The organism is Acinetobacter sp. YH12023 (assembly GCF_013420135.1).
Taxonomy (GTDB): Bacteria; Pseudomonadota; Gammaproteobacteria; order Pseudomonadales; family Moraxellaceae; genus Acinetobacter; species Acinetobacter amyesii.
Genome location: NZ_VOYU01000007.1, coordinates 1 through 115,343, shown reverse-complemented (window position 1 = coordinate 115,343; position 115,343 = coordinate 1). Strand labels below are relative to the sequence as shown.

Here is a 115,343-nt window from a genome sequence, read left to right as displayed (position 1 = left end):
AAAAAATTCAGCAGGGAAAATTTATTATTGCGCAGCTGGCGGTAGGGATTGAACTGATTGCCGCCTTTGACTTCAATCAATTCGTTATTATGATTCAGCAGCTTCCAAGGGCCGTTCTCACCGGCTGTTAGTGCGCCGGTATAGCTTTTAAAGTCGCCCACAATAATTGAAAATGGGCTAAAACATACAAAGTCTACATCCTGCCCATTCCACATGGCGTTATAAACGATATAAATCCATTTTTCTGGACCATCCCAGTCCAGCTGCAGCTGTGATAAAAAATTTCTGAAGCATGCGCTCTTCATGGGCATGATCGGCTTGATTCCCATAAAAGCAGTAAATCATTAACAGTAAACCCCTAAACCCTATACCCAAAAAAGTAATAAATAATTTTAAAATGCAAAGCTAAAACAGCATCTTATTATGCATATTTCTTATAAATAAGAAAAGTTTAAATCAATACAGCAAATAAGCTGAACTGCCTGCAGCATGCGCAAAATAGGCTGCAAACAGAATTCGCCGGCGCAGCTATTTCACTAAGATTTCATGGAACATATGACGTAGCCATTGATGGCTGGTTTTATGATGGCAGGACATATGCCAATATTGCTTCACGCCATAGGTTGGAAATGCAATCGGTGCGTCAAATATTTTTAAGTTGCCGCGCGAAAGCAATACTTCACTCAAGTAATACGGCACAGTAGCAATCGCATCAGTGTCTTGCACAACTAAGCCTACACCTAAATAACTAGGTAAACGCATCAAAATATCACGTTTTAAATCAAGGTTAAGCAGCTCATTTTCAATATGGTAGTGCCCCATACCTGCATCAATATCAATATGTGACTCTGATAAATATTGCTCAGTTGTAATGGTGTCACCCGTTAATCGTGGATGATCCTTAGCTGCAATCACCACATAATATTGCTCAAACAGTTTTTGCTGATAAAAGCCGCTTTCCAAATGCGGTAAAAACCCCAGTGCTAAATCAATTTCACCATTCGCCATCTGATAACTGGTTTCAGTGGTAATCGGGCGTACATTTAGACGTATTTGTGGCGCGTGTTTTTTTAGATATTGGCTGATTTTAGGCAATAAAACCAAATGCGAAACATCGGTCATGGCCAAAGTAAATTGTTGATCTGAAATGGCTTGATCAAAATTAATCGTAAAATTATTAATGGCTTCGACTTTACTCAAGGCTTCGCTGACTAAAGGAAATAATTGACGCGATAACTCCGTAGGCACCATTTCATTACCAATACGTAAAAATAAGGGGTCGTTATAATGCTGTCGTATTTTATTTAAAATATTACTGACTGTAGGCTGACTCATCTGCAAGTGTTCAGCAGCTTGTGACACATTTTTGTACTTATAAACATGAAAAAAAATGCTAAGAAGTTTACAGTCCAATTCAAACACGAAAGATTTAATCCCTAATTAAATATTGCAAGTTATGCTGTGCATCATCTGCTGAATTATACAAAAAGCCAATAACGAAATATTACTTTTATTGCAGATGAAACGCCAGTTTAGCCTGCTCAGTTGCATTTGGCTTTTCAACACCCCAATCAGTCCGCATAATAGACCCAGCACGAATTTGGATATCAACATGCTTCAAGGAAAAAAACTGGTTTGTTTTGATTTAGATGGCACACTTATTGACTCTGTTGGCGTGTGGAATCAGGTCGACGCAGATTTGATTCAACAGTTAACTGGACAAACCATCCAACTGGGTTTAATTCAACGTGAACGTGACATTCAGCTGCAATTATTTAAAAATACACCAGACCCTTACTTAATGTATTGTAACTATCTAAAAGATACTTACAGCATTGAACAGCACACAGCAGATCAAATCAAACAGCAACGATATGCCATTTCACAGCATTTTTTAGAACATATCATCTTGCTTAAACCACATGCAGCGTTATTTGTTCAGCAGCTCATTCAGCAAGGCATTCAGGTGGCAATTACCACCACGACCAGCCTGCAAAATATTTATCGATATCAAAAAAATATTAACATTTATCCAAAGCTGCATTTTGAAAATAGCTTTGATCTGATCCTGACCCGTGAAAGTGTCAAAAATATTAAGCCGCATCCTGAAGTCTATTTACAGGCGATTCAATATTTTGCCGTTCAACCTGAAGAATGTTTAATTTTTGAAGATTCACTCATTGGTGTAGAAGCCGCAAATGCTGCGGGTATTGAAGTCGTTGCCGTGTATGATGCATATTCAGAACACGAAATTGAGCAAATCAAAAATAAAGCGGATTATTTTATCCATGATTTCTCTTCGGTTTTGAACTGAGTTAAAGCAAATAAACATTCGCTTTAAAGTTAAAAAAAGCAGCCCAATTTAAAGGCTGCTTTTGATATTTTTGCATAAATAGATAATTGATCTATTTTACTTTTTTATAAATTGATCCAGACCCGACTAAATTTCCAGTTTTTTCGTCAATCGCAAATTCAACAGCACCTGTCCCAGAGTTTACAGCGAGTAAACCAGATTCAACGACAGATGCAGGTACAGGATTTTTCTTTTCAGATTTACCACTTTGTTTATCTTTTAAAGTATTGGTAATGAAATAGTTTTCACCATTTTTACTAATAATCAGCGCATTTTCAAGTTGCGGATCTACTGCGGTATTTTGCCATGTTCCTGCATAATCAGGCGCTGGACTTTGTTTACATGCAGTGAGGAGAACTGCGAACAACATCGCAGAAAATAATTGAATCTTTTTCAAAATACTGACCTTCTTTGTCAATGAGTTTTGCATTATAGAAAGCCTTGAAGAGAACTTAAGACCGTTCATGTTGTGCAAAAGTTTCAAACTAAGTGGCGCTGTTTTTCTTTTGTCATGTTTTGAAACATTTGTAGTCTTTCATAATAAATAAGCCCACTTGATCGTGGGCTTATTTAAAAATTTTCAATCTTTAGGTTTATACGATTTGACGCATTGAACCGGTTTCTTCAAAAGTGGCATGCCAAGACAAAGCCTCTTTTAAAATATGCGGCGTTTGACCACCACGCTCACATGCGCGTTCAAAGTAGCTCAACAATGCTGCGCGATAATCTGGATGTGCACAGATTTCAATGACTTTACGTGCACGCTCACGTGGTGAAAGACCACGTAAATCTGCCAAGCCCTGCTCTGTAACCACGATGTCAACGTCGTGGTCAGTATGGTCGGTATGACTCACCATTGGCACCACAGATGAAATCGCACCACCTTTTGCAATCGACTTGGTTACGAAAATGGCAATGTGCGCATGACGAGTAAAGTCTCCTGAACCGCCAATACCGTTCATCATTTTCGTACCCGTTACATGGGTCGAATTTACGTTTCCGTAAATATCAAACTCAAGCGCAGTATTAATCGCAATAATGCCTAAACGTCGAATGATTTCAGGGTTATTGGATAGCTCTTGTGGACGTAATACAATTTTGTCTTTGTACTGATCAAAATTGTTCATCACATGCTGTGCACAAGGCTCAGACAACGTCATTGAACAGCCTGAGGCAAATTTCATTTTTCCAGAATCAATTAGCTGGAAAGTACAGTCTTGTAGTACTTCTGAATACATTTCCAAATCATGAAAATTCGAATGCTCAAAACCTGCGAATACAGCATTGGCAATCGAACCCACACCTGACTGTAGCGGGCCTAAATTTTCAGGCAAACGCCCTGCTGCTACTTCACCTTCAAAGAAATCAATCAGATGCTGAGCAATCGCTAGGGTTTCAGCATCAGGTTCATCCATTTTAAACTGGGTATCTGGCAGATCATTCAACACAATAGCTGAAATCTTATCGGGGCTGACATTGATCCCAATCGTACCGATACGTTCACCGACCTGAGTCAGTGGAATTGGCCCACGGTTTGGTCGCGCTTTCGGCACATAAATATCATGTACACCTTCGAGCACTGGGTTAATCGTATTATCAATTTCGATAATCACATGATCTGCCATTTCAATGAAATTGGCTGAGTTACCACATGAACCTGTCGGAATAACTTGACCATCTTCTGTAATTGCAGTCGCTGCAATAACGGCCACATTAATGCGCGGTAAATTATGATGACGAATATTATCGGCCATTTCAGACAAGTGTTGGTCAATATACATGACCTCGCCAGCGTTAATGGCTTTACGTAAACCAGGATCTGCCTGATACGGATAACGACGTTCTATCGCATGCGCCGCATTGAGGCGACCATCGATACTATTTCCTAAACTAGCACCCGTTGCCAACGTGATACGAAGAGGATGTGAAACTGCATGATCTGCAAGTGCCAATGGAACCGTCTTTGCCTCACCTGCACCACCAAAACCACTTAAACCAACCACTGAACCATCTTGAATTAACTCAATCGCTTTTTCAGCAGACATTACTTTGTCGCGAAGGGAGAGTAAGCGAATGCGATCTAAACCATTCATAATTAAATCTCAAAAAATAAATATCTCAAAATAAACATCTTTTTTCGCCATCCCAGCGAACTGAGATAGCGTTTGTTATTGCTTATCTAAAAACGTACTTATCTAAAAGCTTACTTATATAAATTGAGGCAAATTAAATCAGTTCAACCGCAATTGCAGTTGCTTCACCGCCCCCAATACACAGTGCTGCGACACCTTTTTTACCGCCAGTGCGTTTTAAGGCATGAATCAGCGTCACAATAATACGTGAACCTGATGAACCTAGTGGGTGACCAAGTGAGCAAGCACCACCATGAATGTTCACTTTTGCTTCATCTAAGTTAAATCCATCAATCGCCAGCATTGTAACCATGGCAAATGCTTCATTGACTTCCCACAGGTCAACTTCTTGTGCATCCCAACCGGCTTGTGCAAGTACTTTCTCAATAGCACCGACTGGAGCAATCGTGAACTCTGACGGATGCTGTGAATTTGTGGCATAAGCAACGACTTTTGCTAGTGGTTTTAAACCACGTGCTTGAGCCGTTTCTTCTGATGTAACCACCAAAGCAGATGCACCGTCAGAAATTGAGCTGGCATTGGCAGCTGTGATCGTGCCGTCTTTTTTGAATGCAGGACGCAGTGTTGGGATTTTTTCAGGCTTAGCACTTAATGGCTGTTCATCTGTGTCAACAACGACGTCACCTTTACGGCTTTTAACAGTAACTGGCACGATTTCATTTTTGAAGAAACCGCCTTGAATCGCTGCAACGGCTTTATTGAGTGAGTTGATGGCAAAAGCATCTTGCTGTTCACGGGTATAGCCTTTTTTATCTGCCATATCTTGTGCCAGAATACCCATCGATAAACCTGTCTCAGCATCTTCTAAGCCTTCTTGAAACATGTGGTCTGTGGTTTTACCATGACCCATACGATAGCCTGAACGCGCTTTTTCAAGTAAATATGGCGCATTTGACATCGACTCCATACCACCAGCAACCACAATATTAGCAGAACCGGCTTTAATCGCATCAGCTGCTTGCATCACTGCCTTCATGCCTGAACCACAAATTTTATTAATCGTGGTGGCACCCGTTGTATCTGGCAAACCTGCTTGACGCATCGCTTGGCGTGCAGGACCTTGTTTAAGACCAGCCGGTAATACACAGCCAAAAATAACTTCGTCAATATCTGTAGGTTCTAAACCTGCACGTGCAACAACAGCTTGAATCGCTGCAGCACCTAAGTCTGGGGCTGTACAAGATGAAAGTGAACCCTGAAAACCACCCATCGCTGTACGTACGCCATCTACAATTACAATCATTTCTTATTTCATCCTGTTTTAAATCTTTTAACCCCAAGGAACCATGACTGGTTCCTCAGATTTTCCATCTTAATGTTTTTCACAGTGGTTTAGATGAAACCTTAAGATTGAGCGGTGAAGTATTCTTCAGATAGCTGCATGATAAGTTCAGAACCTGCTTTAATACGTTGAGCACGGGCAGCAAGGTCAGGTAGAACTTTCTCAACATAGAAATCTGCGAGTACCAGTTTGTTTTGGTAGAAGCTCTCTGGTTTTGCAGCCGCAGCTTTGCTAATACGTGCAAACATATAAACGAAGCTGAGTAAACCAACAGCGTGCAGGTAATCGACTGCCACCGAACTGCTAAAGTCTGGGGTGGTCTTAGATTGTTCTACAATGAATTGCGTTAATGCTTCAACTTCGTCAGAAACTTGCAATGCTGCAGATTTAACTTTTGAATCAGCCATGGTTGCAGCAAAATCACGAATTTCAGCAATGTATTCGGCAATAAATGCACCATTACATTTCGTGGTTTTGCGTCCAATTAAATCAATCGCTTGTACGCCATTTGTGCCTTCGTAAATCTGCGAAATACGTAAGTCACGAATGCATTGCTCCATGCCCCATTCACGGATATAGCCATGACCACCAAAGCACATTTGCGCTTCTAAAGTAGCTTGTAGGGCTGTATCTGTTAGGTAGGCTTTTGCAATAGGTGTCAATAAAGCCACGCGGTCATTGGCTTTTTTCACAGCAGCTTCGTCAGTTGAATATTTTGTAATATCCAGTTGCTGGCCAACATACACAGCAAATGCACGAGATGCTTCGTTGTTGGCGCGTACATTCAACAACATACGACGTACATCACCATGTACTAAAATAGAGTCTGCTGGTTTTTCAGGAGATTTCACACCTGTCGCAGAACGACCTTGTAGACGATCAGTCGCATACTGTGCAGCATTTTGGTAAGCAAATTCTGCAGCGCCAATCCCTTGGATACCCATCGATAAACGTTCATAGTTCATCATGACAAACATCGCCGCAAGACCTTCGTTTTCTTTACCAACGATATAACCTTTGGCACCATCAAAGTTCATAACACACGTTGCAGAACCTTTAATACCCATCTTGTGTTCAATTGAACCCGCTGAAACAGCATTACGTTCACCGACTGAGCCATCGGCATTGACATGGAATTTTGGAACGATAAACAATGAAATACCACGTGAACCCGCAGGTGCATTTGGCGTTTTTGCTAACACAAGATGGATGATGTTTTCACACAGATCATGTTCACCACTGGTGATGAAAATTTTCGTGCCTGTAATATTAAATGAACCATCTTCATTCGGCTCTGCTTTGGTTTTAATGATCCCCAAATCAGTCCCTGAATGTGGTTCAGTTAAACACATAGTGCCTGACCATTCACCCGTATAAAATTTTGGAAGATAGGTTTCTTTTTGCTCTTGCGAAGCACGGTCATTAATCGCCATACCTGCACCCACAGTCAGTAGTGGATACAACATAAATGATGGATTGGTACTCCAAATCATTTCGTCAGCAAGTACTGTCAACATTTTCGGCATGTTTTGGCCGCCCCATTCTTCAGAAGCGCCTAAACCAACCCAGCCACCTTCAGCGAATTGTTTAAAAGCGTCTTTAAACCCTGTAGGCGTAGTAACAACACCATTACTAAACTGCGCACCACCTTCTTCATCTGCAGTACGGTTCAAGTCTAGAATAACGTTTTTAGAAAACTTAGCCATTTCTTCTAAAATGGCATTTGCAGTCGCCATATCAATATGAGCTAAGTTTTCATTTGACTGCCAGAACTCATCTGCATTGAATACATCATTTAAGATGAAGTCCATGTCCTTTAACGGCGCATTGTATATTGGCATTGTACTTTCCTTTTCTACAGGCTTTGTCAGCGTCTTTGACAAAGTACTTTTTTAAAGTTGCACGCTCCCGCACAAAATCATCAAATCAATTTTGTGTGGATTTTTTAAAGATCTGTTTTTTCAGATAGATATCTAAAATGGATATAGATAATGTGTTTTTACCGACAAGTGTAAAATAACCACCTGATATTTTGAGCAGCATTATTTTATTACATTTAAATAAATTTATTGAATTGAATAAATTTATAATTAGTAATTGATTAAAACCAAACATAATAGTACCTATAATCATGTTTAATTTAGGGTGTATTAATAACATAACAACCAAGACCGTTTTGTTAAATGCTGCTTTTGTTGTAAAAGCGAAAAGACAATAAATTAAAAAAAATAAAAATGGAATTTTATTTCAAAAAAATGACCTCAAGGGTTCAGTTTTATTGACATTAATTTTATGCTATGAATTCTATATGTTTTACGCACTCTACTAATGTGTTTATTTTTAAACCAATTTATGTAATATTTGAGACCATAGTGGAATGTAAGATTCACAAGATTTAGCTTAAGCTAGGCTTGTTCACCCTCAAGATGTTTATGGAACAGTTATCATGAGTTCAGTACGCCAACAAAATTTTATCCTTCGCAAGGAAAAAATTTTAGCCATGGCAGAAACCCTGCTATTAGATAATAATCAAGACATCACCTTAAGTGAGTTAGCTTGTGAACTAGATATTGCCAAAGGCACGATTTATAAACATTTTAAAAGTAAAAACCAATTATATTTAGAACTGATTATCTTAAATGAAAAACGATTATTAGAAATTTCAAAAAAATATAATCATGATATTAAAACTTATGTTTCACAATATATGCTTTATAATATGTTGAATTCTAATAGAACTATATTATTACATGTCATTGAAGAACGCTTAACCAATAATGAACGTAAATTAAAAGAGTTATTTGAAGAGCTCTATCGTGTTCGTGAAGAACGTATTATTGAAATTAAGGATATGACCAGTGATTATCTAAAATCACTTGAAAGCGCAATGTCGATACGTGATTATTTATCTTATATTTGGACGGTCACTTATGGTGCATCCCTACTCCTCAATTCAACGCATTATCAAAAATCAATCGGTTCACGTGAACGCTTAATCAAGCTATATATTAATCAGGCGCTGATGACGCCAGATAAAATTTCAGCCGTATAAAATTGATTTATAAATAAAAAAGCCGAACAATTGTTCGGCTTTTTTATTCATTCGACAATATCAAAGTTATGCAATCACAGGTGGGAAACCATCTTCGGTTAAAGCGCTAATCAATTGCTCTGCGCTAACACTAGATTCAACGTCAACTAATTTAGTGGCTACATCAATAGTGACTGTTGCATTTTCGTCTAAGTCTTTAATCGTTGCTGTCACGCTACGGGCACAACCACCGCATGTCATATTATCAATACGAAATTTCATGATATTCATCCTTCTTTTCTAATAACAACACTATAAACCTTGCCACGATTGTAAGGTCAAGCAAGTTTAAATCTTCGATGTATGGCAGCACTCAGCCATGCCCGTTTCGATTTGATTTAAAATCGTACAATCGGCTTGATCATTACCGGCACAGCCATCTACAGATTGTTGCAAGATCTCAACCATGGCCTGTAAGTCTGCGATTTTTTGATTTAAGGTCTGGATATGTTTTAACGCCAATGCTTTAACTTCTACACTTTGCCGACTTTGATTTTTCCAAAGTCCAAGTAAATCTTTCATTTGTTCAGAAGAAAAACCTAAATCACGCGCATGTCTTAAGAAACTCAAGGTTTTAATATCGGCTTCCGAGTAAACTCGATAGCCGGCATCGGTGCGCTGCGCATTATTTAACAGCCCAATCGATTCATAATAGCGGATCATTTTTGCAGAAATGCCCGATGCTTTCGCTGCTTGTCCAATATTCATCTTAAGACTCCTGAAAAACTGGCCCTTTAAATGCTTTTAAACGCAAGGCATTTGACACAACAAACACCGATGAAAGTGCCATTGCACCAGCTGCGAACATAGGTGAAAGCAATATGCCAAAGAATGGATATAACACACCTGCAGCGACAGGAATCAATGCTGCATTGTAAATAAATGCCCAAAATAGGTTTTGGCGAATATTATTCATCGTCGCTGTGCTCAGTGCGATTGCTGTCGGCACCATTTGTAAATTACCCGACATAAGCACAACGTCCGCGGCCTCTATCGCCACATCTGTCCCTGTACCAATCGCCATGCCCACATCTGCTTGAGCAAGTGCAGGCGCATCATTAATACCATCGCCCACAAAACAAACAACACCATGTTCTTTTTGCAATTGTTGTACAGATTGCACTTTTTGATCTGGCATCACTTCAGCGATCACATGATCAATTTTCAACTGTCGTGCTATGGCAGAAGCAGTATGTCGGTTGTCGCCTGTAATCATCGCCACTTTCAGTCCTAAATCATGCAAAGCTTGAATGGCTGTAAAGGTTGTAGCTTTGATCGGGTCGGCAACAGCAACAATGGCAGCAAGCTGTTGATCGATCGATACATAGAGCGGGGTTTTCCCTTCATTGCCCATGCGTTCCGCCAGTGATGAAAAGATTTGTGTATCTAAACCAAGTTTATGCATCAAATGATCTGCACCGATATAAATGCTTTGTCCTTCAACAACGGCCTGAATCCCAGCACCAGTCACGGAATCAAAATGCTCAACCTCTAAAAGTTGCACTTGCATCTCTTTTGCAGCTTGTACAATGGCATAGGCAATCGGATGCTCAGATTTCTGCTCTACAGAGACCAATAACTGAAATACGCGATCTTTATCAAAAGCTTCAGTGACTTCAAAATCTGTCAGTTTCGGTTTACCTTCCGTCAATGTCCCTGTTTTATCGACTGCAACCACTTGAGTATTTTTGAGTTGTTGTAAGGCTTCACCTTTACGGAACAATACTCCAAGCTCTGCACCTCGCCCTGTACCGACCATAATAGACGTTGGTGTTGCCAAACCCATTGCACATGGACATGCGATGATCAGTACTGCTACAGCATTGACTAAGGCATAGGTTAAACTCGGTTCAGGTCCAACTACATACCAAACTAAAAAGGTGATCAAGGCCAACGCCATTACCACCGGTACAAACCATAACGTGACTTTATCCACCAAAGCTTGAATCGGTAATTTTGAACCCTGAGCCTGTTCAACCATCTGGATAATTTGTGCCAAAACAGAATCTTGACCTACCGCAGTGGCTTGTATTTTCAAGGCCCCATTTTGGTTAATCGTTCCACCGACAACTTGATCACCGGCTTTTTTCTCGACAGGAATTGGCTCGCCACTGATCATGGATTCATCAATATAACTGTTCCCAGACACTACAGCACCATCGACTGGGCAACGTTCACCAGGCCGAATTTCAATCAACATACCTGTTTTAACATCACTAATCGGCAAATCTATAAAGGTACCAGATTGCTCTACACGTGCTGTTTTGGGTTGCATGCCGACTAAGTATTGAATAGCTTGCGATGTTTTACCTTTGGCTTTCGCCTCCATAAAACGACCCAAAAGAATCAACGCCACAATTACTGCGGCTGCTTCAAAGTACACATGAACCGTACCTTGCGGTAATAATTGCGGAGCAAATGTTGCAACACAAGAAAAACTATAAGCAGATAAAGTCCCGACTGCGACCAAAGAATTCATATCCGGGGCAAGTCGCGCAAGTGCTGGTATGCCGTGCTGATAAAAGCGTCTTCCGGGTAGGATTAACACCAAAGTGGTTAATATAAACTGAATATACCAACTATTTTGTGTTCCTAAATTATGCTCAATAAAATGATGAAAAGCTGGAATCATGTGTGATCCCATCTCCAAGATAAAAACAGGAACAGCGAGTACCAATGCGATGATTAAATCACGTTTGAGTAACCGAGCTTCGTCGGCTTTTTTTTCTGCCATTGTCGGTTGTTGCTGCGTAGCAATGCTAGCACTGTATCCCGCTTTTTTAACTGCCGCGATCAATTCTTGTGTTTTTGAAGCGGGAGCCTGAACAAAGGCTTTTTCACTGGCTAAATTTACCGTTGCTTTATTGACACCGTCTACAGCGTTTAAGGCTTTTTCAACCCGTGCCACACATGAAGCACAGGTCATTCCATCAATATTTAATTCAATATTGGGCTGTGCAATATGAAAACCTGCTTTTTCTACAGACTTCGCCAATGCAGAATTTTCAACAGATGCCAATGCCGTAATCGTGGCTTTTTCAGTTGCCAAATTCACTTTTGCATCGATGACTTCTGGAACTGTCTTTAATGCTTTTTCAACACGTGCAACACACGATGCGCAAGTCATCCCTTCAATTTCAAGCTCAATCTGCTTCTGTGCAACACCAAAACCTGCCTTTTCAACGGCCTGAATTACAGCAGAATAATCCACATTTTTATCACTCTGAACATGTGCTGTTTCAGTGGCTAAATTCACTTGAGCATCAGTGATGCCATCGACTTTTTTTAAGGCTTTTTCCACCCGTGCCACACAAGAAGCACAGGTCATCCCTTCAATAGCAAGTGTGCCATCAAAAAGTTTGTGTTCTGTCGAATCTGTCATGGCAACATCCCAATCATATGTGCTTGTTTTAGGCTATAGCTTAAACTTTACCACAATGGGAAGGTCAAGTTTTTCTGACTCACAGCAAGGCTTTTTTTTACGATATAAAAAATTGCGAATATTCAAAAATATAATCAATAATATTGAATAATCATCATTCAATTAGTTTGTTTTTCTGATATTAAAACTACACCTTTCCTCATTATTCAGTAAGATAAAGATTCGTGACCACCAAACGAATTACTCTCTTTCGCATGTACAAACTGTCGAACATTTGCTTTAACTGCGCATATTTGTGTGCTTTTTTATTTTTAATTTTAAGTTGGAGTCTAGATCATATTGATGTTTGGCTCACTCAAGTGGTTATCCCTGCTGTCACGATATTCATACTCTTAGGCTTCCTGTTTAAATACATCGCTCGAAAGTTAGGGCATGAACCACCTAAAAGAAAAATTAAACAACAAAATGCCAAAAACGATGATCAAGACGCGGCTTAAGATACTTATAAATAACGAAATCATCAATAAAAAAGCCCATTCAATTGAACGGGCTTTTTTTCATGTCAGAATTATTAGTCAGCACTAATATCTTCAAATAAAACGGAAGAAAGGTAACGTTCACCACCATCCGGTAAAATGACCACAATGGTTTTGCCTACATTCTCAGGACGTGCAGCAAGTTTTGCCGCAGCTGCCATTGCCGCGCCACTAGAGATACCCACTAAAATACCGTCATGAGTAGCCGTTTTACGCGCCCACTCAATTGCTTCAGCACTTTCAATACCGATCACTTCATCAACAAGGTCTAGATCTAAGTTACCCGGAATAAAGTTAGCGCCAATCCCCTGAATTTTGTGTGGCCCTGGAGTCAGTGTTTCGCCTTTTTTCGCTTGGGCAATAATCGGAGATTCAGCCGGTTCTACCGCAACAGAATAAAGCGGCTGATGTTTCACTTTTTCAAAATAGCTTGAAATGCCTGAAATCGTACCGCCTGTACCTACACCTGAAACTAAAATATCCACTTTACCACCGGTCGCTTCCCAAATTTCTGGGCCAGTGGTCAATTCATGAATTTTAGGGTTTGCAGGGTTTTCAAACTGTTGTGGTAAATAATACGTTTCAGGATGTTCGGCAACGAGGCGCTGTGCTTCTTCGACCGCACCTTTCATGCCTTTAGCAGGTTCAGTCAATACGAGATTTGCACCAAAAGACTTTAATACCTTACGGCGTTCAATACTCATACTTGCTGGCATGGTTAATGTAATTGCATAACCTTTCGCTGCTGCAACAAATGCCAAAGCAATCCCTGTATTGCCACTTGTAGGTTCTACAATATGCATACCCGGTTTTAATAAGCCTTTTTCTTCTGCATCTGCAATGAGAGCTGCACCTACACGACATTTCACTGAAAATGCTGGGTTACGGCTTTCAACTTTAGCCAAGACCGTTGCATCTGACTGAATCGCACGATTAATACGAACCAAAGGTGTATTACCAATCGCTTCAGCGTTATTACTATATACCGCGATACCTAAATTACTCGTTGCTGGAAAAGCTGAATCTGTTGTCATGACTATTTATCCCTTGTGTATTTATTGAATACGATCTTTAGATGATACAATTATTTTCAAAGTGTGCATGATTTTTTAAGCTAATGTCTTATATTTATGTGCATTTTGTGAAAGCTTGCACTAAAATCAAGCAATAAATTTAACTGATTAACTAAATTTAAACTTATAAAAATTAATGATATTTGATTTCATAAAAAACCATAGAAATTGTCTTATTTATTCAATGTATTAAGCCGTGATATCCGTATACTTGAGCTGTTGTTAATCGTATGGACATATCCAATGAATACCGATCTGGAAATCACTACTATGCGTGATTCTGCCGAATTAGTCGTGGGCGTTTTAAAGTCGCTGGCAAATACGGATCGTCTACTAATTTTATGTCATCTAGCACAGCAAGAATTGAATGTGTCTCAGATTGAAGAAATCACTGATATTAAACAGCCAACCCTCTCACAACAACTGATGATGTTACGCAAAAGTGATGTTGTGACCACGCGTCGTGATGGAAAGCAAATTTATTATTCAATCAAAGATGCAAATTTAGTTCAAGTTCTCAATACTCTTTACCAATTGTATTGTAACCAATCTTATAAATAACACTCAGTTATTTTAAAATTTCAAGCCAGACATGCTGTTCTTGCACCACTATAGATGAATTATCGCAATGGACAGCAATTCAATACCTTAATTTACCCTCCAGACTTCTTTTAAATATCAATAATTATTTCGAATATCCTAAGCTTTAAAACAGCTTATCCTTTTCATTAATTCATTTAGAATGATGGTTTCTTATATATCCCACAAATGTACTGCAATGTTGTACGCTCAAAATTTATTGCACAAGACTTCTTAGCATTTTTTATGCATAATATATATGAAATTGTGATTTAGATAAGTTTATGTCAGATTTAAAACCTCATATCTTACAGAAATTTCCAGCTTGGCAGTGGTTACAGCACTACAGCCCCGTGAAATTTAAATCTGATGTACTTGCTTCGCTGATCGTGATTGCCATGTTGGTTCCTCAAGGTATGGCCTATTCCATGCTGGCAGGTTTACCTCCAATCATGGGTTTATATGCCAGTATTTTACCGATGATTGTCTACGCCCTCATTGGTGGAAGCTCAACCTTATCGATAGGCCCTGTGGCAATCATTTCGATGATGACTTTCGCCACGCTCAATCCGCTATTTGAAGTTGGTTCGCCTGTTTATATTGAAGCAGCTACACTTTTGGCCTTAATGGTCGGGCTGATTTCTCTGTTGCTAGGTGTACTACGTTTTGGTTTTTTAATTCAGTTGATCAGTCATCCTGTCATTAAAAGCTTCATTATTGCCTCGGCTCTGCTCATTGCACTAGGTCAGTTTAAGTTTCTTGTCGATGTCCCGCTAAAAGCCAACAACATCCCTGAGTTTGTTTTGAGTCTGTGGGAATACCTGAGTTTGACTCACTTCGCTTCACTCATTTTTGGTGTGCTGGCCATACTGTTTTTAATCTATGTACCAAAAATGTTGGCCACTCAATCAATTCAATCTCGATTCGGCTCTACTGCCTTTCTAAGTAAAGCACTTCCATTGATACTAGTGGTGATCTCAATTGCATCGGTGATGTTATTTGACCTGCAAAATGTCGGCATTAAAACCGTCGGTGAAATTCCTTCAGGATTTCCACCCTTAAGCTTTCCACATTGGAACTGGGAACTGGTACAAACCTTACTGCCCGGTGCAACAATGATTGCCATGATCAGTTTTGTTGAGTCACTGTCTATTGCCCAAGCCACTGCCTTACAACAACGAAGCCAACTCAACAGTAACCAAGAGTTGGTCGCTCTAGGTTTAGCCAATCTAAGCGCTGGGGTTAGCTCTGCCTTTCCAGTGACGGGTAGCTTATCTCGTACAGTGGTTAATGCAGATGCAGGTGCAAAAACCCCGATGGCAGGTGTGTTGTCGTCATTGCTGATTATCGTTGTCAGTCTCTACTTCACTGGTTTTTTCCAAGACTTACCTTTAGTCATTTTGGCGGCCACGATTATTGTTTCCATTTGGAAATTAGTCGACTTTAAACCTTTTGTGGATACATGGCGTTATTCAAAAGCTGACGGGATTGCGATGTGGGTGACCTTTTTCGGTGTGGTGTGTATCGACATTTCTACAGGTCTCATTATTGGCATTATTTCTACCTTTATTCTGTTGTTATGGCGCATTAGTCGTCCACATATTGCGGTGATCGGTTTAGTCGAGGGCACACAGCACTTCCGCAATGTACAGCGCCATCATGTCTATACCGCACCACATATTCTCTCGCTCCGTATAGATGAAAATATCTCGTTTTTAAATGCCAATACGCTTAAAGGTTTCCTGATTAATGAAGTCAGTGAAAATATTGACCTAGAACATGTTGTTATCAACTGCTCAAGCGTCAGTTCAATTGACCTCAGTGCCTTAGAAATGTTGGAAGATTTAAATGCTGAATTATCAAAATTAGATATTCGACTGCATTTTTCCGAGGTCAAAGGCCCTGTCATGGACAAATTGCAGCACTCAAAACTACTCACGCATTTGAGTGGTCAAATTTTTCTCACCCACTATCAAGCCGTTACAGAGCTTGCGACAGCCAGTTCTGAGTACCAAATTTAAAGGCCTATTAGCTCACTGTTTAATCAATGCGAATTTGATAAACAGTGAGTTTTGAAGGGTTTACATTTTAATACACAAAAATAGATTATAAAAAACAAAGGTTTATTTTTAAATTAAATTATTTTTTAAGCATGCGACATTTTCGTATAAAATACAGGGCTAATTTTCATCATTTTGTCATTGTAATTCTGACAAGGCTCTCCTATGTTTTCAGCATTTACACGCTTGAGTTTAGTAACCCGAATTATTATCGCCATTATTTTAGGTGTATTGGTTGCTGTTGTTGCTCCAGGCGTTGCACCCTATTTAAGTTTGCTTGGTGATTTATTCATTAAGGCATTGAAATCCGTAGCACCGATACTGGTCTTTGTACTTGTGCTGTCATCCATTGCAAATTTCAAAGTGGGTAGCAGTAATGCATATATTAAACCAATTATATTGATGTACGCTATTGGTATGTTCCTTGCTGCTTTAAGTTCAGTAGTAGCAAGCCTTTTATTCCCTAGTACATTAATTCTTGATGTTGCTGCAGAAAACCTTGTGCCGCCAGGCAGTCTTGCTGAAATATTGAAAAACTTATTATTAAGTTTTGTCGCAAACCCTGTTACAGCAATTTCTGAAGCAAATTTCATTGGTATTTTGGCTTGGGCTGTTGCCTTAGGTATTGCATTTCGTCATGCATCAGAGAACACCAAAGTCTTTTTATCTGACGCTGCTGATGCAGTGAATAAAGTGATCCGTTTAGTGATTAACTTTGCACCTATTGGTATCTTCGGTTTGGTTGCTGTTACATTTGCCGACTCAGGTCTAAAAACGCTTGTTAGTTATGCGCACTTACTTGCGGTATTACTCGGTACCATGTTCTTTGTAGCTTTGGTCATTAACCCACTAATGGTGGCATTTATGACTCGCTCAAACCCGTTCCCATTGGTTTTCCAATGTTTACGTGAAAGTGGTATCACTGCATTCTTTACACGTAGTTCCGCTGCAAACATTCCAGTTAACTTAGACCTTGCAAAGCGTCTTGGTGTACCAGAGTCAACTGCAAGCGTAGCGATTCCTTTAGGTGCAACTGTCAATATGGCAGGTGCATCGGTCACAATTACAGTCCTCACACTAGCAGCAGTTCATACTTTGGGCATTTCTGTTGATTTCAGCACAATGTTGATTTTATCAGTCGTTGCTACCGTTTCTGCATGTGGTGCTTCAGGTGTTGCTGGTGGTTCATTATTACTTATTCCAGTGGCTTGTGGCCTGTTTGGTATTTCAAGCGATATCGCGATGCAAGTTGTAGCCATTGGTATGGTTATTAGCGTACTTCAAGATTCAACTGAAACCGCTTTAAACTCTTCGACTGACGTATTATTTACAGCTGCAGTAGACCGTGGTTTAAGATAATATCCTGATATTGGATACTTTTTAAGGCGAGGCCATGCCTTTACAGACTTTACCGCTTTGGATACAACTGGGTGCTTTTTTCCTCGCAGTGAATGCAGGAATGATTAATGTACTTGGACTGGTGACCATCTTGCACCAGTCAGTATCTCACATGACCGGTAATGTCAGTATGTTAGCCATGGCCTTCATTGCATGGCAGCCAACTACGATTATTTATTTGATTTTAGTCTTGCTCTGTTATGTGATTGGCTCATTTTATAGTGGGCTTATTCTTGGAAATAGTCACTTTAGCTTAACCAGACGTTATGGCGTCCCATTAAGCTTGGTGGCTTTTTTTATTGTCCTGTGTTGGCTACTATTGCCCTATTTTCCACGTTACGCTTTGCTTTGGGCATGTGTGGCTATGGGTGTACAAAATGCAATGGTTAGCCACTATAAAGGTACCATTATTCGTACCACACACCTTTCTGGTGTTTTGACGGACTTAGGTTTGGCTTTGGGTTATAAAGCCCGTGGACTTCCGGTTGAGTCTAAACGTGTGGTCTTACATTTATTAATTTTGGCGGGATTTATCGTTGGTGGCATACTTGCCAGTTGGCTTTATCCTTATTTAAAATTAAACGCATTCCTGATTCCTGCCGCACTCAGTTTAGTCATGAGCGCAGTATATTGGATCATCTATTTTCATTATCGACATATACACGATTAGTTGGAACGTATTATGGTTAAAAATGCATTACAGGCGCAACTGCTTAAAGCAGGTCTGGTCGATAATAAAAAGGCAAAGAAATTGTCAAAACAAGCCGTACATGAAAAACGTACTGGTGAAAGTAAAGATGCTGAAATCAAGGCGAAAATTGAGCAAGATCAGCAGCAAAAAATGGCAAAAGATCATGCTTTAGAGCAAGACCGTAAAGCAGTTTTGCAAGAAAAAGAATTAAAAGCTGCAATCATGCAAATGATTAATCAGCATAAAATTCGTGATACCGATGGCGAATCGACCTATCAATTTATTGATGATGCCAAGATCAAAAAGCTTTATATCAATCAGCAAATTTATAATGCCTTGGTTGCTGGCAGTCTTGTTATTGCACGGGAAAATAGCAACTATGCTTTTTTACCAAAAGAATTAGCCGACCGTATTAATGCGAAAATGGAAGGCTTTATTATTGTGAATAATTCTGAAGTGAATGAGCAAACCACGGATGAAGAAGATCCATATGCAGCTTATGTAATTCCTGATGATTTAATGTGGTAAGCATTTCATATCGCTAATGAAGCTCCTAATTAGGGGGCTTTTTTTAGCTCAACATTTATTTATTTTAGTTCATCAATTAGGTTATACCTTCAAAAAATCATTTTTAGCACAAAATAAGTAACATTATGGACTATACATGTCGTAACTCCGTAAAGTTTACGAGTATAAAATTGCTTATATAATCATCATAATTACAATAGTTTGATCATTAAGCCTTTCATTTACTTCAATAAGAGTAAGATAATTTTGGAAAAATTTCAGTTCATTAAAAATATTCAAGATTGGTCAGATCAATACCCTTGGTTAGAAATGCTGACATCGCTCAGTCTCATTATTATTTTTGCCATCATTGCAAATTTTATCGCCAAGCAAATTGTGGTACGCGGTATTCGAAAGCTCGTATCTAAAATGGCCTTTAGCCATAGTCAAATTTTGTCAGAACATAGTGTGATTAAACGCTTTGCTAACATTGTTCCAGCAATTGTGATCTTAAATGGCATAACTACAGTCCCACATTTATCTGTGAAATTTACTTCAATCGTACAGATGGCTTGTCAGGCTTTTATCTTCTTGACCATTGCTTTGGCAATTTCTGAATTACTGAATATTTTTAATCTGATTTACCAACGTAATCCAAAATCTAGAAACAAACCGATTAAAGGCTATTTGCAGTTGGTCAAATTGATCATTTTTTTGGTGTGTGGCCTGATGATTTTAGGTACCTTCCTGAAAAAAGATGTATTTACATTACTCGCAGGCTTTGGTGCTATGGCGGCCGTGCTCATGTTGGTTTTTCAGAACACCATTTTGTCACTGGTGGCTTCGGTACAAATTTCTTCTTATGATATGGTGCGAATTGGTGACTGGATTGAGATGCCGTCGCTTAATGCAGATGGCGATGTCATTGATATGTCATTACATACCATAACCGTGCAGAACTTTGATAAGACTTTTACCACGATTCCAACCAATAAATTGGTGACTGATACCTTTAAAAACTGGCGTGGTATGGCTCAGTCAGGTGTTCGTCGTATCAAACGCTCGCTTTATATTGATCAAAGCTCTATTCATTTCATGACACAGGATGAGCAAAACAAACTCAAAGAATTTTTATTGCTAGATCAATATCTTGATCATAAGCATGAAGAGCTTGCTCAGTTTAATCAGCAACTTTCAAATCAATCGAAATATAATCAGCGCCGTTTAACCAATCTTGGGACCTTTCGTGCCTATGTAGAATTCTACTTACAACAGCATTCAGGCATTGCCCAACACCAAACGATTTTGGTGCGTCAGTTACAACCCACGAGTGAAGGCATACCTTTAGAGATTTATGCTTTTAGTAAAACAATTGCATGGAAAGATTATGAAGCGATTCAATCTGATATCTTTGACCATCTGATTGCAATCACACCCGAGTTTGGACTTAAAATCTATCAAGCCCCTTCTAGTGCCGATTTTAAAGCCCTCGTTCAACCAAATGCCGATAAAAGCTAAGAGCTAAACTTTCCTCTCCCCATGTATATTCAAAGAAGAAATTCTGCAAATTTAAAAAGTCACAATGGCTTTTGAATATACATGGGGCTATCGGTTACCCCCCCTCTACTTCCGCAATTACTTTAGATCATGCGATATAAGGAATAAAAGCGAATCAGATAAATGCGCTAATCGCTCGATTCCTTAAAAATATAATTCATCCGAAACAACTAAATATAATTACAACTAAATATAATTAAAAAATCAGAACAAATACTATACAAATGTAGACATTTTTAGATACTATTTGTTAACAGTTGCATAAAAACGCTTCTAAAATAGGAACTTGATCATGGAAGGCCCCAATCAACCTTCTCGGAAATCAGTTAAAAACGAATCACAATTACTCATAGAATCGATGAATCGCACTTCTGCCAAACATACGCTCATACAGGCAGAAGCATGTGACCTAGAGAATCGTGTCCGTATTGAGCGTGCTTTATCCGACCCGATTGCACGTATTCCGGCACAGTTTAAAAATGCTTATTACAAATTTTTGTACTACAACCAGAAAGACTATTTAAAGCAGGTCAACTATTTCGCTCAATTGGCTTTTTTAATCTATTTTTGGGCAGATCGCTATGTCCTGCCAGACGTAGAAATGCTTTCAGGTGTCATTCGTATCATTGCAATTATTGGTGCATTTAGTCTGAATTATATTCTGTTTAAATATATCAAACAGATTAAATTGCTCGATTTAATATTACCACTAGCGACTTGCCTTTCTGCAATCCTCTGGTTTGAGATATTACTTCAGTCGAAAAATGAACTGGTTCATAGCTATCAATATGCTGCCATTATTTTGATTGTATTGGGTAATTTAAGTATTCATGTGCATTTTCGCCCTTCTATCATCACCTCAGCCATGATCACGGCAGCGATCCTTTTTGGCGCATGGCGCATTAATGATTTTGGTGATTTTACAATATTTTTATTGGTGTACGTTCCTGTGCTGCTGTTCAGTATGTATATCTGCTGGAACTCTACGCTCAACTCTCGTAAAACGTTTCTAAGAGCGCTGCTAGATGACTGGAACTTTCATACCCTGCGCAAAATTGCCCATACGGATGAATTGACCCAGTTAAGCAATCGTCGCCAATTTGTACATGCTGCAAATAAAAAAATCCAAGAAACCCCGATGACGGTCTGTACCAGTCTGTTGATTTTTGATGTCGATCATTTTAAAACGATTAATGATCAATACGGACATGATGTCGGCGATCAAGTGTTATGCCAAATTGCTGAAATTGCACGGAAAGAAATGCGTTTTTACGATATATTGGCGCGTTTCGGGGGTGAAGAATTTATTGTACTTTTGCCTTATACCGTCCCAGAAGATGCATTAAAAATTGCTGAACGGTTAAGACATAAAATGGAACAACATCAATTTCATATGGATGGTCAATTGGTGAAATTTTCGATCTCCATTGGTGTTTCCAAAATTGACCCTGACCACGCCAAACTTGATCAGTTAATTAAACAGGCCGATATTGCTCTATACGAAGCAAAACGCCAAGGTCGTAATCGGGTTGTACATTTTAATTCTATGAACTTTTGCAGCCAAGCTTTTAAGTAAATAAACAAATCAAAATGGAGAAAAAACAGCGAATCCATTACACTCAGAGCTGAAGAAAGAAAGATTAATTACAGCAAAATTCTCAGGTTATCTGCATGCTTAAATGGTTTGAAAATTTAGTTGACGCTTATCCTGAACAGGACTTGAATAAACCATTGCCGACAAAATTTTTCCCCTTTGTATGGCAAGCTGCGACGGGTGTAAAAAAATACCTATTGTTATTGGTACTCTGTACAGCAGGTGTAGCGAGTTTTGAAGCACTGCTTTATTCCAAAATTGGCGAATTAGTCAATTGGATCAGTAAGTCTCAACCTGAAACCTTTTTACAGCAGCACCAGACGAATCTGACCATTTTAAGCTTTATTTTATTGGCAAATATCTTCTTTTCTTGCCTTCAAACGATTATTAAACATCAGATTTTATACAGTACCTTTCCAATGCGCCTACGTTGGAGATTTCATAACTTATTACTGAAACAAAGTTTAGATTTCTTCCATAACGATTTTGCAGGCCGTTTATCTGCCAAGGTTATGCAAACTTCACTGGCTGTACGTGAGTTTTGGATTATTCTTGGTGACATGTTGGCCTATGTCTTCATTTACCTGATTTCTATCACCGTGATTTTAGGTGCTATATCGCCACTGTTAATTATTCCGTTATTACTTTGGCTGGCTTTATTTATTGGTTCTGCATGCTATTTCATCCCAAAATTAAGCAAAATTTCAAATGAACAAGCCAATGCACGCGCAGTAATGACTGGTCGTGTCACCGATGCCTACACCAATATTCAAACGGTGAAATTGTTTGCCCATGCAGGCCGTGAAAGCCAATATGCCAAAGCCTCAATGAAAGAATTTATGGTGACGGTGTATAAGCAAATGCGACTTGCTGCAAAATACAACATCGCGACGAATTTGCTGATCATTGTTTTATATGGTGGCGTACTTGGAACAGCCGTTTGGCTCTGGATGGATGGTCAAGCTGAGCTTGGGGTCATTGCAGCAGCGACCGCCATGATTTTAAAACTCAGTAGTATTTCCGAGTTTATGATGTGGCAAACATCTGCCCTATTTGAAAATGTCGGGACCATTCAAGATGGGATGAAAACCATGGGCCGCCCAATTCATATTCAAGACAAAGCTGATGCAACCGACTTAAAAGTACAGCAAGGCGAAATTAAATTTGAAGATGTCAGTTTTGCTTATAATGATAAAAAGGTCATCAATCAATTTAATTTAACCATTCGACCAGGTGAAAAAATCGGTATAGTCGGGCGTTCAGGTGCCGGAAAATCGACATTAATTCAACTTTTACTCCACTTTTACGATATCAACCATGGTCGTATTTCGATTGATGGCCAAAATATAGAAGATATTACCCAAGATAGCTTAAGAAAAAATATTGCTTTGGTGACCCAAGACACCTCGTTATTGCATCGCACGGTTGAAGAAAATATTAAATATGGCCGCCCGAATGCAACAGATGAAGAAATGTATGATGCAGTGCGTAAAGCGAAAGCTGATGAATTCATTCCTCAATTGATCGATTTACGTGGCCAACGTGGCTATGACGCATTTGTCGGTGAACGTGGCGTAAAATTATCAGGTGGTCAGCGTCAACGTATTGCGATTGCTCGAGTATTTTTAAAAGACGCACCGATTTTAATTTTAGATGAAGCCACAAGTGCGCTCGATTCAGAAGTCGAAGCTGCGATTCAATCGAGTTTAGATGATTTGATGCAAGGCAAAACTGTGATTGCCATTGCGCATCGACTCTCAACAATTGCGCAAATGGACCGATTGATTGTTTTGGATCAAGGACGTATTGCTGAGCAAGGCACCCATGAAGAGCTTGTCGCTTTGAATGGTATTTATGCACACTTGTGGCAGCGTCAAACCGGTGGATTTTTAATAGAACAACATAAAGTAGAATCAAAGGAAGATGAAAATGCTGTATCTGGAAGACCTTAAAGTTGGTGATCACTTTAGCAGTCGTGAATATGAAATGACTGTTGAAGAAATAAAAAAATTTGCCAACGCTTATGATCCTCAGGAATTTCATACAGATGAAGTCAAAGCCCAACAGCACCCGATCTTTCAAGGGCTAGCGGCAAGTGGTTGGCATACTGCTGCTGTAACAATGCGCTTATGGACTGAATGTTTCCCTGTGGCTTATGGCTTAATTGGCTCTGAATCAAGTCTGCGTTGGCCGCGCCCAACACGTCCGGGGGATAAAATTCGTGTAGAAGTTGAAATATCTGCAATTACTCCGTCGAAAAGTAAGACAGACCGCGGCATTGTGACCTATGTTACTCAAGCGCTCAATCAGCACAATGACGTTCTTTATATGTCTACGACCAAAATTGTGGTCTTTTCCAAAGATTTTAAATCGAATTAATCCTTAACGGCCTACTTTACAACGCTAAGGTAGGCCGCTATAAATAATTGAGCCTAGTCAGTTTGTCCAACAATTTTTGTGGGATACAACACAGAATCATGCCAATATAAGCTTGAACAGAAGAAAAACCCGCATTGCAACGGAACGCTATGAAAACAATTAATTCCCGTCAGGATCAGGGTATTCCCGGAGTATATGGATTGCTCCTATTAGATGTGGTCTCTCGATGGGGCTACACTGCAGAGACATTATTTAGTCCCTTCGGATTAAACAGCGAACAATTGGCTGAACCAGATTTCCGTATTCCAACACCCATCGCCAATCAATTGGTAGAGCACGCACTACGATTAACTGGTGAGCCAACTCTAGGTTTTCATTTGGGCAACCAAATGCGCATCTCAATTCATGGTTTTATTGGCTATGCCATCATGACGGCGAAGGACATAACCGATGCCTTAGTCTTGGCAAACCGTTTTATTCAGTTACGCATGCCCTTTTTACAGCTTTTTTTCTCGACATTTGGAACCAAAGCGACTGTTCAACTACAAACCGACGTGACGATTGAGCCTTTACGTACTGAGATTTCAATTGCCTTAATTTTTGGCATGATCAGCATGGGCAAAGCAATTACCGGTGTGGATTATTCTGCTGGTGAAATTGATTTTGATTTTCCTCAACCTGAAGGTTTTGAGCGGTTTATTGCAAAATATCCACGCCACCAATTTAGATTTGATCAGCCACATCTCTTACTTAGTTTTGATAAGCAATATTTAACCAATAAATTGGTCCATGCAGACCCGATTGCCAGTCAAATTGCGATTAACCAATGTGAAGCTGAACTCTCAGCTTTGGGCGAACGTCACCGTATTGCCATGCGCGTTCGTGACATTTTAACCAACTCCGAACAGCACTATCTAAGTATCGAAAGTGTTGCTGAACGGCTACACATGTCCGATCGAACCCTTAAACGCCAACTTGCTGCCGAAGGGACTTCATTTTCAACATTGGTTGACGAAGTTCGCTACCGTCATGCTACTTCGCTCCTGTCACGAACTGATTTTACCTTAGAGCAAATTGCTGATGAATTGGGCTATAGCGATGTCGCCAATTTTAGCCGTGCTTTTAAGCGTTGGAGTGGTCGTAGCCCAAGCAATTGGCGTAAAGATCCGTACTTATAAGTCTTTTGTTTTAAGTAAAAAGCATGTATAACTCATGCCAAAAATGAATTTAATGGATTTAAGGAGTTATCAATGAATCATCCTTCAGATTTAAAGTACGCAAGTACACATGAATGGGTGCGAATTGAAGGTGACCTTGTTGTTACAGGCATTTCTGATCATGCACAAGACGCATTGGGTGATTTAGTTTATGTTGAAGCACCAGATGTTGGTCAACATATCACTGCTGGCGAACAAGCGGGTGTGGTTGAGTCGGTAAAAACCGCTTCTGATATTCATGCTCCGGTTTCTGGTGTGGTTGTTGAAGTCAATCCAGACCTTGAAGATGATCCAGATTTTGTAAACGATGCGCCTTATAGCAAAGGCTGGATTTATAAAATTAAACCAGACAATATGGCTGATGTAGATGCTTTATTGACCAGCGAACAATATGAAGCTGGCCTGTAAATATTTCTAATATCTAAAAAATCAGCCCTCAGGCTGATTTTTTTATTTCAATATGATGGCTGAATTGGCTTATATACCATTTGCATGAATATGCAGCTTATATTTCTTCCGAAACTTCGGTACTTTCAGGTTCTTCTTTCTTTTCTTCAACCATACTAAACGATTGCGCAGCCGCTGAAGTACCATTTGCACGTGAACTTTTCAGTTTAATTTGCAAACGTAGTTCATTGGTTGAATCAGCATTTCTTAAGGCTTCTTCATAAGAAATTGCGCCGTCATTATATAAATCAAATAAAGCTTGGTCGAAAGTTTGCATCCCAAGTTCACGAGATTTTGCCATGATCGCTTTTAATTCATGAAACTCACCTTTCAAAATCAAATCTGAAATAAGCGGCGTGTTTAACATAATTTCAACGGCTGCACGGCGTCCTTTACCATCTTCAGTCCGGATTAAACGCTGCGAAACAATCGCTTTCATATTGCTCGATAAATCCATAAGCAATTGATTTCTTCGCTCTTCTGGGAAAAAGTTAATGATTCGATCTAGGGTTTGATTGGCATTATTTGCATGTAGCGTACCTAAACATAAATGCCCTGTTTCAGCAAAGGCAATCGCATGTTCCATCGTCTCGGTGTCACGAATTTCACCGATTAAAATCACATCTGGCGCTTGTCGTAGTGTATTTTTTAAGGCGTTATGCCACGAATGACTATCTACACCAACTTCACGATGCGTAATCATAGATTTTTTATGTTTATGAACATATTCCACTGGGTCTTCAACAGTGATGATATGGCCTGCACTATTTTCATTTCGATAATCAATCAGCGCCGCTAAAGAGGTTGATTTCCCCGAACCTGTACCGCCAACCACTAAAACCAAACCACGTTTTTCCATAATCACGTGCTTAAGCGAAGCCGGTAATTTAAGCTTTTCAAAATTTGGAATTTCTGCGCTAATGGTACGAATGACCATACCTACATGTAACTGTTGCTGAAATACATTGACACGAAAACGTGAAACGTTTGGCACACTAATCGCAAAGTTACATTCTAGTTCTTTTTCAAACTCTTTGCGCTGCTTCTCATTCATCAAACTATAGGCGAAAAGCTTTGTTTTCTCAGCATCAAGGGCTTGCTGCCCAAAGGGTTTCATCATGCCTTGATGTTTAATACTTGGTGGAAAATCTGCCGTAATAAATAAATCAGAACCACCATATTCAACCACTTTTGTTAACATGTGGAACATAAAACGGCGTGCTTCTTCCAGCAATTCAGCAGTGTACATCAACTTCCCCAATATAAAATTTCAAACACCCAAGTACAGATTTTCATTATTTCTGGCGCTGTATTGGGCTTAGACATTATTGTGCATAAAAAGTGTGACTCACTCAAACATAAAATACTGAATTATCAGTATATATTTTAAATATATAGGCCATATTTCAATTTTTACGTCACAGTTTACAATAAAGTAAATTTCAAAATAAAAGCCTTAGAACAATCAATATTCTAAGGCTTTGGGCTAAATCAATTCAGACTGAGTATGCTCTGGATTGTTAAGCACTACGTTTGATTTGTGATGCACGAAGTTCATTCGCAACCTGTTGAATTAAATCAATGGTTTTGTCCCAACCTAAGCATCCATCTGTTACAGATTGACCATAAGTCATGTCACAACTAATTTTTTGATTACCATCCACTAAATGACTTTCTAACATCACACCACGCACTTGGGTATGCTCACGCTCCGCCACAATTGTACGTAATACTTCAGGTTGCTTCATTGGATCTTTATGGCTATTACCATGACTACAATCGATCACTAAAGCTGGTAAATCGCCTTTTGCTTTACTGCGAATTTTGTCTATTTCAGCCAAACTATAATTTGGACCTGTATTAGAACCACGTAAAATCAAATGTGCTTGCGGGTTGCCAACGGATTCTAAAATACACGGTAGGCCGGCTTGACTCATACCTAAAAACTGGTGTGGATGCGAAGCAGATTCAATGGCATCTAAAGCAATTTGGATTGAGCCATCTGTTCCGTTTTTGAAACCAATACTGTATGGCATATGACTCGAGATTTCACGATGAATTTGTGATTCGCTGGTACGCGCACCGATTGCACCCCAAGCCAAAAGGTCATCAAAATAACCCGTCGCCATTGGGCTTAAAATTTCAGAGGCAATTGGCAAACCCATTTCAATAATTTGTAAGTACAGCTCACGTGATTTTTCTAAGCCCAACTGCATATTAGATGATCCATCTAAACTTGGGTCATACATATAGCCTTTCCAGCCCACTGTAGTACGTGGTTTCTCAATGTATGCGCGCATCACAAGAAAAATTTGATCTGAAACCTGTGCCTGTAATTGTTTTAATTTTTCAGCATATTCCAACGCAGCAATCGGATCATGGATTGAACATGGACCTGTAATAATCATTAGACGCGGGTCTAGACCTGTCAAAATATTTTGAATAGTTGCACGATGTGCAGCAATTTGTTCTGCAGCATGAACTGATAAAGGTAATTGTTGTTTCAGTTGATGTGGCAAGCTCAAAAGCGTTTCTTTTGGCCGTGTAGATTTCTGAATTTCTGAATTTTGAGTTTGTTGTAAAGCTGTATTTAGCGCATTCATTGGTTCTATTCCTTTGGACTGTACGTATAAACAGTCCGATCTTTTATCTGAGCGTTATGGGACTTTGGGACTTCAAGGCTTTAGACATAGACTGACTAAAGTAAAACCAATAACCGTTGCTAAAATATGAATTATTTACTGTAAACATGAGATTTCTCCAAAAATATTATAAAAATCAAGACATAAAAAAACCTGATCAGGGTTGCCGATCAGGTATAAACTTGGTGGGCAACCTTTTTCATGCCCGAACGCGTTCAGGCAATTATCTAAACTGCCAGAAGTAATAATATGCGTTTGAGATTAAAGGTTGCTTTAACATCTTGATTTCATCAAAAAGTATCTGTCTGAAAATTAAAATACGCTGTATTCATCGGTTTGACAATAGTTTTTTGCTATTTTGTTGTATTAAATAACGCTGCTGTAAATAATTGCGACCTATTTTTAAAATTTGATGTGTTGATTAATAAATGAACATTTATTAGACTGCACAACATTAGGCTGTCTTAAGCTTTTTTCCATTTATTTTTAATTCGAGTATTTGCCAATGAAGTAAGCCCTGTTTTTTTCATCATCAAATCCATTTTTTTGATGTGCAAACACATGGCTAATGACTTCGACTGCATTTTCTCAAATATAGTCTTTTTTATAGAATAAAATTAGTTATTTGTATTGCGCATCTTTGCTATCGCAAGGTGCATCTATGACTCAAACGGCTTGTACAATTTCCAAATTAAGCTTGGAATATCCATCAAAAACACTTTTTAAAAACCTGAAATTTAACCTCAATCAACAGCAACTTTCGGCATGTATTGGTCGCAATGGTTTAGGAAAATCCTGCATCCTTAAAATCTTACATGAGCAAAATCTGAAAGATCTCCCCTATGAAGGTGAAATTTTATGGAATGTACTAAATGCCTATTTATCACAATTTTCTCGACTAGAAGCTGACACGATTGCTTCTGCACTCGGTGTTGAAGACTTATATAACGCATTTCAACGTATCGAAATAGGCAGCGCAAGTTTTGAAGACTTTGAGCTGACTGAAAACCAATGGCACCGTCCTGCACTATGGCAGCAACAACTTAAGCAAGCTTCACTACCAACAGATTTAAATTTCCCAGTCGCTCAGCTGAGTGAGGGGCAAAAAACCAAATTGGCATTGTGTGCATTATTTTTAAAAACTGACCACTATTTACTTTTAGATGAACCTAGTAACCATTTAGATGCATCCTCACGCTTATGGCTCATCGATCGTTTAAAAAACCATCCTGCGGGTGCATTCGTCGTCAGTCATGATCGAGAATTGCTGCAACATGTAGAGCATATCTATGCTTTAAATGAGTTTGGACTCAGTCATGTTACTGGCAACTATGAAGACTACGTTCAACAAAATGATCTGCAAAATAAAGCCTTACAGCGTAATGCTATGCAGCATCAGCGTGAGTTAAAACAACTCAAATCACAGCAACACGAAACACAGCTGAAAGCGCAAAAACGAGAACAACAAGGTCATACACTACGCAATTCGGGCTCCCAAGCTAAAGTATTACTCGATTTTAAAAAGGAACAAGCCGGTCAAAGCCTCGCGACAGTTCAAATGCAACAGCAGAAGCAATTGGAAGAAAAGAGATCTCAACTGATTCAGGCACAGCATCTACTTGAACATGTCAAAGAGCAGCAATTCGTTTTTCAACATCACGCTGAAAAAACAGGAGAAATCTTAAGAGTTAAACATTTTCATCGCAAAACATCTCAGCACCAGCCTTTCGACTTGGCCTTACAGGCAGGTGAAAAAATTCATTTAAAAGGAAAAAATGGTATTGGTAAATCAACATTTCTAAAGTATCTGAGTCAGGTCAAATCACAGTCTAGCCATGAATTATTTTTGTCTGTGCATACCCTGTATTTAGACCAAAACTTGAGTAATTTATCACCTGAACTGAGTGTTTTGGACAATTTGGCAAAGTTTAATCCTGAGGTTTCGTCAATGGAATGGCGTAATCAACTCGGTAAACTTAGAATCCGTGGTCAAAAAGCGGAACTGCCATTTCACTGTTTAAGTGGTGGTGAGCGTTTAAAAGTGACCTTGTTGGGCTTAAATTATTTAACACCGAATATTGAGCTTTTATTGTTAGATGAACCTGAAAACCACTTAGATATAGAGTCTAGAGTGTTATTGGCTCAAGCCATTCAGCATTATACAGGTGCGGTGATCCTCGTTTCACATGATGCATATTTTGTAGAATCTTGTGGCATTCAGAATAGCGTGCAATTAGTTGAATAACTCTTGCTCGCTAGATATATCTAAAAAAGCCAAAGTAGATGAACGCTACTTTGGCGAATTTACTGCTTTAGAAATCATCCATTGGAAGCATTAAGGACAATGTTGCTTAACACTACTGTGTTTTAACGCCCGATTTTCTTCATGATTTTTTGTTTAATGCGCTGCTGAACTGTAGCTGAACGTTCCTTAAGCTCGGCACGCCAGTCATTCGGCACTGAGCATTTCGCGAGGCGAACCCAAACGCTGGCAAACTGTTTGATAAAACTGGCTTCGTTGTAGTGAATACCATATTCCTCACAAACTGCTTTAATTTTAGGTGCGGCTTCTGCATAGCGGTTTGCAGGCATATCTGGAAATAAATGGTGTTCAATTTGGTGACTCAAATTACCACTGAGTATATGCAACCATTGTGTTCCACTAAAATTACTTGAGCCACGAATTTGACGGAGATACCACTCTGCTCGAGTTTCATTTTCGGTATTATCCATCTCAAAGTTTTCCGCATCTTCAGTAAAATGGCCATTAAAGATGACAGCGGAAGCCCATAAGCTACGAATTACGCTGGCTACCGCATTTCCTGCAAATACAGGAATCGCATTGGGACCTGCAATAAGCGGGAAAAACACATAATCTTTAATCACTTGGCGCTTAATTTTCTGACGTACATCGGCTGCTTCATGCCATACATCTTTCCAAGTTTTGGTTTTATACGCAATAACATCTTCTAAATGTAAACGTTGAATGCCGACATACCACTCAAAGAAAACCATGAGTTGGGCAGCCAGTGGAATATTAAAAAGGAAACGTGGCTCCCACTTTTGCGATTCACTTACACGGATTAAGCCATAGCCGACATCATGGTCCATCCCCACAATATTGGTATAGGTATGATGCACATAGTTATGGGTATATTTCCAGTCTTGGCCTGTGGCAATGGTATCCCAATCATAGTTAGCACCATTTAAGCTTGGGTCATTTAACCAATCAAACTGACCATGCATCACATTATGACCGAGTTCCATGTTCTCTACGATTTTAGAAATACCCAATAAACCCGTACCGAGTAACCATACTGGTGGAATCCAACCTGCAAACATCAACATGCCACGAGATGCGATCTCGCTATAACGGACAAAATTACGAATTTTATAAATATACGCTGCATCTTTTTCACCTACACTCTGCATGATTTCACGGCGAATTTGCTCAACTTTTTCGCCAAATTCAGCAGTTTGTTCTGGAGATAAATAACGTGACTTACTATTCGGACGAATATATATCGATTGATTCATGATGATGCCCCTGATTTGTTTTTATGCGGCTTGGGTTAGAGTTGAATACGTACAGGTGAAATTGCCTGCGTAACACATAGCTTTATTTGTGTGTTATTTGCATGATCAATTTCGCCTGTGAGTAAGTTTTTCACTGAACCCTGCAATTTCGTACACGAACAAGTATTACAAATACCCATCCGACAACCATGCGCAGGTTTTAAACCGGCTTTTTCAGCACTTTCAAGTAAGTTACCTTCTGCTAAAAAATCTTGTTGGGCTAAACTAAAAGTGACAGGTTGAGCAGGCACTGAATCATCAGCAATCATCTGAAAATATTCAGTATTTAAATATTCTGAAAGCTTAAACTCACGATACAGTTGCTCAATGCTTTGCATCATTGGCGCTGCACCACAGGCATAGCAATCTCGCTGCTTAAAATCGGGGACCATGTGGTTTAGCACCTCTGGTGAGATATGTAATTTAGTTTTCAGCGTATTAATCGCATGTAAATGTGCATGGTTTGATTGCTTCGCCAGTTGAATCAATTCATCCAAATACGCATCATCTCGATTGAAATAAATCAGGTCAACCACGCGTTCAAGCTTAATCGCTTGTTTAAACAAAGTCATGATTGAGGTAATGCCACTACCAGAAGCAAGCAGTAAAATTGGTCGATCCGAATTTAGCTTTAGGCCAAACTCACCTTGCGGTTGCGATAATTCAACAACATCACCTGTTTTTAATTGCGTCAGGCAATTGGACACTTTGCCTTGCTGTTTAACTGCAATCACCACATGACCAGATGTATTAATTTCGACGACGCTATAGCTACGTTGATGACGTACACCATCTTTGACAACTGTCACCAGAACACATTGGCCTGGTCGATAATTTGCTGCTTTAAAGTTGTGATTCGCTAAAAAACTCAGTTCATAAAACCCGATCCCCACACAACGTGATTTGACCAATTGTGCTTTTACACGTTTGTAAGCCCAAATTGCATCAAATTTTTCTGCAATAAAATCAATAAAATCTTCCCGAATCCACTCAGGCTTGTAACTTGTAGTTGTCATTTTTTGCCTCGGATAATGCATTAATATACATTCGTTTTCAAATTATGCTTACCTTATGTTTAGTGCTAATTTCCCACCATGTGAATTCGGGACAAAATCTATCATTTGGCATTTTTTATCATTTTATGTCTAACAATCTGTCACTTTTTGCAAATCCTAATTTGAAGTTTTGATTTGTTATAACGACACAAATAAAAAAACTAGGCAAAAGCCTAGTTTTTAAATAGTGAAAATTAACGCATTAATATTTAAATCAAAGTTTAATCTTCAAAATGTACAACAGAGCGAATTGATTTACCTTCATGCATTAAATCAAAGGCTTCATTGATTTTATCCAGCCCCATGGTATGGGTCACGAATGGTTCAAGTTTGATCTCGCCTGACATGGCTTCTTCTACCATACCCGGTAATTGTGAACGACCTTTAACACCACCGAAAGCAGTGCCTTTCCAAGTACGACCTGTAACCAATTGGAATGGACGGGTTGAAATTTCTTGACCTGCACCTGCCACACCAATAATCACAGATTGCCCCCAACCACGGTGAGCACATTCCAAAGCAGAGCGCATCACATTGGTATTGCCAATACATTCAAATGAATGGTCGACGCCCCAACCCGTCATTTCTACAATCACTTCTTGAACTGGACGATCATAATCTTTTGGATTAACAAAATCCGTCGCGCCAAACTCTTCAGCCAGTTTGAATTTGTCAGGATTGGTATCTACCGCAATGATACGACCTGCTTTAGCTTTTTTAGCACCTTGTACCACAGCCAAACCAATTCCACCTAAACCAAAGACTGCAACTGAATCACCTTCCTGAACTTTAGCGGTATTTTTAACTGCACCTAAACCCGTTGTTACGCCGCAACCCAACAAACACACATGCTCATGGTTCGCTTCAGGGTTAATTTTTGCCAAAGACACTTCTGCAACCACAGTATATTCAGAGAATGTTGAACAGCCCATATAGTGATAAATCGGCTGACCATTATAAGAAAAACGTGTTGTACCATCCGGCATTAAACCTTTCCCTTGTGTTGCTCGTACAGATACACAAAGATTCGTTTTACCCGATTTACAGAATAAACATTCACCACATTCTGCGGTATAAAGCGGAATAACATGATCACCTGGTTGCACTGAAGTCACACCTTCACCGACTTCAACCACAACACCTGCACCTTCATGCCCTAAAATTGCTGGAAATACGCCTTCAGGATCATCACCCGACAATGTAAATGCATCTGTATGACACACACCTGTATGGCTAATTTTGACTAAAACCTCACCTGCTTTAGGTGGAGCCACATCAATTTCCACAATTTCTAAAGGCTGACCCGGTCCAAAAGCAACGGCTGCACGTGATTTCATGTCTAAAAACATCCTGTATGGCTTATATTAACAGATGAGTTACAGTAACCTCTTTTTAAGCCTAGATACAACCTTAAAACATGATGTTATGATGAATTTTTCAAGGAATGATTAATGCTATTCGAATGATACAATTACGTGAAATAAGTTGTACTGTCGGTTTAACTGTTTCGATCAGCCTATTAACTGGATGCAGCTTACCTAGCAATCAGTCAAAAAAAGATGTCCCTATACAATCGCATGCAGAAAAATGGATTACGTCTGCTACAGATTTAGAAAAATTAGAACAAAAACAAACAGCTTATCTAGCCTTAGATGATGCCTTCTTAAGCATTGCTTCTCGCCTACATTTGATTCGAAATGCAAAATACACCATCGATTTGCAATATTATATTTGGGAAAATGATGCTATTGGGCATCTGATGTTTCAAGAATTACTGCATGCCGCTGACCGCGGAGTAAAAGTAAGGCTACTAATTGATGATCAAAACGGGACGAAACTCGATCCGACCTTACAATCCCTTTCAGCTCATCCCAACATTTCAATCAAACTGTTTAATCCCTATAAATTCAGAAAATTACGTGTCATTGATTATGCATTTCGCTTAAAGCATATTAACCATCGTATGCATAATAAATTAATTGTTGCCGATGGTTTTATAGGCGTAACTGGTGGTCGTAACATCAGTAATGAATATTTTGATGCCAGTGAAAGTTTTCAATTTACAGATTTGGATATCCTTTTCTATGGGGAAGCCATTCAACAAGCCAATCAAGTGTTTTTGAACTTTTGGAATGATGATTTAAGTTATTCTGTTCAGCAATGGATTGGTGCAGGTACAAAAGAAGACTTAAATCAATTAAGACAAACGTACCAAGAAAACTCTACAACGTTGAATAAAGATCAACAGCGCATTAACTATGCACAGCAACAACTGGCGGCTCAGCTTAAACTAAGACCGGTGAATTGGGCCGAAGCACATTTCATTGCGGATAGTCCGAATAAAATTCGTGGTGAGGCTAAAGAGCAAGAATTAATTTATAACCAATTTTCGACCTTGATGGGACAGCCCAAGGAACGCATGGAATTGGTTTCAGCTTATTTTGTTCCCACGCAACAAGGAACTGACTTTCTAACGGGTCTTGCAGGTAAAAATGTAGAAGTCCGTGTGTTAACCAATTCATTTTTAGCCAATGACGTCGCTGTCGTTCATGCGTTTTATCAAAAATATCGCAAAGACTTACTCAAAAATGGCGTGAAACTATATGAATTTAAACCTTATATAGAGCGTTCAAAACGCACATGGTATGAGGTCATGACCGGAAATATCATCCCTGCGAAAGGCAAAAATGCCTCTAGTTTGCATGCAAAATTTTTCGATATTGACGGTATGGTGTTTATTGGATCGTTTAACTTTGATCCACGTTCCGCAAATTTAAATTCGGAAGTTGGTTTAGTCGTTAAATCTGATCGATTACAAAACGATATTTCGGCGGCATTAAACCAGTATTTACCGCAAATTGCATATGAATTAAAACTGGATAAAAACGGCGAAATCATTTGGTTAGAGCATCAAAAAAATGGAAAAATCAAAACCTATACCCATGAACCCGAAACAACTCGATTCCAACGATTTAGCATAAAAGCAGTGTCATACCTCCCGATTGAATGGATGATGTAATGACAATGTACTGCTAATTGGTTAGGTTTTTCTCATCGATAAGATCTAATAGGAACGATTTAAGCAGTTTCAAGCAACTCAATAATGCTCTTGTTCAGTCTCGTTTATATGAGTGCTGGCTTTTGAAAATAACCAAACCATTGATTTCGCCAAGAAATTCCACTTGCCCATAATTGGCTGCTTTAAGCGCTGCTAAATGTTCCTCAACTGACATATACAACTCATGGTTTTGCTGTGCATGTGGTGCATATAAATGATCACATACAAAATACACGCCTTGTGTGTTTAACAACGTTTTTACAGTCCGATGAAACTCTGCTGCATACGCCTTATGTCTCAATTCATGTAAGGCCTGATGAATAATAATCACATCAAAGGTGCTGTTTTGATTAAATTGAATTGATTCTTCCCAAGCAGATTGTTTGAAATCCCCTGTTATAAAATTACATTTTAAGCGTTGCGCTGCACTTAGTTTTTCTTTTGCCAAGTCATGCATAGCTTCGGAGAAATCAAATGCAGTGTAGTGAATATTTGGACAATGATTGATTAAAAAATCAGCCAAATAACCCGGACCTGAACCGAGTTCAAGTACACGGGCATTCGGGTTGAAAGCCAAAATAGAGTCAATATACATTTGAAAAGATGTCATAACGCCACGGACGTTTAAGATTGACTTCAGCGGCCCATTGTTTAGCTTCGATTGGATCTTTTAAGTCTATAGGGCTGGGCACATCGTTTATGTGTATATTATTTTCGCAATTCATTTTTCTTAGACTTAATTTAGATAGATTGAATGCTATTTATACATAAAATATCTCAATAAAAGCAAAGGTTTTACTCACACTTGATGATGCTTTAACATCCAACGCTTATTTTGTTTTATCTCCCCCTAAAGTTTTCTAATGCAATTTTTTGATTTAAGCCGCCAATTTAATTTAAGTGATATTTTAACGCCTTTTACAACACTTCCCGAACTGGGTCATCAAGAATGGTTTTTGTCGAAAGTTCGGGTTGAGCATGACTGCTTATCTGACAATGACATGATTGAAGGCCAAGCTGTGCTTAAATCTAATCACAATATCCAAATTGAGTTGGAATGGTTAATTCAAGATACAGGTCATGAATTACAGCTCTTATTTAAAGGCATTGAAACTGCAGCTAGCGAAGAAACTTTGGTGATCGTGAAAGGCGCACAAATTGTAGATGATGCAAACAAAAAAGTTTCATCTCAGACACTGAGTTTATGGATCGATGGCACTTTACTACCTATGCTGCCGAATATTCGCAAAGAAATTAAAGCGCGTTTAAACCTTTGGGATTATGTTGAATATGATGGCTAAGAAGTTGATGTTTATCCATTATTAAGATGCCACGTTTTAATCATTGAATGTTTGCCTGTTTAAATAAGAAATTTTATTCAAGGCATTTCATAAATTCGAAAACTTACTTAAAGGAAGCCTATATCTTTAAATAAGCTTTGGTAGGCTTCGGCTTTTTTTTCCAATGCTAGTGGATAAGCTCTAGATGATGACGGCATACGGTATAAAGTCAAATCTCTGCCTGCAAATTCGGTACGAACAGCATGCCCAATGTGTGGTTTTTCAGTATTTTCTGGCATCGAGAGCATCAAAGTATCAGTCGCCTTGTCTCCCGTCGTCATAATACTGTGGCAATTCGGCATCTGTGTAAGCAGCTTCGCAATGTCGGTTGGCTGATAGATCTGTAAAAACTTGTCTGATGCATTGCCTTTCAAACGAATCACTTGATAGGCCGTATCAAAAATGCCTATACCTTTTTCATTTAAAAAATCTCGAATGAGCTGTTCTCTAAAAGTTTTGCTCTCTAGATTGAGAAAATGATTTTTATCCTGAAAAAAACATAGGCCAAAGATTTTCCACATGTCATTTTGGAAATTTGGATAGTAAAAATCCATTTTCCAGCGTGTTTTGGGTGGTGGAAAACTCCCTAGCATCAAGAGTTTCCCATTTGATGGCAAAAATGGCGCTAATGGATGCGTTTCAATTTGCGGATTCACGTCTGAAATATCTTTGCTCATGTAAATTTAACTTCGCCCAGTGGTTGAATCATAAAATGTCTATGAAAATTGTTCAGTGATGTGTTTCGCTATTATTTCAGCCCATAACTGATAAATTTCTTTGCTCGGGTGAAAGCCGTCTTTTGCCATTTGTAAATTTTTTTCACGATATTCTTGTAAATCGTATTCAATTAGCCTCGTATTAGGCTTTGTTTTAATAAAATTTTTTAACAGCGCATTCATTTTCTGAGAATATTGTCCAAACAGCCATGACAATGGAAACGGTAAAGCTGGAAACTCATCCATTGGTGGCACACCTGAAATGATCAATAGCTGTGGTTGAAACTTTTCCTCGACAGCTTGATATAAGCGCTGCTGGAGCTTCAACCACTGGTCTGGTTGTTTTAATGCTGTGACATCATTGACACCAACAGAGCTGATCACGACATCAAAGTTCTGCGTTGTGACATTATCCAAAGCATTGATGATTTGCTGGCTATTATGACCCGTTGTGGCTTCAAGGCAATAGTGAACTTGATAATCAGGCGATAAAATTTTAAGTAATTGTCCCAATAACGCATCCGACTGATGCTCGACGCCGACACCTGCAGCCGCTGAGTCACCAAGGATCAATACCGATAAGGGCCGATTACCCTGACCACCCATCCCACAACGTTCTCCCATCGGTTCTGCTAAACGTGGGGTATTTTTTTTCACACGGTAACCTTGGATCAGTAACGCAGGTAACAGCAGCAGTGTCGATACTTTGAGTAGCATAATATTCGGGCAATGATTTAAACCTTATCGTCTTCATTATTTTAAGTGGTTTATAAAACAAAGCATTGACTCTATTGTTATTTTTCTACATTTTTTTTAGTTAAAAGCGTCATTCTGCGGCATATTGCTAGTTTTTTATATTAATAATGATTATCATTTATTGGTTTTCATCCTACCTATTTTATTATTTCAATGAAAAAACTTTCCCCATTTTTTTTAGCTTGCTTTATGAGCGTTGCTGTTTCTTCTGCTTTTGCCCAAACTCAAAATTCACCCGCCGATACAACAGAAAAAAAACATTTCCCCTATGCTGCTGCATGTGAAGATGTCAAAGCGCAAAGCCAAATATTATTAAACCTACAACATCAGTTAAATCAAAATCCAAAACAACGTGCTCAAATACTTGAAGATTTTTGGAAGCGTGTAGAGCTTATAGGTACACCAATCATTGAAAACTATGATGAAAAACATGACCGTATAATTTTTTTATGGAAAGGTGCGCAGCATAATGTACGCCTTATTGGTGGCCCGAGTAATGACCATGAATGGTTAACACGCCTACCAAATACCGATATTTGGTTTAAAGAATCGATTATTGATCATCGTTATATTGGCAGTTATAGCTTTGCTGTCGACTTACCGAACTTAGAAGGTTATCTGTCAAATTATTGTCCGCATCTGAATCCTAAACTTAAAGAATCAAGAACGCAGCGTCGTGCTGTGATACAAGTACAACGCATTGATCCTTTCAACAAAAACACTTATCTCGCAAGTGATGACACATCAGGCTTGCGTAATGAAAATTTAGTGGCGCTTAAAGATGCCCCGCCTTTTATTGATCCAAAACAATATCCAAATGTGCACCAGCCCCAATTACAAGAGTTTGTTCTAGACAGCAAAATTTTGAATAACTCACGTAAAATCCAAATTTACCAATCTAAAGCCAAGAAAAACCAAAGCTATATCACTGCTATATTTTTTGATGGTCAACAATATAACGAGTTGCTGAATGTTCCAAAGGCATTAGACATTTTAGTTGAACAAGGTCAACTGCCACCAATTCAAGCCATATTTGTTTCTCCACCGAACGATCAGGAACGACCTAAAGAATTAACACCAAATGCAAAATTTTCAGCATTTTTTAGTGATGAACTGATACCTTGGATTCAAAAAAATGCACCTGCAAAAGTCGATTCGAAAAAAACGGTACTACTTGGGTCAAGTCTTGGCGGTTTAAGTTCAGCTTATTTAGCCTTAGAAAATCCAAATCAAATTAGTCATGTCGTACCGTTATCTGGATCATTTTGGTGGCAAAATGCGCAGACAGACCTCCCTAATGGCATGAGTAAAATCATTCGTGATAAAACCTCACAACCTAAACAGCATTGGTTTATTACTGCCAATAGTTATGAAAGCTCTCGAAATAATAATGAACTGAGTATTTTAGAGACTTCACCTATTGTGGCAGCCGACTTAAAAAATAAAGGTCATGATGTGCATTACCAATCATATATCGGCGGACATTCCTACGCGGTATGGCAAGTTGCCTTGCAAGATGCACTCAAACATTTTTTTGCGCAAAAGTAGTTTATAAACGTTTAGATCATAAAAAAGCCCTCAATTGAGGGCTTTTTTTGAAGATGGTACTGATTTAATTCCAGCGGTTTATGCGTTTAAAGGTTCCAAAATCATTGAAACGTACACCAACTTCACGCATGACTTGGTGTGCAGTTTTTGCGGTTAGATGACGAATATAAAACGGCTCTTTGACCACAAAATGATGGATAGCATGGGTCGAACCAAAGTTAAAGCAAAATAATTGCATTGGGAACAACCACCACGGATTTAACACCTGAGTTTGTTTAATGACATCGCGTGGGTCAATATCACCATAATAATGCATATTTGAGCTGATAAATTGCAAGCAGAAAGAGCGTATAAAGTTCGGAATAATCCAAACCACAGCTAGAAAATTAATCGTTGGAATTAACTTCACTAAATTGACTGACCAACTAATACTTTGTCCTAACATTGGAGCAATACCATTCACCACATGATAAATGACAAATACATACCAAATGCCGTAATAAACAAAACTTAAAGGGAAAAATCCAGTCAGTTGAGAGAACAATGCAGTTTTACGTTCTTTTTCAGGCTGTTTTTCAATGAATGTCCTAATCATTTTGAACATTTGAAATGGGCGTAAATACACCGTCATCAATTGATCACTAATGACCAATAGACGACGTAATCCCCACGGCATGCCATTACTGATGCCCCGTTCTTCCAAGTCATATTCTGAACCTGAATACTTATGATGATTGAGGTGCAAACGACGACGTGCCCAAGGACTAATAGTATTCGGACGTGCTAACCAAACCAAGGCCAACATGAGATGGTGAGCCCACGGCGTCTTTTTAAAATACATATAATGAATCAGGTCATGTTCTAATTCATGTGTCAGTGAAGCAAACATCGCCACTAAAATCACACAAGCCCATGCCGGTAAAATGCCAACAGCAAACGCCCAAGCTGAACCCAACATTCCCAGTAGCGCAAAAATAAGGATGGCTGCGCCTATAAAGTTTTGATGTTTTAAAATGGGATATTGCTGACGTAAGTCTTCACCAGCTTTCGTTACGACAGTTCTGACTTTGTTAATTCGCTGTTGATCTGTCATATCGGAAGACATAGACATAGTACAAACCTAAAAATTAATGAACAGTTGTACATTAAAGCAAATTAAAAAAAAGGAAATCGCTATTTTGAGAACAAATCATCGTCTGTTCAAATATTCAACATTTTATTTATTTTCAATATCTTATTTATAAATAATCTGAGTATTTACTCCATTTTTTCTTTGTAAAGTCAGCTGCTTTTTATATCTTTTCATCACAGGTTTTATGTATTCCTTTTTAACCTACAGAGGATGACGAATATCATTTGAGAATAATAAAGCCCCCAAATTGGAGCTTTATTATTGCATAAAGGTTTAACCCAATTTATTCACGATCTTTAACGGCAATACTTTCATCGCAAGACCTAAAGGTAACCATGGCCATTGTGGTACATAGGCTTTAACCGGTGCTTTCTCAATTGCTTTTGCTAAAAGATGTGAACCCGTTTTTTCATCGACTTCAAATGGTAGTTTTTTCGCACCTTCATTGATCTCCGTACGAATATAACCAGGGAAAATAGTCGTCACTTTAATTGGGGTATCAATCAGCTCTGCACGAATACCTTCAGCTAGAGCAGCAACACCTGCTTTACTTGCACCATAAGCCGTTAAATGTTTAGGCATACCACGCATAGCACTCATCGACGAAATCACCACCAAATGCCCTGCATTTTGGCTACGGAAAATTTCAACCGCAGCTTCGCATTGCGCCAAAGCAGAGATAAAGTTAGTTTCAACTGTGGCGCGGTTAATTTCAAAATTACCTTTACCAATACGACGACCTTCACCGACACCTGCGTTGACAATAACACGGTCAATACTGCCAAAATCTGCTTTAAAGGCACGGAATACTTCAAACACTTGATCGTAATTTGTGACATCGAGTGTTTTCGCAATCACTTTAATACCATATTGGCTTTCCAGTTCATTTTTTAGCGTTTCTAGACGCTCTAAACGACGTGCACAAATGGCTAAGTTGTAGCCTTTTTGTGCAAACTCGCGTGCCATTCCTGCACCAATCCCTGAGCTTGCACCTGTAATTAAAATTGTTTTAGCCATGATAATTCCTTTGTTTATCTTAGATCCAAGTCAATAAATTTGGATCAACTGCTTTTATAAAATGGTGTTCATTTAAACTGAGTAATTGCGGTTCATTTCCAACCAAACGCAGTGTTGTCATACTGGTATTGGCAATGGCCCAATTAAGTGCAAATGTTTTTTCAGGACTCAACCCTAAAATTTTACCGACTGCAACGGAGATCACTCCACCTGAACTAAACACAACGGCATAACGCGGTTTGGTTTCAGCCAGTTGAGTGCATAACTTTTCTAGCGCTGTTTCGACTCGACTTTTAAAATGTGGCCAAGATTCATCATATTCATGATGAAATTCTCCGCCTGTCCAACGTTCAATGGCACCTTCAAAAATTTTAGATAAATAAGCACGCGGGTTTTCATGCTTAGATACATCTTCTTTTAATAAATGCGGCTGGTTAAATCGAGGTTCATATTGAGCAAAAACTTGCTGATGATTAAATTCATTCCACGCGTCATCTGTATCAACTTGTGCTTCTGGAAAGCATTCAGCCAATGCAAGATTGGCTGTTTGTTGATGACGTTGCATGGAGCCCGCAACCACATAAGGACTTTCTTTTAAAATACGGTCGAAATACTGTCCCAGCACCTTAGCCTGTAGCTCACCGTTGGGAGAAAGCTTGTCATAGCTTTCTGCACCAAAAGAAGCCTGACCGTGCCGAATTAAATATATCGTGGTCATTTCCCTAAAATATCCTTCATTTTTTCAATATATTTTTGTGCCACATCATTGGCTTCAAGTTTTTGCAAACCGATAAGTTTTAAGGCACGAATATGTAAAGCATGGATCACAATCCAAAAATCTTTAAATGCCGGATTGTTGGTTTGTTTATGGTAGTAGCGGTAATAAATTTGCTGTGCAATTACCGCTAAACGGAAAATGCCGAACACTTCATAAAAGGTCCAGTTGTCTGTTTGTAGACCAGTTTTTTCTAAGTAATATTCAACGACTTCTTTACGGCTAAACATGCCTCTCAAGTTAGTCGGCTGACGGCGTGTCGCTTTAAAAATTGCGTTATCGCCACTTTCAACCCAATACGCCAAAGCCGAACCTAAGTCCATCAATGGATCACCAAGCGTTGCCATTTCCCAATCCAATACGCCAATCACTTGGGTAGGATCATTTGGATCTAAAATCACGTTATCAAAACGCCAATCGTTATGAATTACACAGGTTTTAGAGTCAGCAGGAATATTGTCTTTGAGCCAATTACGGACATATTTAAAAGAAGGAACATTTAAGGTTTTGGCTTTTTCATAGCGTGCGTCCCAACCCTCCACTTGACGACGACAGTATCCGTCGCCCTTACCTATTTTTTCTAAAGCGGTACCTTCATAAGGCACTTGATGCAGTTCAATTAACTTGTCGATGACGTTGGTACACAACGCTCGAACTTGAGTTTCATCAAAATTGATTTCTTTGGGTAAGTTTGCACGTGGAATGATGCCTTCTACGCGTTTCATCACGTAGAAATCACAGCCAATCACTGATTCGTCCTGACATAGTGCCACCATCTCAGGGAGTACAGGATAAAATTCAGATAATGCCTTCTGTACATTATATTCACGTGCCATATCATGTGCAGACTTGGCTTTGGTGCCTTTTGGAGGACGACGTAAGATTAAATCAGCATTGTCGTATTTTAAGCGATAAGTCCAATTTGACGCGCCACCTGAATATTGAGTGACTTCTACAGGCCCTTCTATTTCAACGCCATGTTCAATCAACCAATTTCCTACAGCACGTACATCCAGTTCTTCACCCTCACGAACTGAACCGCCTACATCGATCACTGACATGCTTTTCTTCCTAAACTTGAATCTATCATGATGATAAAAATATAATTTTCTATAGTTTTATAGCATGGACAACTCAGGGTTGCCATGCCAAATATGTGACTACAACTTGTTTATTTTTTACGGCGGCTGCTGTAACCGCACTTTGCCAATTCTAATTTAGCAATCATACCTTTATGCACTTCATCAGGGCCATCAGCTAGACGCAGTGAACGTGCTTGCGCAAAGAAACCTGTGAGCGGTGTATCTCGAGAAACCCCAGCACCACCGTGGATTTGAATCGCCATATCGACAACTTTTTCTAAGACACTCGGCGCAACTACTTTAATTGCAGAAATCTCGGTTAATGCAGCCATATTCCCTAGAGTATCCATTTTATATGCTGCATAAAGGGTCAGTAAACGTGCCTGATCAATCGCAACACGTGCTTCTGCTACGCGTTCTAAATTGCCACCGAGTTTTAAAATTTCTTTACCAAAAGCAGTACGGCTCATACCGCGGTCAATCATCAGTTCTAGCGATTTTTCAGCAGCACCAATACAACGCATACAATGATGAATACGGCCTGGGCCTAAACGACCTTGTGCAATTTCAAAACCTTGACCTGCACCGCCAATAAAGTTTGCAACAGGAACACGCACATTTGTGAAGCTAATTTCACCATGTCCATGTGGCGCATCATAGTCGCCAAACACAGGTAACATACGTTCGATTTTGACTCCAGCAGTTTCAACAGGTACTAAAACCATAGAATGCTGATGGTGACGGTCTTTGCTTTCATCTGGTGTATGTGCCATAAAAATAATAATTTTGGCATTTGGATCACCTAAACCTGAAGACCACCATTTACGTCCATTCAACACAATTTCGTCGCCTTCAACGACAGCTGTAGCTTCCATATTGGTGGCATCACTTGAAGCAACAGCAGGTTCTGTCATACAAAACACCGAACGGATTTTGCCGTCTAGTAATGGTGTTAACCACTGCTGCTTTTGTTGTTCCGTGCCATAGCGCCAAATCACTTCCATATTGCCGCTGTCTGGTGCATTGCAATTGAATACCGTGGGTGCAAGTAAACTACGGCCTGAAAGTTCTGCGATGTGTGCATATTCTTGTACAGATAAGCCTTGCCCAAGTTCAGGACAAGGTAAGAACATATTCCATAAGCCTGCAGCTTTGGCTTTATCCTTTAAAACCTCTAACTGTGCTGGCCATTGCCATTTGGTCCAATCACCACCTTGGTTCAACTCATGAACTTCTGCCCAAAACTCAGTTTCTACAGGCTCAATTTCATCTTCAATAAATTTTTTTGTTCTTTCAATATAATCTTGTGCACGTGCTGAAAGTTCAAACATGACAACATCCTTTAAATATTATGTTCTTTACGCTTTACAACACCATAACCTGAAATCTAATATGAACAAAATGATTTAATTCAATAGATGAACATGAATAGTATTCATAAAAACACCGTCATCGATATGGGTGTGTTTCACCGTATGGATATCAATTTATATCCACTTTATATCGCAATTTATGAACAAAAAAGCATTTCAAAAGCTGCAAAAATTTTGTGTATTACTCAGTCTGCAGCGAGTCATGCACTTCAACGGTTAAGACAACATTTACAAGATGACTTATTTGTACGTGCTGGAGCAAAAATGCTTCCGACGCCATTTGCCGAGCAGATTTATCCTGTAATTAAAAATGCGCTTATTGCGATTCAAAGTATTTCTATCCAAAAACAACAATTTACTCCTTCAATGGTACAGAGCTTGAAAATTGCGGTACATGATGAAATTGAACCGATCATTTTTCCCAAGTTAGTTGAACACTTTCAACAGCAACAGTTTCAGATCCAATTTTCCAGTATCAAATTAGACCGCAAAACCATTGTGGCTGATCTTGCTGCACAGCAAATCGATTTTGCGATTGACCTTGAGCAAAACTTTGGTGAAAAAATAAATTTTCAAACCTTGGTTGAAGACCAATTCGTGGTTTGTAGTCAACATCCTAAGATGGATGAATCTATTTATCTTTCTGCTCCTCATATTGGGGTTTCTTCACGACGTGCAGGTGTATTAGTCGAGGATATTTATTTAAACCGTAAAAAACACTCCAGAGAAATTTTTTTACGCTGTCAGCATTACTCTACTGCGCTACAAATTTTGGCACAGCAACCCAAGGCAATATTGACGATTCCACAAAATATTTTGACGCACTTACAGGTTGCTCCCGAACTGAATATTTTTGATGTACCTGTAGACTTGCCGAAAATTAAACTAGGGATGTATTGGCATAATGATTTGGAATTAAATTCACGGCATGTTTTTTTGCGAAGCGAAATTTCTAAAATTTTTGCTTAGGCTATTTTTATGATGATATATCATCTTGCTTAGGCTATTTACATGGATTTAGATTGAATTTGTGTGATGAAACTTGCTGTATATTTATAGATCAAATGTTGATTATTTAAGGTATTTTTAACTGACCGTCGGTTTATTCGACAGCCATAAATCATGAGTTCTTATAAAATCTAAACTCCTGTTTTTATGCGATATGACCTCGTTCATATCAATGTGTATGCTTTCAAATCTCTCCGCGAATTGGCTCATGGCGTTAGGTGCAGTACTGTGCCTGATCACAGTCTATGTTCTTTATAAAGTCACCATTTTCTTAAAGGATTTTTTCCAGCCTTTTAAAAAAGGAAAATCTTACCTCTGCCGTGTATCCGATATTAGTGATGGCGATACCCTCACCTGCTATCGGATGAATCTGAGACGTTCTAAAACCAAACTTCGCTTTGCTTATGTGGATGCGCCAGAATCGACACAAGCTTACGGTAAAGAGTCAGCCCGCCTGATCAAATCCATGGTTTATAAGAAATTTGTCCGCGTAAAAATCACTGATGTAGACCGTTATGGCCGCTGCGTTGGGGTTATTTATCGCTATCGTAAATGCATGAATGAAGAAATGGTAAAACGTGGTGCTGCGTGGGTGTACGAAGAATACATCCGTGACCAAAAGCATTTGCACTATATGATGAATTTACAAAGTAAAGCACGTAAACAAAAGAAAGGTTTGTGGAAAGCCAGTCGTCCAATGCGCCCTAAAGAGTATCGTAAATTACATAAATAACAGACCACATTACAGCATGGCTAAGGAATATTTGATGACTTAGCCATGTCTAATATTTGACCTTTTTTTACTTCGCTATACAATAATGCTGCCCTTTTGGGCATAGAAAATACATTAGATAATTAAAATTGGAATAATAATGACTGAACTTACTTCAAGCGAATTGAATCCGTTTCAACAAGATCAAAATATTCAGCCTCAAATTCAAAAAGCCGATCATCCCCTGTCTCCTGAGGGACGTTTTGGCCGCCTGTCTTATTTAGCGTGGCTATTTATCATTAGTATGATTTATACCTGCCTATTGGGCATCAGCGTCGCGCTGGGACTTTTTGCATTTTTCAATTCAGCAGAACGTAGTATTGAAGCACTTTTTAATTCATTCTTAGGACTCAGTGCAATCGCACTGATTGTCGTTTCTATTGTTGCAATGTTTGTCGCAATGATCTGCATTACGATTCGTCGTTTACATGATCTAAATAAAAGCGGTTGGCTCTGCTTAATTTTTCTCATCCCTCTGGTCGGTACCATCTTTAGCATTTATGTGATGGCTGCAAAAGGCACCGAAGGTGAAAATAAATATGGTATTAAGCGTCCAACGGAACAAACAGAGAAAGTTATTGGGTCATTGTATCTAATCCTGATGATTGTTTATTTATTGGTCATGATCCCATTGATGTTCAATATGCAGAGTATGATGAACAATTTAGAACAAGCGCAATTACAAGAACAAGCGATGATGTCTGAAGGTGAACCTGAATTAACGGATGAACAAATTGCGGCTTATTTAGAGCAAGCTGAATCAGAAGGTGAAGAACTTGCTTATGCAGATGGTGAAAGTGTAGAAATTTCAGAAAATGCAGACAGCTCAGCAGAAGATGCTGCAATTGCTGCTGCAGAAGCTTCTGTAGAATAAACTCGCATTGTTTAAGTTATCAATTCAACGATATGCATTGAACGATAAGCTTTAAATGAAATGTTATACAAGAAAACCTGTGTACGCGCAGGTTTTTTTATACCTGTTTTTTATGCTTTGAGTTGTTCACTTGAATTGAAAATAAATTAGGCGTACAGTTGCGATAATTTAGTTACCCTAGTTAACTATCATGAATACCTCATTAGGTTTCCGCTCTTCACTTCTACGCTGTGCGCGTCTGATGAGTGATGAAATCAACACGATTTTACTGCCCTATCAATTGAACTATTCGCTTTGGCAAGTCATGTTTGTCATCCGTGAAAAAACCGCTTGTACATCTATTGAAATTGCGGAATATTTAAATGTATCCAAGCCATCCATCACTAAGCGTGTCAAAATTCTTGCACAGATGGATATTTTGGCACATGTGCAAACTGACGATAAACGTCAAAAGAAAATGATGCTCAGCGAGACTGGACGTGAGTTATTTCAGCAATGTGCAAAAGACATAGATGCCTTTGAGCAGCGCCTGATCGCGCCATTAGCTAGCCAAGATATCCAACATTCCATTCAAATTTTACACTGTCTCATGCAAGAACTTGAACAAAGCACTGTAGGTGATGATCATGCAAGATAAAGCACCACTTTGGACTCGAAATTTTATTTTAGTCAGCGCCATTAACTTCCAATTGGTTTTAACCTTTTATCTCTTGGTTGTGGTGATCGTGGGCTATGCGGTGGCTGAATTAGGTGCGACTACAGCCCAAGCAGGTTTAGTTTCAGGCTTGTTCATTGTCGGCACATTGGTCGGGCGTTTATTGGTGGGTAAGTTCCTAGAACGTTTTGGTCGTAAAACAACACTGATCGTTGGTTTAATTGGCTTTTTAGTCTTTTCTGGTTTTTACTTCATTCAGTTTGGCGTCGGCATGTTGCTTTTCATACGCTTTATGCATGGCTTTATGATGGGTATTGCATCAACAGTGCTGGGTACCTTAATTGCCCAAATCTTACCAGCGACACGTCGCGGTGAAGGCATTGGCTACTACAGCATGAGTAGTACTTTAGGTACAGCTATTGGGCCATTTCTTGCCATTTGGATGATGTTACACATTGGTTATCACGCGATTTTTATCGTTTCTACGATTATCGCATTGAGCTGCCTATTGGTTGCCTTGCTGATTCAAGTGCCCGATTTACCCAAAATCAATAAACCCCTCGATACTGTTGAAGCCGTCAAAAAATCGAGTTGGATTGCTCAATTTGTAGAACCTAAAGCATTACCGATATCATTCATCATGCTTTTCGCTTCAATCTGCTATTCAGGTGTTTTATCTTTCATTAACTTCTATGCCAAAGAAATCGATTTAGTTGAAACAGCATCATTTTTCTTTTTGATGTATGCCATTGCGATTTTAATTTCTCGCCCATTTACAGGCCCGTTGATGGATCGTAAAGGTGAAAATATTGTGATCTACCCTGCTTTTGTGATTATGGGCGTAGCATTGGTACTGCTCAGCATCACACAGAGTTCATGGATGCTTTTACTTTGTGCCGGCTTACTTGGACTCGGTTATGGCAATATTCAGTCGGTCTGCCAAACAGTTGCCGTGAAAAGTGCACCGCTTGAACGTATGGGCTTTGCCACTTCGACTTTCTTTATATTTTTGGATGCAGGCTTAGGCTTTGGACCATACTTTATCGGTAAATTGCTCGACCATATTGGCTACTCACAATTGTATTTGTATAGCGCATTTGCTGCCTTTGCATGTATTGGTGCTTACTACATTTTACATGGTCGTTATGCCGTTCGAACGGCTTAAACTATAACTAAACATCAAATCGTCGGCTGAAACGTCGACGATATTCTAAGGGGCTCAGCCCCGTTTTTTTTTGAAATAACCGTCGAAATGAGCTTGGGTCACTATAGCCAACATCTCGCATAATCAGATCTAAAGCATGTCCCGTTTCTTCTAAACGCTTTCGTGCAGCTTCAATCCGTATTGATTGTAAGTATTGATTGGGAGGAATATCCAAAGCCGCTTTAAAATGTCGAATCAATGTCCTCGTTGTCACATTAAACTGCGCCGCAAGTTCATCTAAGACAATATTTTCATGATAATGCTGTTCTAACCAATCTTGAACTTTTTGCACCAAACCATCCTGATGCGGTTTAGATATTTTCAATAAAGAATAGGACAACTGACTATCACGACGATAATCCAATACAAATGATTTTGCCGTGTGGATTGCCGTTTCAAAACCATAAAAACGTTCTATCAGGTGCAGTCCCAAATCAAACCATGCTAAGCCACCTCCAGCACAGTAAATATTTTGATCATGGCTAATGAGCTGATCTGCATTCAGTTTCACCAAAGGATAGCGTTCACGAAACATTTGCTGAAAGCCCCAATGCGTCGTTGCCTGCTTACCATCTAAAAGCCCTGCTTCTGCCAGAAAAAAATTACCCGTACAATTTCCTGCGATCAGTCCGCTTTGTAATTGACGAGTTTTTAATAATTCGATTAGTGCTGAATTTTGCGCTAAAACATCTAAGATCGGCGCGCCTATCGTTGGAACAATGATGATATCTGCATCTGTTATTTCAGAAAATGCTAAATCTGCATAAAGCTTGATGCCATTGATACATTGCACTGCTTGACCATGTTGTGAGGCAATTTTAACCTGAAATAGCCGCTGCACATTTTGTTTTTGAATCCGGTTCCAACTGACTCCCGCCATTGCAAATAGATCAACAACCCCTGTAATCGCAGAAGCCAAAGCACCATCAAATGCTAAAATTATGATTTTCTTCATTTAAATTTCAAATTATCAAAATGTCATTTTTGACTTATTAAGTGTCATTATTGACAATTCTATATCTAAAAATCAACTGCTAGGCTTAAGCCATAAAATTCGACCCGATTAGAGATTGATCAATGGCGCAGTTAATCAATGACAAAGATTTAAATTTTTTGCTATTTGACGTGTTTAAAGCGCAAGACTTAACGCATTACCCACGTTTTGCTGAGCATGATGCTGAAACCTTCAAAAGCATCCTAGAAACTGCACAAGGTATTGCTCAAGACTTTTTTGCCCCCCATAACGCAACAGCCGATCAAAACGAACCAACCTTTGATGGTCAACAGGTTAAAACCATTGCTGAAGTCAAAACGGCATGGAAACAATTTGCAGATGCCGGCCTGCTTTGTGCGCAGCATGATTATGATGCAGGCGGTATGCAACTACCGACTTTGATCAATATGGCTGCAAATGCCTATTTCATGTCAGCAAATCCTTCATCAGTAGCTTATTCATTTCTAACCGCTGCGGCTGCAAATGTAATTCAAGCTTTCGGTACGATTGAACAAAAAGCTATGTTTGTACCGCATATGTTTAGTGGTCGCTTTGCAGGAACGATGGTCATGACTGAACCTGATGTGGGTTCATCTTTAGGTGATTTGACCACAAAAGCCATACCGCAAGTCGATGGAACATACCTCATCAAAGGCCAAAAGATGTTTATTTCAGGGGGTGACCAAGACATCACTGAAAATATCGTGCATTTGGTCCTTGCTCGCATCCAAGATGCACCTCAGGGCGTGAAAGGTATATCTCTGTTTATTGTTCCGAAGTTTAAAACCCTGAGTGATGGTTCACTTGCAGGCGCCAATGACGTTCAACTGGCCGGCTTATTACATAAAATGGGCTACCGAGGTACAACATCGACTGTGCTGAGCTTTGGTGAAAAAGACGAATGTACAGGCTATCTGATTGGTGAAGCAGGTGCTGGTCTTAAATATATGTTTAAGATGATGAATGAAGCACGAGTCGGTGTCGGCTTAGGTGCAGCCATGATTGGATACCGTGGCTATTTAGAGTCACTCGAATATGCAAAAAACCGCCCACAAGGTCGAATAGTATCAGATAAAAATCCTGCCGCTAAACCTGTCAATATCATTCAACATACAGATGTTAAACGGATGCTTTTGGCACAAAAATCCTATGTAGAAGGCGCACTTGCGTTATGTTTATTTGCTGCACGATTAATTGATGAACATCAAGCCGCTAACAATGAAGATAGTGCGCTGTTATTAGACTTAATTATCCCTGTCGTCAAATCATTCCCTTCTGCCTATGGTCCAAAAGCCAATGATTTAGCCATCCAAGTTTTAGGTGGTGCGGGCTATACCCGTGAGTATCCGCTTGAACAATGTTATCGCGACAACCGCTTAAATCCGATCCATGAAGGCACATTTGGCATTCAGTCTTTGGATTTGTTGGGTCGTAAGCTTTGGCAGCACAACAGCAAAGGTTTGATGCTGTTATTACAACGTATGCAAAATACAATTGATCAAGCTCAACATCCAAAAACGGAAGCGTTTGCAGCGATTTTTTCAGGGCATTTAAACACCGTGAAGAAAACCACACAAAGTTTGGGACAAGTCCTCGCACAAGGTCGTGTCGATCAGGCGCTGGGTAATTCTGCCTTGTATCTAGACATGATGGGCAAAGTCATCATTTCATGGCTATGGCTTGAAATGGCCAATCAAGCCCTTGTGAAATTTGAACATTCAGATTTAGCTGAAGATCAACAATTCTTAGCCGGTAAATTACAAGCCGCGCAATATTTTATCCGCTGGGAATTACCTGAAATAGAGCACCAAGCCAAGTTATTGCTAGAACTTGATGATACTTGCCTCAACATGCAAGAAAGTTGGTTCTAGTCACCCATTTAGCTCAGTCCTCAATGGGCTAATCTGGACAAGGTTTTCACGGATGAAAATCTTGTCCAACCCTTTCTATTTAAATAAAAACTGCTATAAAAAGAGGAACTTATTTTTCGTTCCTTTTTTATCAAAATTGAGTGCTATACGTTGCAATTATTGGAAGACTTTAAAACGAGCGGCATCATCCATATAGCCTTTTTCTTTCGCTTCACCTTCCACTGAACCAAAAACCAATTGAGCACGAAGTTTCCAATGCGCAGGAATGTCCCATTCAGCATGCACTTGTTCATCCACAATTGGGTTGTAATGCTGTAGTGATGCGCCTAAACCTTCGGTGTGCAACGCTGTCCAAGTTGCAAATTGGGCAATGGCAGTTGAGTGTTCTGCCCAAATTGGAAAGTTTTCTGCATAAGACGGAAACTGTGCTTGTAGACCACCCACCACATCCAAATCTTCAAAGAACAAAACCGTACCTAAACCCGCTGCAAAACTTGCCATTTTAGCCGTGGTCTTCGCAGCACTTTCTTCATCTTTTGCATAAGATTTTAATTTGTCAGCGACTAAGCCCCAAAATTTTTCGCTTTCACCATTAAATAAAATAACAGCACGAGAAGATTGTGAGTTAAATGAAGACGGGCTTTGTTTAATCGCTGTTTGGATCAAATCAGTTAAATATTCTGTGCTTAGGCTTACATTGTCCCCAATAGCATAAATAGTACGACGTTTGCTTATCAGGTCAATAAACTGATTTGACATATAAATTGGTCCTTTAAAATAAAATGTGCAGATGAGTCAGAAACATTTGGAATGATAACTATCGCGACTTTCCAAATGTTGGAATGCTTCAGTTACTTGATGGGTCACTATGAAACAGTCACTTGTCGAAGTAAATCTGAAGTTCTACTGTACATATAAAAAAACCTCCTAAGCGGAGGATTTTTCGACTAAAACTTTATGAAGTTTAGAATTTTGCTTCTAGCACATTCGCTGACACTTGGTTTTTCCAAAGCTCACGTAACGTCGGTAGATAGAATTTTTCACCTAACTCAACCAACTCTGCATCAATCAAACCATGAACTTCGTGCATGAATAGATAATCTAGTTCAACAGTTTGTAATTTTGACTGTGCTTTTTTATATTCTTTGCGCTTTTGCTGTGCTTTTTTTACCAAGTTATCTGCATAAGCACGGTCTTTATATTGGGCAATAGCATTCAAACGTAGTTCAATTACGCCCCAACCATTGAGTAGCAATTTAAATTTTTCAAAATCTGTCGTTGTTGATTCCCAGCTCATTTCTTCTAGATTTTCATTTTCAGGCAAAACTGGTAGCAAAAGCTCCATAACACTTGGGAAAATCTTTTTAAAATTCAAAACAAATTTAACAGGATGCTCGCCCGGATAGTCTTTAAATTGAACGTTCTTTTGGACATCTGTCAAATAGATGGTGAGCATTGGGGGAAATCCTTAAATAAAACACTGTCTTGCAAATATTTATTCAAACAAATGTCAAATAGCAACGAAAACAGAAAAAGAAAGGCATTTTAACAAGTGTGCCAATGAATTCAAAGCCCAATCCAATGAATTACTCGCTTCATCATCAGGCCTTTCTTCATTCTGTTCGTTGCCCTATTTTTAATAAACAGTCCTGTTTATATACATACATTTCAAGATGTATGATTCAAAAAAATATGTGTTAGCCAGTATTCAGCGATAAAAAGAATTAAAAAGTTATCCAATAAAAAGAGAGGCTGAATATGAATCAGCCCCTCTTTTTATTTTCAAACACTCTAGATGAATGATCTCAAACCAATTTATTTGGTATTGGGTGAAACCATTTGCTCAGGACGAACCACTTCATCAAATTGCTCTGCAGTGACTAAACCGAGTTCTACCGCAACTTGCTTTAGAGTTTTACCTTCTTTATATGCAGTTTTAGCAACTTTCGCAGCATTTTCATAACCAATTACAGGATTGAGTGCCGTAACTAACATTAATGAATCATGTAAGAAATGATCGATTTTTTCACGGTTTGGCTCAATGCCTACTGCACAGTGGTCATTAAAGCTATTACATGCATCGCCGAGGAGTTGAATAGATTGCAATATGTTAAAGGCAATAACAGGCATAAACACGTTTAATTCAAAGTTACCCGATGCACCGGCAACATTAATGGTTGTGTCATTTCCAAGTACTTGAGCAACCACCATTGTCATGGCTTCACTTTGAGTTGGATTGACCTTACCTGGCATGATGCTTGAGCCTGGCTCATTTTCTGGAATGCGTAGCTCACCAAAACCACAGCGTGGGCCACTGGCTAACCAACGCACATCATTAGCGATTTTATTTAAACTTGCAGCGAGTGTTTTTAACGCACCCGACGCAAATACAGCTGCATCACGTCCTGCAAGTGCTTCAAATTTATTGGGCGCAGTTACAAATGGCAGACCCGTTTGTTTCGCAAGTTCTGCTGCTGCTTTTACAGCATATTCAGGATGTGCGTTGAGACCTGTACCCACCGCTGTTCCGCCTAGTGGTAATTCATACAGCCCTTCTAAAGCTTGATTTAAACGCTTCAAACCATGATCGAGCTGTGAAACATAGCCGCTAAACTCTTGGCCTAATGTTAAAGGCGTTGCATCCTGTAAATGTGTACGGCCAATTTTAACAATATCTTTAAAATCGTTAGATTTAGCTTCTAAGGTATTACGCAGTTTTGTTACTGCAGGAATTAAAAGCTCATTGATTTGTAGACTTGCAGCCACATGAATTGCGGTTGGGAATGAATCGTTGGTCGATTGCGCACGATTGACATGATCATTTGGATGGACAGGTTTTTGTGAGCCCAACGGATTACCCAGTTTTTGATTGGCAATATTGGCAATTACCTCATTACAGTTCATGTTACTTTGCGTACCTGAACCCGTTTGCCAAACTACCAGTGGGAATTGTGCATCCCATTGACCTGAGATCACTTCTTCGGCTGCATTGACGATATAACCAGAAAGTTCCTGAGGGATTTGACCCAATGCTGCGTTAGTAATCGCTGCTGATTTTTTAACGAGACCCATTGCACGAATCATTGGACGTGGTAAACGTTCACTACCAATTTTAAAGTTTTGCAAACTACGCTGTGTTTGTGCACCCCACATCGCATCGCTAGGTACTTCAACATCGCCCATTGTGTCATGTTCAATACGTGTTTGCATAAATGACCTCATATCCTTATCTATAAACTTCAACGTCTATGCAGAATCAAATTCTGCTGATAAATACAGTTTAGGTAACTTTCCTAGACTTGTAAATAATAACCATTATCATTTATAAGTGGTTTAGATAATCTTTATCGTGATTTTATAAAGAAAATCATGCACAATGATTAAATTCACCCAATACAAGACGAGTTAATTACCTCTTAATGTTTGTTGATAGAAACGCCATTCATCTTCTAGCATTTTCTTTAAATCTTGTTCAGGCTGCCAACCAAAAGTACTTTTCGCTTTCTGTGTACTTGCCCCAAGCTGGTCATATTCATGGCTTGGGTAAAAACTAGATTCGACCGTCTTAATCTCCGCCTGTGTCACTTCTGAAAGCGTATCCAACAGTTGCTGTATCGAAACCAATTCACCTGAAATATTAAAGGCCTCGCAAGTAAATTGTTGCTGCGACAACCATTGCAAACATTGCCACACCGCCTTACAGCAGTCGAGTACATGCAAGAAACTCCTTTCCACAGTACCATCTTCAGTTTTAGCTTGTTTGCGAAGTTCGATAAAATCTCGTTGTAAAGCCCCAACTTGCATCGCTAGTGGCACGATATTTTTTGGCAATGGCGCTACAAACTCACCTAAAACTGCATGCTCGAAAGCACCTGCGACGTTTCCTAAACGCAAAATCGCAATTTTCCACTCATTATCCGTACGTGCAGTATCCCGTATAATTTCTTCCACCATCTGTTGAGATTTCACATAGGGATTTGGATAGGTAAAATTGATTTCTGTGTCTTCTGTTAATTCTGCCGACGACTGACCATATACCGCTAAACTTGATAGATGGATCAGTGTTCGTACACCTGTTCGCTGCATGGCACGCAGCAAACTCATGATACAACTGACATTATCATTATAATATTCAAGTGGTTTAAGGACGGATTCTTCCAATGACTTAAAGCCTGCCGTATGAATGACAGCATCGACGGTATATTGTTCAAATACTTTATTGAGTGCGGGAGTATTGCGAATATCGAGTTTGACAAAAGGCACATACATGCCTGAAATAAATTCAAGTCGTTCAAGTGTTTGTAAATTTGCATTGGATAAATTATCCACAATAATGACTTCTTGACCTTGAGCCATTAAACTCAAGGCTATATGTGAGCCTATAAAGCCTAAACCACCAGTCACTAAAATCATTGTTTAGATACTCCTTATAGTTATCAAGCTTTTACAAATCTTTGGCATCATCTTGGTGTCGTCACCAACTTATCTACAGATCTAAATTTTGAAACTTCGCCTCAGCATTTTTCATGAGCCGAATAATCTGCAAGAGCATTCTAGTTTTATCTTACTGCTTTAGAATTTTGACTGTGTTGCAGTTATGGATATTAACTGTATTTGATTTACGACAAATGACCTCGCTAGCGATCCAATTTGAAGACATCACAATTATTCGTGGCATTTGAGTTGAAGGGTTTTTGAAGAAGATATTTAATAATAGTTACATTGCGAAGCATGTTAGACAGCAACAAAATATTAGAAATGATCTTGATCGAATGAGCAAATAGAATTGAGCAGTCTGACTATTTTTGAGGTGGAGAAGCAGGATGTTGGCAATGTAACTATTGCAGCAGCAAAAGTTTGTAATCGCAAATATCTAGCAAACTTAATTTAGCGGATATAGCCTTTTTTAATCATGGCTGAGAATAGGAACTCGTAAACTTTTAAGATCAGGCTCACCAAATATGACCCATATTTTCGCCATAAAGACAGTCCAACAAAATTAAGCAAAACAGCAATGATCAACGCGCCTGCCATATCCTTTGGATAATGCACACCCAAATAGACTCTCGACCACGCCACAAGAAAAGCGAAAGCTAGAAATACATAGCCGACAGCTTTTTGCTTTGCAAAAATATAAGAAAATGCAATCGTACTAAAAAACAGCATGTGATCACTCGGGAATGATCCATTCGGTGAATGTTCTATAATCGTGCGTCCAACGTCCAAGACAAAGGGTCTAGGATAGTAAAAGAAACTTGAAATCACTTGGCTGATTAGAAATGCGACGATAGTAAACACAGTGGCTTTAACGATTTGTTTTTTGGTGTCAAAACTGCCTTTAAACCAAGCCAAAAACATCAAAAGAATCACGATATAAAATAGATCATTGGCTATAAATATGGCAAAAGAAATAGTGAAATCTAAAGCATTGTCCGATGCATTGATTGAATTAAATAAACTTAAATTAAATTTCTCTATATTCATGAGATGGTTTAAAAAATGAAAAGATCATAGCACTCTGTAAAATCAAAAATTGCGTTTTATTCATATAAAGATTTTTCAGTATGTAACCGCACAGTTTACTTATGAAAAAGTGATGGCTCGAGGCTGAATCCAAAATAAACCAAAAGTTATATTTGAAGAAAAATTGGCAATGACTTCGCTGCCTAAATAAGCAAAACTTTGCAAATATTCAGATCATTGAGTAAATCATTGTATACTAGCTTTTTCTTCTGAACTCAGAACAAACTGTCGATCTAGACCGTTTATTCATTTAGTGAATTTCGATGAGTACTCTATTACTAATTACCTCCTCACCCACTTCGATATTGGCTTGGCATGCTTTGGGTCTTGCCCAAGCGCTGAAGCAAAAAGGCGAAAACTTTCGAGTTTTTTTCTATCAAGATGGTGTAAATGTCGCAAATGCCCTGCAATGGGTGCCAGATGATCAACGCAAACTCAGTAGTGAATGGCAAAAACTCGGCATTCGTTTACCTGTTTGTGTAAGTGCAGCGCTCGCACGTGGGATCACAGATCAGGAAAATGCTCAGCGTCATAATATTCAGCAACATAATCTAGCTGAACAATTTGAACTTGTGGGCCTAGGCGAACTTGCCGATGCCGTACAAACTGCTGACCGTTTATTGCAATTCTAAAAATTTTTATTGCCGCGCATTTGTAGCATTGAAAAGGAAAATTACGTGAAATCTGTACTGGTTGTTTTAACCCATGCAAATCTTGCAAGCTTACAAGTACATGAAAGTCTTTCTGCGACCATGGTGCTTGCAACCTTCGGCTGTGACGTTAAAGTGTTGCTCAACGATGCTGCGCTGAGCTTACTTCAAGCAGAACAAGAGTTTAGTCAACTCAAGCATGCATTTAAACTCGCATCCAACATGGTTGATAGCTTTGAGTTTTACGATCTCACCCCGGTTTATATTGAACAAAAAAATTCACAGCATCCATTTGTGATCAACAGTGAACAAGAACTTGAATTTGTTCAATTCAATACTGAATTAATTCAACAATTTGATCATGTGCTGTATTGGTAAAAGAGGAATGATGATGTCAAATTCTACGCTGTATTTAGTCCAAGCCAGCTATGCCAATACCCTACAGCACATCCAGCAGTTAGCCAGTTTAATCAACCCTGAAGATGCGATCATCTTGATGGGTGAAGCAGTCTTACATATTGCAGATGAACAAACTCAGCAATTTGGCACATGTTATGTACTTGAAAATGATGCTGAAATTTTAGGTAAAAGTATGAATTATAGTCATATGAAAGTAATCGACTATGCCGCTTTTGCTGATCTATGCCTTAGATTTAAAAGATGTATTTCACTCAAATAATTTGAGTAAAAGCGATCCATGTCTACAATCTTCTCTTTTGGAATGAATATGAATCTTGAATTAGACCAAGATGGCCATTTGGTGGATTACACTATTTGGAATGAAACTGTTGCCCAAGAATTGGCTAAAAGTTTAGATCTTGAGTTAAGCCCATGGCATTTTGAAGTTTTACAAGCTGTGCGACAGTTTTATCAACAGTTTGGTCACTCGCCGGCAACTCGCCCACTCATTAAATTTTTAATGAAAACGGTGAGCGCTGATATTAATAATGCAGTGTTACAGGACAAATTTAATACGGGTTTGGTTGCTCGACATTTAAGTCGTTTAGCGGGCATCCCTAAACCTGCAAATTGTTTGTGATTTTAAAGCAATCTAAATACCGCTTAGGCTATTTTAACTAAATAGATGCAAATCAGCATCTTGAAGAAAGTCATAAAACAGCTTAGGCAGGTTTTAATTGATTTAGAGCAATGTAATAGGCTTGGGTAAATATCGGTTTGACCTGTTTGGCTTGGATTGGTTCAGCACAACATGAGCACACCAAAACCGGTTTAAATTTTTGCCCACATGCCTGATGCACATATTCAACAGGTGATCCTAAGCCCTGATCCATATATTGATCGGCCCAATGGGTCATGGCTAGAAGGATTGGATACAAGTCTAAGCCTTTTTGAGTCAGTCGATATTCAAAACGTTCCTGACGCTCGACATAAGCAACTTTGGTTAAAATACCTTCTTCAACCAAACGCTTTAATCGGTCAGATAACACATGACGCGTCACACCGAGATTTTGTTGAAAGTCATCAAAACGTCGAATGCCCATAAATGCATTACGGATAATCAACATCGTCCAACGATCCCCTAGCACTGAAAGTGCACGAGCGATTGAACACGGTTGTTGACCTATTTCATCCCATTTCATTTTATGAACCATCAAAAATAACGACCGACACCCAATTTAATTCATGCCTGTTGATTTTGCAAAATCCTTTTCAATAATCTTTGTTGTACAAATCGTAAAATCCACCATCGTTTCAACGCATTCATTTTATCTATTGATCTGTAAATGAACTAAAAATGTATTTTGTCTTTATTGTCCTCAATTATTTCTAGCCATGCACGCGTTGCGGGACTCATGGCAACAGTGGTATTCCAGGCCATACTGAGTTTCCAGTCTAGGTTTGGATTTTCTAATTCAGCCATATGGTATTTTGCCGCATCAAGTTGTTCACAATAAATTTTAGGCAGGAGTGCAATCCCGACATTTGAATCTACCATTTTGGCGATGAAGTCCCACTGGCTACTTTTACACACTACATTGGGCTCAAATCCGACGTAATTTGCCGCCTGTATAATGATGTCATTGAGTGTGAAGGTATCGTCATACAATAAAAAGGATTCTTCTTTTAATTCAATCAACGAAACGTTTTTTCGCTTACGCCACTGTGAGTTTTTTTTAGATAATAAACATAAAGGTGACTCCATCACTGGAATACCACTTAACACCGGTTTCAAGTGACCTAAAATGATCCCGACATCGACCTGTTTTTTTAAAATGGCATTTTCAATACCTGTTGCCCCTACCTCAAAAAAGCTCAATTCAATATTCGGGTATTTTTTATGAAACAGCGCGATTAACTGACTAAACATCACCGATGCCAATGGCGGTAAACCTAGAGTCAATTTACCTTGTTTTAAGGCACGAACTTGGGTGACTGTATCAAGCATCCGTTGTTGTTCATTCAATATCACCAAAGCATGCTGATAAATCTGCTCTCCCATATAGGTGAGCTGTGCTTCCCTTTTTCGACCTGCTTCTCCTTTATGAAATAAGGGTACGCCGATCTCGTCTTCTAACTGACGAATTAATTTACTAATGGTCGGCTGAGTGACAAAAAGCGCTTCAGCTGCATGACTGAAACTCTGTTTTTGCACGATGGTCACAAAGACTTTTAAGCTTTTAATGTCCATTATTATTCCATTTAAGCATAATTAATAATTAATTATTCATAATTATACAGGGTATGCACTTTTAAAATAGCGTCATCTCCTATTCTGCTGTCGTCTCATGGATACGCTTCCACAATCTACTTCCAAATTTACACAGTTTCTCAAGACCTTAGCCCAGCTAAGTTTATTGATATTGATCTGGTGGATCGGCTCTTGCATTCAATCATGGTTTAACTTGCCGATCTCTGCTGGCGTGATTGGTTTATTGCTGCTATTAGCTGCATTGTTGAGTGGTTTATTTAAAATGCAGTGGGTCAAACAAGGCTCAGATTTTATTTTGGCTGAACTGGTTCTATTCTTTATCCCCTGTGTAGTTGGATTAATTAAATATCAAGATTTATTACTCAGCTCTGGCTGGCAGTTAATTTTAGCCGTGGTACTGGGTACTGTCTGTGTCATGGTGTTTACAGCATTTACGGTTTATTGGGGCTTTAAACTCGAGGCAAAAATTAAAGCGAAACACCAAACTGCGACAGATCATGATGTCAACACAGCAGGAAAAACCTTATGAACGATTTTGGGTTGAACAGCATCTCTGTATTGTTTTTCGTCCTGACCCTTATCGGTTATGTTTTGGCGAAAAAACTACATCGTAAGTTACCGTATATGGTTCTTTCCCCTGCACTATTCGTCCCGTTTGTGCTGATTATACTCATGCTTTGCTTTCATATTTCATATGACACCTATATGCAAGAAAGCCAATGGATTGTATGGATGCTCGGCCCTGCCACTGTGGCCTTTGCTATTCCCATCTATGAATATCGGCAAATTATCCGTCAGCATGCGCTGAGCATTAGTTTGGGCATCGTGATTGGCATGTTAGCTGGGATTATTAGTGCTTTTTATTTGGCACAGTTGTTTCAGTTTGACCAAGAAACGTCTTATAGCTTAATGGCACGTTCCATTTCTACGCCCTTTGCCATGGAACTTACCTCGAATATTGGAGGTTCAGTAGAATTGGTGATTCTATTTACCATGATTACTGGGATTGCCGGCGTGGCTATGGCTGACCTAGTTTTGGCTGGGCTTAAATTGCATTCACGCTTTGCACAAGGTGCGGCTCTTGGCAATGCTGCACACGGATTTGGTACAAGTAAAGCATTATCACGTCATATAGAAGAAGGTGTTGCAGCCTGCTTGAGCATGGTACTTGCTGGAGTATTTATGGTATTGCTTGGGCCATCGCTTATTCATTTAGTCATTTATTTATTGGGATAAATAAAAAGCCCAGTGCAGTCTCTGGGCTTTTTAAATGATGATTTAAACTGTTTCATCTGTAAAACTATACAGCTAAATAATGTATTGCTATGACAAACGCTAAAAGACTCGACACTTCTGTGATTTCAATCGCGGCACCAATTGTATCTCCTGTCACACCACCTATACGCTGAATAAATTTCCATCGTAAATACAATAAAGTACAAATAAATGTAAGAATACTGACCACTCCAGTCCAGCTAAAATACAAACATGCACTTAGGCAGAGTATAAAGACTAGGTATGCCGACTTTCGTGGAATAGTTGCTGCTATCGATGAGCCTAAGCCTTTTTCGCGAACATACTGAGTTGTTAAAAACAAAAATAAAGGGGCTAAACGACCCAAGACTGGAAATACTATTAATGCCAAATACATTTGCTGTTGTAGCAAAACATAAAGTGCCGACCATTTCAGTAAGCAAATCACGAGGAGGCTCAACACACCAATCGGCCCACATGCAGGGTCTTTCATGATGTAAAGTGTACGCTCGGCATCACCAAAGCCACCGACCCACGCATCTGCCGTATCAGCTAAACCATCTAGATGTAATCCACCTGTGAGCCAAATCCAAACTACCAGCAAAATACTGCTGAGTAAGATAATCGGCAGGCTGTGAAATATAAAAGCAAGCAAGGCAAGAATGCAACCGATCAACAATCCCACCGCTGGATAAAACAATAAAGACTGTCCATTTTGCTGTTTCGATGGCATCGCTTTAAGTTGAATCGGAAAAGTCGTGAGAAACTGTAGAGCAATCCAAAAAGGTGTCATTCACTTTGCTCCAAAAGACGAATATTTGCACGATTTTGCACAATGAATGAATTTAATTGTCCCAATTCGGCAGTCATTTTTAATAAATCATCTAAGTGACTTTGCTGTGCCATACATTTTAATAATTTAATCACGCCGCCATGGGAAACCAATAAAACGCGGTGCCAATGATGCTGTTGAGCCTGCAAAACTAGCTCATCTAGACCGCTTAATATCCGATGTTGAAATTGCTGAAGACTTTCTGCATTCGGTGGCGTAAATGTGCTGGGACTTTGCCAAAACTGTGCGAGTAACTCTGGAGTGTTTTCATAGATATGCTTGGTTGATACCGCTTCCCAATCGCCAAAATGCATTTCTTGAAACTTCGCATTTTCAAACATTGGACATTTAAGTTGTTGAGACAAATCTAAAGCAAATAAACGGCAGCGCTGTAAGTCAGAAGTGATGATGACATCCCAGCTCGCTAAACCGTGTGTATGTATGACGTTCAATACATCATCTATGGTCTGCTGCATCTGCTGCCAACCTTTTTGCGTCAAAGCATCATCTGTAGAGCCACGTAAGGTATGGCTTAGTTCAGTCTCACCATGACGCAATATATCTAAACGGAAATGTTCCATTTAAACTTTTTCACCAATCACAGCAGCTTGTGCAAAAGTCGCCATGTTGTTATGTAAACGACATGCCAAACGAATTAAACCCAAGGCCGCACCGGCACCGCTGCCTTCACCTAAACGTAAATTCAACTTCAAAAGTGGATCAGCTTCAAGGGCTTGAAGTAAACGTTGGTGCCCATATTCAGCCGATTGATGACCAAAAAGCATCCATTCACGTACAGCAGGATTTAAACGAACAGCGACCAAGGCAGAAACCGTACTAATAAATCCATCCACGACCATTGCTAGCCCCAATTGCGCACAGCGAATGTATGCTCCAACCATCGCGGCAATTTCTAAGCCACCAACAGCACATAGGGCTTTAAAGACATCTTGGCCGACATAGTCCTGATGTAAAGCCAAGGCCTGATCAATCACTTGTTTCTTATGTGCCAATTGTTCAGCACGAATACCTGTACCAACACCTGTCAGTTTTTCGGCCGGCTCATTAAATAAAAAACATGCAACAGCAGAAGCAGAACAGGTATTGCCAATGCCCATTTCCCCTGCGACATAAATTGACGCACCTGCAGCGATAGCATCTTCAACACTTTTACGGCCGAGATTCATCGCTTCAATACATTGTGATTCGGTCATCGCAACAGTTTTAGCAAAATTTGCTGTACCCGCTGCAATACAGTAACGCTCTACCCCTGCATATTCATAAGCGTCACCTACCGAACCACAGTCAATCACTTGTAGTTTGGCTTGATACTCACGTGCAATGACACTAATACATGCACCACCGGTCGTGAAGTTTTGTAACATTTGGCGTGTGACAACTTGTGGGTAGGCCGAAATATTTTCTTCCATCACGCCATGATCACCTGCAAAGATGGTAATCCATGGGAAATCGATATTGGGCTGATCTGTGTTTTGTAATGATGCAAGTTGCACCGCTACATTTTCAAGTTCTGAAAGCGAGCCCGTAGGTTTAGTTAGCTGTAACTGGTGATTTACCGCCTGTTGCTTAGCTTCGATACTCGGATTTTGACAGGGTTCTTGCCACCAGTTCATGCTTTATCTCCTTTTAAGATTATTGGAAAACCTGCAACACAAAACACCACATGGTCAGCAATTTGACCAATTTGTTGATGTAAGCGCCCAGATTCATCGACGAATTTTCGACTGATTTGTCCCATGGGAACAACGCCTAGTCCAGTTTCGTTACTGACTAAAATAATGTCTGACTTTAATGTTGGCAGCACCGTAAGTAATTTTTGGCATTGATGCTGTTGAAAGTCTGCTTGTTCATGCAGCAATACATTACTCATCCACAGCGTTAAACAATCGATAAGAATGGTTTGATGCGCTTGGTCTATTTCAACTAAGCGGTCGGCTAAATATAGAGGCTCTTCAATCAGCCCCCAATGCTCAGGACGGTCAGCTTGATGATGCTGAATTCGCTCCTGCATTTCCTCATCATGTGCTTGTGCTGTAGCCACATAGATGACGGCTTGAGCACTTTCTTTGGCTTTTTGTTCTGCAAGTCGGCTCTTCCCTGAACGTGCCCCACCCAAAATGAAATGAATCATGACTGTGCCATCTCTATATTTAGTCTGAACTGATGTTGATAAAAAGGACTCAACGCCCCTTGTAATACTTGAGCCTGATAATGACCAAAAGTCAGCTGCTCGCTTTCAAAATCAAAGCTGTGCTGTTCAATTCGTTGGATTCTTTCAAAAATATCATCGCTATACCATGCCTGTTTATACAAGCCCAATGTGATATGCGGACAATATTCGATTGGTGCAATTTCATTCGAAGTTAAATTCAAAGCTTGACGTAGATGCTCTAACTTACGCTCTAAATCCACAATTTCAATAAACAACGCGCTTTGAAAGCTATTGATCTGACCTGTACGTAACCGAATATTAGATAGCGATAACTGTCGAAGTTGTTGTTGGTGCAGTGCCAATTCATCTGCTGAGAAATTATCATTCCATCGTTGTTCAGAATCATCGATTAATTGGGCTTTATTTAACTCTTCAATAAAGCCACAAATAAACACGGTAATATGAAATTGGCGCGTATTTGGCGTGTATAAAAGATCTGAAAACTGCGCTCGAAGTGCTGAGAGATACGCCAATAATTCAGGATCCTGTATTTCTATATACCACAAAGCATAGTGCTGACGACCTTGATGCCAATCGGGATAATCCTGATTGAGCGTCGGTACGACTTGCATTGAGGGTATTAAAAACACAGATAAATCACTTTAAATTTAATCTGCTTTATTAAAGCATGAATCAAAACAGACTTTGCCCAATTTTGATTTAGTAATATTCATTTAAAGCTGAAATTCATTCATCTAAAGCTTCTTTGTAAGAAAAAAATGCCGAGTCATACTCAGCATTTTGATTCAATATACATTGCGCACAGATAAGCATTATATTTTAGGCAAATTTCACAGTATCTTTCTGATCTTGCGTTACAGCATGGTTTTTCCAAGATGTGAACTGCTCTGTGGACTGATCAGAAAAATGCTGCAACTGTATCATTACATTGGCCTCAATCTGTTCAATACGTTCCAGTTGTTCAAGCTCGTTTGTCTTTTTCAGTTCTGAAAATTGCAACTGGATAAAGTTGATAACCTGATCCATCGAACATTGATTTACACTCACGGCATACATCAAACCATAGACAATCCCTTGCTGTAGGTGCTTTGTCTCCAGTCCATATTTCACATTGGTCGCCAACGAGCCCAACACTCGTTCATTAATTGCAAGTTTACGTAAAGGATCTCGTGCCACACGCGCACATGGATCTTTATACGCATGTTCACAAGAGTTTATAAAGCTTTCTGCCAGTCGTGTTAAATCAAAAGCACGATTAGGTAAGCATCGTGCTAAACCAGCCTTCACCTCGTCAATGAGTTCACGCATAAATTGATCAACACGATGATCTGCAATTGCCACACCTATGGTTTGATGATTGAACAGTGCGGATTGCCAAGCCAACATGGCATGTACGCCATTCCATAAGCGATTTTTGATTAGCTGAATATCTTCAATATGATCGACCAAAATCATTTGACGCATTTTTTCTAACAAAGGACTGTTATTTTCTACATAGATCGGCATGTCAGATTCTGCGTTAAATAAAATTAAATCCATGCTTTGCAATATATGACTTGGGTGGAAATTTCGGCGCATATCCTCAACATATAAAGTGGCTTGACGTTCCTGATCAGGATTTAATTTCGTCGCATCCTCTAAGTCTAATTGAGCATCCACTTCAACTTCATCTAATTGAAATTGTTTGAAGATATTATATTTTATACGGAGCTGACGATATAAGTTTTGGTCACTTAACTTAGATACCATGCGGTTGACCACGGTATCGCAAAAATAGTGTTGTTGCATGATTTTCTCTGCAACAACCGCTCCAGCAAGCTCAGTTAAAGCCTGTTTTAAATGTGACATTAATAATTGTTTTGCTCCGACTTTGTTCAAAATGATCAGCATCGTTAGAGGTTCGATGGCTTTCTCATCATGTGCAATATGTCGTGCATACAGGCCTTGTGCAATGGTTTTGGCCTCTTCTGCAATCGCTTTTTCAGGCAAACAGATGGCAATCAAACTTGACTCTGTGTACATCTCTTGCATCTGCTGAATATTTTCAGCATCAATGACTGCCATGTTTTCAATGCGTTCGTCATAAGACAATTGACCATAGCGAATACAGTAGGTACCAAATGCATTGACCGCAGAGCGATATAAAGGGTTACGTGTCGAAGCATAGATTTTTTTCGGGCGAGTATAACCATCCCAATGCGACAAAATTTGTGCTAAATAACCACCACCAATCGCCCCAAAACCATGAATACCAACAGTGAGCTGATTAAGGGTTTGTGGAAAAGCCTCTTGCACCTGTGGCATCTCTAAATGCGCGGTGAACGGGTCAAGTTCCGTCAAGCAGTCATACATACATTCATAATAATATTTGGCTTTGGCCAGCATGTTTTGATTGGGCGATTTAATATCTTTAAACAGTACGGTAATACCGCCAGCCTCAAAGGCCGAAGTCACACCATTTTCCGAGTCTTCAAACATCAAACAATCAGCAGGATTTAAATTCAGCTTTGCGGCAGCACGCATAAATATTTCAGGATGTGGCTTACCATTTTCAACTTCATCGCCACAGACTAAGACATCAAAGAACTTATACACATTGGCATTGATGAGATATTCTTCTGCGATTGCACGGCGACTCGATGTTGCCACGGCCATCCTCAGTCCTGACTTGCGTAAGCGTTCTAATACTTGAACCAAGCCTTTTTTGATCGGTACACCAAACTGACGAACATGCTCCAGTTCTAATTCATCTGCGCGTTTGCGAATATCTGCGTATGGAATGTTTTCATCATATTCGGCTTGGGCCAATCGATGCGCGCTTTGTGCACTTAGCCCCAAACAATTCATCAGATACGATTCGGAAAACTCAACACCGGTCAATTCAAGAGATGCCTGTTTCAATGTTTGAAACCGTAAACGTTCAGTATCAAACATTGTTCCATCCATATCAAAAATGGCGCCCAGAACCAAATCATTATTAAATTTAAGCATTTAACCTCCGTTATTTTTTTATGTGAAAAGAATAACGGAGAAAACTATTGATTCAGTACTTTGAGAATTAATGAAACAATTGTGATTATTTTTTAATCAAAGTGCTTGCTTTAAACATCTATTTTGTAAGATCAATCACCGATCAAGTAACATCATGTAATCAAAGCCCACTATTGTCAGGATAGTCCTATCTTCACACCGACCTATTGAAGTAAGTATACAAGTCTCTGCATATTTCACTCAGTTACTCGCTTCACGGTTTGAGTTTTGATTTGAAATAAAAAGAATACGATTAAACCAAGCATCACTAAAAATAAAAAATAATACGGAAATTCTTTGTGCCATTGATATAAACCCGTACTAATCAGTGGCCCGACAACAAAGCTCAAAGCCTGAGTGGCTGTACACCAACTTGCCACCTTGGTCTGTAACGCACTGGGCGCCGTTTGCGCTGCACCCGTTGTAAATGCAGGGATTAAACACGCAACCGATATACCATATAACAGGTACGTGGCTTGAAATATCCGTAATTCATTGGTGAAAACCGAAATCAGCAAGGCTACTGCCATGCTAAACAGCCCAACCCACAGTAAGCGATATACGGACCAATTTAAATATTTAGAAATCAGCGTTTGCATAACCACCAAAGCGATACCCACGACGAGAGAACACTCTGCAAAATGCACTGCACCCTCTGCAGCAGTCATATTAAAGCGGTCTTGAATATAAAACCCTGCCGTTAAATTTACGGTCACGATGGCAAGATAGAGACTGAATCCCAACATTAACCATGGATAGCATTGCTGAATGCTCAAATCCGTAGATGGTGACTCATGCTTTTCAGTTACTGACTTTTCAACGCTATGCTGTTCTGTATGTCGGTCAAAGCTGAATACCAAGACCACAGAAATCAACGCTAAAATAATAATTGCTGCCCAAAGCGGCGTCATGATTCCACCAAAGCCCAACAGTAAGGTTGTTAGAAATGGACCAATGATCACGCCTGCACTGTTTAATGCACCGAATTTTGACATTGCTTGTGAACGCTGCTGCTCATTGTTAAAACGAGTCATCACATAAGTTTGCAAGGCAATCTGTGGCATCGCCATAAATACCCCAGTGGCTGCGCGTGACAACATTAATAAACTAAATAGCAGCAACATCCCTATATGAACAGTAAGGCCATACATCAACACGGCTGTAAATAGCCCCCATGTCACTGCCATGCCCACAAAACCGATACTCAAGAGTTGATAAATCGAAAACTTGGATTGATTTTTTGAAATGTAAATCGCACCGATGGCCATCAGCAGCGCACCGACGGAAACCATCGCGCCACCTTGTAATTCAGAAAGTTTTAACTCACGAACCAATGGCGCCAACAGCGGCAATATCATCGAGAAACTTGCACCATTGGCAAGACTGGCGGCAATAAACAGTTTGTTATTTCGATCCATTATTTTTGTTATCCATTTTTAATGGCTACGTTATAAACAATAGAGGTGACTTAAGCCACCTCTATTTTGTAAGTCACGATACCGTGCTTTAAACCCGATTCAGGATTTAAATTAGTATTTCACCGTATAACTTAAACCGTAGGTACGACCTTGAGCTGCTAGGCTAGAAATTGGGCCATAGACAGTTTCAACCGACTGGCTGTATACCGACTTATAATCCGTATTCCACACGTTGTAGACACCAAAGCCCACATTACCCGGTCCTACTTTTGCATTGGTAATCACGTCCATCGTTGCAAAGCCTTTAATTGCCGCTGCTGGAGCATATCCATATTTCACAGCGCCTTTTTGGGCTTTGTCTGTACCGCCAATCGCTAAAGCTTGAACACGTAGGCTCTTGTCATTATCAAATTGCCATTCTGAAAATGCTGTTCCTTTTAAAGGTGCTACACGAATAGCATCCAACTCTTGCCAGTCACCTTGGGTATTTTTAAATTGGCCCGTGGTATATGCAACTGTGCCCCCAACCGTCCAATTTGGTTGAACTTGATAACTGGCATTGGCTTCGACACCATAGATACGCTCATCGGTATCAATAACATCAATGGTGTAATTCGGCGCACCAAATTTCAGGCTTTTATCTGAGTCATTATAAAAAGCCGTCACTCCTGCATTTAAACCACCGGCATTTTGTACACGCCAACCGAGCTCATAGTTATTGACTTTAATCGGGTCAATGGTTTGGCTATTAATCACAGAATTTGCTGGCACATCACGCAGCATACGTTGCACATCGGGCAAGTTTGAACCTTGTGAGAAATTGGCAAACACTTGCTGTACATCTGTTAAGTAATACACCGCGCCAACATTAAACAGCGTTGCATCATGTTTTACTTTGCCGCCATTCAGTGTTTTCGCCACATAACCTGGGGTTAAATCTGCAGTTATGGCTTCCATATAAGGCACAGATGAATCGACATCGCTTTCTACACGTTCATGGCGAATGCCGGCTTGTAAGCCTAGTCGGTCGGTTAATTCATATTGCGCTTGGGCAAATACCCCAAGTTTTTCTGTTTCAACATCAGGGCCAAAGGCATAATAGTTAAACGGCTGATAACTCAGACCATTACTTTGAATAAATGTAGCACTGTCATACATTTGGATATTTTGTTGATCTTTTTCATTTTCATAGTCCACACCATAGGTTAGCCCCAGTTCACGACCATTTAAGTTAAGATCTTTTTGTAGAGCAACACGTGCGCCTAACACATCAATATCGGTTTCTGACTGATACACCAAGAAAAGTTCAGGTGCCATTTGACGTGCAGATGGGAACCAACGCGCCTTTTCATTTCGATAATAGGTTTCAGCGTTTAGACGGTGGCCTAAAATATCTTGATTTTCATATTGTGCGTTGACGCTATAACGTTCAGTTTGTGGTTGTTCAGTAAGTTGTAAGCCCTTTACTGCATTTAATGACAACGGCAGCTTGCCACCCACGGGCTGTGAGCGCAGCGCATTTAAATTTGGACCATAGTCAGGTCCATAATCACTATCTTGCTCATCATTATAATATTGCGCACCGAAACTCAGCGTTTGACCATCGGCAATTTTCCAACTGACACGACCATTTAGATCTAAGGTGTCGGTATCTTGACGGTCTGTTTGCGCAATCTCAGGCCCAATACGGTTGCCATGGCTATCTTGTATTTCACCACGTTTGGTATAGCTTGCACCTAAAGTTCCGCGTAAATTGCCTTGATTAAAGTTCATGGTTTGTGCAGCTTCATAAGCTAGCGCATCAGACTTAACATTATTACCAGAAGTGACACCGACTTTCGTTTCAAAACTCAGCGGCTCAGATCCACCTCGTTTGGTGATGATATTGATAATACCGCCTGTTGCACCTGAACCATAAATACTACTTGCACCTGAGACCACTTCAATTCGTTCAATCATCGACGGGCTAATACTTGCCAGTTGTCGAGATCCATCACGATATCCCGTTTGCGGCACACCATCGATCATGTATTGCACCACACGTCCACGCATGGTCATCCCATAGTTAGACGTTGTACCACTCGATGGAGTCAGTGATGGCACCAATAAACCGACAATATCGGCTGTGCTTTTACCTGCATTGGCTTGTTTTTCAATTTCTTCTTTAGGAATGCTGTACACCGTACCCGCAATATCGGCAATGCTTTTCGCAGAACGGGTTGCCGTCACAACAATCGGTGCCATTTTAGTAGCTTCTGTAGTTTGTGTTTCAACTGCTGTATTTTGTGCAGTGTCTGTCGTGACGTCTTGCGCATAAAGCTGAGTGCAAATTGCTAAGCTGAGACAAGTCAGTTGCATCGGTAGAGCTAAACGTTTCATATTCTTTTCCATTTCTTAGAGTTCCGATTGAGTCGGAAGAGTTTGAGTTTTTAAATTTTGTGTTTTTAAAACAATGCGTTGACTAAGTAAGACACTGATTACTGAGCCGATTGCCAATACCAAGTAAAAATGTCCATAGCCTAATGATTTTGCGAGAAAACCTGAAAATGCGCCGCCAATGAAGTACACAAGCAATTCAAAGCAAACTAATATAGTGAAATCGGTACCCGCCTGTTCTTTAGAACTGGTCTGCATGAAATAGGCATAGAGTGATGTCATGGCGATATAACGAATGGCTAGCATCAACACGACAAATACACCTAAAAGCAGATGCCATTGATTCAACCATCCCAATACAACGGCTGCCCCAATGACGGCATATAGCAATGTACGTAACCATCCTGCCCAGACTAACAATTGCGTCGCTTTGATTTTTTTCAGCAATACAGCTGCACTAACAGCTGCAATCAGACCGACACCGGCACCGACCACAGACATCAACACCCCGATCTGAGACAGTGACCATTTTTGGTCGATCAACATGGGATTCAGCATCGCCATAGCGGGTGCTTCCACCACGCGATAACAAACGATGAGCAGCAAAGCCCAACGAATTTCAGGTCGTTTAAACGCTTGTCGTAGGCTTGGTTTGGCTTTTGCAATTTGAGTTTGTGGTTCTTCTTGAATAAAAAACACAGCAAACATGGTTAAAAATGTCAGCAGCGCTAAAGTTGTGAGCGCTGACTGCCAACCCCAATATTGGTAAATCCATAAAGTTGCAGCGCCACCAAGCATACTACCGACGGCCACCCCAATACTCTGTGCCATACTGCCCAGACGGTAATTGCCTTCGGTAAATTTCTCTACGGTATAACCATCAATCGCAATATCTTGCGTTGCCGCAAACGTTGAAATCCATAAACCAACAATGACAAATAAAGTCAGCCCATAAGAAAACTGCGTAAAGGCTAAAACCAGTACCCCCAGTACCAATGCGATTTGCGTAAACAACAGCCATGTTTTACGTTTACCGAGTTTTTTGACATAGAGCTGATCGATCCAAGGCGCCCAAAAAAACTTGAATGCCCATGGAATATAAAGCAGCGATAACATGCCGATCCAGCGTAAATCTACCCCTTGATGTCGTAAAATGGCAGGCAAAGCCACATTGTAAAAATACAAAGGCAATGCATGTGCTAAGTACAAAATAATCACGACGCTCAAACTCAGGACTGAAATTTGAGATGGTGAAATTGCATGATTTAATTTTCTTGAGTGTTGTTGCATATCCACCTCTGCACTGCCCATTGCAGCGCATCAGACTGTTCTAATGAAACGTAATAAGGCACACGCCACGCTGCATGCAGCGCGGGTGTATTTAAACGTTTGAAGTCATCTGGATCTTGCGCAATACGCACCAGACCCAAACAATATTGAAAAAAGAGATGTTTAAACTTCTTGTACCAAACGGCCTGTATTTGCCGATATTCTTCAGGAAAAGTTGTTCCCTCAGCCGTTTGCATAACCAAAACAAAGGGCTGACTTTTCAGAAAAAAGCGCTCAACTTGAGTCAACCATTGTTCAAACTCTTCCACTGAAACATGCGCTGAAAAGCGCATGTCCAGTATGTGCATGTGGGTGCAGCGATAACTCATGACACCGCCTTAGCTAGTTGCTGATGCTGAAATGCCTTGGAGTCGTTTAAGTAATGACCGAATTTTGCATAAAAAGTTTCTCTAAAGCAGTAATACAACATGGCAGTCTTTTCAGGCATTGGGATTAAGCGCTGCGCTTCATAGCACATGTCTTCAACTACGACGGCATAAGGCTTCACACTATGATCAGGCTCTCCCACAATCTTGGCTGATGCGGCATTTTCAAAGATATAAAAACTCAATAAACGCATGACGGGACGTAAATAGCCTTTACCAAAAACGGACTTTTCACCAAATAACAAATGCCAACCTAGATCTAGCTCGTCACCGTCGTAGTACAAACCTAATCGATCCCGTTTTCCCTCGTAAATCTCTGTGTAGCCCACATCTTTACCGTTTACCCCTACGATCAAAATTCGGTGATGATCATCTGCCAGCATTTTTTCGTAATACACTTTTAGTTCAGTTTCTGACTTATTGAGTTGCCACTGTGGAATCACATGCGGTTCATGCATCCATTTATGAACCAAAGCCATATCTTCTGGATATTGCATTTGTCGTAAGTAGTATTGCGTCTCATTCTCATAGTATTCATAAAAATCAGGTAGTTGTCGTGATAACGTTGTCATGATCTCGTCCTTTAAATTTGTTTAATCTTTTCTATTCTTAGCTCAAAAATCTGCTTATGACGCAATACGGTTGGTTGTCATTTTTTGCTTAGCAGTATGCTGTTGTTCTGCCCAGTGATTTAACGTGCTTGGACTCACAGGATTTGCAATTGGATCTAAAAATACAGGTACTGGTCGTTCTGCTTCGTCGTTATAACTGGTGGTAAACAGTCGGACGCGGTTCAGACAAATTTTCTCGAAACGTGGACGGAACATGCTGAATTTTTCAATACGATCTGCCCATTCAGGATGTGCTTGATGAAATTCGTCGATCACGCTGGAGATGATTTGCCAAAACTCAAGTTCTGTATACTCTGGATAATCTTCAAGGAAGACATTACAGATATAGCGGTAATGCACCATGAACAAACCTGTAAAGATAAAGTGACTAAGTTCTTCAGCAGGATGACGCAGTAAAATTTGCCCTTCAGGTGGTAAATTTTCGAGTTCAGGAAAATCTTCATCAACTAAATTGACATCATCAATAAAGTCCTTCAGCACCATTTTTTTTGGTAGACCATTTTCATGGATTAACATGGTGTTTTCACCGTGTGGAGAAAAAGCCAAACCATATTTGTATAAGCAAATCAGTAGTGGTGTTACGCAGACTTCAGCAAAACGCTTCAGCCATTGCAAAGGCGTCAAACCTGAAGCCTGAATCAACACAGATAAAATAGACTGACCATTTAGATCTCGATGCAACAATGCTGCTTGGGAAAGCGCTAACTGATGTTCACCGATGTAAGGCTCTACACTTTCACGCCATAAGCAACCAAACAATTCTTTAAATTGATAAGGCGCACCGTCTATCTGATCAAAACACGGCTGCTGTAAAGTGAGACTTGCGACTTCACCCAAAAATGCTACCTGTGTTTTTTGCAGGTCTGCATCATGACGTTGTAAGTCCTTCAGCCAAGCGGTCACCGCAGGTGCAGCCAAATTTCGTTTTGAAGGCAAACCTCGATAGACCGCCGTATTAAAGATACTGACAGGTAACTTTACATAATGACGTTCAGGATGACTGGTATTGCATAAAGTACGAATTGATTGCATTGGCACATAGTCGTCTTGTCCAATGTCCAGCTCTACAATGCGCTGATCGACGATTTCATTGGCATAGGTGGGGATTAACCACTGATGCCATTGCCACGCATGTACAGGAATAAAGAAATACTCAGCAGCATCTAAGGCATTGTCCGCTAATTGCTGTTGAAAATCGTGTAATTGTCCTGAGTCTAATTCATGGCGATATAAGCTTTGCGCATCCCAAGCCTCGGTCGAACGAAACTTAGCTAAATCACGATGAACAGCTAACCACAGAACTTTGACCGTTGGAGAAATCTCTGGTGCGGAGCTTAAATAATCATCATAGCCAAAGCCCATACGGCCTTTACTCATAATAAGCCATGGGTGTCCACGTAACATGCCTTCAATTTGATAGTGTGGCGCTGACAAGACAGCATGACTCAGCAATCGCTGTTCATCAAAAACATGGGCTTCTGCTAACCATGTATTGTTCATTTCTTTAATCAAATATGCCTTGGTAAATGGTTTCACCTCAGCTTGATTTGAAAAAGCACGAATAAATTCATGCAGATTCCATGCGGGCTCTGTTGTCGATTCACTTAACTCTCGAACGCTCCCTTCAACAATACGCCAATGCCCAAGCAGAAACTGAGTCGCTTCAAATTGATACGTTTTATCATCCAGTTTGAGTTGCCAAGTGTTATTTTCCACTTGCTGAATCTGAATAATTTCTTCATATAAAAACTCAGCAATCGCCATTTCAATCAGTCTTTGTCCTGCACGGCGCCACTGCGTTTGATTTATCTTTAATTTTGCAAATGTCATTATAATTTCTCGAGTTTAACCGTATTCTGTTCTTGCTTATTCGGCATGGTCGTATTGCGGTTCATTGCATAGTTGGCAATGGTTTTTTTAACGGATAAAGGTCTTTGGATATTGGTTGGCGCTGATTTCTTCACAATGCCCATACTGTGCATTTCAGTATTTTCACTGGGTGAAAAATGTTGGAAACTTTGTGCTTGATCGCCTAAATCGTATAAGTCAAAACCCAATAATTGATTAGCAATGACCGCTGCACGGTGAGCACCCAGCCCTAAATCTGGTGTTCCTACGCCGTGGCTGTGCATTTCCTGATTTTGAACAAAAATTTCACCGACAGCGTCATGCTGTACGCGGTAGTCCTGACTAATTTTCCAGCGACCGAATTCATCACATTGAATCAGTGGTTTTAGATATTTGAGATATTGCCACTCTGGACTGTGATATCCCGTTGAAGCCACGACAAAGTCCGCATCTAGATAGAATTGTTCTGCCGTGACTTTATGCTGAAACTGCAAACGGACGCCCGCACCATGAGGCTCGGCATCGACCAAACCCACCTGAGCATGTAAATGCGTCTGTTGAATATTTTGACCAATACTCCGGTGATATAGTTTTTGGTAAATATCACGGATGGTTTTTGCACTGATGCCCTTATATAACAAACTTTGTTGCTTCAATAGTTCGGCTTTATTTTCAGGGCTCAGTTGATAAAAATGCGCGGTATAATCTGGACTAAAATGCTCCAATCCAAGTGGTGCATATTCCATTGGGAAAAACCCATTTGAGCGTGTCAGCCAATGCAATTTAAACTGCGCTGTTGTCGTCTGATCCTGCAAATATTGACGATCAAACAGATCCATAAAAACTTCGGCCGAAGACTGGCCTGATCCCAGTACAACCACATTCCCTTTCAAGTGATTTAACGCTGCATTGCAATAATTTGCAGAATGTAAGCAGCGCTCCGGATATTGCTGTTGTATGTCTTTTAGACACTGTGGTAAATGCGGAACATTACCCGAACCAATGACCAAATTTCGGCATTGATAACGTCTAAAACGTCCATCTTGCTCGACCATGACTTCAAAGCCTTGCTCTTGGGCATAAATGGCTTTTACGGTTGATTGATATTGAATATGCTCTAGTTGGTCTGCAACCCACTGACAATAATGGTTATATTCACGTCTAGGAATCTGAGCTTGTTCTAAAAAATAGAATTTGTATAAACGCTGCTGCGCCTTTAAGTAATTTAAAAAACTAAAAGGACTGGTTGGATCAACCATGGAAACCAGATCAGCCATGAACGGCACTTGCAGCACTGTATTGGGCAATTGCATACCCGCATGCCAGTCGAACTGTGGTTTCTTTTCAAAAAATTGATATTGCAAATGATTTTGCTTATGTAGCAAACTCGCCAAACTAAGGTTAAATGGCCCTAAGCCTATCCCAATAAAATCAAGCATATTGCACATCCTTCTGTTCCACACATAAAGGATTTGGCAACTGTACATAAACCGATTGCTGATCGACTGGGGCAATCAATTCATCCAGCTCATACAAGCGCGTCAACAGATTACCCTTATACGGCAAGGTCGGCTGATAAAGTAATGAATGAATCAATGAACTTTCTGGATATGCCCGATGTAAGTCCAACAGTTCATTTTGCAATATCGATATCAACACTTGCTCTGTGACATATCCAGTTGCACCAATTGCATTGATAATGCCGAATAAAGTATTACCAAAGAAATAATAGCTAAAGCGCTCATCGACAAAAGCTTTGGAACCCACGGCATGCGCTTTTTCTTGCAACTCTGGAAATGCGCTTAAGACCTCACCTGCTAGTTCTTCAATATAGTAAAAGCCTTGATTGTCACGCAGCCATAGATATTTAGGCATTGCATTTTCAAGCTCAAGTAAGACATTTTGCTGATGTGATTCAAAAGCCATTCCGTATTGATGGTACAAATACATCAGTGGTTTTAGACTGATAGCTAAGAATTGTTTAAACCAATTGATTGCAATGGTACTTTGATCAAGTTCAGGTTGTTGTTTTGCTATTTGTTCAAATAATGCATTAAAACGGTTTTTCGGCTGTGCAGGATGATCTTGGCATAATGATGCAATACAACTCACCTGCTGCTTTTCACTGAAAGGCTGATCACGGAAGATGCAAATAGTTTCTTCGACGATTTCATCATCTATGCTCAATGCCATCCACGCAGGATCATTAACCGCTTTGAGCGTTGGGCATTGTTGTAAAATACGTTCACCGAGACTTGAATGCCACAGTCTATGGGTCATTTCACCACGGTGGCATTCTTTGGCAAGGTTGACTCGGATTGAATTGGTGATCATTACAGATAGTGATGGTTTTAACATCCACGGCGCTGCAAAACTTGCCATAGTCCGTACCGAAGTTGTTGGTGAAAATGCCCAACCTTTCTCGCCAAAATCGATAATTTTTAATTTGGTTTTTAAGTTTTTAAACCATACTTTTGACTGTAAATAACGTGCTTGCCAAGGATGCAAAGGCAATAACTTATAATGTGAATAGGCATTCAGTAGTGCTTGATCAGTTTCTGATAAATGCCATTGCAATTCGCTTTTCAATTGCGCTGATACAGCTTGATCTAAAGCTGAACCTTCTTGAATATATTCTGGAGCTACCAACCAATAATGCAGTTGGCTGAGACCTTTGGCTTCTGGCGAATACCTTTCCCAATCTTCATGCACAAAACCGACCCGACTTTTCGGTGCAGGATGCATGCTGTGCCCTAAAATTAAAGCTTGTTCCGATTCAATGAAACTTTGTTCCGCTTGGACTAAAGCCTCAAAATCATGTTCACGCAGTGTCAAAAATTGAGTTAGCGCTTCACGACTTTCGATCCAACGCTCTAATAATGATGAAGCATCCAGTGTATGACCTGACTCTTGTACGAGCTGTTCAAGTAATAAACTCGCTATCGCGGTGATACTAAATGACTGTTTCTGTCCTTTATTAAAAATGTATGGGATATCTGCAAGACGATGTCTACCAACAAGGCTGACATAAGATAGTGGTACAAATAACTGTGATTGTATGCAATCTAAGGGGATGCATAACAACGTCAAGCCTTGGCTAAACGTCAATTGTGATGAATTCTGTTGATACTTTTCCAGCAAAATACCTTTACCGGTTTCTTGTGAGTATGCATTGACAAGATGCTGCATCGCCAAGCGATTTGCAAGCTCTTTCATCTGACCATATCCTCTATTTTTAAGCTTTTTCAAGCTTTGTCATGTAATTATGTTTCTTTAACTGTGCAAGTAATGCTTAGTACGCTGGCCAGCGTGAAACCATGCTAATGATAATCATTATTGTTAATAATTGCATTTTTGTGAAGATTTGCTACAGGATTGCAAATTTGGTCTTATCTCTATGTATTTAAAAATTAATTTTTTTAATATGAACTTTTCTGTTTTTATTTATACAATTTTCTGAAATGGAACTAAATGATAATTTTCTCATTTAGCATTGAACAAATAAATCATATTGCTTATTTTTTAGCCGAATTATCACATTATGCAACTTAAACTAAAAACCCATGTCTTTTACATGGTTTTTTATATTCTGCTTTTAACCAAGCTTTTATTTAAATCAAGGAACGAAATGTGCAGTTAAATTTTAATCATTGAAGACTTTACTAACACCATACTGGCCATACATCCTTATTGCCAATTAGCATGTATTTCATAACAAACACCTACTGATTTCTGATCTATATCTTCTATTCAGACTGGTTATACAGCATGAATTATGTACTCCAACGATTTGGTTGAAATCAATCAATTGATTTAACAACCCAATCCAAAAATTTGTGCTTATCAAAAAAGTCTGGCGCAGCATTCGCAAATATACTTTTTTCTCTGTTATTAAAGATTCCTTTGTAATAAAAAGACCTATCTGCGGTAAATTTTGACTCATCCCCTTCATGCAATTCTCTAAAGAAGATCGATAACTGCATAAATCGACTTTTAGAAGCTAAACCATGTTTTTCTAATACAAAATTATAGATTTGCTCAATAATCGCTTTAGTATTTGAATAAGGCATTTTGTTGTCTCTTTATTAGATCGCACTTTTAAATTACAGCTTTTAAATTAAAATACAACTGTTTTAGTTGGATTTTAAATACCTATTTTTTATAGGTATTTTTTACGTTTAATATAATTAAGAACTATTAATGAATTAACCTCTAAACATGAAGTTTTACTAAATTCTACTTCTGCAACTTCATGCATTTTCGTTATTCAAAGCTAAAAACGAAACAACAAAAGTGTAGTCTTAGCTAGAACTTCCAAATTATAAATAATCAGTTGAAGTGAAATGAGCCGTATTAGTATGTACAAAATACGAATTAACCAAGATTAAAATGTTAAAAGTTTTAGCTGAACAAGGAATTCACCTAGATGTATATCAAAATTTTAAAGTTTATAAGTATTCTCATTTTTAGCAGTATTTTAACAACAGGATGTAAATTTTCACCGTCTCCTCAGCAAGAATTAGATGTACAGGCAAATTTTTTCCCGTCTATGTTGAGAATTGATGGAAATCTCTTTGCCTTAGCGAATCAAACACCTCCTAATGATTTAACTATGGAATTATTTAAATCAACACTACTCAAAGCAACTATGCTGAGAAAATACGAAGTTGAAGCTAAAAATAATTTTAGTTTAGAAAAAAATAGAAATCCAATTGAGCTGAATTCAATGTGTTTGATGACTAAATTTCTTCTAAATAAATCATATATTCAAAAAGCTAATCTCAATCCTGAATTTTATGAAGATATTTACGGCTGGATTAAAACAAAGAATAGTTCTTGGGAAAACTTACTTAAAGAGACTAAACCCGGAGAGTTCGAATATTCATGTGTGATTTCTCCTTCAAATATCCCCAATTAAGATGTGACATCGAACCAAAAAGCCGCTTAATGCGGCTTTTGTTATTTTATAGATTTTGAAGTGGAAGGTATTCCCTCTAAATTCACTTAAATTTAAGTAGTCAAAAACCGCACTTAAACATCTATCACATCAGCAAAATTTGCACCCAAAACTTTTGCTAAATCCTCGGGTTTTAAACCAATATCCAAACCACGCTTACCACCACTCACATAGATTTTAGCTAAGTTCTGTGCAGAAGCATCGATCACAGTTTTTAAGCGTTTTTTCTGTCCAACTGGACTAATACCACCTACCAAATAACCGGTTAAACGCTCTGCATCCTTTGGGTCTGCCATTTTTAGTTTTTTACAGCCAAATGCTGTGGCCACTTTTTTCAAATTCAGCTGATATTCCACTGGCAATACGGCAACAAAGTAATTTTTATCGTCCGTAACCATCAATGTTTTAAAGACTTCTTCGACAGTTAAACCAAGTTTTTCCGCAGCTTCTAAACCAAAACTTTTTGCTTCTGGGTCATGGTCATATTCATGAATTGTAAAGTCGATTTTATTAGATTTTAAGAGTTTACATGCAGGTGTCATTGCTTTTTCGTCATTCCATTCGGACAACTAGGAAAACTCGATTATAAGCCTATTCTAGAAAGACCGGCGAACACTTTTATATTTTTCATGAACATGACTTGTGCAATAAGTTTGAGTTGAATACATTTAAATAAAGCAAAAATTTCAAAAAAATATGACAACGCTGACTTAAGACCTCATCCAATTATTATCTGTAGTGCCCAAAGATCAGGGCTACTTTTTGGCACAGAGCAAACCTCTGTTTGGTGACCATATTTTTGGTGGGCAATTACTTGCTCAGAGCATAGTCAGTGCATCCTTTACCTGCACACTCCCACTCCACTCTTTACATGCCAACTTTATTTCTGCGGGTCTTGCAAATCATCCCGTATTATTTAAAGTCGAAAATTTACGTGATAGCCATAGTTTTTCTACACGACAAGTGACCGCCATACAGCATGGCAAACCAATATATATGGTGATGTTGTCCTATATGAAAAACGAAACGGGTATGGAGTATCAAATACCCGAACCAGATCTGATCCAACAGTTTCCACCAAGTATGCTCAAAGAGGAGCAATTCTATAAATCGCAAATCCAATCATCTATTTCACCTGAATATCTATCCACATTTTTACAGCCTTTTCAGCTTATATCTAAACCAATTGAATACGTGCTGACAGATTTGCCACCGTCCGGTCAAGCTTCTGTCTTAAATCAAAATCAATATGCAGAATATTTAAAACTCCATGATGCCTTAGATGCCCAATTTGACCAACTTCATATACATCAAGCCATTGCAGCATATTATTCAGACTATAATTTATATTCTGCGGCGCTCAAAACACATGGTTTAAATTATCTGTCTCCTGAACTCATCGCAACTAGCCTTGATCATTCGATGTATTTTCATCATACCTTTCGGGTGGATGATTGGATTTTCTATGACATGAATACCACTCGAACCTCGCAATCACGTGGGCTTAGTCATGGGCAAATGTGGCAAGATGGAAAATTAGTCGCAAGCACCACACAAGAAAATTTAATGCGTTATACAGCCGAATCGTCAGCCTTGTGACAATCTTTAACATTCAAATTCTTGTTAAGTTAAGCATCAATCGTATAAAATTCATGCAAATCATACCGCTATAACAATAATATGCCTTCGATCTACCAACTTAAACCTGCATTTCAAAAACTGCTTCGACCTTTGGTTAAATCACTTCATCATCTTGGTATTACGGCAAATCAAGTAACCCTACTGGCAATGTTCATTTCGCTAGCTGTGGCATTTTTTATTTATATCTATTTCTCTCACAACGGTATTGGTATTTTACTGTTGATTTTCCCCGTATGGATGCTTATTCGTATGGGTTTCAATGCTATAGATGGCATGCTGGCACGTGAGTTCAACCAACAATCCAAACTCGGTGCTTTTTATAATGAATTATGTGATGTGATTTCTGACTCAGCACTCTATTTTAGTTTAATTTGTTTTGCTTTTATTCAAGCTGAACTGCTGATTTTAACATGTTTTCTCGCCATACTTGCTGAATATACAGGTGTGATGGCGCCATTAGTGGGTCAAGAACGTCGTTACGATGGCCCAATGGGAAAAAGTGACCGCGCTTTTGTATTTAGCATCATCTGTATCGTGATCGTGACTTCTTCTATATTTAACTTCGGTTTAAATACATTGTCTCTTATTTGCAATAGTATTTTGATTATTATCATCTTTTTATTATTTATCACGATTTATAACCGCATTAAAAATAGCATTATCAACCCACAATAAATTTCAGTTTAGATCGTCAGTCGATTTATTATTTTGAGAACAACACAATGTATAACAATACTCAGCATACCTTTACGAGCCATGATGGAACATCCTTGTTTTATCAACATTGGGAAAATAGCAGTTTAAAAAGCAACCGTAAGAAAAAAGCGGTGATCTTATTTCATCGTGGCCATGAACATTCGGGACGAATGGCGCATTTGGTCAATGAATTGAATTTGCCTGATTTTGATTTTTTCGCTTGGGATGCGCGAGGTCACGGCAATACCCCAGGTGAACGTGGTGATGCTCCTAGTTTTTCCGCATGCGTTCATGACATTCAATATTTTGTTCAGCATATTGAACAGACTTACCAAATCCGATCAGAAAATATAGCAATTGTAGCTCAAAGCGTTGGCGCTGTTTTAGCCGCGACATGGGTGCATGATTATGCCCCTAAAATCCGTGCTTTATGCCTTGCCTCGCCTGCATTTGACATCAAACTCTATGTGCCTTTTGCAAAACCTGGCTTAACACTTCTCAATAAATTCGCTGGCAACTTTTTTATTAATAGTTATGTCAAAGCCAAAATGTTGACACACGATACTGCACGTGCGCAAAGTTATGATACTGACCCAAAAATCGCTCGGGCCATTTCAGTCCGGATGCTGCTGGGGCTATACGCAGCTTCAGATCGAATCGTTAAAGATGCACAAAATATTTTTGTTCCTACTCAAGTCTTATGTTCAGGATCTGACTTCGTGGTGCATCAAAAACCGCAATTGGCGTTTTATCAAAAACTCCCTCATCCATTGAAGGAATATCACGTCTTAGATGGTTTTTATCATGATACTTTAGGTGAAAAACATCGCAAAATCGCCATAGATAAAATCCATCGCTTTATTCAACAATGTTTTAAACAACCCTATTCCGCACCTAAACTTTTAGATGCCGATAAAATTGGCCCGAGCTGTGCTGTAGCAGAAACCTTAAGTTCAACGCTTCCAAAACATTCTTTAAAACATGCATTTTGGAGCTTAACCAAACAAAATCTTAAAATTGGTAGTCTCTTTTCCAAGGGCTTAAAAATTGGTGAAGAGACAGGATATGACTCTGGCAGCACCTTAGATTTTGTTTATCGAGATCAATCAGAAAGCCAAAATGCTCTTGGTAACATCATCGATCGACAATATTTAAATGCGATTGGTTGGCGTGGTATTCGCGTTAGAAAACAAAATATTGAAGCGCTATTAACGAAATATGCTTCTAAGTTAAATGATGCCCAACACGCGGTACGGATTATGGATATTGCTGCAGGCCATGGCCGATATATTTTAGATGCTGTACAAAAACTGCCTGAGCATCCTGAATCTATTCTGCTCAGAGACTATAGCTCGATCAATGTACAAGCGGGTCAAGCAATGATTGAGCAAAGAGGTTTAAGCCAGATTGCCAAATTTGTAGAAGCGGATGCATTTGATACCACTTCTTTAGCCAGTGTTGAACCTAAACCCACTCTAGCCGTGGTCTCAGGTTTATACGAATTATTTAGTGATAATGATTTACTTAGACAGTCCTTATCCGGCTTAAGCCAGGCCATTGAGAAAGATGGTTATCTCATCTACACGGGTCAAATTTTGCATCCGCAACAAGAGTTTATCGCCCGTGCCCTGACCTCACATCGCCAAGGAGATGCATGGGTCATGCGTTTGCGCTCACAAGCAGAAATGGATGCCTTGGTTGAGCAAGCCGGTTTCAAGAAAGTCGATCAAGTCATTGATGAGTTTGGTATTTTCACCGTTTCCGTTGCACAAAAAATTTAAGCTTGGACGGTCAATTTTATGCATAAACTAGATACGGAAACAGGAACATGGAAATACGGCCTACTGTGTTTGGCATTTCTGGCACCTTTTTTCTTCTTAAGTTATGGTTTTGCCAATCAATACGCTGCGGGTTTAGCGTCTGTACCTGTTATCGTCTTTGAATGGGAAAAATATATTCCACTTTGGCCATGGAGTATTGTGCCTTATTGGTCGATTGATCTGTTCTATGGTTTGTCTTTATTACTTTGTTGGAATAAGTTTGAATTAAAACAACATGTCCTGCGACTATTTTCGGCACAAATCTTTTCAATCAGCTGCTTTTTAATTTTCCCGCTACGTTTTAGCTTTGAACGCCCCGAACTCACAGGTTTTTTCGGCCTATGGTTTGATGTCTTGATGGGCTTCGATAAACCGTTTAATCAAGCACCTTCCCTGCACATTGTGCTACTGGTGATACTTTGGGATTTTTTCCGTCGGCATAGCACAGGTAAGCTAAAATATCTGGTAGATGGTTGGTCCTTTTTGATTGGTCTCTCAGTTCTAACCACTTGGCAGCACCATTTTATAGATATTCCAACAGGTTTATTGGTCGGTGCCTTATGTTTATGGCTATTCCCGATGGCTGGCTCTGCGCCATGGGTTCAAAATAAACAAAGTCGGCTAAGCTTAAAGCACATTAAAATCGGCATCCTTTATCTGTTTGCTGCCTTATTGTGTAGCGCAATCGCACATGCAAAAGGTTGGTGGCTTTGGCTGCTCTATCCTGCAAGCAGTCTGCTTTTAGTTTCGTTTGCATATTTATTCAATCGACCCCATTTTTTTCAAAAACTCAGTCATGGTGATATGACCATTGCTGCAAAAATATTGTTTGCGCCTTACTTTGTATTTGCTTGGATCAATAGCCGAATCTGGACTTATCGCCATCCTGAAGATTCTAAAATCATCAAAATCAATCAGAGTTATATTTATTTAGGTCGCTATCCGTCCAAACAGGTCATGCAACAATATGATGCTTTACTCGATTGTTGCGCAGAATTGCCCACTTATCCAAAGTGCTCATATGCCCAAAACTTGAGTTTAGACCTGATTCCTTTACAGGCCAATCAGCTGCATCATGCTGTAGATTCTTTAGAACTACTCTTGAAATCTAATAACAATGATGAAGCACAAAACATCTTGGTCTTCTGTGCTTTGGGATATTCACGAAGTAGTGCTGTAGTGGCCGCATTATTATTGAAACAACATCCTGAATATTCAGTCGAAGATGTTTTACGGATTATTCGCCATAACCGTCCTTGGGTTGTGCTTAAAACACCGCAAATAAAACATTTAAATACTTATCGTTTAAAACTTAAAGGACTTGCACCATGAATTTACAACTTGTGGTGCTATCAAAGTTGTTACAATCCACCACTGGATTGCTCATTTCAGCTTATGTAGCAGCGATCCTCACGCTCTCGCTCATCATCCAGTTTGGCAATGTGATGCTATTCGATTTGCTATATATATTAATTTGTCTAGTTTTGCTCGGAATACAACATTATTTAAGCCTGAGAATCAAATTTGATTCGGCACTTTTAGCCACTGTCGCTGAATACAGCCAAACTCAAAACCTTGAACAAACCACCAAGGAGCTGGACTTAAGTTTAATCAACTTAAAATTAATGCCTGCAAATAAATGTGGTCGCGCATGGGAGCTGCGTGAATTAGGTTGTCTGGCTTTATTTAAATGGCAGATATTTGTGCTTTGCTTGCAATACATCGCATTCATCTGCATATTTTTACTGTATAAATAATTCACAATAATTTGAATCTATGCCAAATCCAATAGACACTTCAGGGAATTCTCACTCACCAATGAAAGGTAATTTTTTAAGCCGTTCAATTGCTCGCTATATTGCCTTTCTCACTCGTCGTGGTGCGCGGCTGCTCACGGGCGCGCGGAGTCTATGGGTCGGGTGCAAACCGGTTATGAAACAGCGTATTTATTATGCAAATCATAATAGCCATATCGACTTTATTTTGCTTTGGTCATCACTGCCGACAGATCTCAGACGAAAGACGCGTCCTGTAGCTGCTTCGGATTATTGGTTAAAAGATGGCTTTCGACGTTTTCTCATTCAAGACACGTTTACTGGCGTCACTATTCAACGAAATCGAGAGCAAAATCAAGATCCCTTAGAACCGATCAAAACCGTTTTAGCGCAAGGTGACTCAATTATTTTCTTTCCTGAGGGTACTCGAAATTTAAATGATGACGTTGAATTATTAGCCTTTAAAAGCGGCTTATTTCATCTCAAAAATCAATTTCCTGATGTTGAAATCGTACCGGTATGGATCTCTAATTTAAAACGTGTCATGCCTAAAGGCGCTCTTATACCATTGCCGTTATTATCTACCGTTATATTTGGTAAGCCTTTAGAAGCCCATAATGAACAGAGTAAAACTGAGTTTTTAAACTACGCTCAGGACGAATTACTCAAATTAAAAGCATTGGAGTATCAATAATGGAATTCACCAATGCGCAAATGACCTATGTATTGTTTGGTATTTTTGCAGTTATTTTGATTATTGCCTCAACCATTGGCTCAATACTAAAATTTAAAGCGGGTTATGCACCTGCACCAGTTATCGACAATTTAAATGCACGGATCAATGCATGGTGGGTCATGCTGTTGGTACTTGGTGTAGCAATTTCATTAGGCAAAATTGCTTTTGTGATGCTGTTTGCGTTGATTTCACTCTTTGCTTTACGTGAATTTATCAGCTTACTTCCAACCCGTCGCGGTGATTATCTTCCGTTGCTGATCGCTTTTTATTTTGTCATTCCATACCAATATTACTTGGTGTATATCGACTGGTACGGGCTATATTCTATTTTTATTCCGCTGTATGTATTTCTTCTTATCCCTATTGCTACACTTAAAGCCGAAGATACCACGCGATTTTTAGAGCGCAGTTCAAAAATTCAATGGGGTCTGATGATCAGCGTATTCTGTATTTCGCATGTGCCTGCGCTATTAAATCTTAAACTTCCCGGATTTGAAGGTGAAAAAATTTGGCTAGCGATCTGGCTGATCATGGTGGTACAAGCCTCCGATGTCTTACAATATGTCTGTGGCAAGCTATTTGGAAAACACAAAGTCGCACCGATACTTTCACCATCTAAGACCGTAGAAGGATTAATCGGAGGCATTGCTTTAGCCACTGCATTAGGCATTGCTATGTCATGGCTTACACCCTTTAGCTATCTACAGGCTGCATGTATTGGTTTTATTGTTTGTATATTCGGTTTCTTTGGTGGTCTTGTCATGTCAGCCATTAAACGCGATCGTGGTGTAAAAGATTGGGGACAACTTATCCAAGGCCATGGTGGCATGCTCGACCGAATTGATTCCATCTGCTTTTCAGCACCGATTTTTTTCCACATTTTGCGCTATTGGTGGTCTTAAGAAATGACTAAGTTTTAAATAGAAAATTTGGGATTTTAAATGATGTTACGCACGTAGAATTACTTTTACATTTTAAAGATGATTTTTAAGTCTATTCGACGGAGTCATACATCTAAGGATTGAATAAAGATCTTAGCCTTCGGCTGGAAATACTCTTACGAAGCGTTGTTTCTTATTCGGCAAAATGAGAAGCGTGCTTCATAAGGAAACCATCTTGTGGAGCATTGCTCCTCACCGTAAAAATAGTTCACTAACGTCTAATTATTCAAAGTATCGCAGAAACATTTTTGATTACAATAAGTCTTGTCTCAAACAATTTCGGATGACGTTACCGTGTATCGTTCTTTTATTTGAATCAACGTGCGCTTCTGATGTTACTGCGTAGCATCGGTTAATAATACGCACAATAAAAAATCCCAACTAAACAAGCTTGGGATTCTTCTCATCAGGTATTCGATTTAAACGTCTGAAATTGCAAACTTTTTAAAAATACTTGCACGACGTTTAGGATGAATATTGGCTTTAGTTAAATCGCCTTGGTAGTGATCATAGACACGTTTATCCATCATCTTAAACCAAATAGAGGGTACTAAAGCAGGAATTAGCATAGTGGCATAGCCGCTAGGCAACTCTGGCGCTTCATCAAAATGTCTTAAAGCCTGAAATGGACGAGTCGGATATGCATGATGGTCTGAATGTCGCTGTAATTGATACAAAAATAGATTGGTCACAATATTATTGTTATTCCAACTATGTTCAGGCATGGTTCGCGCATAACTTCCATCCGGTTTTTGCTCACGCTTCAGGCCATAATGTTCAATATAATTAATAATTTCAAAAAGGCTGATTCCATAAAAGGCCTGTGTAACTAAATACGGTGTCACGCCTTTACCAAACATTTTCAGCATCGAGGCATGAAAACCTGCACTCATCGCCCAACCATGAAACAGTTCATTTTCCTTCGAAAAGAAACTTAAACCTTTACGTTTTAAACGTTGTTTCTCAATCTGCACCGCCGATTTAATTCCACCAAATACAGTGCGTGGCCAAAACTCATAAAAAGTTTCGCCCATTTTTGAAGATGCAGGATCTTCAGGCGTTGCCGCACGTTTATGGTGCCCATAAGGATGTTCGATGCGGAAATGGCTATAACCTAATGGTGCGAGCGTCGCATGTGCCCAGTAATGGTCTTTTTTATGTGGTCGATGGCAGAGTTCATGTGCTGTATTTACACCGACGCCATTAATTGCACCCATCGAAATCCCAAGTAGAACTTGATCTAATATTGAAACATCTTTACGGGTAACCACATAGCCAGCAAAAGCATTCGCTGCCATTTGCAGTGGAATAAATAGTTTGACGATCCGATCATAATAGGGATCATTCACTAAAACTTTGATGTCATCATCTGTCGGGTTATTGGCATCATCACCGATCAGTGCATCCAGTGCAGGAATAATGACATGCAGTAGAAGCGGCCCGCCCATGGCAAATAGTTTTTTTGTCTGTTTTGGACCAAAATGATAACCCGCCAAGATCCCCATACCAATGACTGGTAAACCTGGACTCAATAGCCAACCATAACGTTTTTTATCTAAAACACTACCGATTTTGCTTTCTAACTGAGCGAGCTGCTGTTCATTTAATTTTACTGGTGCATTCATGCGCTAGACTTCCCTATTTACTTCTTCTGTGTTTATATTCGTAAAATATGGGCAGCCAGAACAGTTTTAAGCGTCCAAAAAAACTATGCGATCGTCTTTGGCATTTAAGGATAAATGTTGACCTTTAAACACATAGTGACCATCTATAAATACAAAATTAATATGAGTAAATATTTGAAATATGGATGCTTTAAGTAAAATTTTTGATGATATTCATCTCCACCGATCTGAATATATTTATTTGAGATCAAAGCATCCTTGGGCTTTTCATTTTCAAGATCTTAACGCCATGGTTGCGTATGTGGTGATTCAAGGTCAGTGTGTTGTGCATATAGATCAAGAGCAGGTCTTACTTGAAACTGGCGATCTTTGCCTTATTCCCTCAGGGCAAAATCATTACTGCAAATCTATACAGTCTGATGTCTTGGTTGAGTCAATAAACATCACACCACTGTTTCAAGAGCAACGAAATAAAACCATTGAATTAAATTCTGCCGAATCTCATAAAGCAGAGGATTTATTTGTACTCGCGATCCGTGGGCATGTCGACAGCATTATGGCAAAGCCCTTAGTGAATGCACTCCCCACGCTGTTACATACACCACATATCATGAGCAGTACCGCACCGGAATGGTTGCAAATTGGCTTACATTTTCTGGCAGTTGAAGCGCATCAGATACGTCCAGGCCGCGACAAAATTTTGGATCATTTGGTGAGTATTTTATTTATCGAATGTGTACGTGATTATATTGCAGCCTTGTCAGATTCAAGCAGTTGGTTGCATGCCTTGAGTCATCCTGAATTATCCAACGCTTTGGCCGCGATTCATGAACAACCACAGCATGCATGGACCGTCGAAAGTTTGGCAGAACAATGTTGCATGTCACGTTCTAAATTTGCCAGTTTATTCACTCAAATGCTCGGTGAATCACCACTCGCCTATTTGCAGCAACATCGTTTGCGACTGGCAACACAGCACTTACAAACGGGGCAACTGACTATTCAGCAAATTGCCCATCGTATCGGTTACTCATCTGAAACGGCATTTAGCCAAACTTTTAAAAAGTTTTATGATCTCACACCGAGCCAGTATCGACAGCAGCATCAGATCGCAAAAAATGAGTGACCTTAAAGGTTTAATTTAAAAGCTTTAAAATCGCTTCCACAGGGTTTTCACTGTTGCCTGAAAGCAGTTGTTTATGCATGGTGATATGCTGCATTACTTGAATTTGCGATTTTTCAACATCCATTAAGCTTTCAATTTCTGCTGCTAATTTTTCAGGTGTTGCATCATGTTGAATAAGTTCCTGAATCACCTTTTTGCCCGCAATAATATTTGGCAATGAATAATACGGAATTTTGATCAGCAATTTCACCACATGATAGGTCAGCCAATTTAACTTATAAAAGGTTACCATTGGGCGGTGTAAAAGCATCGCTTCTAAAGTCGCTGTACCCGAAGCCAAAGCGACAATATTCGATGCGTTCATCACCTGACGGCCAATTTTAGATTCGGTATCGGTGTTTTCCATCAAGCGAACTTTGGCTTGTAATGCTTCAGGATACTGCTTGAGCAACAATTCGATTTGCTGTTTACGTGCATCATTGATTGCAGGAATCAGGAACACATAGTCTGGATGCTGCTCCGTCAAAATCTGTGCGGCAGACAGCACCAAAGGCCCTAAGCGCTCAATTTCACCGCGACGGCTGCCCGGAAGTAATGCAATGTGTTTTTGATGCTCATCTAAGCCTAACTCGTGTTTAGCCGCAACGAGTGGATTATCTAAAGGCAACTGACTTGCCAATGGGTGTCCGACAAATGCAGCCGGAACTTGCCATTTTTGAAAAAATACTTTTTCGAAAGGAAATAAACAAAGGACTAAATCAATACTCGCCTTGATGCCATGCACACGGCCTTGGCGCCACGCCCACACTGAAGGACTAACATATTGCACTGTTTTAATTGGTAGCTGTTTTTGCTTCATGCTCTTAGATAAACGCAAATTAAAATCCGGTGCATCTATCCCTACAAAAACATCGACAGGGTTTTCAGTCCATTTTTCAACCAGACCATCACGTACAGCAAAGAGTTTTTTAATATCTTTTAAGACTTCAACGATCCCCATCACCGATAAAATATCCATCGGATAATAGCTGTTAAAGCCTTCTGCAATCATTTGCGGACCACCAATGCCTTCAAATTCCGCATCAATCCCTTGCTGTCGAAAACTACGGATAAGCTTGGCGCCTAATGTATCCCCGGATACTTCCCCAACCACGATGCCAATTTTAAGTTTCCGATTTTGCAAAAGTCTGTCCTTTTAACTCAATTTTCTTTAGCTATAGATTCTATACGAGTCCTTCACAAAGTTAATAGATTTCCTGAAAAAAGCTGTACAGCTCTAATTCACCATTTTAGAAATATTCCTCACTGTGCTTAGCTACTAACTAAAATTTTTTATACCAATGGTTCTGATTTCTACCGTATTTACTCTTAAACAATTTACGAAATAGCACTGCTGTATTAAAACCTGCGCTTTCCGCAATTTTATCAACTGAATAATCTGTCACTTCAAGCAATTCTGCCGCATATCGCAGTCTTTCATTATTTAACCAAGTGACAATAGGTCGTTCTGACGCATGTTTAAAATGTCTAGTTAGTGTCCTTCTACCCATATTCGAATAATGGCGAAACCTTATCTTTTTAAGGAGTATGAGATTTTGCAGGACTGGACTTTAAGTTCACAGTCGCATATATCGATAAATAACTAATTAAAGACTAGGAAAATAAACCTACGGTGCGTTTTTTGGTATTAGATATGCATTTCAGATAGTCATCACCTTATATTCTAAATACATGATTTCACTGCAGCATAATCTCCATTTGAACTATCAACCAGTTGAGAAAGCCGAAATCAATAACTTAGCTTAGTAAAAATTCATGTATTTCCAAATTAAAGACACTCTTTATCTATTTTTTTCACAAGCAAATCACTAATCGAGACAACGACTTATATCAATTAGTCATAAGATATGCACGTTTTTTGATATTTGGCATTCAGCGATGGTCGGTCCTTTAGAGTTCATTCTGGCAGGTGTAATTGTAGGTTTCTGCGTAGGTATTACCGGCGTTGGCGGTGGTTCATTGATGACCCCGATCCTGATCAGCCTGTATAAAATTGAACCCCATATTGCGATCGGCACAGACCTACTATATGCCGCAATTTCAAAATTTTGTGGTTCTTTAGTTCATGCACGTAAAATGAATATTGTATGGACCATTGTTATTTGGCTTGCAGTCGGCAGTATCCCTGCGTCTTTTGCGACCCATTGGGTACTTGAAAACTATCTCAGCCAATCGACACATTACAAAACCGTCTTAACCATGTTTTTAGGTTTTATGCTGACGATTACAGGGATCTCAATTATTTTCCGTGGTCATATCGAAAAATTCTTTAATAAATTTCGAAAAACTGATCAGTTGGATGATATGAGTGCTGATCTGGAGCGTATCAATTTCCAAGCTAAAAATAAGCGTGCATATATCATCATCATGGGGATTATTTTAGGCGTATTCGTTACTCTATCGTCTGTTGGTGCAGGTGCCTTCGGTATTATGGCATTGGTACTCATGTTCCCTAATTTACCAATGATTCGAATTATCGGCTCTGACGTCGTACATGCCGTGATTCTTACACTGGTTGCAGGCTTGGGTCATATGAGCTCAGGTAATGTCGATTTTCATTTATTGGGTTGGTTATTGGTTGGTTCTATTCCTGCAATTGTGGTCGGAACTTTAATCAGCTCACGTTTACCTGAAAAAGTCATTCGTAAAGTCTTAGGCATTACCTTGTTTGTTTTAGGCATGAATTTCATCATTAATCCAGTAAAATCAAAACCTGTCGAAAAACCAACAACTGCAATGTTGATCGCACCGACGGTGAATAGTCAGCAGGTTTAAATTAACTGCCCGATTCATCACTTTTTTTTCAGAGACTTATTGATCTTTTTTATAACATTTGAATGCTATATTCATGTTATATTCGGCTCACGAAACAACCTTTTGTATAATCAAACCAGTGACGGCAATGAATACTTTACAGTCAAATTCTATTACCCAAAACGACATTGATGACGTGAATGTAAAAAGCATTCAGCCTCTTGTTACTCCTGCAGAACTAAAAAAAGAGCTACCTCTGACTGAAACTGCCTATCAAACAGTCCTTAAGGGCCGTGAAACTGTACGTAATATTTTAGATGGAAATGACAAACGTCTTTTTGTTGTCATTGGTCCATGTTCAATTCACGACACAGTCGCTGCACATGATTATGCTGACCGTTTAAAAGTTTTAAGTGACAAAATCCAAGATACGATTTATGTCGTGATGCGTGTGTATTTTGAAAAACCACGTACCACTGTGGGTTGGAAAGGTCTGATTAATGACCCTGACATGAACGACTCTTTCAACATCGAAAAAGGCTTACGTATTGGTCGTAAACTTTTACTTGAATTGAATGAAAAAGGTTTGCCTTGTGCAACTGAAGCACTCGATCCGAACTCACCACAGTACTACCAAGATCTTATCTCTTGGTCAGCGATTGGTGCGCGTACCACTGAAAGCCAAACACATCGTGAAATGTCTTCTGGCCTTTCTTCACCTGTGGGCTTTAAAAATGGTACAGATGGCGGTTTAACCGTTGCGACCAATGCCATGCAATCTGTTAAACATGGTCATAGCTTCTTGGGCTTAAGCGACCAAGGTCAAGTTTCTGTTATTCGTACCAGTGGTAACCCATATGCACACGTTGTACTTCGTGGCGGTAACGGTAAACCAAACTACGACGCAGGTTCAGTTGCAGATGCAGAGGCGGCATTAGCCAAAGCAAAAGTTAGTGGCAAAATTATGATTGATACCAGTCATGCAAACTCAAACAAAGACCCGTACCTACAACCCCTTGTTCTCAAAAATATTACTGAACAAATCCTTGACGGAAACAAGTCAATCGTGGGTATTATGGTAGAAAGTCACTTAAAAGGTGGTCGTCAGGATATTCCTGCCAACCTATGTGACCTCGAATATGGTAAATCAGTGACTGATGGCTGTATCGATTGGGATACGACTGAAAAAGTCTTGTTAGAGATGCATGAAGCACTTAAAGACGTGTTACCGACACGCTAAGTGAATGAAAAACGCCATCTTCGAGATGGCGTTTTACTTTAAAGGATTATTTGTCAGATGAATGAAATCGAAAATGCGTTAAGTCATATTGAAAACTTCCAATATATACATGAACACTTATTAACGTCAGGACAACCATCTCCTTCTGAGCTTCAAACGATTAAAGAATATGGTGTTTCAACGGTTATTAATTTAGCACTGACCGATGCATCCAATCATATTGAGCATGAAGACCGCATTTGCCTAGATCTAGGCCTGAACTACATCCAAGTTCCAATCTCTTGGGATACCCCTTCAGATGATCAATGCCTTTTAGTACTCGATATGATTGACCATTTGGTTCAAGGTCAAACGGTTTGGCTACACTGTGCGAAAAACTTCCGTGTCAGCAGTTTGATGTATTTATATCGTCAATACTATATGGATGTTGATATGCCAAAGGCTCAAGATTTGATGCATCAAATTTGGGAACCCAATGAAACATGGGCAGGTTTAATCCATGCGGTTGCCTTACAACTTCAAGGCCGTAAAGCAACTCAAGATTTACAACATGCACTGATCCATCCAGATCATTTTGCGTGAGAAATCAGTACTGTTGCAGTAGAAAGAATACCTTCTTGGCGACCAGTAAACCCTAATTTTTCGGTGGTGGTCGCTTTGATGCTAATTTGTGTAACTTCAACATCCATAACATCTGCGATACTTTGACGCATTTCTAAATTATGTTTTGCTAGTTTAGGGCGCTCACAAGCCACGGTAATATCAGCATTATTAAGTACATATCCACGATCTAAAATCATTTGGTAGACGTGTTTTAAAAGTACTCGACTATCGGCACCTTTAAATTTTGGATCTGTATCTGGAAAATGCTGACCAATATCTCCAAGTGCCAAAGCTCCTAATAATGCATCACAAAGCGCGTGCAGTACCACATCACCATCAGAATGTGCTTTGAGTCCATGTGTATGTGGAATTTGAACACCAGCAAGCGTTACAAAGTCACCTTCTTCAAATGCATGCACATCCATGCCCTGACCGATACGAATTTGAGCTATCATGCTTGAGTTCCTTGAGAAAATAATGATTGAAATCTTGTATTCACGCTTTCTATTTCGCTATAGTGTGGGCAAGCGCAACATAGTGAAAGTATAAGCGATCATGCTGTTGAAAACTGAAATAAATATCATCAAAAAATTCGGACTAGTTCTGCTAATAGGTTCTGGCCTAGCGATGTTTACGCATGCAGAAAAGATAGACTGTGATCAGGCCAATACTCAGGCAAAAAAAAATTACTGTTCTGACGGTTTTGAAGAACAACGTGAAAAGTTAGATGGGCTTTTTTTAACGGCGCAGTTAATTACCGATGCCCCAATACGCTTACTGATAGATACGCAAAAATTATGGTACAGTCGTGTTCAGCAATGCAAAAACTTGGAGTGTTTTAAACAACAATTTGAGCTTCGCCATGAAGATTTGAATATTTATACCTCGATGAACCAAAGTCTAACGCAGCATTATCTTAAATTTGAAAATGGTCATTTTGCGACATCACCTGTACATTTAAAGGTACATCAACTTGGCAAAGACAGTATCAAAATAGAAGGCATTGCCTATCGTAATCCGAACAATCGAGTTGAAACACAAACCATTCCATTTTTAGCTTACACAACACCCGAACAAAAAAATCAAATCACCGATAATGAACACGACTGCAAATATCAGTTCAATTACAGTAAAGCCTTACTCTCAGTAAAAACTGAACAAAAAGGCTGTGAACGTTTTGCAGGGATTTATCGTTTATATGATTAAGATCAAATTCGAATGACTTAGATACATCAAAAAAGCCTCAACATTGAGGCTTTTTTGATGTCTACAATATGTCAGTTAAATCGGATGTGTTTGCTGCACTTGCTGGCTAATCATCGCAGCTGTTGCCGCAGATAAGGTCCATCCAAGGTGACCATGCCCTGTATTATAGAAAATATGATCACGCTTACCTGCATGCACTACAGGCATCATATTGGGCATCATTGGTCGTAAACCCGCCCACGGCACTACATGTTCAGTTGATAGATTAAAGTTGCGATTCGACCAATCAATTAAAGGCTGAATGCGATCGGCACGAATATCTCGGTTATAGCCATTAAACTCTGCCGTGCCTGCAACACGTAGTCGATTTGCACCTAAGCGTGAAGTCACAATTTTGGCACTTTCATCCAACAGACTTACCCAAGGCGCATTGGCCTGACTTTGTTCATCATTTAAATTAATGGTGATTGAATATCCTTTGACTGGATACACATTTACGCGATCACCGAGTTTATGTGCAAGTTCATAACTACCTACGCCACCACAGACCACCACAGCATCTGCTTCAAGTATGGTATCAGCATCAGGATGCTCCATATTTTCATCACTGGCTTTTAACTGAACATTGACACCTTTTGCATGATGTTCAAAGTCAGTCACCTCAAAACCCCACATATATTTCACATCAAAGCGTTCTGTTGCTTTAGCAAGCTGCGTCGTAAATTTGTGGATGTCGCCCGTGGCATCCCCCGGACAATAAAAACCACCATAGTATTCACCTGTCAGACTAGGCTCAATATCACGGATTTCAGCTAATGTCACAGGATGACGCTCTAAACCACCTTCACAGAGCATATTATTAACTTGAGTCGCCACCTCATAATCATGTTGATTATGAAAGAAATGTAAAATGCCGCGTTTTTCTAAATCAAACTGTAAGTTTTCATGCTCAGCTATTTCAAATAAGCGCTGACGTGCCATCAATGCAAGACGGACAGTCTCGTGAGTATTTTCACGATAATCTTTAATATGTCCCATAAACTCAAAGAGCCATGAATATTTGTGTAGATTAAAACTTGGATTTAATAATAATGGCGCGGTTTTTTGTGACATCCATTTGATGCCTTTCACTACCGTTGCTTTTTGGTTCCAGACTTCAGCATTACAGGCTGATAATTGACCACCATTGGCAAACGACGTTTCCATCGCTGGATAAAGATGTTTATCGACCACAGTGACACGATAGCCGAGTAATCCGAGTTCGTAAGCTGTCGTTACCCCAGTAATACCTGCACCAATCACAACAATATGACACATATAGGCTCCTTGGAAATTATATTTCCTATGCTCGCCCCATCTGTTATTGGTACCTGAGAGCTTTGGTTCCTTGCGATGCAATGTGAACCTTCCCCTTCGGTGAGTAGGTCTAGCCTACTTCTCTCCAGATTTTTTTATATGATTACAGTCCTTTTGCCTGAGAGTTTCCTGGGGGAACTTGCTCCTTCGGCGAGCACGATCTGTGCTTCTCTCCTGCAATCATCCATTCGTTTTTATTCGGCATTCATCTTGGTATTGCCTTAGTTAGATATGAGCAATATTTGTACCAAATCTCAAGTCCTATTTGGGTCAATATTGTTAAATATTATTTTTTATATCGATTTAAGTTGTTAGGTTATAAATTTAAAATCATTTTTTTCTACACCTAAATACTTCATCTTTAAAATAAAGGTTTAAAATATTAAATGAAATTTATAACTAGAAAGATTGAAGTTTTATGTCGGATTCTACGCTTTTCTCTCGCTTTGCATCTTTGATCAAAACACATTCTATTGAAGAATTAACCCAAAGTGATTTACTCCTTCTTAAGACTCTGGGGCCTGTTCAAAGTTTTTATGCACCATTCGAGGCCATAAATCATAATGCAAAAGTGGTTATCGTCGGCATCTGCCCAGGCCAACAACAATGGCGTAATTCATTAATCGCAGCAAAGGTCGGCTTAGAACAGCAAGTATCTGAGGAAAACATTCTTAAACTTGCCAAGAATAGTGGCGCTTTTAGCGGCCCTATTCGTAAAAATTTAACTCAACTGCTAGATCATATTGGATTACACAATCAATTAGGCATACAGACCACTGCAGAGCTATTTAGCAATCATCAAGATATAGTGCAAATGTGCTCGGTTTTACAGCAATGTATTTTGGTCAATGGAGAAAATTATGCTGGCTCAACGCCCCCAATGCTGAAAAATGAATTATTAAAACAACATATTGATGATTATTTTATTCCTATGGTTCAACAGCTTCCGAACGCAATTTATATCCCGCTAGGCAAAGGTGTAGATGAGGTTTTAAATTATGTATGTAGCTTAGGCTATTTAAATGATCAACAGATTCTAGCTGGACTTCCCCATCCATCAGGTGCAAATGCTGAACGGATCAAATATTTTTTAGGTGAAAAACCACGTGACCAATTATCTCAACAAACCAATCCCGAGCAGATTGATAGCGCAAAATCACAGATCCTGCTTAAATTATCCAATCTTCTATGAAGTTCGCTTAACATCACTGAAAAGTATTATTTATTTGAATATCCACTACTTATATCAAAGCAGTGCTCGAACAAAACTAGAAAAGTGTGATGTATTTTACTTTTTTGTTTTTCTGTGTGAATATGCGCAAAAATAAATATTGCTCATAAAAATAACACTAACATGGAAAAACACATGAAAAATTATGTAGTTCTAGGATTTACACTCCTACTACTCACAGGTTGTATTACCGTACCTAAAAATAAACCTGAAACAAGAACCTTGAAGCTAAAAGGTGTGAATACCGTTGAAAACAGCAAAGTGATCCAACGGACCATTACTCGAGGTCAGTTACTATGTGAAGCTGGACAAAAATGTCCTGAACTTGCAATTGATTGGCAAAAAAACAAAGGTGAGTATGCACTTTCACTGCATTCTTATGATCAACAGCAGCTTGATATGAGTGAAATATCTTTTGTGATTGACGGCAAAGTTTTGTCTTATCCTGCAATTGGTCAAACAAATTATCGTCGCTTAGATAATTCAAATGTGATTGATTCTTCTAATACCGTGATGATCCCAGATGCTGTGCTTAAACAATTTCGGGACGCAAAAAATATTGCTGTGATAATGAATACCAACCAAGGTGAAATCGCACACTATATGTTAAAAAACCAAAAATCTTCAGATGCCTATCGTCTATTTTTACGTGCTTATTCTTAAGACCAAATAGTCTAAAATAAAAATCCCAGAAGTTAGTCTATGTCTTCTTTTGGGATTTTTTATTCATCTCATCTTATAAATTAATCAAATGCATCACATGATCTTTATTTTATTCGTTTAATTAATTGTTTAATTGTCAGTTCACATATCGGTTGACCCACCTCTAGATGAAGAGGATAGGCTTGATTTTCATCTGTTATGTTATAGCCACGTCGTTGATAATATTTTATTAATTCTAAACGCCGATCAATCACATACATGACAAATTCTTCAACATTGGGTTCCATCAACATCGCTTGTTGTTCTGCAAATTGCAATAATTTTTTTCCTAAGCCCTGAGCTTGCTCATTTGGATGAATTGCAAAATGACCAATTTCACAGCTCATCCCCTGCATTTGAATACCAATACACCCCTTGATCTGCGCATGTACCGACTCAATCACATATAGATGAAAATCCTTTTTTTGTAAGAGTTGACTGAGTTGAGAGACATTTATTCGATTTCCTCGAACAATATGATGTTCCGTGGTCCAACTCTTGGGATGATTCTCCCGATAGGCTATATTCATTAAGCTTTCGAGCTGCTGAATATCACCAAGTAAAGCATGTCTTATATTCATATTTTTTAGCTATTTATTTTCATAGGCCTATTTTACTGAAATAAAAAAACCAGACAATTGTCTGGTTTTTTTAAAGCAATGTGCTCATCAGTGTGACTTGCTAACGCTATTCACTAACCGCGTTCGGAACAAAGCAACGCTTTGTTATTTATCCACTGTGACTCGCTAACGCTACTCACCAACCGCGTTCGGAACAAAGCAGCGCTTTGTTTCCTCACTTGGGTTCAATTGGGGCAAATGGAGCGACAACATCCGCATTTTGTGCACGGTTACGCATGAAGTGATCCATGAGCACAATTGCTAACATCGCCTCTGCAATTGGTGTCGCGCGAACACCGACACAAGGATCATGACGACCTTTGGTCAACACATCTGTATCTTCACGATTAATCGTAATGGTTTTACCCGGCGTAGTAATGGAAGCTGTTGGTTTCAAGGCGATCGCAACACGAATGTCTTGACCACTCGAAATACCGCCCAAAATGCCGCCTGCATGGTTTGCCAAGAAACCATCCGTAGTTAACTCATCACGTGTTTCATGACCAAACTGCTCGGCAACACCAAAGCCATCACCAATTTCTACACCTTTTACAGCATTGATGGACATCATAGCATGTGCAATATCTGCATCTAAACGATCAAATACAGGCTCGCCCCAACCGACTGGCACTTGCGTCGCAATAATTTCCAGTTTGGCGCCACAGCTCGTTCCTTGTTCACGAAGTGACGTTACGAGAGCCTCAAAACGTGGGACGGCATCAGCATCACCACAGAAAAATGGGTTATTCGGAACTTCATTCCAGTCCAATTTCTCTGCTTTTTCGGTACCAATTTGGGTTACATGACCACGAATTTCTATGCCGAATTTCTCAAACAAGAATTTTTTAGCAATCGCACCCGCAGCAACACGCATCGCAGTTTCACGAGCACTCGAACGGCCACCACCACGATAATCACGGAAACCATACTTATGTGTATACGTATAGTCTGCATGACCCGGACGGAAGGTTTGCGCAATGTTGCCATAATCTTTTGATTTTTGATCTGTGTTACGGATCAAAAGACCAATCGATGTACCGGTTGTTTTGCCTTCAAATACGCCTGAAATAATTTCAACTTCATCGGGTTCTTTACGCTGAGTCGCAAACTTAGATGTGCCCGGCTTACGACGATCCAGATCCTTTTGCAAATCGGCTTCAGTCAGTTCAATACCCGGTGGAACCCCATCCACAATGGCCATCAAACCAACGCCATGAGATTCACCACAAGTCGTTACACGGAAGAGCTGCCCTATACTATTACCTGCCATGTCAAACGACTCCTTATGCTTGAACAGATTGAATAAATAAATCTCGGTATTCGCGGCATTGAGCAGCAGTCAATGCAAAGATACCTGTACCGCCTTTTTGGAACTGTAACCAGTAAAAATCAACGGTATTGAAGTTTTGACGCATTGCCCATTCTGAGTTACCCACTTCGATCACAATTAAGCCATCTTCAGTCAGGTAATCTGCAGCTTGTGCCAACATTTTACGGACAAGATCCAAACCATCTTGACCCGCAGCAAGCGCCATTTCAGGTTCATGGTGGAATTCTTCTGGTAAATCTGCCATGTCTTCAGCATCCACATATGGTGGATTCGACACGATCAAATCATATTGATTTTCTGCTGGAATTTTGGCGAATAAATCAGACTCAAGTAAAGCCACTTGATATTGTTTATTGTGGTGTTCACAGTTAATTTGCGCCACTTCAAGTGCATCTTTAGACAAATCTGTTGCATCAACTTCAGCGTCTGGGAATGCATAAGCTAAAGCAATCGCGATACAACCCGAACCCGTACACATATCTAAAATGCGCTGAGGAGTTTTTGGATTGGCATTTTCAGGTAGATTATTAACCGCAGCACCCATTTCGCCATTTTCACCTAAGCAATATGGCGCAAAACGGTTTTCAATCAATTCTGCAATTGGAGAACGTGGAATCAGTACACGTTCATCGACATAAAATGGCTTACCAAAGAAATAAGACAAGTTAAGTAAATAAGACGTCGGAACTTTTTCATTAATACGACGTTCTAACAATGCTAAAAATTCTGCAACTTCACTTGGCAATAATTTCGCATCTAAGATTTCCGCATCTGCATTCCAATCTAGAGATAACGTTTGTAAAACCAATGCTGAGCTTTCAGCAAAATAGTCTTCTGTACCTTGTCCTAAGTGGGCATCATATTGACGTAAAGCTGTTACCCCAAAGCGGATATAATCACGAATTGTAGATAGGTTTTCAGCTGCTTCCTGTAAATGTTCAGGGCTAATAGTCGGTCGATCCACTTAAGGCGTCTCCAGTTCATAATTTTTTAAACGCCCTATGATACCTTGTTTTGATGCTATTTATAATAAAAATACGGCATTATTCACCGCTTGCAAGCGTTTCATAACCTGCATATATAGGTCAGATACATTCGCTGAAATGAAATTTGTACTTTAGGCTTTTCTTCAGCATGCTATAAAACCTAATAGATAAAAATTACGAATAAAAACCAATTAAAGCTCAATTGTTTAGCAATTTGTACTTGATCCTAAGCTTTATTTTCTTAAAATCATCTCCATACAAACAGTTAAATTTTAAATGCGGAGCTCCAATGAGCTATAAGCACAATAACCTCATGGCTATGCGTCAAAGCTATTGGGAAGACACTCAGTCTTTAAACGTGCAAACCGAAAAGGCATTTTTTCAGCAACTACTGATCGAACATCAAGTTTTCCCTGATGCGAGTCTAGAAAACGCACGTACCCTATTTTTTAGCTTACCGAGCATTATTATTGTCAAAGGTTATGCTGCCGGATTTAAAGACGAATCTGTCCAACATCTTATTCATCAACATATTGAAAAACATAAAGCCGCATTGATGCAAAACGATACGGTAAAAATCAAATATCGTTTATAGTTTTATTTCCAATGTGCCTGTCTACGTGGCATCTTGCTTAAGTTTGCAAATGCTTACTGCATATTCAGTAAGTTGAACTATTTTAATACGTTAAGAAACGTTAAAATTAGCTACAATGTATTTTTCTGCGAATTGCTGATTAAAGGATTTAATTTACATGTCAGATCAGAACGATAAGCTCAAACACTTGAAAACGTCTTCTATGGATCGACGCTTATCTATCGCAAAGGCATCGCTACTTGCGGGAACTCGTTGGGCAGCATCAAACGCCACTTCTATTTTTTCGAGTGAAGAAGAAAAAGAGAAAAAGCGTAAAAAAGCCATGAAAGATCAGGCCGAATATCTCGTCGCAGAAATTGGTAAATTAAAAGGTTCGATTGTAAAAATTGGGCAAATGATGGCGTTGTATGGTGAACATTTTCTGCCTGAAGAAATCACCCAAGCCCTCAACACTCTGAACAATCAAACAGTTGCATTGGCATGGCCAGCCATTAAAGTCCAATTACAAAATCAACTTGGCTCAAAGCTTGATGATCTCGTGATTGATCATGAGCCACTTGGCACAGCATCTCTGGCACAGGTTCACCGTGCAAAACGCAAATCTGATGGTTTAGAACTGGTTTTAAAAATCCAGTATCCGGGTGTGGCAGATGCAATCGATTCGGATATGAATCTATTCAAAAACATGCTTAAACTGACACGAATGGTGCCTCAAACCCGTGAATTTGATCAGTGGTTTGATGAAGTTCGTGAAATGATGCATCGTGAAGTAAATTATAAAATCGAAGCAGATACCACTCGCCGTTTTGCTGCACGCTTAAAAGAAGACCCACGCTATATCGTGCCGCAAATCATTGAAAGTTATTCAACACCTCAAGTACTGTGTATGACTTTTGAACGTGGTGTGCCGATTAACAGCCCAGTAATGCTGTCACTTCCTCAAGAGCGCCGTAACGCCTTAGGTGAAGCATCACTTGAAATTGCCGTACGCGAAATTTTTGAATGGGGTGAAATGCAAACCGACCCTAACTTCGGAAACTATTTGGTGCGTTTGGGCAATGGTGCGGATGTACCAGATAAAATCGTACTCCTCGACTTTGGTGCGATCCGTCAGTTCGATGAGCATCTATTAGGCGTTGCACGTAATTTGATTACCGCGGGTTATCACCATAGCTCTGAGCAAATGGTCAAAGCGATGACAGGTTATGAGTTCTTTGATGGTATTCCACAAAGTATTAAACCTGATATGGCTAAAGTCTTTTTGTTAGCGACAGAGGCATTTAGTAGCACTGCAAATAACCCGGACATCCCTGCTGGTGTTATGGACGAACAACAACGCTATGATTGGAAAAAAAGCCAATTACATAGCCGTGTGATGCAACAAGCTTCAAAATCGATGGCATCTCGCTACTTCTCAGTTCCACCTAAAGAGTTTATGTTTATCAGCCGTAAATTTATCGGTGCATATACCTTTATGACCGTCATTGAAGCGAAAACCAATGTTCGTCGTATGATTCAAAAATATCAATAATCATTCAATGCACACTTCAAGACTTGGCTGACTCAAATGTCAGCCAAGTCAATTTTAAAATAAAAATCCTTTTAAGCCTTTTTACTTTTCTATTCTTAATTAATCATTTAGCTATCAAATCCCACCTAATTTCGCCGTTTATCTTTGACAATCATGCATGTCAATTATGACATGGTTTTTCTATCTTTGGCATGTCAGCATTAAATAAGAACAATGCAAATGGAAAACAACAATGACCAATATGGTAAACAAGGCTCAAGGATTTGGGCTCTCACTTTTAACTAAAATTGCCGGAAGTGATGTACTCGATCAGTTTAAACTACGCAAATTTGTTGAAAAATCTTTGTATCAAAGCTCAAAAGCTGGTTTTAAAACCCTGAGCCAGACACAAAAAGCATTTCAGACCAACAAAGGTGTGCAAAAGCAACGTTTGCCAAATCAACAAAAATCATTATTTGATTTAAACCTGACTGAAGAACAGCAAATGACTGCTGATGCGATGCAGCAGTTTGCCACAGAAGTCTTGTATCCACTTGCTCATCAAGCCGATCAAGAGGAAAGATTTCCTGAAGCGTTATGGCAACATATCCAAGATCTAGGTCTAAATTATTATGCCTTACCTGAAGATTTGGGTGGCGTCGCGGCAGAAAAAAATATCATTAGCAATATCTTAATTGCTGAACAATTGGCTGAAGGTGACTTTAGTTTAACAGCAGGTTTACTGTCGACATTTAGCTGTATCAACGCCATCACCCAATGGGGTTCCGAATCTGTTCAAGCAACCTACTTAGCGGCATTTGCAGATGATTCAGCCCTACGTGCAAGCTTTGCGGTTCAAGAGGCAACAGCGGCATTTAATCCCTATCAACTTAAAACTCACGCGATTGCTGATGGCCAGCAGTATAAAATCAGTGGGGAGAAAACCTTAGTCCTTTTAGGTGAACAGGCAGATGTGCTCTTGGTGAGTGCCATGCTGAATGGGCAGCCTGAAGTTTTTATTGTGCAACGTGACCAGAGCATTAGCGCAAAAAAAACACCTGCTATGGGTTTGAAAGCCACTGAAACGGTAACGTTAAAATTTGATCAGACCCCTGCCCAACGCTTAGGCGATCAAGATTTCAACTACACATCATTTATCGATCTTGGCAATTTAATGTGGTGTGCAATGGCTGTTGGTACCGCAACTGCAGTGAAAAAGTATTGCATTCAATATGCAAACGAACGTACAGCTTTTGGGGAGCCAATTTCACATCGTCAAAGTGTGGCATTTATGATTGCAGATATGGCAATCGAAATTGATGCCATGCATATGCTCATCCTCAATGCAGCAAGTCTAGCCGAAGCTGGCAAGCCCTTTCATCGTGAAGCCTATTTAGCCCGCGTATTATGTGCTGAAAAGTCAATGAAAATTGGGACAGATGGCGTGCAAATATTAGGTGGTCATGGCTTTACCAAAGAACATCCCGTAGAACGTTGGTATCGAGACTTACGTGCCACAGCGATTCTTCAATCTGGCTTACATGCTTAATTCAGCAAAATAAAAACAAGGAAATGTCCATGAACTTACAAAATCCGAAAAAATTTAAATTGCTGATCGACCAAGCCCATGAAGTCGCTTTAAATGTTCTACGTCCTATTTCACGTAAATATGACAAAGCCGAACATGCCTACCCGAAAGAATTAGACATGTTGTCTTCCCTCGTCGACGGTATGAATGATGGCGGTGACGGCATGAATGCAGGTGCCGCCGTCAATAAACGTGGCGACACAGACACGGGTAATAAAAACGGTGTCAATATGTCGACAGCCCTCAGTATCATCGAGATGTGCTATGGAGATACAGGCCTGTTGCTCAGTATGCCTCGACAAGGGCTTGGAAATTCGGCTATTGCAGCAGTAGCCAATGATGAACAACTAGAACGCTTAAAAGGAACTTGGGCCGCTATGGCCATTACAGAACCCAATTGTGGCTCTGATTCTGCAGCTATTCGGACAACAGCGACGAAAGATGGCGATGAATACATCCTCAATGGTGAAAAGATCTTTGTCACCTCGGGTGAACGTGCTGATTCCGTGGTGGTTTGGGCAACCCTAGATAAAAAATTAGGTCGTGCAGCGATTAAATCCTTTGTTGTTGAAAAAGGTACACCAGGCATGACTGTAGAACGCCTAGAACATAAATTGGGTATTAAAGCTTCTGATACGGCTGCTATTAGTTTTGTTGATTGTCGTGTCCCTGCTGCAAACTTATTAGGCAATGCTGAAATTGATGTAGCTAAGGGTTTTGCTGGGGTAATGGAAACTTTTGATAATACTCGCCCACTCGTTGCTGCGATGGCTATTGGCTGTGCAAAGGCATCTTTAGAGCGAATTAAAGAAATCTTTAAAGATGAACTAGATGAGCAGTATTCAACACCCATCTTACAAAGCTCGAATATTGCTGCACAAATCTACCGTATGGAAGCAGACTGGGAAGCAGCACGTCTCCTCATGCTCAAAGCCGCATGGATGGCCGACAACAAAAAACCTAACTCACGTGAAGCATCCATCGCTAAAGCAAAAGCAGGCCGTATAGGTAATGAAATCACATTAAAATGTTTAGAGCTCGCAGCTGCAGTTGGTTATAACGAAGATGAATTATTGGAAAAATGGGCACGTGATTCAAAAATCCTTGATATATTTGAAGGAACACAGCAAATTCAACAATTAATCGTTGCACGACGTGAACTGGGTAAAAGTTCAAGCGAATTAAAATAATTACTTTGCTTGAGCAATTTGAAACTTAAAGATGGATTTTTATATAGGATCAGTCTATAAACAATCCATCTTTTTGTTTTTCGATGATTATGTTTCAGATCCGACCACTTCAACTTGAAGACAATGCAAGCATTGCCAATGTCATTCGCACAGTTTCCAAAGAATTTGGATTAGCACCTGAATCAGGATTTGCCGTTGCAGATCCAATTTTAGATGATTTATATCACGTTTATGCACAAGCAAATGCACAATATTGGGTTATTGAAAATCAAGACGGTACAATTTTAGGTGGCGGCGGCCTTTCTCCTTTAGCTGGAGATTCAAGCATTTTAGAAATCCAAAAAATGTATTTTTTGCCTGAATTACGTGGTCATGGTTTAGCCAAAGATATTTTAGAACTTTGTTTTCAATTCGCCAAAGATCATAATTTTAAAGCGTGTTATTTAGAAACTACACATACACTTGGACAAGCGGTAAAACTCTATGAAAAAGTAGGATTTCAACATTTACAAGCTCCCAAGGGCAATACAGGTCATAGCCAAGCATGCGAAATTTGGATGCTTAAAACACTTTAAATTATACTTAGATTCCATTCATACCTCTGAAAAAAGTTATAGCTTTTTCAAATAGGGATATTTCATGAGTGGATATTCTAGTTTTTTATAACTAAAGTTCTCGGGATTTGAATATCCCCACAATCTTAATAAGTACCATATCAAGAGAGAAATACGGACACAAGTAATGCTATCTGTTTTTCTCTCTTCACTTAAATAATTATGTAATTTGAGTACATTTTCATCAATTCTTACAATTTCACTGTACAGAGCATCTTAAGAAAATATTGACCTCTAAGTCTCCAATTCATACTATCGCTTTAGAAATTACACTTAGCCACGATTATTTTAAAGTGAACATAAATGCAGAATGTACTGAATAAAACTCGCCTTTCAACTCGTCTTTCGTCGCTCCTAAGCGCTCACAGCTTAAAGTTTTCAACTGTTATTATATCTGTAACCCTGATTTCTGGATGTTCATCACTCGGTGGTGGCTCTGTAGAAAAACGTGCCGTTAAACTTTCATCAGGGATCCAAAAGGCCTATTCAGTCAATCCTGAAACTGCAAATCGAGTGTCACCCTACATTGTGCAAACTGCTGATCAATACAACTTAGATCCTTTACTACTGGCTGCTGTTATTCGCCAAGAATCAACTTTCCGCCCTTATGTCAGTTCACCTGCAGGTGCAGTCGGTTTAACTCAGGTGATGCCACGTTATTGGCAAGCAACATGCCCTGGGGATTTATATGACGAATTAACCAATATTAATTGTGGGTCATTTATTTTAACTAAATATAAAAATGCCGCTGGCAGCATGCCAAAAGCTTTAGCCTACTATAATGTCGGACCTACCGCTTATAACACCAATCGAAAAATGAAAAAACAAGGCAAACGTTATGCAAAACAAGTGAAACAACATCGAAATAATTTAAAAAGTGCATTATAAAAAGTACAGTTCAATCCTATTAACCTAGGATTGAACTTTTAACATACATCACAAATAATTAAATTTAATAGACTTAAATCACAAATATTAATCTAGAAATAATATTATATAATATATTTTAATGATCAGAAAATAAACAAACAGCATTAACACCTAATACTTATTTTGTATTATATAATATTTATTACATATTAAATTAATGGAATAATACATTAAATTTATTAATAAAAAAACCCTTACAAAACAATAACCTTAATAGAATTTTATATAAAATAATTTTATAAAAAGTTTAAATATTCTACACAATACTACAATTTTTAGCAGCCAAGAATCGTTTAAACATCATTTTTACTTTATTTATTATTAACAATAATCAACCAGCTGATTTTTTTAGCATTGTTTATTCATTATTTTTCGCTAATATCATATAGGTCAGTAAAACTATATTACTGATTAACATATAATTTATTGGGGTTAATAATGGCCAAATTATCTTTAAACGCTTTAACAGACATTGACGGTTTTATTGCTGCAGCTTTGGTTGACAGCGAAAGTGGCCTTGCTATGGCGACACAAGGCAATAACGACATCGATTTAGAATTAGCTGCTGCTGGTAATACTGAAGTTGTCCGCTCAAAGCGTAAAGTTGCCAAAGCGTTGAATTTAAATGACTCTATTGAAGACATTCTAATTACTCTGGGTAAACAATATCACTTAATCCGCCCACTCGACTCAAATGAAGCATTATTTCTTTACCTCGTATTAGACCGTAGTAAATCAAACCTTGCTATGGCTCGCCATGAACTTAAACATTTCGAAAAAGAATTAGATTTTTCTTAATTTAAAGTTGGGTTATTTCACAAGAAATAACCCAGTTTTTCTGGACCATTTCGTGAATAGCACATTATATATTTCTATCTTTGGCTTAAATCTAAATGTTATCAATGACATTAAATCTATTATTTCAAATAAGCTATCTGAAACTTTTACTATTCATTGGACAAACATTGCAGATTCGAAACTCCAAGTCCTATTAATCAATGATGACTTTATCGACCTGCCGAATATAAATAAAATAAGGCACGAAGCTTTAATCATACTTAAACTTAAAAAAAATGAATTGAAAGCAAATCAAATCGAACACGATACCCTGTTTTTACCCCTAACAAATACCAATCAATTTGAGCATTGGTTAGAGCATTCAGTTGCGTTAAGGTTCCGAGACATTAATCCTGTAAATGTGTCCAATCCTATTGTTGTTCAAGACACAAAACCTAAATTAAATGCACTCCAGATCTCACAGGCTTTTAAAGATTTAAATAAACATCAACGTCAACTATTGCTTTTAGATCAAAAACCAATCGCACTCATTGATAACTTAAGCAATGAGTTTTGGATAGAACAAAATATACAAATCACACAAAATTCTGAAATCACACTCATTTCAGCAGATACAAATACAGTTGTCACTTTTAAATATGGGTTGGAATCAATAAATTTACAGCATGGATTATGGCAATTTGTTTGGGATTACGTAGATGATACTCCCCCCAATTACACAAGCCACTATAAACTTTTGCATTGGCCACAGCCTATACATTGTGCTGAGCGACAATCACTATTGAAAATATCCGCTTTTTTTATGGAAGGTAGTTCTACTCAATATATTGCTGAACAAATATATTTAAGCCAAAACTTTATTAATCGTTATTTATTTGCATGCCATATAGCTCAAATCATAGAAGAGATACCGGCCATGGCGAGTGTATATCATAGCCAAAAAACAGCTCAAGAATCTTCAAGTCCACTACAGAGTTTTTTCCGTAGTCTTCGAAAAAAATTAGGAATCTAAAATTTCATTATGATTTTACAGCAATACAAGATCGTATTTGCCGGAACGATGGGTGCCGGAAAAACCACTGCTATTCAAAGTATTTCTGATATTCCTGTACTGAGTACAGAAGCGCTTAATACTGATCAAAATGCGCATCAAAAAATGTTGACTACTGTTGGAATCGATTACGGTGAGCTTACTCTCGCCGATGGTACTAAACTTGGTTTATATGGTACGCCGGGCCAAGAAAGATTTAACTTTATATGGAATACCATTTGTAACGGCGCGATTGGTACAATTATTTTGATTGATCATACACATGACCATCCAATTCAGCAGCTGAATGATTATTTAAATTATTTTTCTGAAAATAATGAAAACATCATCATCGCGATTACACATTTAGACAGTACGCAGTATAAATCCACCAAACTTTATAAAGAATGGCAGGATTCACAACAGATACATCACCCGATTTTTTATATCGATGCTAGAAATAAAAAAGACATTCTTTTTATTCTAGAAGCACTTATTGCAAAAGCCGAAGTTCAACTTTCAATCTAATGAAGATATTATGAATACAGCAATTCGTACAACACGTTCAGCACCACTACAGCTTATTGAACAAGCACATAAACTCATGAAGGAGTTAATTTCTGATGTGTCCGGTGTTGAATATATGATGTTATGTTCAACTGATGGTTTTGAATTAAAATCTATAGAAAAGAAAAATATTGAAAATTCTGGAAAACTTGCAGCTGTAAGCAGTTCAATCTTAGCAATGGTTCAAGCTTTTACTAATGAAATTAATTTAGTCGGTTGTCAAACCATTACATTAGATGCAAAAAATGGTAAAGCATTACTCACAGCGATCTCTCACCCTCAGCACCCTATGATATTAGTTGTCTTGACATCAAAAAATGTATTATTAGGGCAATTATTATATTCTTTAAAAAGAGTGAGTAATGAACTAAGCGAATATCAACTGTCAAATACATTCACCTAGTCCAATTCAATTTATTTCATCGATTCACGCATTTTATCTTCATCAAAATATTGTGCAAATGATGCAATACGTTTTTCAACAACTGGATTTTTCATCAGGTTCTCAGCTGCACGATTCCCCAATAGTTCAAATGCTTTACCCAAAGCATTTGTTCCTTCATTTTCTGTAACAGCTTTGATTTCAGCATTACAACGTTTAGTAAATAATTCTTGAAATAAATTTGCCATATTTTTATCAATCTTTTGCATCTCAGCGGACGTCACTTTACTATACTTAGAAATTTCTGGATGTGCTGAAAATGCCAAATAAATCCAAGCCGTTAAGTTCTGACTCTCTTCTGCTGAAATTTTATTTACCAAACATTCACTTAGTTTATCCTGATACACACCAGCTGTAGTATTTAAAGAAACAAATGCAAATAAAACTATAGTTAATAATTTTTTTAAAAACATCTTAAATACCCTATATATTATTAATGAAACAAACGATTTTATTATATTGATTTATTACACATTTTCATTAGCAAAAGATTTTAAAATGATATAGATGGATTGAGCATTTTAGTTTTATTTTCTTTAAATATCTCTCGTTTTCTTATTTTTTGAATTTGCTTCTCTTATTATTTTCTATTTTGATAACTTTCCCTTTTTCTTCGTGCATAAAAAAACACCCCCTGCACGAGTCAGGGGGTGTTTCGAATAATGAGCTGGCGATGACTTACTCTCACATGGGTAACCCCACACTACCATCAGCGCTAAGAGGTTTCACTTCTGAGTTCGGGAAGGGATCAGGTGGTTCACTCTTGCTATTGTCGCCAGCACAA

109 protein-coding genes, 1 rRNA gene, 2 pseudogenes and 1 riboswitch (1 of these 113 running past the window's edge) are annotated in these 115,343 nt (G+C 39.2%); of the genes and pseudogenes, 54 read left to right on the top strand and 58 right to left on the bottom strand.

Annotated features, from left to right (window positions below; all coding sequences use genetic code 11):
• Both FTT92_RS09435 and FTT92_RS09430 read right to left on the bottom strand, forming a co-directional pair.
• Positions 1–329, bottom strand: partial view of an NERD domain-containing protein gene (locus FTT92_RS09435; protein ID WP_180171974.1) — the 5' portion only. The gene continues 907 nt to the left of window position 1, outside the view; only the first 329 of its 1,236 coding nucleotides appear in the window; its start codon is at positions 327–329; its stop codon lies beyond the left edge, outside the window.
• A gap of 199 nt (positions 330–528) precedes the next feature.
• The gene (locus FTT92_RS09430; protein WP_078190935.1) at positions 529–1,422 is read right to left on the bottom strand and encodes a LysR substrate-binding domain-containing protein; all 894 of its coding nucleotides are present in this window, start codon (positions 1,420–1,422) and stop codon (positions 529–531) included.
• Between the two features lie 190 nt (positions 1,423–1,612).
• On the opposite strand from FTT92_RS09430, the gene FTT92_RS09425 reads away from it, so the two are divergent.
• Positions 1,613–2,314: an HAD family phosphatase gene (locus FTT92_RS09425; protein ID WP_180171973.1), complete on the top strand. Its 702-nt coding sequence runs from the start codon at positions 1,613–1,615 to the stop codon at positions 2,312–2,314.
• A gap of 91 nt (positions 2,315–2,405) precedes the next feature.
• Here FTT92_RS09425 and FTT92_RS09420 read toward each other — a convergent pair whose 3' ends face one another.
• From FTT92_RS09420 to FTT92_RS09405, 4 genes are all read right to left on the bottom strand, one after another.
• Entirely contained in the window at positions 2,406–2,723 is a 318-nt protein-coding gene (locus FTT92_RS09420) for a hypothetical protein (protein ID WP_373684113.1), read from the bottom strand.
• A gap of 223 nt (positions 2,724–2,946) precedes the next feature.
• Entirely contained in the window at positions 2,947–4,446 is a 1,500-nt protein-coding gene (locus FTT92_RS09415) for a succinate CoA transferase (protein ID WP_180054798.1), read from the bottom strand.
• 133 nt (positions 4,447–4,579) lie between these two features.
• Positions 4,580–5,749: a thiolase family protein gene (locus tag FTT92_RS09410; RefSeq protein WP_180008861.1), complete on the bottom strand. Its 1,170-nt coding sequence runs from the start codon at positions 5,747–5,749 to the stop codon at positions 4,580–4,582.
• A gap of 101 nt (positions 5,750–5,850) precedes the next feature.
• Entirely contained in the window at positions 5,851–7,629 is a 1,779-nt protein-coding gene (locus FTT92_RS09405) for an acyl-CoA dehydrogenase C-terminal domain-containing protein (protein ID WP_111884373.1), read from the bottom strand.
• Between the two features lie 605 nt (positions 7,630–8,234).
• On the opposite strand from FTT92_RS09405, the gene FTT92_RS09400 reads away from it, so the two are divergent.
• On the top strand, positions 8,235–8,840 hold the full coding sequence (locus FTT92_RS09400) for a TetR/AcrR family transcriptional regulator (protein WP_078190941.1): 606 nt from the start codon (positions 8,235–8,237) through the stop codon (positions 8,838–8,840).
• Positions 8,841–8,906: 66 nt separating this feature from the next.
• Here FTT92_RS09400 and FTT92_RS09395 read toward each other — a convergent pair whose 3' ends face one another.
• The 5 genes and pseudogenes from FTT92_RS09395 to cysK form a co-directional block, all read right to left on the bottom strand.
• Complete coding sequence (locus FTT92_RS09395; protein ID WP_180171972.1) at positions 8,907–9,101, bottom strand: heavy-metal-associated domain-containing protein; 195 nt, start codon at positions 9,099–9,101, stop codon at positions 8,907–8,909.
• A gap of 66 nt (positions 9,102–9,167) precedes the next feature.
• Positions 9,168–9,587, bottom strand: a complete 420-nt coding sequence (gene cueR, locus FTT92_RS09390; RefSeq protein WP_180171971.1) for a Cu(I)-responsive transcriptional regulator — start codon at positions 9,585–9,587, stop codon at positions 9,168–9,170.
• Between the two features lies 1 nt (position 9,588).
• Positions 9,589–12,027 (bottom strand): copper-translocating P-type ATPase, encoded by a 2,439-nt coding sequence (locus FTT92_RS09385; RefSeq protein WP_373684112.1) that lies wholly within the window; start codon positions 12,025–12,027, stop codon positions 9,589–9,591.
• 24 nt (positions 12,028–12,051) lie between these two features.
• Positions 12,052–12,261: pseudogene (locus FTT92_RS16855) on the bottom strand (cation transporter); the annotation flags it as partial.
• Positions 12,262–12,832: 571 nt separating this feature from the next.
• Positions 12,833–13,831: a cysteine synthase A gene (gene cysK / locus FTT92_RS09380; protein WP_180171969.1), complete on the bottom strand. Its 999-nt coding sequence runs from the start codon at positions 13,829–13,831 to the stop codon at positions 12,833–12,835.
• 282 nt (positions 13,832–14,113) lie between these two features.
• Between cysK and FTT92_RS09375 the strand changes: the two genes are divergently transcribed.
• The 11 genes from FTT92_RS09375 (at position 14,114) to gcvH (ending at position 26,260) form a co-directional block, all read left to right on the top strand.
• Complete coding sequence (locus tag FTT92_RS09375) at positions 14,114–14,431, top strand: helix-turn-helix transcriptional regulator (RefSeq protein WP_078193801.1); 318 nt, start codon at positions 14,114–14,116, stop codon at positions 14,429–14,431.
• Between the two features lie 302 nt (positions 14,432–14,733).
• On the top strand, positions 14,734–16,470 hold the full coding sequence (locus FTT92_RS09370) for a SulP family inorganic anion transporter (RefSeq protein ID WP_180171968.1): 1,737 nt from the start codon (positions 14,734–14,736) through the stop codon (positions 16,468–16,470).
• Positions 16,471–16,674: 204 nt separating this feature from the next.
• Entirely contained in the window at positions 16,675–17,868 is a 1,194-nt protein-coding gene (gene sstT / locus FTT92_RS09365; protein WP_078193803.1) for a serine/threonine transporter SstT, read from the top strand.
• A gap of 34 nt (positions 17,869–17,902) precedes the next feature.
• A complete protein-coding gene (locus FTT92_RS09360; RefSeq protein WP_180107101.1) occupies positions 17,903–18,577 on the top strand; it encodes a YoaK family protein in 675 nt (224 codons plus the stop codon).
• Between the two features lie 12 nt (positions 18,578–18,589).
• Positions 18,590–19,126, top strand: coding sequence for a DUF2058 domain-containing protein (locus FTT92_RS09355; RefSeq protein ID WP_168377529.1), 537 nt, complete (start codon positions 18,590–18,592; stop codon positions 19,124–19,126).
• Positions 19,127–19,372: 246 nt separating this feature from the next.
• On the top strand, positions 19,373–20,623 hold the full coding sequence (locus FTT92_RS09350) for a mechanosensitive ion channel family protein (protein ID WP_180171967.1): 1,251 nt from the start codon (positions 19,373–19,375) through the stop codon (positions 20,621–20,623).
• 331 nt (positions 20,624–20,954) lie between these two features.
• Positions 20,955–22,238 (top strand): GGDEF domain-containing protein, encoded by a 1,284-nt coding sequence (locus FTT92_RS09345; RefSeq protein WP_249682726.1) that lies wholly within the window; start codon positions 20,955–20,957, stop codon positions 22,236–22,238.
• A 95-nt stretch (positions 22,239–22,333) separates the two neighbouring features.
• A complete protein-coding gene (locus FTT92_RS09340) occupies positions 22,334–24,208 on the top strand; it encodes an ABC transporter ATP-binding protein (protein WP_180171966.1) in 1,875 nt (624 codons plus the stop codon).
• The gene (locus FTT92_RS09335; protein ID WP_180171965.1) at positions 24,186–24,635 is read left to right on the top strand and encodes a MaoC family dehydratase; all 450 of its coding nucleotides are present in this window, start codon (positions 24,186–24,188) and stop codon (positions 24,633–24,635) included. Before FTT92_RS09340 ends, FTT92_RS09335 begins: the two co-directional genes overlap by 23 nt.
• A 149-nt stretch (positions 24,636–24,784) precedes the next feature.
• Positions 24,785–25,813 (top strand): AraC family transcriptional regulator, encoded by a 1,029-nt coding sequence (locus tag FTT92_RS09330; protein WP_078190954.1) that lies wholly within the window; start codon positions 24,785–24,787, stop codon positions 25,811–25,813.
• Between the two features lie 72 nt (positions 25,814–25,885).
• Positions 25,886–26,260 (top strand): glycine cleavage system protein GcvH, encoded by a 375-nt coding sequence (gene gcvH / locus FTT92_RS09325; RefSeq protein ID WP_078193810.1) that lies wholly within the window; start codon positions 25,886–25,888, stop codon positions 26,258–26,260.
• A gap of 97 nt (positions 26,261–26,357) precedes the next feature.
• Here the strand turns inward: gcvH and FTT92_RS09320 are convergent, their stop codons facing one another.
• Positions 26,358–27,548 (bottom strand): PilT/PilU family type 4a pilus ATPase, encoded by a 1,191-nt coding sequence (locus FTT92_RS09320; protein WP_180171964.1) that lies wholly within the window; start codon positions 27,546–27,548, stop codon positions 26,358–26,360.
• Positions 27,549–27,819: 271 nt separating this feature from the next.
• A complete protein-coding gene (locus FTT92_RS09315) occupies positions 27,820–28,902 on the bottom strand; it encodes a 3-deoxy-7-phosphoheptulonate synthase (RefSeq protein WP_180171963.1) in 1,083 nt (360 codons plus the stop codon).
• 700 nt (positions 28,903–29,602) lie between these two features.
• Between FTT92_RS09315 and FTT92_RS09310 the strand changes: the two genes are divergently transcribed.
• A complete protein-coding gene (locus FTT92_RS09310) occupies positions 29,603–31,186 on the top strand; it encodes an ATP-binding cassette domain-containing protein (protein WP_180171962.1) in 1,584 nt (527 codons plus the stop codon).
• Positions 31,187–31,308: 122 nt separating this feature from the next.
• Here the strand turns inward: FTT92_RS09310 and FTT92_RS09305 are convergent, their stop codons facing one another.
• From FTT92_RS09305 to FTT92_RS09295, 3 genes are all read right to left on the bottom strand, one after another.
• A complete protein-coding gene (locus FTT92_RS09305) occupies positions 31,309–32,478 on the bottom strand; it encodes an acyl-CoA desaturase (RefSeq protein WP_180171961.1) in 1,170 nt (389 codons plus the stop codon).
• A gap of 35 nt (positions 32,479–32,513) precedes the next feature.
• The gene (locus tag FTT92_RS09300; protein WP_180171960.1) at positions 32,514–33,533 is read right to left on the bottom strand and encodes a flavin reductase family protein; all 1,020 of its coding nucleotides are present in this window, start codon (positions 33,531–33,533) and stop codon (positions 32,514–32,516) included.
• A 260-nt stretch (positions 33,534–33,793) separates the two neighbouring features.
• A complete protein-coding gene (locus FTT92_RS09295) occupies positions 33,794–34,909 on the bottom strand; it encodes an S-(hydroxymethyl)glutathione dehydrogenase/class III alcohol dehydrogenase (protein WP_078193885.1) in 1,116 nt (371 codons plus the stop codon).
• A 125-nt stretch (positions 34,910–35,034) separates the two neighbouring features.
• Between FTT92_RS09295 and FTT92_RS09290 the strand changes: the two genes are divergently transcribed.
• Positions 35,035–36,591 carry a phospholipase D family protein gene (locus FTT92_RS09290; protein WP_180171959.1) on the top strand — a complete coding sequence of 519 codons (1,557 nt, stop codon included), beginning with the start codon at positions 35,035–35,037 and terminating at the stop codon, positions 36,589–36,591.
• 94 nt (positions 36,592–36,685) lie between these two features.
• Here FTT92_RS09290 and FTT92_RS09285 read toward each other — a convergent pair.
• Positions 36,686–37,355, bottom strand: a pseudogene (locus FTT92_RS09285) (class I SAM-dependent methyltransferase).
• A 138-nt stretch (positions 37,356–37,493) separates the two neighbouring features.
• Here FTT92_RS09285 and FTT92_RS09280 point away from each other — a divergent pair.
• A complete protein-coding gene (locus FTT92_RS09280) occupies positions 37,494–37,931 on the top strand; it encodes a hypothetical protein (RefSeq protein ID WP_078193815.1) in 438 nt (145 codons plus the stop codon).
• A 107-nt stretch (positions 37,932–38,038) separates the two neighbouring features.
• Here the strand turns inward: FTT92_RS09280 and FTT92_RS09275 are convergent, their stop codons facing one another.
• Positions 38,039–38,647, bottom strand: a complete 609-nt coding sequence (locus FTT92_RS09275; protein WP_180171958.1) for a uracil-DNA glycosylase family protein — start codon at positions 38,645–38,647, stop codon at positions 38,039–38,041.
• Positions 38,648–38,686: 39 nt separating this feature from the next.
• Positions 38,687–39,403 (bottom strand): SGNH/GDSL hydrolase family protein, encoded by a 717-nt coding sequence (locus tag FTT92_RS09270; RefSeq protein ID WP_180171957.1) that lies wholly within the window; start codon positions 39,401–39,403, stop codon positions 38,687–38,689.
• Positions 39,404–39,631: 228 nt separating this feature from the next.
• On the opposite strand from FTT92_RS09270, the gene FTT92_RS09265 reads away from it, so the two are divergent.
• The gene (locus FTT92_RS09265) at positions 39,632–40,990 is read left to right on the top strand and encodes an alpha/beta hydrolase-fold protein (protein WP_180171956.1); all 1,359 of its coding nucleotides are present in this window, start codon (positions 39,632–39,634) and stop codon (positions 40,988–40,990) included.
• 64 nt (positions 40,991–41,054) lie between these two features.
• Here FTT92_RS09265 and FTT92_RS09260 read toward each other — a convergent pair whose 3' ends face one another.
• From FTT92_RS09260 to FTT92_RS09240, 5 genes are all read right to left on the bottom strand, one after another.
• Positions 41,055–42,101: a fatty acid desaturase gene (locus FTT92_RS09260; protein ID WP_180171955.1), complete on the bottom strand. Its 1,047-nt coding sequence runs from the start codon at positions 42,099–42,101 to the stop codon at positions 41,055–41,057.
• 294 nt (positions 42,102–42,395) lie between these two features.
• Positions 42,396–43,139 carry an SDR family oxidoreductase gene (locus FTT92_RS09255; RefSeq protein ID WP_078193819.1) on the bottom strand — a complete coding sequence of 248 codons (744 nt, stop codon included), beginning with the start codon at positions 43,137–43,139 and terminating at the stop codon, positions 42,396–42,398.
• 19 nt (positions 43,140–43,158) lie between these two features.
• A complete protein-coding gene (locus tag FTT92_RS09250; protein WP_180171954.1) occupies positions 43,159–43,857 on the bottom strand; it encodes a histidine phosphatase family protein in 699 nt (232 codons plus the stop codon).
• Complete coding sequence (locus FTT92_RS09245; protein ID WP_180171953.1) at positions 43,854–44,975, bottom strand: phosphotransferase family protein; 1,122 nt, start codon at positions 44,973–44,975, stop codon at positions 43,854–43,856. Before FTT92_RS09245 ends, FTT92_RS09250 begins: the two co-directional genes overlap by 4 nt.
• Before the next feature lie 110 nt (positions 44,976–45,085).
• Positions 45,086–46,327, bottom strand: coding sequence for an acyl-CoA dehydrogenase family protein (locus tag FTT92_RS09240; protein ID WP_180171952.1), 1,242 nt, complete (start codon positions 46,325–46,327; stop codon positions 45,086–45,088).
• A gap of 93 nt (positions 46,328–46,420) precedes the next feature.
• On the opposite strand from FTT92_RS09240, the gene FTT92_RS09235 reads away from it, so the two are divergent.
• From FTT92_RS09235 to FTT92_RS09215, 5 genes are all read left to right on the top strand, one after another.
• Complete coding sequence (locus FTT92_RS09235; protein ID WP_180171951.1) at positions 46,421–47,338, top strand: LysR family transcriptional regulator; 918 nt, start codon at positions 46,421–46,423, stop codon at positions 47,336–47,338.
• Between the two features lie 217 nt (positions 47,339–47,555).
• Complete coding sequence (locus FTT92_RS09230; RefSeq protein ID WP_078193824.1) at positions 47,556–48,110, top strand: thermonuclease family protein; 555 nt, start codon at positions 47,556–47,558, stop codon at positions 48,108–48,110.
• 139 nt (positions 48,111–48,249) lie between these two features.
• Positions 48,250–49,023, top strand: coding sequence for a DUF805 domain-containing protein (locus FTT92_RS09225; protein ID WP_180171950.1), 774 nt, complete (start codon positions 48,250–48,252; stop codon positions 49,021–49,023).
• A 187-nt stretch (positions 49,024–49,210) separates the two neighbouring features.
• Entirely contained in the window at positions 49,211–49,660 is a 450-nt protein-coding gene (locus tag FTT92_RS09220; RefSeq protein ID WP_373684111.1) for a MarR family winged helix-turn-helix transcriptional regulator, read from the top strand.
• Complete coding sequence (locus tag FTT92_RS09215) at positions 49,644–50,843, top strand: MFS transporter (protein WP_180171948.1); 1,200 nt, start codon at positions 49,644–49,646, stop codon at positions 50,841–50,843. The genes FTT92_RS09220 and FTT92_RS09215 overlap by 17 nt, the downstream gene beginning before the upstream one ends.
• Before the next feature lie 7 nt (positions 50,844–50,850).
• Here FTT92_RS09215 and FTT92_RS09210 read toward each other — a convergent pair whose 3' ends face one another.
• Entirely contained in the window at positions 50,851–51,837 is a 987-nt protein-coding gene (locus FTT92_RS09210; protein WP_180171947.1) for a GlxA family transcriptional regulator, read from the bottom strand.
• 122 nt (positions 51,838–51,959) lie between these two features.
• Between FTT92_RS09210 and FTT92_RS09205 the strand changes: the two genes are divergently transcribed.
• Complete coding sequence (locus FTT92_RS09205) at positions 51,960–53,747, top strand: acyl-CoA dehydrogenase (RefSeq protein ID WP_180171946.1); 1,788 nt, start codon at positions 51,960–51,962, stop codon at positions 53,745–53,747.
• 156 nt (positions 53,748–53,903) lie between these two features.
• On the opposite strand, the gene FTT92_RS09200 is transcribed toward FTT92_RS09205, so the two are convergent.
• From FTT92_RS09200 to FTT92_RS09180, 5 genes are all read right to left on the bottom strand, one after another.
• Positions 53,904–54,506, bottom strand: coding sequence for a nitroreductase family protein (locus FTT92_RS09200; protein WP_180171945.1), 603 nt, complete (start codon positions 54,504–54,506; stop codon positions 53,904–53,906).
• A 205-nt stretch (positions 54,507–54,711) separates the two neighbouring features.
• Positions 54,712–55,203, bottom strand: a complete 492-nt coding sequence (locus tag FTT92_RS09195) for a hypothetical protein (RefSeq protein WP_180171944.1) — start codon at positions 55,201–55,203, stop codon at positions 54,712–54,714.
• A 359-nt stretch (positions 55,204–55,562) separates the two neighbouring features.
• Positions 55,563–56,957 (bottom strand): class II fumarate hydratase, encoded by a 1,395-nt coding sequence (fumC, locus tag FTT92_RS09190; RefSeq protein WP_180171943.1) that lies wholly within the window; start codon positions 56,955–56,957, stop codon positions 55,563–55,565.
• A 195-nt stretch (positions 56,958–57,152) separates the two neighbouring features.
• Positions 57,153–58,160 (bottom strand): SDR family NAD(P)-dependent oxidoreductase, encoded by a 1,008-nt coding sequence (locus FTT92_RS09185; protein WP_180171942.1) that lies wholly within the window; start codon positions 58,158–58,160, stop codon positions 57,153–57,155.
• Between the two features lie 474 nt (positions 58,161–58,634).
• Entirely contained in the window at positions 58,635–59,231 is a 597-nt protein-coding gene (locus FTT92_RS09180; RefSeq protein WP_180171941.1) for a phosphatase PAP2 family protein, read from the bottom strand.
• A gap of 302 nt (positions 59,232–59,533) precedes the next feature.
• On the opposite strand from FTT92_RS09180, the gene tusD reads away from it, so the two are divergent.
• From tusD to FTT92_RS09160, 4 genes are read left to right on the top strand one after another with little or no spacing between them, the layout of a single operon-like run.
• Positions 59,534–59,902 carry a sulfurtransferase complex subunit TusD gene (gene tusD / locus FTT92_RS09175; protein WP_180054849.1) on the top strand — a complete coding sequence of 123 codons (369 nt, stop codon included), beginning with the start codon at positions 59,534–59,536 and terminating at the stop codon, positions 59,900–59,902.
• A 45-nt stretch (positions 59,903–59,947) separates the two neighbouring features.
• A complete protein-coding gene (locus FTT92_RS09170) occupies positions 59,948–60,298 on the top strand; it encodes a hypothetical protein (RefSeq protein ID WP_180171940.1) in 351 nt (116 codons plus the stop codon).
• A 13-nt stretch (positions 60,299–60,311) separates the two neighbouring features.
• Positions 60,312–60,599, top strand: a complete 288-nt coding sequence (locus FTT92_RS09165) for a DsrH/TusB family sulfur metabolism protein (protein ID WP_180171939.1) — start codon at positions 60,312–60,314, stop codon at positions 60,597–60,599.
• 48 nt (positions 60,600–60,647) lie between these two features.
• Complete coding sequence (locus FTT92_RS09160; protein WP_168378648.1) at positions 60,648–60,959, top strand: TusE/DsrC/DsvC family sulfur relay protein; 312 nt, start codon at positions 60,648–60,650, stop codon at positions 60,957–60,959.
• Positions 60,960–61,041: 82 nt separating this feature from the next.
• Here FTT92_RS09160 and FTT92_RS09155 read toward each other — a convergent pair whose 3' ends face one another.
• Positions 61,042–61,521 carry a helix-turn-helix domain-containing protein gene (locus tag FTT92_RS09155; RefSeq protein ID WP_180171938.1) on the bottom strand — a complete coding sequence of 160 codons (480 nt, stop codon included), beginning with the start codon at positions 61,519–61,521 and terminating at the stop codon, positions 61,042–61,044.
• Positions 61,522–61,670: 149 nt separating this feature from the next.
• Positions 61,671–62,570, bottom strand: a complete 900-nt coding sequence (locus tag FTT92_RS09150; RefSeq protein ID WP_180078900.1) for a LysR family transcriptional regulator — start codon at positions 62,568–62,570, stop codon at positions 61,671–61,673.
• Positions 62,571–62,667: 97 nt separating this feature from the next.
• Here FTT92_RS09150 and FTT92_RS09145 point away from each other — a divergent pair, with 97 nt between their 5' ends.
• The gene (locus FTT92_RS09145; protein ID WP_180115562.1) at positions 62,668–63,120 is read left to right on the top strand and encodes a CidA/LrgA family protein; all 453 of its coding nucleotides are present in this window, start codon (positions 62,668–62,670) and stop codon (positions 63,118–63,120) included.
• A complete protein-coding gene (locus FTT92_RS09140; RefSeq protein WP_180171937.1) occupies positions 63,117–63,827 on the top strand; it encodes an LrgB family protein in 711 nt (236 codons plus the stop codon). The genes FTT92_RS09145 and FTT92_RS09140 overlap by 4 nt, the downstream gene beginning before the upstream one ends.
• Before the next feature lie 64 nt (positions 63,828–63,891).
• Here the strand turns inward: FTT92_RS09140 and FTT92_RS09135 are convergent, their stop codons facing one another.
• The 15 genes from FTT92_RS09135 to FTT92_RS09065 form a co-directional block, all read right to left on the bottom strand.
• On the bottom strand, positions 63,892–64,638 hold the full coding sequence (locus FTT92_RS09135; RefSeq protein ID WP_180171936.1) for an adenosylcobinamide-GDP ribazoletransferase: 747 nt from the start codon (positions 64,636–64,638) through the stop codon (positions 63,892–63,894).
• Complete coding sequence (locus tag FTT92_RS09130) at positions 64,635–65,258, bottom strand: histidine phosphatase family protein (protein ID WP_180171935.1); 624 nt, start codon at positions 65,256–65,258, stop codon at positions 64,635–64,637. Before FTT92_RS09130 ends, FTT92_RS09135 begins: the two co-directional genes overlap by 4 nt.
• The gene (gene cobT, locus FTT92_RS09125) at positions 65,259–66,311 is read right to left on the bottom strand and encodes a nicotinate-nucleotide--dimethylbenzimidazole phosphoribosyltransferase (protein ID WP_180115558.1); all 1,053 of its coding nucleotides are present in this window, start codon (positions 66,309–66,311) and stop codon (positions 65,259–65,261) included. It lies immediately after the preceding gene.
• Entirely contained in the window at positions 66,308–66,829 is a 522-nt protein-coding gene (cobU, locus tag FTT92_RS09120) for a bifunctional adenosylcobinamide kinase/adenosylcobinamide-phosphate guanylyltransferase (protein ID WP_180171934.1), read from the bottom strand. Before cobU ends, cobT begins: the two co-directional genes overlap by 4 nt.
• On the bottom strand, positions 66,826–67,500 hold the full coding sequence (locus FTT92_RS09115; protein ID WP_180171933.1) for a 2'-5' RNA ligase family protein: 675 nt from the start codon (positions 67,498–67,500) through the stop codon (positions 66,826–66,828). The genes cobU and FTT92_RS09115 overlap by 4 nt, the downstream gene beginning before the upstream one ends.
• 190 nt (positions 67,501–67,690) lie before the next feature.
• The gene (gene mtlD / locus FTT92_RS09110) at positions 67,691–69,862 is read right to left on the bottom strand and encodes a bifunctional mannitol-1-phosphate dehydrogenase/phosphatase (RefSeq protein WP_180171932.1); all 2,172 of its coding nucleotides are present in this window, start codon (positions 69,860–69,862) and stop codon (positions 67,691–67,693) included.
• 236 nt (positions 69,863–70,098) lie between these two features.
• Positions 70,099–71,319: an MFS transporter gene (locus FTT92_RS09105; protein ID WP_180171931.1), complete on the bottom strand. Its 1,221-nt coding sequence runs from the start codon at positions 71,317–71,319 to the stop codon at positions 70,099–70,101.
• Positions 71,320–71,430: 111 nt separating this feature from the next.
• Positions 71,431–73,698, bottom strand: coding sequence for a TonB-dependent receptor (locus FTT92_RS09100; RefSeq protein WP_180171930.1), 2,268 nt, complete (start codon positions 73,696–73,698; stop codon positions 71,431–71,433).
• Positions 73,699–73,713: 15 nt separating this feature from the next.
• Positions 73,714–74,985, bottom strand: coding sequence for an MFS transporter (locus FTT92_RS09095; protein WP_257231662.1), 1,272 nt, complete (start codon positions 74,983–74,985; stop codon positions 73,714–73,716).
• Complete coding sequence (locus FTT92_RS09090; RefSeq protein WP_078190999.1) at positions 74,961–75,353, bottom strand: hypothetical protein; 393 nt, start codon at positions 75,351–75,353, stop codon at positions 74,961–74,963. The genes FTT92_RS09095 and FTT92_RS09090 overlap by 25 nt, the downstream gene beginning before the upstream one ends.
• The gene (locus FTT92_RS09085; RefSeq protein WP_111884324.1) at positions 75,350–75,982 is read right to left on the bottom strand and encodes a GNAT family N-acetyltransferase; all 633 of its coding nucleotides are present in this window, start codon (positions 75,980–75,982) and stop codon (positions 75,350–75,352) included. The genes FTT92_RS09090 and FTT92_RS09085 overlap by 4 nt, the downstream gene beginning before the upstream one ends.
• Before the next feature lie 54 nt (positions 75,983–76,036).
• A complete protein-coding gene (locus FTT92_RS09080; protein WP_180171928.1) occupies positions 76,037–77,872 on the bottom strand; it encodes an IucA/IucC family siderophore biosynthesis protein in 1,836 nt (611 codons plus the stop codon).
• Complete coding sequence (locus tag FTT92_RS09075; protein ID WP_180171927.1) at positions 77,872–79,329, bottom strand: lysine N(6)-hydroxylase/L-ornithine N(5)-oxygenase family protein; 1,458 nt, start codon at positions 79,327–79,329, stop codon at positions 77,872–77,874. The genes FTT92_RS09080 and FTT92_RS09075 overlap by 1 nt, the downstream gene beginning before the upstream one ends.
• Positions 79,322–81,106: an IucA/IucC family siderophore biosynthesis protein gene (locus tag FTT92_RS09070; RefSeq protein ID WP_180171926.1), complete on the bottom strand. Its 1,785-nt coding sequence runs from the start codon at positions 81,104–81,106 to the stop codon at positions 79,322–79,324. The genes FTT92_RS09075 and FTT92_RS09070 overlap by 8 nt, the downstream gene beginning before the upstream one ends.
• Before the next feature lie 584 nt (positions 81,107–81,690).
• Positions 81,691–81,960 carry a hypothetical protein gene (locus FTT92_RS09065; protein ID WP_180023592.1) on the bottom strand — a complete coding sequence of 90 codons (270 nt, stop codon included), beginning with the start codon at positions 81,958–81,960 and terminating at the stop codon, positions 81,691–81,693.
• Between the two features lie 356 nt (positions 81,961–82,316).
• On the opposite strand from FTT92_RS09065, the gene FTT92_RS09060 reads away from it, so the two are divergent.
• Positions 82,317–82,808, top strand: coding sequence for a hypothetical protein (locus FTT92_RS09060; RefSeq protein ID WP_180171925.1), 492 nt, complete (start codon positions 82,317–82,319; stop codon positions 82,806–82,808).
• A 113-nt stretch (positions 82,809–82,921) separates the two neighbouring features.
• Here FTT92_RS09060 and ybaK read toward each other — a convergent pair whose 3' ends face one another.
• A complete protein-coding gene (gene ybaK, locus FTT92_RS09055; protein WP_180022788.1) occupies positions 82,922–83,389 on the bottom strand; it encodes a Cys-tRNA(Pro) deacylase in 468 nt (155 codons plus the stop codon).
• A 220-nt stretch (positions 83,390–83,609) separates the two neighbouring features.
• Between ybaK and FTT92_RS09050 the strand changes: the two genes are divergently transcribed.
• The 7 genes from FTT92_RS09050 (at position 83,610) to FTT92_RS09020 (ending at position 90,417) form a co-directional block, all read left to right on the top strand.
• Positions 83,610–84,446 (top strand): acyl-CoA thioesterase II, encoded by an 837-nt coding sequence (locus FTT92_RS09050; RefSeq protein WP_180171924.1) that lies wholly within the window; start codon positions 83,610–83,612, stop codon positions 84,444–84,446.
• Positions 84,447–84,527: 81 nt separating this feature from the next.
• On the top strand, positions 84,528–85,163 hold the full coding sequence (locus FTT92_RS09045; RefSeq protein ID WP_180102006.1) for a CDP-alcohol phosphatidyltransferase family protein: 636 nt from the start codon (positions 84,528–84,530) through the stop codon (positions 85,161–85,163).
• Positions 85,164–85,210: 47 nt separating this feature from the next.
• Positions 85,211–86,965 (top strand): bifunctional alpha/beta hydrolase/class I SAM-dependent methyltransferase, encoded by a 1,755-nt coding sequence (locus FTT92_RS09040; RefSeq protein ID WP_180171923.1) that lies wholly within the window; start codon positions 85,211–85,213, stop codon positions 86,963–86,965.
• Positions 86,966–86,983: 18 nt separating this feature from the next.
• Positions 86,984–88,336: a phosphatase PAP2/dual specificity phosphatase family protein gene (locus FTT92_RS09035; RefSeq protein ID WP_180171922.1), complete on the top strand. Its 1,353-nt coding sequence runs from the start codon at positions 86,984–86,986 to the stop codon at positions 88,334–88,336.
• On the top strand, positions 88,333–88,761 hold the full coding sequence (locus tag FTT92_RS09030) for a hypothetical protein (RefSeq protein ID WP_078193856.1): 429 nt from the start codon (positions 88,333–88,335) through the stop codon (positions 88,759–88,761). The genes FTT92_RS09035 and FTT92_RS09030 overlap by 4 nt, the downstream gene beginning before the upstream one ends.
• 61 nt (positions 88,762–88,822) lie before the next feature.
• Entirely contained in the window at positions 88,823–89,473 is a 651-nt protein-coding gene (locus FTT92_RS09025) for a 1-acyl-sn-glycerol-3-phosphate acyltransferase (RefSeq protein WP_180023981.1), read from the top strand.
• Entirely contained in the window at positions 89,473–90,417 is a 945-nt protein-coding gene (locus FTT92_RS09020; RefSeq protein WP_180171921.1) for a phosphatidate cytidylyltransferase, read from the top strand. The genes FTT92_RS09025 and FTT92_RS09020 overlap by 1 nt, the downstream gene beginning before the upstream one ends.
• Before the next feature lie 458 nt (positions 90,418–90,875).
• Here FTT92_RS09020 and FTT92_RS09015 read toward each other — a convergent pair whose 3' ends face one another.
• Entirely contained in the window at positions 90,876–92,081 is a 1,206-nt protein-coding gene (locus FTT92_RS09015; protein WP_180171920.1) for an alkane 1-monooxygenase, read from the bottom strand.
• Between the two features lie 181 nt (positions 92,082–92,262).
• On the opposite strand from FTT92_RS09015, the gene FTT92_RS09010 reads away from it, so the two are divergent.
• Positions 92,263–93,207, top strand: a complete 945-nt coding sequence (locus FTT92_RS09010) for an AraC family transcriptional regulator (protein ID WP_180171919.1) — start codon at positions 92,263–92,265, stop codon at positions 93,205–93,207.
• Between the two features lie 10 nt (positions 93,208–93,217).
• Here the strand turns inward: FTT92_RS09010 and lpxB are convergent, their stop codons facing one another.
• Positions 93,218–94,390: a lipid-A-disaccharide synthase gene (gene lpxB, locus FTT92_RS09005; RefSeq protein WP_180171918.1), complete on the bottom strand. Its 1,173-nt coding sequence runs from the start codon at positions 94,388–94,390 to the stop codon at positions 93,218–93,220.
• A gap of 139 nt (positions 94,391–94,529) precedes the next feature.
• The gene (locus FTT92_RS16850; protein WP_180171917.1) at positions 94,530–94,757 is read right to left on the bottom strand and encodes a helix-turn-helix domain-containing protein; all 228 of its coding nucleotides are present in this window, start codon (positions 94,755–94,757) and stop codon (positions 94,530–94,532) included.
• Positions 94,758–95,145: 388 nt separating this feature from the next.
• On the opposite strand from FTT92_RS16850, the gene FTT92_RS08995 reads away from it, so the two are divergent.
• The 3 genes from FTT92_RS08995 to FTT92_RS08985 all read left to right on the top strand — a co-directional run bounded on the left by FTT92_RS08995 (position 95,146) and on the right by FTT92_RS08985 (position 97,843).
• Positions 95,146–96,042 (top strand): sulfite exporter TauE/SafE family protein, encoded by an 897-nt coding sequence (locus FTT92_RS08995; protein WP_180171916.1) that lies wholly within the window; start codon positions 95,146–95,148, stop codon positions 96,040–96,042.
• 127 nt (positions 96,043–96,169) lie between these two features.
• Positions 96,170–97,261, top strand: a complete 1,092-nt coding sequence (locus FTT92_RS08990) for a 3-deoxy-7-phosphoheptulonate synthase (RefSeq protein WP_143221612.1) — start codon at positions 96,170–96,172, stop codon at positions 97,259–97,261.
• A gap of 57 nt (positions 97,262–97,318) precedes the next feature.
• Positions 97,319–97,843 carry a protein tyrosine phosphatase family protein gene (locus tag FTT92_RS08985; protein WP_180171915.1) on the top strand — a complete coding sequence of 175 codons (525 nt, stop codon included), beginning with the start codon at positions 97,319–97,321 and terminating at the stop codon, positions 97,841–97,843.
• Here the strand turns inward: FTT92_RS08985 and ispF are convergent.
• Complete coding sequence (gene ispF, locus FTT92_RS08980; RefSeq protein WP_111884307.1) at positions 97,831–98,319, bottom strand: 2-C-methyl-D-erythritol 2,4-cyclodiphosphate synthase; 489 nt, start codon at positions 98,317–98,319, stop codon at positions 97,831–97,833. The genes FTT92_RS08985 and ispF overlap by 13 nt on opposite strands.
• Positions 98,320–98,419: 100 nt before the next feature.
• Between ispF and FTT92_RS08975 the strand changes: the two genes are divergently transcribed.
• The gene (locus tag FTT92_RS08975; RefSeq protein WP_180035702.1) at positions 98,420–99,070 is read left to right on the top strand and encodes a hypothetical protein; all 651 of its coding nucleotides are present in this window, start codon (positions 98,420–98,422) and stop codon (positions 99,068–99,070) included.
• A gap of 75 nt (positions 99,071–99,145) precedes the next feature.
• Here the strand turns inward: FTT92_RS08975 and FTT92_RS08970 are convergent, their stop codons facing one another.
• Complete coding sequence (locus FTT92_RS08970; RefSeq protein ID WP_180162737.1) at positions 99,146–100,387, bottom strand: D-amino acid dehydrogenase; 1,242 nt, start codon at positions 100,385–100,387, stop codon at positions 99,146–99,148.
• A 135-nt stretch (positions 100,388–100,522) separates the two neighbouring features.
• Positions 100,523–100,613, bottom strand: a riboswitch (glycine riboswitch).
• Between the two features lie 231 nt (positions 100,614–100,844).
• Here FTT92_RS08970 and FTT92_RS08965 point away from each other — a divergent pair.
• Both FTT92_RS08965 and FTT92_RS08960 read left to right on the top strand, forming a co-directional pair.
• Positions 100,845–101,618 carry a hypothetical protein gene (locus tag FTT92_RS08965; RefSeq protein ID WP_180171914.1) on the top strand — a complete coding sequence of 258 codons (774 nt, stop codon included), beginning with the start codon at positions 100,845–100,847 and terminating at the stop codon, positions 101,616–101,618.
• A gap of 174 nt (positions 101,619–101,792) precedes the next feature.
• Entirely contained in the window at positions 101,793–102,320 is a 528-nt protein-coding gene (locus FTT92_RS08960) for a hypothetical protein (RefSeq protein WP_180171913.1), read from the top strand.
• Positions 102,321–102,424: 104 nt separating this feature from the next.
• Here the strand turns inward: FTT92_RS08960 and FTT92_RS08955 are convergent, their stop codons facing one another.
• The 3 genes from FTT92_RS08955 to prmB form a co-directional block, all read right to left on the bottom strand.
• A complete protein-coding gene (locus FTT92_RS08955; RefSeq protein WP_180171912.1) occupies positions 102,425–102,940 on the bottom strand; it encodes an N-acetyltransferase in 516 nt (171 codons plus the stop codon).
• A 214-nt stretch (positions 102,941–103,154) separates the two neighbouring features.
• Positions 103,155–104,249 (bottom strand): chorismate synthase, encoded by a 1,095-nt coding sequence (aroC, locus tag FTT92_RS08950; RefSeq protein WP_168378684.1) that lies wholly within the window; start codon positions 104,247–104,249, stop codon positions 103,155–103,157.
• Positions 104,250–104,262: 13 nt separating this feature from the next.
• Positions 104,263–105,273: a 50S ribosomal protein L3 N(5)-glutamine methyltransferase gene (gene prmB / locus FTT92_RS08945; RefSeq protein ID WP_078193871.1), complete on the bottom strand. Its 1,011-nt coding sequence runs from the start codon at positions 105,271–105,273 to the stop codon at positions 104,263–104,265.
• Positions 105,274–105,584: 311 nt separating this feature from the next.
• Between prmB and FTT92_RS08940 the strand changes: the two genes are divergently transcribed.
• From FTT92_RS08940 to FTT92_RS08895, 10 genes are all read left to right on the top strand, one after another.
• Complete coding sequence (locus FTT92_RS08940; RefSeq protein WP_180171911.1) at positions 105,585–105,890, top strand: hypothetical protein; 306 nt, start codon at positions 105,585–105,587, stop codon at positions 105,888–105,890.
• Between the two features lie 157 nt (positions 105,891–106,047).
• A complete protein-coding gene (locus tag FTT92_RS08935; RefSeq protein ID WP_180171910.1) occupies positions 106,048–107,421 on the top strand; it encodes an AarF/ABC1/UbiB kinase family protein in 1,374 nt (457 codons plus the stop codon).
• Between the two features lie 241 nt (positions 107,422–107,662).
• Positions 107,663–108,949 (top strand): acyl-CoA dehydrogenase family protein, encoded by a 1,287-nt coding sequence (locus FTT92_RS08930; RefSeq protein WP_180172024.1) that lies wholly within the window; start codon positions 107,663–107,665, stop codon positions 108,947–108,949.
• 29 nt (positions 108,950–108,978) lie between these two features.
• Entirely contained in the window at positions 108,979–110,178 is a 1,200-nt protein-coding gene (locus tag FTT92_RS08925; RefSeq protein WP_180171909.1) for an acyl-CoA dehydrogenase family protein, read from the top strand.
• Positions 110,179–110,267: 89 nt separating this feature from the next.
• Positions 110,268–110,753: a GNAT family N-acetyltransferase gene (locus tag FTT92_RS08920; protein WP_180172023.1), complete on the top strand. Its 486-nt coding sequence runs from the start codon at positions 110,268–110,270 to the stop codon at positions 110,751–110,753.
• Between the two features lie 342 nt (positions 110,754–111,095).
• On the top strand, positions 111,096–111,680 hold the full coding sequence (locus tag FTT92_RS08915) for a lytic transglycosylase domain-containing protein (RefSeq protein ID WP_111884299.1): 585 nt from the start codon (positions 111,096–111,098) through the stop codon (positions 111,678–111,680).
• Positions 111,681–112,160: 480 nt separating this feature from the next.
• Positions 112,161–112,520, top strand: a complete 360-nt coding sequence (locus tag FTT92_RS08910; protein ID WP_078193877.1) for a hypothetical protein — start codon at positions 112,161–112,163, stop codon at positions 112,518–112,520.
• A 52-nt stretch (positions 112,521–112,572) separates the two neighbouring features.
• Positions 112,573–113,532: a hypothetical protein gene (locus tag FTT92_RS08905; protein ID WP_180171908.1), complete on the top strand. Its 960-nt coding sequence runs from the start codon at positions 112,573–112,575 to the stop codon at positions 113,530–113,532.
• Positions 113,533–113,541: 9 nt separating this feature from the next.
• The gene (locus tag FTT92_RS08900; RefSeq protein ID WP_078193879.1) at positions 113,542–114,078 is read left to right on the top strand and encodes an ATP/GTP-binding protein; all 537 of its coding nucleotides are present in this window, start codon (positions 113,542–113,544) and stop codon (positions 114,076–114,078) included.
• Between the two features lie 10 nt (positions 114,079–114,088).
• Positions 114,089–114,520: a roadblock/LC7 domain-containing protein gene (locus FTT92_RS08895; RefSeq protein WP_180171907.1), complete on the top strand. Its 432-nt coding sequence runs from the start codon at positions 114,089–114,091 to the stop codon at positions 114,518–114,520.
• An 11-nt stretch (positions 114,521–114,531) separates the two neighbouring features.
• Here the strand turns inward: FTT92_RS08895 and FTT92_RS08890 are convergent, their stop codons facing one another.
• Both FTT92_RS08890 and rrf read right to left on the bottom strand, forming a co-directional pair.
• A complete protein-coding gene (locus FTT92_RS08890; protein ID WP_180171906.1) occupies positions 114,532–114,972 on the bottom strand; it encodes a hypothetical protein in 441 nt (146 codons plus the stop codon).
• Positions 114,973–115,224: 252 nt separating this feature from the next.
• A 5S ribosomal RNA gene (gene rrf, locus FTT92_RS08885) occupies positions 115,225–115,339 on the bottom strand.
• Positions 115,340–115,343 lie beyond the last annotated feature (4 nt).

Coding starts and splice junctions, on each gene's coding strand:
- FTT92_RS09425 (WP_180171973.1), top strand. CDS start 1,613: ATGCTTCAAGGAAAAAAACTGGTTTGTTTTGATTTAGATGGCACACTT.
- FTT92_RS09420 (WP_373684113.1), bottom strand. CDS start 2,723: ATGTTGTTCGCAGTTCTCCTCACTGCATGTAAACAAAGTCCAGCGCCT.
- FTT92_RS09415 (WP_180054798.1), bottom strand. CDS start 4,446: ATGAATGGTTTAGATCGCATTCGCTTACTCTCCCTTCGCGACAAAGTA.
- FTT92_RS09410 (WP_180008861.1), bottom strand. CDS start 5,749: ATGATTGTAATTGTAGATGGCGTACGTACAGCGATGGGTGGTTTTCAG.
- FTT92_RS09405 (WP_111884373.1), bottom strand. CDS start 7,629: ATGCCAATATACAATGCGCCGTTAAAGGACATGGACTTCATCTTAAAT.
- FTT92_RS09400 (WP_078190941.1), top strand. CDS start 8,235: ATGAGTTCAGTACGCCAACAAAATTTTATCCTTCGCAAGGAAAAAATT.
- FTT92_RS09395 (WP_180171972.1), bottom strand. CDS start 9,101: ATGAAATTTCGTATTGATAATATGACATGCGGTGGTTGTGCCCGTAGC.
- cueR (WP_180171971.1), bottom strand. CDS start 9,587: ATGAATATTGGACAAGCAGCGAAAGCATCGGGCATTTCTGCAAAAATG.
- cysK (WP_180171969.1), bottom strand. CDS start 13,831: ATGACAACAGATTCAGCTTTTCCAGCAACGAGTAATTTAGGTATCGCG.
- FTT92_RS09375 (WP_078193801.1), top strand. CDS start 14,114: ATGAATACCGATCTGGAAATCACTACTATGCGTGATTCTGCCGAATTA.
- FTT92_RS09370 (WP_180171968.1), top strand. CDS start 14,734: ATGTCAGATTTAAAACCTCATATCTTACAGAAATTTCCAGCTTGGCAG.
- sstT (WP_078193803.1), top strand. CDS start 16,675: ATGTTTTCAGCATTTACACGCTTGAGTTTAGTAACCCGAATTATTATC.
- FTT92_RS09360 (WP_180107101.1), top strand. CDS start 17,903: ATGCCTTTACAGACTTTACCGCTTTGGATACAACTGGGTGCTTTTTTC.
- FTT92_RS09355 (WP_168377529.1), top strand. CDS start 18,590: ATGGTTAAAAATGCATTACAGGCGCAACTGCTTAAAGCAGGTCTGGTC.
- FTT92_RS09345 (WP_249682726.1), top strand. CDS start 20,955: ATGGAAGGCCCCAATCAACCTTCTCGGAAATCAGTTAAAAACGAATCA.
- FTT92_RS09340 (WP_180171966.1), top strand. CDS start 22,334: ATGCTTAAATGGTTTGAAAATTTAGTTGACGCTTATCCTGAACAGGAC.
- FTT92_RS09335 (WP_180171965.1), top strand. CDS start 24,186: ATGCTGTATCTGGAAGACCTTAAAGTTGGTGATCACTTTAGCAGTCGT.
- FTT92_RS09330 (WP_078190954.1), top strand. CDS start 24,785: ATGAAAACAATTAATTCCCGTCAGGATCAGGGTATTCCCGGAGTATAT.
- gcvH (WP_078193810.1), top strand. CDS start 25,886: ATGAATCATCCTTCAGATTTAAAGTACGCAAGTACACATGAATGGGTG.
- FTT92_RS09320 (WP_180171964.1), bottom strand. CDS start 27,548: ATGTACACTGCTGAATTGCTGGAAGAAGCACGCCGTTTTATGTTCCAC.
- FTT92_RS09315 (WP_180171963.1), bottom strand. CDS start 28,902: ATGAATGCGCTAAATACAGCTTTACAACAAACTCAAAATTCAGAAATT.
- FTT92_RS09310 (WP_180171962.1), top strand. CDS start 29,603: ATGACTCAAACGGCTTGTACAATTTCCAAATTAAGCTTGGAATATCCA.
- FTT92_RS09305 (WP_180171961.1), bottom strand. CDS start 32,478: ATGAATCAATCGATATATATTCGTCCGAATAGTAAGTCACGTTATTTA.
- FTT92_RS09300 (WP_180171960.1), bottom strand. CDS start 33,533: ATGACAACTACAAGTTACAAGCCTGAGTGGATTCGGGAAGATTTTATT.
- FTT92_RS09295 (WP_078193885.1), bottom strand. CDS start 34,909: ATGAAATCACGTGCAGCCGTTGCTTTTGGACCGGGTCAGCCTTTAGAA.
- FTT92_RS09290 (WP_180171959.1), top strand. CDS start 35,035: ATGATACAATTACGTGAAATAAGTTGTACTGTCGGTTTAACTGTTTCG.
- FTT92_RS09280 (WP_078193815.1), top strand. CDS start 37,494: ATGCAATTTTTTGATTTAAGCCGCCAATTTAATTTAAGTGATATTTTA.
- FTT92_RS09275 (WP_180171958.1), bottom strand. CDS start 38,647: ATGAGCAAAGATATTTCAGACGTGAATCCGCAAATTGAAACGCATCCA.
- FTT92_RS09270 (WP_180171957.1), bottom strand. CDS start 39,403: ATGCTACTCAAAGTATCGACACTGCTGCTGTTACCTGCGTTACTGATC.
- FTT92_RS09265 (WP_180171956.1), top strand. CDS start 39,632: ATGAGCGTTGCTGTTTCTTCTGCTTTTGCCCAAACTCAAAATTCACCC.
- FTT92_RS09260 (WP_180171955.1), bottom strand. CDS start 42,101: ATGTCTATGTCTTCCGATATGACAGATCAACAGCGAATTAACAAAGTC.
- FTT92_RS09255 (WP_078193819.1), bottom strand. CDS start 43,139: ATGGCTAAAACAATTTTAATTACAGGTGCAAGCTCAGGGATTGGTGCA.
- FTT92_RS09250 (WP_180171954.1), bottom strand. CDS start 43,857: ATGACCACGATATATTTAATTCGGCACGGTCAGGCTTCTTTTGGTGCA.
- FTT92_RS09245 (WP_180171953.1), bottom strand. CDS start 44,975: ATGTCAGTGATCGATGTAGGCGGTTCAGTTCGTGAGGGTGAAGAACTG.
- FTT92_RS09240 (WP_180171952.1), bottom strand. CDS start 46,327: ATGTTTGAACTTTCAGCACGTGCACAAGATTATATTGAAAGAACAAAA.
- FTT92_RS09235 (WP_180171951.1), top strand. CDS start 46,421: ATGAATAGTATTCATAAAAACACCGTCATCGATATGGGTGTGTTTCAC.
- FTT92_RS09230 (WP_078193824.1), top strand. CDS start 47,556: ATGCTTTCAAATCTCTCCGCGAATTGGCTCATGGCGTTAGGTGCAGTA.
- FTT92_RS09225 (WP_180171950.1), top strand. CDS start 48,250: ATGACTGAACTTACTTCAAGCGAATTGAATCCGTTTCAACAAGATCAA.
- FTT92_RS09215 (WP_180171948.1), top strand. CDS start 49,644: ATGATCATGCAAGATAAAGCACCACTTTGGACTCGAAATTTTATTTTA.
- FTT92_RS09210 (WP_180171947.1), bottom strand. CDS start 51,837: ATGAAGAAAATCATAATTTTAGCATTTGATGGTGCTTTGGCTTCTGCG.
- FTT92_RS09205 (WP_180171946.1), top strand. CDS start 51,960: ATGGCGCAGTTAATCAATGACAAAGATTTAAATTTTTTGCTATTTGAC.
- FTT92_RS09200 (WP_180171945.1), bottom strand. CDS start 54,506: ATGTCAAATCAGTTTATTGACCTGATAAGCAAACGTCGTACTATTTAT.
- FTT92_RS09195 (WP_180171944.1), bottom strand. CDS start 55,203: ATGCTCACCATCTATTTGACAGATGTCCAAAAGAACGTTCAATTTAAA.
- fumC (WP_180171943.1), bottom strand. CDS start 56,957: ATGCAAACACGTATTGAACATGACACAATGGGCGATGTTGAAGTACCT.
- FTT92_RS09185 (WP_180171942.1), bottom strand. CDS start 58,160: ATGATTTTAGTGACTGGTGGTTTAGGCTTTATAGGCTCACATATAGCC.
- FTT92_RS09180 (WP_180171941.1), bottom strand. CDS start 59,231: ATGAATATAGAGAAATTTAATTTAAGTTTATTTAATTCAATCAATGCA.
- tusD (WP_180054849.1), top strand. CDS start 59,534: ATGAGTACTCTATTACTAATTACCTCCTCACCCACTTCGATATTGGCT.
- FTT92_RS09165 (WP_180171939.1), top strand. CDS start 60,312: ATGTCAAATTCTACGCTGTATTTAGTCCAAGCCAGCTATGCCAATACC.
- FTT92_RS09160 (WP_168378648.1), top strand. CDS start 60,648: ATGAATCTTGAATTAGACCAAGATGGCCATTTGGTGGATTACACTATT.
- FTT92_RS09155 (WP_180171938.1), bottom strand. CDS start 61,521: ATGAAATGGGATGAAATAGGTCAACAACCGTGTTCAATCGCTCGTGCA.
- FTT92_RS09150 (WP_180078900.1), bottom strand. CDS start 62,570: ATGGACATTAAAAGCTTAAAAGTCTTTGTGACCATCGTGCAAAAACAG.
- FTT92_RS09145 (WP_180115562.1), top strand. CDS start 62,668: ATGGATACGCTTCCACAATCTACTTCCAAATTTACACAGTTTCTCAAG.
- FTT92_RS09140 (WP_180171937.1), top strand. CDS start 63,117: ATGAACGATTTTGGGTTGAACAGCATCTCTGTATTGTTTTTCGTCCTG.
- FTT92_RS09135 (WP_180171936.1), bottom strand. CDS start 64,638: ATGACACCTTTTTGGATTGCTCTACAGTTTCTCACGACTTTTCCGATT.
- FTT92_RS09130 (WP_180171935.1), bottom strand. CDS start 65,258: ATGGAACATTTCCGTTTAGATATATTGCGTCATGGTGAGACTGAACTA.
- cobT (WP_180115558.1), bottom strand. CDS start 66,311: ATGAACTGGTGGCAAGAACCCTGTCAAAATCCGAGTATCGAAGCTAAG.
- cobU (WP_180171934.1), bottom strand. CDS start 66,829: ATGATTCATTTCATTTTGGGTGGGGCACGTTCAGGGAAGAGCCGACTT.
- mtlD (WP_180171932.1), bottom strand. CDS start 69,862: ATGCTTAAATTTAATAATGATTTGGTTCTGGGCGCCATTTTTGATATG.
- FTT92_RS09105 (WP_180171931.1), bottom strand. CDS start 71,319: ATGGATCGAAATAACAAACTGTTTATTGCCGCCAGTCTTGCCAATGGT.
- FTT92_RS09100 (WP_180171930.1), bottom strand. CDS start 73,698: ATGAAACGTTTAGCTCTACCGATGCAACTGACTTGTCTCAGCTTAGCA.
- FTT92_RS09095 (WP_257231662.1), bottom strand. CDS start 74,985: ATGCAACAACACTCAAGAAAATTAAATCATGCAATTTCACCATCTCAA.
- FTT92_RS09090 (WP_078190999.1), bottom strand. CDS start 75,353: ATGAGTTATCGCTGCACCCACATGCACATACTGGACATGCGCTTTTCA.
- FTT92_RS09085 (WP_111884324.1), bottom strand. CDS start 75,982: ATGACAACGTTATCACGACAACTACCTGATTTTTATGAATACTATGAG.
- FTT92_RS09080 (WP_180171928.1), bottom strand. CDS start 77,872: ATGACATTTGCAAAATTAAAGATAAATCAAACGCAGTGGCGCCGTGCA.
- FTT92_RS09075 (WP_180171927.1), bottom strand. CDS start 79,329: ATGCTTGATTTTATTGGGATAGGCTTAGGGCCATTTAACCTTAGTTTG.
- FTT92_RS09070 (WP_180171926.1), bottom strand. CDS start 81,106: ATGAAAGAGCTTGCAAATCGCTTGGCGATGCAGCATCTTGTCAATGCA.
- FTT92_RS09065 (WP_180023592.1), bottom strand. CDS start 81,960: ATGCCTTATTCAAATACTAAAGCGATTATTGAGCAAATCTATAATTTT.
- FTT92_RS09060 (WP_180171925.1), top strand. CDS start 82,317: ATGTATATCAAAATTTTAAAGTTTATAAGTATTCTCATTTTTAGCAGT.
- ybaK (WP_180022788.1), bottom strand. CDS start 83,389: ATGACACCTGCATGTAAACTCTTAAAATCTAATAAAATCGACTTTACA.
- FTT92_RS09045 (WP_180102006.1), top strand. CDS start 84,528: ATGCCTTCGATCTACCAACTTAAACCTGCATTTCAAAAACTGCTTCGA.
- FTT92_RS09040 (WP_180171923.1), top strand. CDS start 85,211: ATGTATAACAATACTCAGCATACCTTTACGAGCCATGATGGAACATCC.
- FTT92_RS09035 (WP_180171922.1), top strand. CDS start 86,984: ATGCATAAACTAGATACGGAAACAGGAACATGGAAATACGGCCTACTG.
- FTT92_RS09030 (WP_078193856.1), top strand. CDS start 88,333: ATGAATTTACAACTTGTGGTGCTATCAAAGTTGTTACAATCCACCACT.
- FTT92_RS09025 (WP_180023981.1), top strand. CDS start 88,823: ATGAAAGGTAATTTTTTAAGCCGTTCAATTGCTCGCTATATTGCCTTT.
- FTT92_RS09020 (WP_180171921.1), top strand. CDS start 89,473: ATGGAATTCACCAATGCGCAAATGACCTATGTATTGTTTGGTATTTTT.
- FTT92_RS09015 (WP_180171920.1), bottom strand. CDS start 92,081: ATGAATGCACCAGTAAAATTAAATGAACAGCAGCTCGCTCAGTTAGAA.
- FTT92_RS09010 (WP_180171919.1), top strand. CDS start 92,263: ATGGATGCTTTAAGTAAAATTTTTGATGATATTCATCTCCACCGATCT.
- FTT92_RS16850 (WP_180171917.1), bottom strand. CDS start 94,757: ATGGGTAGAAGGACACTAACTAGACATTTTAAACATGCGTCAGAACGA.
- FTT92_RS08995 (WP_180171916.1), top strand. CDS start 95,146: ATGGTCGGTCCTTTAGAGTTCATTCTGGCAGGTGTAATTGTAGGTTTC.
- FTT92_RS08990 (WP_143221612.1), top strand. CDS start 96,170: ATGAATACTTTACAGTCAAATTCTATTACCCAAAACGACATTGATGAC.
- FTT92_RS08985 (WP_180171915.1), top strand. CDS start 97,319: ATGAATGAAATCGAAAATGCGTTAAGTCATATTGAAAACTTCCAATAT.
- ispF (WP_111884307.1), bottom strand. CDS start 98,319: ATGATAGCTCAAATTCGTATCGGTCAGGGCATGGATGTGCATGCATTT.
- FTT92_RS08975 (WP_180035702.1), top strand. CDS start 98,420: ATGCTGTTGAAAACTGAAATAAATATCATCAAAAAATTCGGACTAGTT.
- FTT92_RS08970 (WP_180162737.1), bottom strand. CDS start 100,387: ATGTGTCATATTGTTGTGATTGGTGCAGGTATTACTGGGGTAACGACA.
- FTT92_RS08965 (WP_180171914.1), top strand. CDS start 100,845: ATGTCGGATTCTACGCTTTTCTCTCGCTTTGCATCTTTGATCAAAACA.
- FTT92_RS08960 (WP_180171913.1), top strand. CDS start 101,793: ATGAAAAATTATGTAGTTCTAGGATTTACACTCCTACTACTCACAGGT.
- FTT92_RS08955 (WP_180171912.1), bottom strand. CDS start 102,940: ATGAATATAAGACATGCTTTACTTGGTGATATTCAGCAGCTCGAAAGC.
- aroC (WP_168378684.1), bottom strand. CDS start 104,249: ATGGCAGGTAATAGTATAGGGCAGCTCTTCCGTGTAACGACTTGTGGT.
- FTT92_RS08940 (WP_180171911.1), top strand. CDS start 105,585: ATGAGCTATAAGCACAATAACCTCATGGCTATGCGTCAAAGCTATTGG.
- FTT92_RS08935 (WP_180171910.1), top strand. CDS start 106,048: ATGTCAGATCAGAACGATAAGCTCAAACACTTGAAAACGTCTTCTATG.
- FTT92_RS08930 (WP_180172024.1), top strand. CDS start 107,663: ATGGTAAACAAGGCTCAAGGATTTGGGCTCTCACTTTTAACTAAAATT.
- FTT92_RS08925 (WP_180171909.1), top strand. CDS start 108,979: ATGAACTTACAAAATCCGAAAAAATTTAAATTGCTGATCGACCAAGCC.
- FTT92_RS08920 (WP_180172023.1), top strand. CDS start 110,268: ATGTTTCAGATCCGACCACTTCAACTTGAAGACAATGCAAGCATTGCC.
- FTT92_RS08915 (WP_111884299.1), top strand. CDS start 111,096: ATGCAGAATGTACTGAATAAAACTCGCCTTTCAACTCGTCTTTCGTCG.
- FTT92_RS08910 (WP_078193877.1), top strand. CDS start 112,161: ATGGCCAAATTATCTTTAAACGCTTTAACAGACATTGACGGTTTTATT.
- FTT92_RS08900 (WP_078193879.1), top strand. CDS start 113,542: ATGATTTTACAGCAATACAAGATCGTATTTGCCGGAACGATGGGTGCC.
- FTT92_RS08895 (WP_180171907.1), top strand. CDS start 114,089: ATGAATACAGCAATTCGTACAACACGTTCAGCACCACTACAGCTTATT.
- FTT92_RS08890 (WP_180171906.1), bottom strand. CDS start 114,972: ATGTTTTTAAAAAAATTATTAACTATAGTTTTATTTGCATTTGTTTCT.